We start from the raw sequence: 112,595 nt of genomic DNA, 5'->3' as shown, positions 1-112,595 counted from the left end.
CAATACCTCATGATTATCGTACGTATGGTTGGTTGTCGTACTAAATGGAAAGAGAGAAGAAATTCTTTCTTCAGGCTGTCGAGAAAGTCTCGACAGCTATTTTTTTGTACATTTATACATCCAATTCAACACGCTACGCGTTAATATTTTGAAGTGGACGATATGGAATCAGGTTTGGTTTGGAAAACGAAATTGTAACGAGTTATGGCATAGGAGGAAAAGAGCATGTTTTTAGTAAACGGATTGATGGCATGCGGGTAGATGGGTTTATTTTAAAAGACGTGCCTATAGAATTCACTTCATTTAAGTACCATAATATTAACGGATTGTTAGGTTTGGACATACTTATTAAAGTAAATTTATTCTGAATTAGACAATTTCGAGCTGAATCAGTGAACATAAACCGCATTGCCCATCTCCCCCCATTCCTGCTATAATTCCCGTATATCGACTGCATTGGGGGTTATGACGTGGCAATAGGGATGATGCCGGATTGCTCGTTCGCTAGAAAGCCTTACGCAAAGCCTGAATAGGGGCGGACTTTGTGTAGGGCGCGACAACATGAGATCGTGTGCCCTGAAATCAACACCAATATCATGGTTCGACCCGCAGGCTTTGCACCTTATTTGCTTGACCACTATAAATAAGGGGCTGAAGGCCATGAACACACCATTTATTCATAATCATCAATATAACACCATTTATAAACAAGCCGAATTTCTGTTAAAAACGCTGCGCTCGGTCGTGGACCCCAAAGTATTGGATACGGTCCGCTACACCGTCAGTACGAATGCCGTAGGCATCTTCGAGAATCTGACGCTGGAACAGAAGCAGCTGCTGGAGCAGTTATCCACGTATGCGACGCCGCATGACGTGCAACTCTATCTGAATCAGCTTGAAGACTATCTGATTCCATACCCACAGGTTACAGCCAAGCAGATTCAGAAGTTGTTTCCAAAGGCGAAGAAGCTCAAACTTCCTGATCTGGAATCCATCGATTATACACACACCACGTACCTGAGATGGATCGATATTGCGACAAGCCGTTTGTTCATCGTGTACCCACACGAAGGCAAGTTCCTCGGGATTGAGGGACGAATTACGCCCACGAATAAGAAGGGATACTGTATGTTCTGTCATCGCCATCAGGAGCTTGGATTCTACAACGTGAAGACCAAGGCACAGTCGGCGGACAACTTTGCGTCCGTTGGTCAGTATGTGTGTATGGATGATAAGGCGTGCAACGGGAGCATTACGGATATTAGCATGCTGGAGAGATTCTTGCTGGCAACGATGAAATAAAGCTGGAGATGCGTGTGTAACGAATATAGCCAAATGATTAAAACGACGTTAGTATCGTAAAATAGCACAAAACACAGGAAAGGCCGCTCAGTTGAGCGGCCTTTTTTGATGTGTGATGTGGAGGTTTTACTTACCATAACCGCTCTTGAAAAGCGGAAACGGGTGATTTATTTTACCAAGGGCGGAGCGGAATGTGAGGTGTTTATTTTATATCGTGAAAGCCACAGATGTACCCTAACCATTAAACCATTTATTTTGTTGACTGTTCAGCAAATGCGCTGGCATAGTTAACGCCCAACTCGTAAGCCTGATTCAGCAGTTCCTCATAGTGTTCCGGCGGAGCATCCACCGTTTCATACAGGAATTCAACCTTTGAATTAGAGACACCACAGTAATCGGCGATACCGACATTGAGCAGGTTTTGAATCGAGTCACCGTAGTTGCGTTTATTCATCTGTTCTTCCGTCACACCGGAGAGAGCGATCCACAAAATCTGCTCATGATGCAGCTTGTTCGCACCATAGGCAAAACTGTTGTTCATGACGCGGTCAATATACCCTTTCAGCATCGCTGGCAGATGCCACCACCACAGAGGGAAAACAAAAGCAATTGCATCGTGTTTCTTGAGCCGTGTAATTTCCTTTTCAATCTGAGGGGAGAATCGCTGATTATCTTGCGTATAGTCCGGTTCATCTTCTGCTCGCAGGATCGGATCAAAACCAATCTCGTGCAAATCCACGATTTCAGCTTGATGACCTGCTTCTGTCAGACCTTGAACGAAACGATCGGTGACCTGAAAGGTCAGGGAATCTTTGCGCGAATGAGATACCACTACTAAGACGTTCATTATCAATCACAACCTTTCTGGAGCTTGGTTCGGTAGCCATAGCTCCTCTGCTGATGCTATTATAAACAGAGTTGAAAACATCTGGAAGTACGCACTTTATTGTTCTATAGGGAGATGAAAGTACCCTAGGAGCATGAAATTTGAACGTGAAACTTAAATGTACCGACATGAGGCTCAGAAAGATATTGGAGGGAAGATCAAGATGGAACAAGGCAAGACAAATAACGGGGCTCCCAAAAAATATAGAGTTGGCGTTGAAGCAGCGCTGGAAGTGATGGGTGGCAAGTGGAAGCCGCTCATTATTTATCATTTGTTTACAGGGTGCAAAAGAACGTCGGAGCTGAAGCGGTTAATCCCCGAGATTACGCAGAAAATGCTGACCACACAGCTGAGAGCGCTGGAAAAGGATGAGATTGTGCAGCGTAAGGTATACTCCGAGGTTCCTCCGCGAGTGGAGTATGAGCTGACAGCATATGGATTGGGACTTAAGCCTGCGCTGGATCTTCTGTGTTACTGGGGAGAAGAGCATCTGGATAAGGTTTACGGGGATAAGTCGAAGGTGTTGGAGGATTTTTAATTCCAAGGAAACGTGAAGAACAGGAGGTGAAGAAAAGGTATCGGAAGGCGCGCTTCGAGAGATCCATGAGGAAATGGGTTGCAGCAGATTAATAGGCATCAATAGAGAGGTGTGAAAAATATGATTAATGAACAATATTATGAGAAGCTTAATCAGAACGCAATAGACAATTATCTACTTTACAAACAAGAAGCTGAGGCAAAGGTACATAGAAGAGAGTATACAACAAGTAAGAGGTATGACATTATGCCCTTTTGGTCTGAACGTGAGGGACAAATCCTTGGAGAACTTTCGAACGAAGAGACAGAGACCTATTATGAGTTTGATGATCAAGGCAGATTGCTGATATTGGCTTGTGACGATCTCATTGACGGCTATACGTATGTTACATATAAAGATGATCTGATAACGACAAGAACATATGTTGAGGGCACATTGGATGGAGTTAAGGAATATTGGTTGCAGGGTGGGCATATCTATCGATCCGTAGAATATCTTTCTCGGTTTAATAAAATTAACGTTGAAGAATATATTTACGAGGGCGACCTGCTTGTGCAAGTATACCAGCCGCAATATGAAAATAATGAATATTACGATCATCTTGTTCGAACGTATTTCGAATATGATGACCACGGTGTACTGCTACGAGTGTTAGATGGAAAGCAAGGTGTGATCTATGTCAGAATGGCAGACGCAGAAGTTCAGACATTGCGGGAAACGGTGAAAAAGGAACTCATGTTGGCGGTGAAGCAAACCATAGTTACGCTCTGTGACTCTCCATCGGAAAGTTCCTATTGTTTCTTATCCATCTACTTGCATGATGAAGTTCATGCAGTGTACTCGCCGATGTTCAACCCAGGTTGGGATGAGGTAAGAGAGGAACAGATAGAAGAAAAAGATGAGCATGTTGAGTATTATTATTACGGACTCTGGAGTTCAGGCGACCATCCACTGAATGATCAACAAGAGCTTGAGAATCATGATCTGATCCAGAGACTTCGAACTTTGATTATATATTGGCGTAGCAGAGGAGATTGGTTTGAAGAAGGCAAGCGCTTGTGGCAGGAGGTTGCTTACGAGCTAAATGTAACGACCAACTGGCCTGAATACTCTAAACTCACAGACAACTTTGTTGTGTTTGTTGAATGGGAAGCGATGGATATCATGAATGGAGATTTACATGCAAGCATACCTGCGAGCAAGCTTGAGTTGTTACAGTTAGAAGACTTGGCACCCAACATTTAATAAAGTGCAACTAAATATAACCTAACCAAAAAAGGGGGGATAACTCATTACATTCAAGACGATTTATCCAAGAGCTGTACTGCAATTAATTTGTATGTTCATGATTGGAGTTTTATTTTCTAGAAATGTTTTTTACGGTGAAAATGGTGTTATGAAATATATCGCTTTAGTTTTTTTCGTTTTTATTCTAGGTTATATCATCTTTCTAATCTGGCGTATATTCTTCACCAGACCTAGCATTACGCTGGAAAGTGATCATATCATCTCTACCAAATTACAGAAATACGATGCATCTCAGATTGAGTGTATTTATATGAACTACAGACGAATCGGGTTTAAACGCTATGGCAAACGGATTGTGCCAATGGATTTATGCTTTTATTTTAAGGGAGATCAAGAAACCGCAGGTGTAGAAGCAGTCCGTGAATGGGCCGCGCGGAATGACAAAGAAATCAAACATAAATTTTTTCAATCCTGGGTGTAGACCGGCATGTCTGTGAATGTAAGGGGACGCTGAGGCGGGAGAATCTGGAGGAGTAGCCATGAAAACAATAGAGCAATTTCTAACGAGCGATTGGTACAAACAGGTCACGGCTGAACTTGTTCAGCTTAAACCTATGGTGAAATTTGTGGAACATGCTAGTTATGAGTCATCTATGTTGATGGATTCTTTTAGAGAGCGCAAATATGTTCTGGAGGGCTTTAACGGCCCTGCTCCGACCGAAGAAGAATGTGTGCAGTGGATTATGGAACAGATTGCCGAGGACAAGGACGAGATTATGTCTTATGTGGTAGCCAGGTTAGCGTTCAGTGAGCACTTAGATGATGATCCGGACGGAGAATTTGCTGATGGAGAAGAACTGGATGCAGGGGATCGGTCCGAAGTGGTAGAGGTGTTGGGATTTACGAGATCGGTTATCGCAACATTATTGAGTATGATCTGGTGAAGAATCATCCGAAACAACTAACCACCTTTTTCAAACGCACACGCATTCCCGGCGCTGCCAAATTCGCATCACAGATTAAAAAACTCTACAAACAGGAGCGATGCCTATGAAACACTTAACAAAAGAGTGGTACGATACGTGCCAGCAAACAGGGCTTCATTTTGGGTTGAGAGTACATAAAGGCGCGGGGTCGCTGGATGAGGCTCTTTTCCAGAGACTGTACAAACGGAAGGAAAAAGAACATGTAAAGCAAGAGCGTGAGATATACGATACCGATCCACGTTTCATGCTGGAGAGTGATGGTCAAGTGATGACCCGTGCAGACAAAGCTTTTAGCGGGGAAGAGATCACGGCGGAAGATCAGATGGTGTATCACATGCCGCCGGAAGAGCGAGCGCATATCGAGAAGCTGATTGCGGAGTATGATGTCCGTCCTGCTTTTGATGTGAAGCAATGTAAAGACAAGTATAAAGAAGCGATGGAGTGGAACTACCAATACCATGCGGAGAAATTACCCGCGGACATCTTGAACCAGATTGCTGACATCCGTGTGTTTGCACTGGGATATTGCACGAGCGAAGTTATGCAGCAGCTTAAGAAAAAGAGTGCAGAGAATACCCAAGAGATGGAACGTATCGGACAAGAATACAGGGAAGCGATGTTGAACCAGATTATTGCGGATGATGTTCGCAACCAGGTACAATTTCACGATTGCGAGGTGACCGAACTATTGCACGTAGTCGATCTGGTTATTCGTTTTGACAACCGGGGAGGCTTCACTGAAATGAACAAACTCACGTTGATTGCACCTGAAATTCTTAAGCAAGAAGGTGAGGTTGTGGGCAGTCACTGGCTGTACCAGGAGCTGTACCGGATCGATAACGGGTACGAACTGCATGTTCTTTTGGATGGAGAACCTATGCCTGAATTGATTGTACGTTGTACAGATATTGTTGCCGAGACCGAGTGAGGGGGTACCTTTCTAGATTCGTTTGCATTATCAGTAACTCTTGTATGTAAAAATAGAGATCATGCCTGTTCACACCAAGGCATGATCTCTATTTCAATGGGTCATGTATGCTTAATCCCAATTCCATATTTCTACCCGGTTCAGATGCACATGCCGGAATTCCGGATTCTCGGTAATCTTCTGCAATTCACGTACGGGACCTGTTACAACAGCTCCATATACTTGTACGCCATTCTTTTTCAGATAGGCAAGTCGTCGCTGATCCCAATCAACACCGTTATAACTCAGGTTGCTGGTCATCCATTCCAGATCAGACATCATGGCTTGGATTTGTTCCTGCATCGTTCCTTCTGACTGTGCCTGGTTCTGATCTTCAACTTCTCTAGGAAAATAATTAAACCATCGACCTCCGCCGTCTTCCATTTCATAGAGCGGTTTAAGCGTCAGATGAGGAACATTATAGTCAAACATTCCTGCTCTCGAATAGGAAAGATTTTTTTCTTGCATTTCTCCTGAATAGATCGGCATCGCTGTTACTCGGACATCATACTTAGAGAGCAGCTGCATAAGTTGCTCAGGCGATTTTAGATTTTTCAATGAGATCGATATCTCGGCGACATGTCCGTCATCTATTTTACGAAGCCGCTTGGAACTGCTGTTTTCCTCCGTGTCCTCATGGGAAGGTTGGCCGTCAACCAAGTCATACGGAAGGTAAAATGGACCGGGTTCGTTACCATTTAAATAAGCACCTGTGCTATTCATCTTGTAACTGAATTTACCGGTAATACTTCGTTCGGCTTGAACCTCACCAGTGATCACTTCGGATGAACCAACGAGGCGATATACTTTCAGATTAGCCTTCTGTGTTAGAAAGGGAGTTACTTCAATTGTCTGATGAGGACTTTTTTCGACGCGCAGTCCGTCACCATGCATCTCCACCACCGAAATAATAGAACGCATCAACTCGTTCCGCACCTTGGATTGATCGAAATACATATGCAGAGCCGTGAGATAGACATGATAGAGTATAAATATTAAAAATAGAACTCCACCTGCGTTCAGGAAAATTTTCCAACGTGTTTTCCATACCATTCGTCTAAATTGCTTATGACTCCATTCCGGGCGTTGAGGTTCGAAATCATCTGCATGGAGTACATGCAGATCATCTGGTTCCGTTGGCTTGGACATCATTCATTCTCTCCTTTCATCTGTAACATCTCTTCTTTAAATCGTGCTCTGGCACGAAACAGAGTAACTTTGACTTGGTTCATATTCATATCCAAAACCTCGCAAAGTTCTTTGTAAGACAGCTCATTCATCTCGCGAAGCAGCAGCACAGTCCGATATTGTTCAGGCAGTTTTTTCATGACCTGTTGAATGAGTTTTATCCGTTCACGAGCAGCGAGCACTTCCTCAGGAGTACGATATGTATTCTCTACACTTTGTTTCTCCAGTTCCCGGCTCATTTCCATTTCACCGCGATGTTTTCGGTACCAATCGATAAATAAATGTCTGGCTACTTTGTATAACCAGGCTCGGGCATAGTCCGCATGTTTCGCTTTCATCGATACCATAGCTCTGTAAAATGTCTCTTGAACTAACTCCTCAGCCATTTCTTGTGATCCACACATTCGGTATAGATAGAGATGCAGGGAGGACTGGTACTGTTTGAATAGTTGGGCATATAAATCACTCCTCATTTCAGATTTCATCCTCCTTCATTTAAGACAACGGGTGGAGTTGAAAAATGTTACAATTAAATTGAATATTTATTAATGATATGAATTGAATTATGTTTTGTCAGGCACATAAGTTCATAGACACCAAGGAGATGTACACGACTATGGAGTTATTTACAGCGTTGATTGCCGCTTTTGTATGTATTATTAGCGTGCTCATTGTTGCAGCGGTTGTACGTTATGCTGTGGATTCGTCCAAAACATCAAGGAAACTTGATCTACTGATGAAGGAAGTACGTAATCTGCGCGCAGAAGTCAGAGGGCTTCAACATACGAAGGGCCAGGACAGTCAACATATTATCGATGAAAAAGTGTAATCGCTGTGTGAAGCGGTGGGACCTTTAAGTTAGTGAATAGCGATTAATACAATAACTTAAATCGGGAGTGAACAAACCTTATGACTGCAATTCCAAACGTTCAGGCTGTTTTTATTGACAGAGATGGCACAATCGGAGGTACAGGACATTTTATTCATCCGAGAGACTTTGAGTTATATCCGAATGCACAGGAAGCGATTACGCTCTTAAAGCAAAACGGAATGAAGGTTTTTGCACTCACCAATCAACACCGAATTTCACGCGGACAAGCAACGGTTCAGGAGTTTGAACAGCAGTTTCAGGAATACGGATTCGATCAGGCCTACATTTGCTCACATGAAGAAGAATGCGGCTGCCGAAAGCCTAAACCCGGCATGTTACTTCAGGCCGCGGAGCAGTACAATTTGGATTTGACCAAGTGCATCGTTATCGGAGACGTAGGCGAGACAGACATGCTTGCTGCGCATGCTGTAGGCCCGACTAAGGTCATGGTGAGAACAGGCTGGGGCGAATCCTCATTAACGAAGTTCAGAGATAAATGGGCTCAGACGGAGCCGGATTATATTGCAGCAGATATTTTGGAGGCAGTGCATTGGATTATTGACAATTTGAATGAGTAAATGTTCAGTGTATAAGGGGAGTGATGGGATGATCGCAAGAACATGGCATGGAGCGGTACCGCTGGAGAACAAGGAAGCTTTTCTGGAATATGAGGTTGAAACAGGTGTGAAAGATACACTCGCTGTTAAGGGAAATCGCGGAGCGTATCTGAAAGTTGTGGAGCAAGGAGACTACGCACACTTTTTCCTGTGCACCATGTGGGAGGATATGGAGTCCATGATGGCATTTGCAGGGCCGAAGCCTACCATTGCGGTAACTTATCCAAAGGATGAGGAGCTTGGTTTGATCTCTGATCCGATTGTCATTATACAGGAAGTAACCAGTGCAGATAGTCCATTTGAGGATGATAAAAAAGTACATAACATTTAGGGGGGAATGAAGTTGAAGGCATTATCCATCATTGCAGTTGTAGTATTTACATTGACGTTATTTTTCATTTTTGTTTTGGGACCCGTAGACGAGGCGGCTGCAGTAGGATGGGCATTTTTATCTATGTTTTTTGCCATACCTTATTCGATTTTTGTGCTTGTAAAGGTCAATAAATTAAAGAAACCCGTAGTTAATGTCCATGAACAGCTGTTACAATTGGGGGATTTAAAGGACAAAAATATCATCTCGGAGTATGAATTCGACCAGAAGAAAGAGAAGTTGCTTGCAAAGATTAGATAAAACAGGAGAAAGATATGACGAACAGCAACCCAAGCACCAAGGAGATCAACGAGCTCTTGCAAAAGCATAGCATTCACGAACACATCGTGGAAGTAAAGCAGCTGTCAGGAACGACGGCGGGGCGGGTGTTCAGGCTACTTGCGAGCTCGGGCGACCGGTACATTTTGAAATGGGATGATCCTGAGGACATTCGTGTTACATGTCAGTTTCTGAATACATACAGTGAAGTGATGCTGTTGCCAAAGGTTCTTTTTACGAGTTCGGACAACACTTATTTTGCATACAGCTTTATGGAAGGTGTGACTCATAACCATCGGGGAGCGAAGAAAGAATGGTTAACCCGGCTGGTGAAAGAGCTGTTGAATACATATGTACGTTTGCCGGATACAAGGCTATGGGGAAGAATGGGGTATCCACGCGAGACATGGAGGGGATTCAATCAGATTAGTATTGATGAGGCGAGAGAGAATCTTGGTGATGTGCTTACAGCGGAAGACTACAATCTGGTTCAATCAACAGTGAATCGTCTGTTTCATGAGGATGAGTCGGAGAGATTTCTTTTGCACGGGGATGCGGGTGTTCATAATATTGTGTTTGAGCAAAAGGAACTGATTGGGGTCATTGACCCATCTCCGATGGTCGGCCCGGTTCTCTATGATTTTCTCTATGCTTTTTGTTCCTCCCCCGATGACCTCGACCCGATATTGTTATGGGATGTATTCGGTCATCTTGAGCAGGTGACTATGGATAAGTTCAGATTGATGGAAGAAGCACTGGTTCATCTATACTGCCGGATCGGGCTAAGTAACAAACATCATCCGCAGGACTTGCCAGAGTATCTCGAAGCGTGGAATTTGTGGAAACGGTATATAACATAAAGCCAACCTTCGCTTGGAAGGTTGGCTTTACTTTTGCATTAAGGAAAACCATATTATTTTGTGAAGAATGGAATAGCCTCTTTTAGAATTTCTTCACCCGACAGAGGCCCCTTACCCAGTGCCCATATTTCATCATTAACAACGAGCACATGTTTATCTTTCACCGCTTTAATCGATTGGAAGGTGCTGTTATTCATCCATTTATCCAGGTCAGCCTTCGCCCCATAGATGACCAGATAGTCCGGGTTTTCCTGTACAAGGGTTTCCAGATCTACATCGGCTACGTCAATCTTGCCTGGCGTCTGTTGCTGACTGGACTTGTTCTCATCGAAGCTGTATTCCGCACCGATTTTCTCCAGCAGTGTTGCGATATATGAGGTTTTCATCCAGATGTAGAAGTTTTTCTCCAGTGCTTTCACGACGATAACTTTAGGTTTGCCCTGGATTTGTGCGTGGGTCTGTTCAATGTTCTGGTTCAGTTCATTCATGACCTGATCATGTTCTTTTTCTTTGCCAAGCAAGGTTCCCAGCATAGCAAAGTTTTGCTCCATGTCTCCGTAACCATTGGTATAGAGCGCGATGGTCGGTGCAATTTTCTCCAGATCCTCACGTATGGCTCCGTGCACATCGGCATTGGCGATAATCAGATCGGGCTTGAGGGAAGAGATGACTTCCAGATTAGGCTGCTGGTGATTTCCAACAAAAGTATAGTCCTTCACCTGATCTTTCAGATAACCAAGCACTTCCGCTTTATAAGAGCCCGCAATCCCTGTTGGCGTTACACCTAGGGAGACGAGTTCATCCGTGAAGGAGAAATGCAGGGTAACGATTTTTTTGGGCGAGGCAGGGAGTTTGGTTTCTCCCCAGGCGTTCTTTACAACAAATGAACCGTCTGAATTAGAGGTAATTGAAGGAGCCGTTGTTGTATTGGCTTCATTTGAACCTTGGTCTGAAGATGATGTTGCAGTGGAGGAAATGGACGCATTACCACTATCCGTTTTACTCGTGCCATTAGCAGAAGCCGCTGACTCCTTGTCCGATGTAACACCAGCGGTGTTGCCAGCCGTTCCTCCGCCACATGCGGTGAGAACCAGCACAAGAGTTAATATAATTACCATAAATAGTGATGTTCGTTTCATTGGGAATGAACCCTCCATATTGAAAATTATTTTTTCTGTCCTTGCTTGATGATCAGGTATACAAAATAGGGCGCGCCGATTAACGATGTAATGATGCCAACGGGAATCTCCATTGGAGGGATCAGAATGCGCCCAATCATATCGCCCAGCATGACAAGTAGCGCGCCGAGCGCCGCGGTAAATGGGAGGGAACGGATGAAGTTCTCTCCAACCAGCTTATGGGACAGATGCGGAATAATAAGTCCAACAAAGCTGAGATTCCCCGATATACTGGCTGAGCTTGCGGATAAAGCGAGAGCCACAATGAGTAGTACCGTTCGCACCATGCGAACCCGGGTGCCTAAGGACACCAGCACGGATTCATCCAGCTTCAAAACATTTAAGTACCTTACGAGCAACATGGCGGCTAACAATCCTGCTGCCGTCCACGGCCATAACATCTCTACATGCTGCAAGCTACGTGCATATAAGCTGCCTTTAAGCCAGACCAGTGCCTGACTGGAACTCATGGCATATTTAACGATAAGCATTTTGATAATGGCTTGTAATGCAGAACTAACCGCGATACCAACAAGGGCGAGACGGATCATGGACGTGCCCTGACGACGATAAGCGAGCAGGAAAATGATCAGACTTGCCGTTGCCGAACCTGCCATCGAATAGAAAGGCAGCCAGATTGCGGGCGTTAATGGCGCAAGTAAAATAATGACTACGGTCACCAGTCCGCCACCTGCTGTTGCCCCGATGACATCGGGTGAAGCCAGAGGATTACGGAGGACGGTTTGCAGGATGGCACCTGCGACAGATGCAGCAATGCCTACAAGCATGGCGCAGAGAACACGAGGCAACCGAAGCTCATAAATCGTGCCGGATTGCGCTTGAAACTGGTCGATGATTTCACGGAACGTAACGGGGGTTGCCCCGAAACGAAGCGACAGGATGAATACCAGCGCTATCAAGAATAAGACTGCGGTCATCAATGCAGCGAAGCTCCATTTGGATCGAGAGGACGGATTCTTTAAACGTGTCATGAACGTTTCCTCCCGCGCATGCGCATGAGCACGATGAAGAACGGTGCTCCAATAAACGCAGTAATAAGTCCAACCGGTGCTTCCAATGGATAGAAAAGCAGGCGTCCGATCAGATCGGCATACACGAGAAGCACACTGCCTGTCAGCGCAGCAAGTGGTACAATCGCCCGATAATCGATACCTGTTAACGTCCGAATAATATGTACTGCCATTAAGCCAATGAACCCGATGGGGCCGCATACCGCCGTTGCTGCGCCAACGAGCACAATAATGGCTACCATGATTCCGCTCCGTACGATGGTTAACCGTTGTCCAACAGATATCGCTGTATCCTCCCCCATAGACAATACATTTAACTGGGATGCAAACAAGCAACAAAGGATACTAACGGGAACGAGAGTAACTAGCGAGAACATGACATCTTCCCAGGACATGCCCGACAGATCACCAGCCATCCAGCGCAGCAGTTGATACAGATCGGTATCATGGAATATGATCAGCGTGGTGGTCATTGAACTGAAAAACAGACTGTTCACCAGTCCCGTGAGCACTACACTGCTTGAACTGAAGCGGCTCCGTACACTGAGCACATAAATGAGGATGCCGCTGAGTGCTGTTCCCAACATGGAAGCTGTTACGGTGAAAAAACGGAATGTTTGGAATTGCATCAGCACCATCAGTGCAGCAATCATCATATTGGCCCCCTGATTAATGCCCATAACCTCCGGGTCTGCCAGATCATTCGATGTTAAAGACTGAAGCAGACATCCCGCAATACCGAGTCCGGCACCAACAAGTACCGCAGCGAGAATTCGGGGCAGTCTAATCGTGGTTACCGAGCGAATCAGGGATTCGTTGTCCGTCCAGGCGAACCAGTTGAACAGGATCGGTTCCTTGCGACTGGGTTGCAGATGAAAGATCATGGCCAGATATGCGCCCGCAACAAGCAGGATAAGTAATGTCAGGCCGATCCAGATGGGCTTCGACAGACCTAGATGTTTTCGTACGGCAGAAGCACGAGATGAATTATGAAATGAAAGAAACATGCCGGATTACGTTCATCCCCTTTTCGTTTTTAATGAAAATGATTATCATTGTTGATATAATACATAACAGTTGTGTGATTCATGTGTGTTTAGGAGGAAAATTGTGAGACGTTCCGTTTTATTAATAGAAGATGAAGAATCCATTCGTGAGCTGGTCACGGATTACTTCACGCAATCCGCTTGGCAAGTTATTGAAGCAGCTAACGGGGAAGAAGCACTTGAACTGTTCAATGCCTGTCCTCCAGACTTGGTGATTGTAGATCTGATGATTCCCAAAGTGAGTGGCTGGAATGTGTGCCGGCAGATTCGATCTCAGTCTACCGTGCCCATCATTATCCTTACCGCAAAATCGGAAGAAGAGAATAAGCTGCTGGGTTTTGAGCTAGGTGCCGACGATTATGTGACGAAACCGTTCAGCCCGCGTGTGCTGGTTGCCCGCGCGGAGACATTAATGAAACGTGTGGATAATACGGTGGGACAGGAAGATCCGATCATCTCTTTTGGCAACATAAAGGTATATGAGAGAAAACGAGTAGTGGAGTCAGACGGTCAACCCGTTGAACTGTCTTATAAGGAATATGATGTGTTGCTGCACCTGCTCAGGCATCGAAATTTCCCTTTGACGCGTGAACATTTGTTAAATCAAGTGTGGGGTGTAGACTATTTTGGCGACCCTCGCGTGGTGGATACTCATATCAAAAATCTGCGTAAAAAATTAGGTGAAGATGCCGGATATATTCGTACGGTGTTTCGCATCGGGTACAAGTTTGAGGTTGAATCGTGAAAACGAGAGGGATCGTATTTAAGCTTTTTGCTGCCAATCTTGTATTTTATATCGTCTTCTTTGCAACGGTTGTGGCAGGACATTTCTGGTTCTTTGAACGATTCTATCAGCATGAGCGAGCCAGTGATTTGGGTAAAAAACTGACCTCCTTCGCTTCGGATTACACCCAGCAGAAATGGCCTGCGGAGAAAACACCCATGGTGATGGGCAGTTTCATTACACAAAATCACGTGCAAATGGCCATTCTAAGCAAAGAAGGTGAGGTGCGTCACGATAACCCGTTTCGAATCCAACTGGATACGGATGCAGGACAATTGTTGCCAATCGCAGTTTCCTTTTTCCCGGATATCTCGGCTTTAACTTCGTATGGTTTGCAGTCTGGTGATCGCGTGACGGTGCAAGGTGCTTATTACATGGAGCAGGGACGCGCTCTGTTCTCACCTTATGTCATTCGTAAAGAGGGGTCACCCGCGGTTGGGGTGCTTCCTCACAACGCCGATCGGGAAGGCGTCATTGAGATTAGTGGCACCGTAAACTCGGTATTGTTGCCTGCGCCGGGTCAGTGGAATAACAGGGAAGGTATTATGGCGGCTGCGCTACGCGTGTGGTTTCCTTTGCCGGAAGCAGAGCGGGAGCAGTTGGATCGGGGAGAAGCATTTCATACCGAATGGAAGGAACCTGTGAGCGGTGTACATAATCTGGTGTTTGTGCAACCGATTGTTCGTGATGGTAAGGTCGTGGAGTATCTGTTTGCTCTAACGCCCTTGACGCAGCTTGGGGAGGCATTTGGCGCGCTGGAGGTGTATTACGCCTTTTTCAGTATTGCCGGGGGGCTACTGCTGATGGTCGTTCTGTCCTTTTTCTTCTCCAAAATCGTTTCACGTCCGCTGCTACAATTAAATCGTGATGCGGCTCGCATGGCAAAGCTGGATTTCACGGCCATGGCCCCGATTCAGAGTAAGGATGAGCTGGGTAGTCTGTCCGAAAGTCTCGTCAGTCTTTCTTCCAATCTGGATCGTACGCTGAAGGAGCTTCAACTCACGAACGAGAAACTGGTGCTGGAGATGGAATATAAAAGCCGGATGGAGCAGTTGCAGAAACGTTTTGTGTCGGATGCTTCGCATGAATTAAAGACACCCATCAGTGTGGTGAAGGGATATGCGGAAGGACTTCTGGATCAGATCGCGGAAAATAAACGTGAGCGTTATATTCGTACCATTTTGCGAGAAGCCGATCGGATGGAAAAGCTGGTGCTCGATATGCTGGAGTTGACTAGGCTGGAGGCTGGCGCGGTGAAGCTACGTATGGAATCGTTTACGGCGGATCAACTTGTAGCTGAATGTGTGGAGAAGATGAGACAACTCGCCAAGGCAAAGCAGATGAAGTTCGAGGTGCAGGGTGACCGCGATGTACATGTCTGGGCCGATGCAGAGAAGATGCAGCAGGTTCTGCTGAATTATGTGAGTAATGCGATTCGCAACGGGAATGAAGGAAGTAGCATACGGATAGATATCCAGCATGATCGTGAGCATGAACAAGTGTGTATTGTTGTAGAAAATGAAGGGCCTTCCATTGCAGAGCATGAGCTGACACGAATATGGGATCGATTCTACCGCGAGGAAGATGCGCGCAGTCGTCAGGCCGGTGGAACCGGGCTGGGGTTATCTATCGTGAAGGAGATTGTACAACTGCATCAGCAGTCCTATGGTGTAGCAAATACGCCGAATGGCGTAAAATTTTATTTTACGTTGCAAAGCTCGTCGGAAGATGAGTGATTGTTCCTGAACGTACTGGTCGATGATCGGATTTCTGTGGCTGGAGTGCTGGCGGAATAAAAGGGATCGTGGAATGTTTCGAGGAATATAAGAAGAGGGCCTTGGCTTAAAGCCGAGGCTCTTGTCATTTTAATTAATACTTCATGAAAAGAATCTATAGGCACGTTTACCGGGTGTCGCTACGACTTAAGTAGTACTCCAGTTCTGAAATGAGAGTGTCAGAATTCTAACGATCCCCACGAAGCTTATTTACTCTGATATGAGGGTGTCCAAACTCTAACGATCTCCAGGAAGCTTATTTCATCCAGAAACATAAAAAATATACTGTATTGACGCAAAATCAGCTAAATAGCGTCTCTGGTGATCGTTAGAATATAGAAAGCAGCGAAACAGGCCAAATAAGGCTTCTGGTGATGGTTAGCGTTTTAATTGAGTAAAGATGCAATGAAAATGAACATCGTTCCATTCAACAATACAAACAGTCAATGCTGGTGAATCAATGATGTATTACGGAGGATGAAGTGTAATGACGAGCAATTATAAGATTCCTGAACTGTTGCAAGACATCATGGATTGGGAGCAGGAAATCAAGCATGAAGTATCTTATCTGGAGACACCGACGGGTTATTTTCTACAATTCGATCCTAATGATCATGGGGGTTATTTGAGTTCTCCTGCGGATGCGATCGTATTTGCCAATACAGGCATGGGTGGCATTCATTATTCATTTTTGACGGATTTTGGACATGTTTCTGATTTGAGTTTAGCGCCTATAGTTTGTGTGGACCCGATGGCTTTTGGACATTATGCGAGGATAGTGGCCAGCAATATCCGGGATTTTTTTGAGCTTAGTTTTTCAGGTCATGAGGATCTCCTACTCAATGAATTTGAATCGAAACAACAGTACCTGAACTATGTCATGGAGCAAGAGGATGATGCGCGCGAAAGTGAATACTTTGACGGGAAACGCTGGGATCTTGAAAAAAACAAGGTTCGGAACTTGGCTATGCAGCGATTTGATCTTCAGCCCGTCTCCGACGGATACTCATACATTCAGGAAGCACGGCAGATCAGACGTGGTGAAGTCATTATCGACACACTAGATGGCCTTGGCGTTGCGCTGGGGAAAGATTTAGTGAGTGATTGTAAGAGAGCGGAGCCTCATCCGTGGCATGAGAAAGAAATTCCATACGATCAAAAGGAGCAATTAAAATCCTACATATCGAGCGCAGATCAGGTGGGTCTGTTTAGTTTAATTCGGGACAGTCAGGCACAAGGGTTCGATGACCCTGATGTATACCGAGCGATGAAAGATCGGCTCGTTTCATTTGGTCTGACGATGGAAGCGCGAAAGCTCATGCACTACAGGTAAAATGTGTTGAAACCTAGACGTAATTTTATTCTATCTATAAAATGGAATTATAAAACGAAACATAGTTTCATTGAGTGAAACTTAATAGGAGGATGAATCAAATGGCCTATCATTTCAATGGCATTGATCATGTGCAGTTGGCTGCTCCTGAAGGTTGTGAGAAGGAAGCTAGAGATTTTTTTAATCAAATTCTTGGATGGACAGAAATTCCTAAGCCGGAACAGCTACAGAAACGCGGCGGTGTGTGGTTTCAATGCGGCGTCCATCAGGTTCATATCGGTGTGCAACATGATTTCGTACCTGCTTCCAAAGCCCATCCGGCCTTTCATGTCCAGAACCTGGAGCAGCTGCGTGAACACCTGCACAAGCACGGTATCGAAGTATTAGATGATGAAGCAAGATCAGACGAGGGAGTACGGCGTTTTTATCTGAATGATCCCTTCGGGAATCGACTGGAGTTTCTGGAATTCATTGCAGTATAAACAGCAAAAAACAGGGCGATCCCTTAACGGGAACCGTCCTGTTTTGCCTTATCCCAATAAAAGGGAGTATCCGCTAACCTGCAACACATTAATGATGGTGATGCGCATGTGCATCAGGTGCGTCACCTTTGACGGTGCAGAGGACGGAAGTGTCGTGAAGATGCTTTTCAGACTCAACCTGCAACGTGACGTGTTTGATCTCTTTGTGTTCCAGCAGATGTTCGATCTTCTGTACAAGCAACTCTGACGCATATACATCCATCGTTCCATCCACTACGATATGGGCGGTCAGTGCGTTCAGGTTGCTGGTGATCGACCAGACGTGAACATCGTGTACACCTTTGACGCCATCCACCTGTTGAATCGTCTGAACCAAATCGTTCACATCGACGTTTGCGGGTGTGCCTTCCATGAGAATGTGTAGCGAGGATTTGGTGACATAATATCCACTGCGTAATACCAGCACCGCAACAATGACACTTGCGAGCGGATCTGCCCAGCCCCAGCCGAAGAACATCATCAGCAGAGCAGCAGCAATCGCGCCGATAGACCCCAACATGTCACTGATTACGTGCAGATAAGCCCCGCGCATGTTCAGGTTGCCCTCGGTATCGCTGCCACGCATCATAATCCAGGCAACGAGAATGTTCACGAGCAATCCGATCGTACTGATAATCAGCATACCCATGGTTGCCACTTCAGGCGGGTGGATAAAGCGGCCAATTGCTTCGTAGAAAATGTAAAGCGCAATGGCAATTAACGTAATACCGTTAAGGGTGGCTGCCAGAATTTCAAAGCGTCTGTAACCGTAGGTTTTTCCCGTATTGACGGCTTTGGCTCCATATGTAAATGCCAGCAGAGCAATCCCGAGTGCAATGGAGTCGGAGAGCATATGACCCGCATCGGAGATGAGTGCAAGACTGTTCGTAATGAATCCCCCGAAGGCTTCTACGATCATGTAGAAGGTAATGATAATGAAGGAAAAGAGCAGTACTTTTTTATTATTCGTGCCGTGCGCGTGATTGTGTCCATGATCGTGGGTATGATTGTGCCCATGTTGTTGTCCTGACATTGTAATCCTCTCCTTTGGAACGATCCTCTGTTATGTATGTTGCGTGATCATATAGCGTTACGTGTTACTTGTGGATGTGTTGCTGATCATTTTTGTAATACGGTTCACTCCTGTTTATATGAACATATGAGCAATTACTCATATTTTGTAAACTTATTATAATTCGGCCTCATAGTAGTGTCAACCAGATTTGCGAAAATATAAACATGCATCCACACAGACAGATGTACTGTCAACTGCACCACTTAACAGTACTGGCTAATGGATTCGTTTTTGTGCTACCATCGGGGCAGGATCACTATAGAAGGGCGGACTACGAGATGAAACATCTGCTACTAGCAGACGATGATGCGAATATTCGCGCACTGTTGCGCCATGTCATGACGAAGGAGGGATACCGGGTACATGAAGCACAGGATGGTGTGGAGGCGGTCCAAATGATACAGCAGACCCCCATCGATCTTGCGATCCTGGATGTGATGATGCCAGGCATGGACGGACTTGAACTGTGTGATTACATACGTCAGCATTACGACATTCCTATTATATTGCTGACCGCAAGGGATCAGCTGGCAGACAAGAAAGAAGGATATTTGCGGGGCACGGATGAGTATGTGACCAAGCCGTTTGAACCTGAGGAACTGGTGTACAGGGTCAAAGCGTTGTTTCGCCGATATCACCGAACTTCCAGCGATATCATTCGTATGAACCGGATCGTGATTGACCGCAACAATGTGGAAGTAAGCGATGGACAGTCGATTCTTTTTTTACCAATGAAGGAGTTTGAACTCCTCTCACAACTTGCGCAGTTTCCGGGGCGCCTGTTCTCGCGTGATGAATTGATTCGGCTCGTCTGGGGAGCGGATTATGAAGGGGACGACCGAACGGTCGACGTACATATCAAGCGATTGCGTGACCGCTTTGCGGACTATACCGATGATTTTGTGATTCAGACGGTGCGGGGCATTGGATACAAAATCGAGGTGAAATCGCATTGAGATCGTTATACGTTCGCATATTTCTCATTACGGTGGCGGTGATTATCGTCAGTAGTTTGCTCGGATTCTTTTTCTCCAACATCTACTATCACGCTAAACTCAAAGACTTTAATGATGAGAAGTTGGTTGGTATCGCCATGGATATGAAAAAGTTTGCCGAAGAGCAGCCTGAGCCGAGTACGGTACAGCGATATCTTCACAATGCATCGGCATTAGGATACGAAATCTATGTCACCGATGGTCAAGGCGATGATCAGTTTTACGGCCGTGAATTCCGCGAAAAGGAGTTGGACAAGCAGGCTGTTCGTCTGGTTCTAGGCGGCGATGTGTATCATGGCGTGGCCGAGTTTCCGAGCCAACCGTTTATTACCGGATTTTTTGACAACCAATTAAGCAATACGGTGGGGGTTCCACTACAGGTGAGCGAGGTTCGTTACGCCATGTTCATGCGTCCCGATGTTATTTTGCAATTTGGAGAACTGCGGATTTTCTTTGCGCTCATTGGGGCATTAACGGTGGGTATCAGTGTGCTGATCTTTCTGTTCAGCACGCGTTATCTGGTCAATCCGATCGAACGGCTATCCGAAGCGACAAAACGTATTGCTCAAGGCAATTATAATCTGAAATTAAATACAGCAAGGCGTGACGAAATTGGGCAGCTCGCCCAGCATTTTATGACGATGAGCCGTGAATTGGAACGGGTGGACCAGGCCCGGCAACAGTTTGTGTCCAACGTATCCCATGAGATCCAGTCACCTTTAACCTCCATTCAGGGATTTGCGCAATTGGTAGCGGATCGGGAATTACCGGAGCAAGAACGGGCGCATTACGCATCCATTATTGAAAAAGAAAGCCGGCATCTCTCGTTGCTCAGTAAACAATTGTTACTCCTGTCTTCCTTGGAACAGGGTCATGAAGATATGACGCAAACCCAAGCTACCTTCGCGCTGAGAAGCCAATTCCGTCAGGCGGTTCAAGTGTTGCAATGGCAATTGGAGGAGAAAGAGTTATCCCTGCGCATGTCTGTACCGGAATCCATAAAGATTACAGGCAATGAAGTGTTACTTATGCAGGTTTGGATGAACTTGCTTGGTAATGCGGTGCAGCATCTGCCGAAGGGCCGTAGCATTGAGGTTCGGGCAGAGCAGTTGGATAAAGCGTGTGTCGTGTATATTCAGGATACTGGAGACGGAATTGCAGCCGAACATCTGCCGTTTCTGTTTGATCGTTTCTATCGGGCAGATCATGCGCGTGAACGTTCATCTGGTGGGACCGGCCTGGGCCTTGCGATTGTGCAGAAAATTATTCGTCTCCATCACGGCACCATTGAGGTGTCCAGTTCAGCTGAAGGCACGCTCTTTACCGTAACGCTTCCGCAGATGTAATGTGTTATTCATTTTCCGTTCATTTTCACCTCCTATACTTGGATTATCAAGAGGGAGGTCAGAGCATATGTACTTGGCTATACGGGAAATGAGGTTTGCAAAAGGACGATACGCATTGATTGCCACCATCATGGTGCTGGTTTCGTTTCTGGTGCTGTTTGTAACCGGACTTGCACAGGGGCTGTCGTATGATAACGCGGCTTCGATTAAAAATATGGCAGCAACTCATTTTATACTCGAACAGGATTCGAATCATCGATTTACTCGTTCACAGGTGGGCCAGCAGGAGCTGGATGAGGCCCGTGCTGTCGTTGGACGGGATAATGCCGAGCCGCTTGGGGTACGAATGACCACGGTCAGTCCGGCGGACGATACCAAGAAGATCGATGTCACCCTATTCATGGTGAACCCCGGAAGCTGGTTGGCGCCAACGGTTACCGAAGGCAAAGCAATCAACGATCAGTCCATAGGGCAGGTAGTGGTAGATCAGAAGCTGGCGAAATCCGGCGTCACGATCGGCACGGTTCTGGTGGATCAAGCCTCTGGGACGGAGTGGACAGTGATTGGTTTTGTGCAAAATGAATCGTTCAGTCACGCACCGGTGGTGTTTATGAATGAGCAGGAATGGCTTACATTGCAAGCTGGATCACGTACTGTGCAGGCAACATCTGCAATAGGTCGAGTAGACACCGGCACTGGCACTGGAACAAGCGCGATTGCTAAAGCGAATACTGACGCTATTGGCACTGAAAAGAGCGCTGAAGCTGTAATGGGTACATCGACTCCATCTGGTTCACTGAATGCGCCAGTTTACAATGCAATCGCGGTCAAAGGTGCGGATGATCAAGTAAGCAAGTTGAGTGCCGCCTTACCAAAGACAGAGATCATCACCAAATCGGATGCGGTATCCGCTATTCCAGGTTACAAGGAGGAGCAGGGCTCATTATTGATGATGATTGCTTTCCTGTACGTCATCTCGGCATTTGTACTGGCGGTATTTTTCTACGTCATTACAATTCAGAAGACCAGTCAATTTGGCATTTTAAAAGCGATTGGAACACGAAACGGTTATCTGGCAGGCAGTGTGTCGCTACAGGTGTTGCTGTTGTCCGTCGGTAGTCTGGTGATTAGCGTATTGCTTGTGCGGCTGTTCGAATCTGTTCTTCCAGCATCTATGCCTTTTCAATTAGGAATATCCACCCTTGCATTGACCTGTGTGTTATTCATCCTGATGTCGATGGCGGGTTCGTTGTTCTCGGTGTGGAAGGTTACCAAAATTGATGCGCTTGATGCGATTGGGAGGACGGCAGCATGAGAAACCGACTGGAATTACAAGGGATTACACAGACATTTGATGACGGTGGCAGTCAGCGCACCATTCTGGATCAGCTTGATCTACAGGTTGCAGAAGGGGAACTTGTCGCGGTGATGGGCCCTTCGGGTTCAGGAAAAAGTACATTTCTGTCCATTGCAGGTGCACTGCTCGAACCCACGGATGGGGAGGTACTACTGGATGGCTCTTCGATCATGGGCAAAAGTAAAACGGACATCTCGGATGTGCGGCTGCGCCAGCTCGGATTTATATTTCAAAGTGCGAATCTGATTCCTTACCTGAAGGTGGAGGAGCAGTTATTAGTAGTAGCGAAGCTTGCGGGTATGGACAAAAGTAAAGCCGAGCGCCGTGCAGGTGAACTGCTGGAGACGGTGGGCCTGTCTCACCGGCGCAAAGCATATACTGACAAGCTGTCCGGCGGAGAACGCCAGCGCGTTGCCATTGCGCGGGCGCTAATGAATGATCCGGCTGTGCTACTGGCGGATGAACCGACGGCTAGCCTGGATGCGGAGCGCGGGCTGGATATTGTAGGCACGATTGCACGGCTCGTGAAGGAGCAGGGCAAGAGTGCAGTGATGGTTACGCATGATGAGCGGATTTTGCCGCTCTGTAGCCGGGTTCTTTTTTTGGAAAAGGGAAAGCTAGTAGCACGTTAGAGGATTGTGAATTTGCTTTTCGAAGAAATAAGTTGATGAGAAATACGCTTAACGGTTAGTTTCAGTGCGATGAGAGGGTCACAGCTCCTGTGGGAGAGGTGGCCTTTTTTTTGTGTTTTCGACTATAATTGGAAGGGAATGGCGTGTACGTTGAGGTAAAGATTCAGGCTACGAATGGATGACAGTACATCATGAATTTCATTGGGAGAGGATTGGATGCGAATGAACAGCATAGATGCACAACAATTTCCGGCACTGAGCACGTCGATCCACTGGGGAATCATTGAGGCGGAGTTTAGGCTAGGCGAGCAAATAGACGAGACATTGGTGAGTAATGTGAGTATTATTCCGTTTGTCGGAGAACAGTGTGTCGTGTTTTAACTGGATAACGGACTGTGGGAACTGCCCGGAGGAACGTTGGAAGCAGGAGAGCATTACATGGACGGATTGAAACGTGAACTGATGGAAGAACTAGGCGGGGAGCTGCGTAGTTATCAGGTTTTTGGGCAATTCTACTGCACCTCCAGTTCACTTGAGCCGTATCGCCCGCATATTCCGCATCCGCATTTTGTCAGGGTGATTGGTTACGGAGATGTGGAGTTGGTTGGTGAGCCGCTTAATCCTGAGGATGGAGAACAGGTGGTGGCGGTTGAGTTGGTAGAGATTGATGAAGCGTTACGGCGCTTCCGGGAACAGAACCGGTATGATATTGCCGAGATGTACGAACTGGCTTATGTGCTGCGAAATGCAGATCAAGGCTGATGCAGACACAGAACGTTGTTGCAGTTTTGCAATGTAGAGTGATTCCCCGTTCGGTTCTAGTGAAATTGCTGCCTTAGCAGATATATGTTTCCCCGTACACGATAAGGATTTCTATAAAGTAAGTTTAAAGTATCTACATAAGGAGAGGTTCACCCATGATTCGGGAAGAGATTAATCGGATGCTGGATGTGTTGCCGGAAAGTGAACTTAACGTGGCATACTCACGAGTTGAAATGGTGTACCGCAAGTATATGTATGAGAAAATGATCGCGGACAAGGGAGTACAAGTGGCCGAGTTGTGCGAGGAATCGGAGGAGATTGTTCAGCGTTGGGATGAGGTGTTTGCCCATAACCTGGATGATGTTTCGAAAGAAACGATCTATTACAGCCAGTACAAATGGCATATGTTCAGTTACAAACAACAGGAGTGTTTGGAAGGGGAAGCAGCACGAGCAGCCTTCGATGCCGAAGAGAAGACCGACTTATATGTGATGTATCAACATACGCCGTTTGTCCAGATCTATGAGAGCGCAAGTGCTGTCGTCGCAACTGACTTTAATGAGCAACAGGATATCTATATCTTCGACAAGGCATTTACATGGACGTATGTACATACGCATGAATCGATGTGCGGGCCGTATTTCTATAAAATCGAACAGGTATAAAGGGGAGAGAGCTCTGTTGCAGGAACTTTTTAAAGAGATGATCAAAAATGAAGTGAAACCTTTATTAGTCCGTCACGGTTATACTAAGAAGGGTCTTAACTTTCGTAAAGTAGATGGAAATCTTGTATACACATTCAACTTTCAAAAAGCAAAATATAATACCGTAAGCCTGGTTCGGTTTTATATCAATGGTATGATTCATTCCACCGAGCTGGCGGAGCTACAGATCGTTACACCAAGTGGTGGTGTAGTGGAGGAGCAGGCTCATTTTATCTGCAGAATTGACAAAATAGTTCCTGCTGCTTCAGACCGCTACTCTTTGACACCTGACACCGACCTGGTCACCTTTTCTAAAGAACTGCTCTCCCATCTGGAAAAGGCCGTTGAATACATGGAGAACATAACCAGCGCCAGGGATATTGTGGAGTATTATATGAATATAACCGCACTACATTTAAGCGAAGAAACCTTTCATTATCTACTGCAAAATGGCGATACTACGGCTGTTCAGAAATATCTACAACAGCTACACGCTAAATATGGAGCCCAAAAGCGATGGGCGATTTTTGAGAAGAAGTATGCCGCTATTTTTGCATCGTATGGACTCTAACACATTCTTCAGGATGTATAGTAGACCGGTTCTACTTTATATAACGTTTGTTCAATCGTTGGACATAAGTCAGCATCATACACTCCATGAAATTTGATTCTAAAATAAAGACTTTTGAGAAAGTTTTTAATGTTGTTTTTTTGCCTGAAGGCAGGCAAAAATTCGGATTCATTCTCCACTGTGCCAAAACGTTGAATCCATTGTTGAACGGACGCCTGACTAAGGATGTTTCTATCCAGAATACACATGACTGGTGTTATCATTCGTTCGTCTTCGCCATCGGAATAGACCCGGTCACTGATCGTCATTTTCTCGTACACCAGATCCAGCATCGTTGATAAATCAGCCTCATCTAATTCATTATATTGAGCCAAATCTTCCAACACATCAGCAGCATGAGCTACAGCGTGAGCCCAACCCTTAGTTTCATCATATCCACGGTAATCCTTTTCTTCTCGTACATTGTGAAAGACCACGTCCTTAATCTGATGAATACGCTCACTTGACAGAAAGGGCGATGCTGCGTGTCTCATGAGAAGAAGAGGGATGACCAGCATGGAAAAGGAACGTGTGAATACGGAGTCGGAATGGGTTTCCCCCAGTCCATAAAGCAGATGGTCACGATCTAAAACGGTGGTTAAAATGTGTTCTAATTCGGATGTAGTCAGAGAAAGGCTAGGAATCCAGTGAGATAGGGTGGTATAGATCAATTCATCACGCAATTGTGCGTCCACCGTACCTATGTTATGTAACATTTCTTGGATCAGGACGAAGGCGTCTGACTGTGCTTGATATTGATTTTCTCGTATGTACATCAGTTTTTCTTTTAAATTCATTTAAACACACTCCTGCAATTTAAATTTCATTCTAGTAAACTTATTATCAAACGTATTATACAATCTCTAAGGAGGAAAGCCCAAATGACAATCAATAAAGGAACACGGCGAACATGCGAGAAGGGACATACATTTCTTAAAAAGAGTGATTGTTCGACTTGTCCCAAATGTGAGGCGGAACGTAAACCTAAAGAGGGATTTATGAGTCTACTGTCTGCTCCGGTAAGACGCGCACTGGAAGCAGAAGATATTACGACATTACCAAAACTTGCTGAATATACGGAAAAAGAAATTCTGAAACTGCACGGTATAGGGCCATCGTCCATGCCTATACTGCGTAAATCGCTGGAGGAAGAGGGATTGTCCTTTAAGGTATGACTTTAATCTTTGATTTCAAGCTTTTTTGATCGTTTCCTCATTCCTCAGCTCCTTTGGAAGCTACTCTATAACAGATAACAGTTCTTCCATCGTGACTTGATACAGCAAGTCACCCTCACTCAGTAGCAGGCGATCCTGACGAAAATCCTGTCGCGCCTGTTGGAAGGGACGGTTTTTCTCGTTCAGCAATTGGAACTTCGTTCCTTTGGTGAGGCTGCCAGACTTCTGCATTTTCTTGAAAATAAATGTTCCATGCTTCCCGTACCCGGCATCAAACAGGAAGTGATATCCATCCGTACAGAAACCGGAGGAACCTGATATATTCGGATTCAGGAAGTTCACTCGAGTAGACTCCGGTTTGAATCCTCCCGAAATACAGCCAAGTGAAAAGTCACTATAATAGTAGAACCAGACTTCTTCCTCGTTCACCACATTGAGTGCATAACAATCTGCAATGTCTGCACTGTTATTTTTATAGAGCACATTCCCGTATGCATCCCAAGCGAGCAATCCACTCGCCCCAACGGGCTGATCCCAGCCATAGTTACCAAAGATACCTTCATCGAAGTAACTCGTCCAGATCGTTCCATGCTTCGTCACCTGTACACTCTGAATCCCATCCCCGAGCAAAAATTCTCGAATCGTCGTGCCTTCCATATCACATACTTTGGCGTTCAGATCAAATTGATCGTTTCCATAATAGGTGCAGCGCGCACCAACGAGCAGAAGATGTTCTTGTAAAGGCTGTACATAATGATAGTGAAATTGTTGTCCCCCGATGACAACTTCCTGGACATATTGATCCGATACAATCAGCACTTTGTACGTGTATGGCTCCTTTAGTTTGGTTTGCACGAACATACCTTTTCTTCGTTCAGGGACTTGATTGATAAGTAGTATATATGCAAGGCCATCGTGTCCCCACTGTACGGAGACGATATCGAAACCTTCGGTATAAACGGAGATATCTGCAAAAGGCAGTAACGTTAATTTTGGATCAGGCATGGCTAAATCCTCCTTATTATAAGTAATCGTAAGCAGCATCGTAGGCTGCTGTTGTTAAGTTGAATTATGACATGAGCGGACGGGACGGAACATGGTGTAAGTATAACGAACCTGATAATAGGAGGTAGAAAAAATGAGTATGCCTCATTTCTTCACTGTAGTACAATAAGGAAGTTGTGTAAATTTTTATGGGAGGAACTAAATAGCTTTCAAGTAAGAATAGGAAAGAAACGTATAGAGTATTTATACATATGGAATTGAATAGCGGCAGTTAAAACAGCATAAGAGAAGGACGTGTTAGAAGTGCAACAAGAACCTCGACAAGAACCATTTCAAGAATCAATGATAGAATACCGTCCATTGGGTGTGTCTGGACTCGGAGGCTGGCTGATCCTAATCCAGATTGGTTTGTGGTTCACATTAGTGATGCTCCTTGCACAGATTAGCCAGTCTGTTTTACCCATTTTAAACACAGAGACATGGGAGATTCTAACTTCGAAAGATTCAGGTTATTATCACCCACTTTGGGGTCCAATGATTATTTTTGAGGCGATTTACAACATATTGTTTCTATTATTCACGGTGTATGTCATCGTTGCTTTTTATCGTAAAAAAGCGATTCTTCCACGCCTGATGATTATTTTTTACAGTCTTAGCCTTACAGTAGGCATCGTGGATTCTCTGCTGCTCTCTCAGATTCCGATGGCGAGAGAACTGGCAGACGGAAGCTCGATTCGGGATATTGCAAGATCCGCCATTGCCTGTGCGATCTGGATTCCGTATTTTATCAAGTCTGAACGTGTGCAAAATACTTTTGTTCGTTAAATGATGAGACAGTGAGAGGTGACAAGAACGCCATGAAGATTTTCCTGGTTCGACACGGTGCAGACGAAGAAGGTTATCGCGGCGGTTGGAGCCAAAGGGGACTCACCGAAGCAGGTGTTATTCAAACCAGAGCTTTAGGATCGTATCTGTATGAACATAAAGAGCAATATGATATTCATACGGTGATAAGCAGCGATCTACCCCGTGCGGTGCAAACAAGCCAAGCCATTGAAGAGTCATTGGGCATTCGAGGTATACACACACCTGATTGGCGTGAGATGAACAATGGTGACATGGCGGGTATGCTCCATGCGGAAGCGGAGGAAAAGTACCCCGGGATTTATTTTAATACGCTCAAGATGGACACTGCTTTTCCGGGCGGAGAAAGTCCGACCCATTTTTATACAAGAATACAAAATGCATTCGAGAATCTTTGTGTTCAACTCGAAGAGAAGCGAATCCAATCGAATGTTTTACTGGTGACCCACGGTGGGGTGATTAATGTCCTTTATTATGTGCTGGCTAACAGGGAGTGGAGCAATACGTCCAGTTTTTATCCCATCGACAACACGAGTATTCACACGGTTCAGAACATGAAAAATGGCTGGAGCATATTGGACACGAACAGGATTCCTCATTTAAGATCGTAAAGTAACAGAACTCCAAGGCACCATGTTAAGAAAGGAAACCTGATTTGATAAAAAAAATGCTGAATATCGTGATTGGTATCTCAATTCTGGTGTATTTGTACTTTCTCTATATCATGTTGATGCATCCACCGACGGATGGTTCAGACATTGCACAATTGCAGATTAGATCAGCGTATACGGTAATCGTTATTGCTGTCGCCGGTTTTATTCGTTTGAAATTATAGAGGTGCAGGAGTTCATCATTTTTATATGGAACGTACATAATGTCATAGCGCCCTTGGAATGTCTTTCGCTATAATCTTCAGGTTATCAGGACGTGGAGGTAACTGGCTGAAAGATAATCAGGGGAGGCGTATGACGATCAGAAACAAATATAAAGCACTTGAACTGGAGAACCCGGGCGTCTATGAGTTGGAAGGGCTAGAGGTTGGGGTGACTTCGAATTGCAATTATAAATGCGACTATTGCTGTGCATACAATCGAGATGATGGGGAGTGTATCAGCGGTGCAGAGGTCATTCGCATTATTCGTGAGCTTCCACATCTCAAGCGGGTACGCCTGTCAGGCGGCGAGGTGACGCTGAAATATCAGGATTGTCTGGAGATTGTAACGTACTGTGCAGCACATGGCATCGATACACAGCTGAACACCAATGCCAGTCTGTTGACAGAGGAAAGAATCATAACATTACGGGATGCCGGCTTGTCCAACATCCATATTTCTTTCAACTACACCGATGCGGAGTCGTATGCTGCCTACTATCGTGTGCATCCACGCATGTATGAGAGATTGGAACAAAACATCCGTCTGTGCACGGAGCTGGGTCTGGAAACGGTGCTAGAAACATTGCTGTTCAAAGGCAATCAGGAAAATATGCAGGCAATCAGCGATAAAGTCTACGACTTGGGTGTTCGTATTCATGAGATTCAGAATAGCATCAAGATGCCACACACCGACTGGAGTCAGATTGTCTCCAAAGAGTCACTGGTTCAATCGGTCACGGCGTTAATCGAACATAAAAAGCCGGATACAACGCTCTATTTTACATGTATGGATCGGTTTGCCAAACAATTGAATCTGCGTGAACAGCCAGGTGTATATTTCTCGAACTGTGTGGACGGTACGAAACAATTACACTTGCATGGTAACGGTGACATTCTGATCTGTGAGCTGTGTCATCCGGTGGTGATTGGTAACATTTATAGTGGCACGTCGCTAAAAGATATCTATAAGCAGCAGCCTGTTGCGCTAACAGATTTTCTGAAAAACCGGCCTTGCCCGGCTTACGATGCGTTGTTTGCATAGATAAATCCAACTTCAACTTTGAGATCTTCTGAATTCCTTTAACGGAAACGGAGGATCTTTTTTGTATTTTAAAGATAAACTCATGGTCATCTTACCTCTTTCATTTCAGATTCATTTAAGTTACCGGTCCTAATATGGCATTAGAACGTAAATGAATCTGGAGAGGTGAATGATACATGATCAAACTCTTTGAAAAAAACAATCGGAAAGACCAACATAGCATTCCTGTTTCCCGAAAAAAACGCAGGTGGCTTACCTTTACCCTTGTGGCTGTCATTGTTATAGGTAGCATTCTGTACAGCCTGGCTGACCGATATTTGATTCGGCATGTACAGGTGGTTGTGGCTGATGATAACACGGTAGCTACTCCTGCAACGGCGAATGCTGGATCTGAGGGAACAGCGAGTACAACCTCTACTACAACGAGTGCAACGGGTGTACATGCAACGTCGGATGACTGGAATTACAGCAGTGATGATCTAAAGATACAGATTCAGAAGGTGCAGACAGGCTCCGGCTCGGATCAGATTACCTATTATGTAGCTGATGTACAGGCGAAGGACGCGAGCAGTTTGCGAACTGCGCTGGCGGACAATAGCTTTGGCACCAATATCACGGAGGACACATCGGAGATTGCCGAAGCAAACAACGCGATTTTTGCGATAAACGGTGACTACTACGGATTCCGTGATGATGGTGTCATTATCCGTAATGGCGTGTTGTATCGGGACAGCCCGACAAGGGATGCGTTAGCCCTGTTCAATGACGGGACGATCAAAACGTATGACGAAAATGATATTTCCTCTGCTGAACTGCTGGCAGAAGGGGTAACCAATACGTTATCCTTTGGGCCGATTCTGGTGCAGAACGGTGAAATTACTAGTGATTTCAGTCGTGTGAAAATCGACAATAACTTTGGCAATCGCTCCATTCAGGATGCGAATCCACGAACAGCTATCGGTATGATAGCTCCAAACCACTATGTGTTTGTTGTAGTCGATGGAAGACAGGATGACAGCCGGGGCATGACGCTGGCTGAACTTGCCCAGACGATGAAAGACCTGGGCGCAACTGAGGCTTACAACCTTGACGGCGGAGGTTCTTCCACCATGTATTTTATGGGCAGGGTCGTGAACAATCCTTTGGGACGTAATCAGGAGCGTGGCGTAAGTGACATTCTGTATCTAACGGAGGCACAATAATATGACAATCCTTATTCCATCCTATGAACCGGACGTTCGTTTATTGAATCTGGTTATGCAGTTGCAGACATTTAAGCTAGGGCCTATTGTTATCGTGGACGATGGTAGCGGGGCTGAATACCGTGGAATTTTCGAGACAGCTGAGGCGTACGGTTGTACAGTGCTGACACATGAGGTCAATCGGGGCAAAGGCCGGGCACTGAAGACCGGCTTCCAATATATTAGAGAGCATGGACCGCAAGGCGGAGTCGTATGTGCAGATAGTGACGGGCAGCATCTGCCGCATGATATTCGGAGTATCTTTGAGACACTGCTTGCGCAGACAAGCCCTGGCATTGTATTAGGAAGTCGTCGCTTTACAGGTAAGGTGCCTGTCCGTAGTCGTTTCGGTAACCGTGTTACCCGTACTGTGTTTGCGCTGACAACAGGCACTAAGGTGAATGATACACAGACGGGACTTCGTGGTTTTCCATATGCGATGCTGGACTGGCTGTGCCAAATTCCCGGAGAACGGTTTGAGTATGAGATGAACATGCTACTAAACGCACATAAGGAAGGATATGAGATTACAGAAGAATTCATTGATACGGTCTATCTGGACCACAATGAATCCTCCCATTTCCGTCCTTTGGCAGACTCGTTTCGTATCTACATGCCTATTCTGATGTTCAGTACATCTTCTGTCTTATCTGCTCTGATTGATTTTGGATTATTATTTATCATGCAGTATTTCACACATAATCTGTTTCTGTCGGTGGTTGCCGCAAGGCTTTGCAGTTCCATGTTCAATTACACCATGAATCGCAAATATGTATTTTCCGCAGGTAGGGGCTCCAAGATCGGGCAGTCGTTACCGAAATATTTCTCGCTTGTGGTGCTTGTGCTACTACTAAACTACGGTTTGTTATATTTGTATAATGAACAACTGATCATTCCGCTATTGGCGGCTAAAATTCTGACGGAAATTTCAATTTTTGTGTTCAGCTACTGGGCACAGCGAAGATTTGTATTTTAATTAGCCTAAGGATCAGGATCGTGTGCATCTGTTTTAGTTCTTAAATACGGTGCTTTGCTCGAGAACAAGTGTGTACAGCTACATGGAAAAGGAACATAAAGAGTGAGCGATCGGGCTCGCTCTTTTTCAATTGATGCGGTTTCCAAAATATTGGATTATAGGGTACGATGGACATAGGGGTTAACGTGAATGAACCTATGGCAGGAGGTAGATCATGTATCTTCGAAGTGTTGAATTAATGTCAGACAAGATCGAGCAACCTGGGGAATATCCCTTCAGTATCCCGTCGATTCATTCCATGGGGCGACTGGAGTTTAGCAATAACGTTACGTTTTTTGTTGGTGAAAATGGATCTGGAAAATCAACATTGCTGGAAGGCATCGCGCATCAATGTGAATTTAATACCGCCGGAGGCGGGCGGAATAACGTGTTTGAAACACATGCATCTGAGTCCTCACTAGGAGACTATCTAAGACTGGCCTGGTTGCCTAAAATGGCAAACGGTTTCTTCTTGCGATCGGAATCGTTCTATCAATTTGCATCCCATGTCGATGAGATGCCGGAATCGCTTCGATATTATGGCGGACGTTCGCTGCATGAGCAATCCCATGGAGAGTCTTTTCTTAACTTGTTCATCAACCGTTTCAGTTCCAAGGGGATTTATCTGCTTGACGAGCCAGAGGCCGCTTTGTCTCCAGCGCGGCAGCTCTCGTTGCTACGAATTATTCATGACTTGTCGAGTACTTCGCAATTTATCATTGCGACACATTCGCCCATTCTGCTCGGGTATCCGGGGGCCAATATTCTAAGTTTTGACGACGGACATATTCACGAGATTAGGTATGAGGATACAGATCATTATCAGATTACTCGCAGCTTTCTGGAGAATCGGGATCGAATGCTGCATGAATTGTTTAGGGATGATTAACTGGATAACGACAAGCAGAAATACGAATTAAACCATTGGATATTAGAAGGAGAGATCGGATGAAAACAGGATTGTTAATTGTGGATATGCAAGAGAGCATTGTGCGTCAAAAGATGGATCAGAAGGCTATAGACCATGCCTGCGAATATATCAATCATGTCGCGAACGTACTTCGCTCCAATGACCATGTGGTCGTGCATATTCAAGATGTGGAAGGCATGGAGGGAGCAGAACCCGAGCAATATCAGGTCATTTCAGAGATTGATGTGGATGGGGAAGATATTACGATCACCAAAGAGAGTTCCAATGCATTCTGGCAAACCAATCTGGAGCAGACGCTCAAAGATTTAGGCGTTGAACTGCTCATCGTATCCGGTTTTGCCGCAGAAGAGTGTGTCCTGTTCACATACAATGGTGCCATGGAGCGTGGATTCAGACCCGTGATGCTCCAGAACGGTGTTCTTAGCACATATTCAGATGCCGTAACTTCGGCCTACAGGGATCGCAACGTAATCTCGTACCCGGTGGTTGATTACTTGATTGGATCGCGGATGTCATAAACGGAGGTTACTGTTCATCAAAATGCTGATTTTATTCTCGAAGGGGGAAAAGCAGGATGGATGGATACTACATTGCTTTATTAATCGTACTTTCTTGCACGGGGCTGATCTGGACGGTCAAAGGCATTAAAAAAAGGCTGCGTCTGATGGTGTTTTTCGGTGTCATTCTGATGCTGGCACCTATACTAATAATTATGGGCTGGATGACATGGTTACCGCTTGTCAGCTCCGTTGCACTTGTTGCTTCTTTGTTTGTGCGGAAAGAGGCAAGGAGACAGCATGAGTGACCCTGTTACTGGGAGGAAGTCATAATGCCAAATCATCAATTTGTTGTTGAAGATCAAACCGTTCTCAAAGAAAACTTGATGGATGCTTACTCTTGGGACTCTGATGGAAAGGTATATAAACGTGGACTTGGGGTAGTAGAGCAGGCTGTGTTTGAGGATGAATTTATATCTTACATCCATGATACTCTTCGTTGGTTAGACACATGGAATCCGAGCACTGATACAAGACATACAGGACTGAATGTACATGGGATAACCGTTATTGTTGGGCAGGATATCCTGTTGAAGCTTGAGCAAATTATACGATCATGGAATGAGTTACTTAGCCTTGCTCCTGACCCGATTGTTCTTACAGGGAATTATTGCATCGATGTAACGACGGGGAAGAGATGCGATGAGAAGCTTGTGTATGACAAAACCGTTTTAATAGATCAATTGAGCAAGCTTGCAGTCATGACAAAGTATGCTGCAGAGACCGGACGTTGTATTATACATTTTGGCGTATAACGATCTGTTGAAAGAGGGGGAGCAATGACTAGACGTATTATCGTAACAGGCGGCGCTATTATTCGAGACCATGCAGGGAAAATTTTGCTTCAACGAAGATCGGATTACGGAGATTGGGGATTACCTGGGGGCGGTATGGAGGCCGGTGAGCAGATCGAAGAGACGATGATCAGGGAAGTGAAAGAGGAAACGGGCTTGGAGGTGATTTCTTACGAATTGGCCGCGGATCATAGAACGCTTTTGTTTGAAGATGAACAAAGAGAATCGCTGCAGCTTGTGTTTCATCAGCTGGATGAGATCGATTTGTCAGTCATCAACAAGGTTCAGCAGCCTGTATTTATCGACCTGATGAAAGGTGAAGCTACGCTGCTTCGTCATTGAAATCATAACATCTCTGGATAAAAGGAGGGCTTTGCTTGCCTTGGCCAATGGTTCATTTTGCAGTTGCATCTGAAATCGTACTGCATCCATCTCCATCATTCTTACTGGGAAGCCTAGCACCGGATTCCATTCATGTGAGAACGAACATACGCAGTGAAAAGGCAAAAACTCACCTGATGGCTGTAGAGCATGAATTTCCTACAGATACTGATTTTCAGCATGTTATTGAATCAAACAGACAGCGGATGCAGCAAGACCACCAATTTGCGCAATACCTATGCGGTTACATCGCCCATATATACACTGATCGAGAGTGGACATATCAGATTTATCCACCTTACGAAGCTGACCCGAATGGACGAAGTGTGTACACCCATGATGTGAAAAAGCTGGAGTTTAGAATCCTGCGTGAATACGTCGGTGCTTACGGATGGTTAGATCAGTTGATGACAGCAAAAGCATATGAGTTTGGCGGTCTGTCAGCACATGAGGTGTACGAGTACAGGGGAGAAAAGTTGGATTTCCTTATGAACAAGGAGAACGAGCCTGCGGATGATTTCCATGTGTTGACGATGGACAGTATATCAACTTTTATATTGAAGACCGCCTTGAATTTGAAAACAAGATTCAAAGAATGGCATGTCTACGAACATCTATAAGTTGAACTATTCATTTACACTTTAACGGAGAGCACAGAAAAAACCTGAAAAAGCGAAGCGGTCGCCTTTATCACCGGATTTTCCCCTATGAAAAAGGGAATTCAGAGAATCTATATAGATTTTTAGCGAGACTGAAAGTGGGGAAACAGGATGGGACAAGGTATTCGTTTGGTACCATATGAAGAACAATATCATCAAGATTTAACCCGGTTTACGCTGAAAAATGAACAAGTTCACTTTACGGCATTGCCTGCCCAGGTGATCGAAGAGGCTATGATCAATCCGGACAAAGATCCGATCGTTATTTTACATCAGGCTGTGCCTGTAGGGTTCTTTGTTTTACATAAAGGGTCAGAATACGTGGAGTCTGTGGAGTCTGATCACAAAATACTCATTCGTGCGCTGTCGATCTCGGAGCAATATCAAGGGAAAGGTTATGCACTGGATGCCATGAAGCAACTGCCTGATTGGGTACGTGAGTTTCATCCTGAGATTGACGAAATCATTCTCGCTGTGAATGAGGCAAACAAGGCTGCATATCAGTTTTATGTAAAATCTGGTTTTCTTGACCTTGGATTGACCCGAATGGGCAACCGCGGTATTCAGCATATTTTGTGCTACAGCATGATAAAAGAGAGGAGCTTGTAATGAAGGCTGAGATCAGAAAAGAAGATTTAAAATCCCAAAAACTAAGCTGGCTGTGTATTGAACCGATGCTGCTCTCCGTCCGCGGACAGAGTATGGAAGCCAAAAAAGAGGTATACATGCGGCTAAACGAAGGGCAACAAGCGCTATACCTGTTTTATTCCTATCATAATCACACCAAAAGTCTGGCAGAGTTTTATTGGTTCTCGGCATATAACATCATTGATTTGCGTAGCTGGAGCGGGATCAGGAAAGGCATGCAATTTTTTGATTTGAATGAGATGATTGATGTACTGGATGATATTGAAGCACTTATAACGGATGTAAAAAAATCCGGAGAAACATGGCACGAAGTATCGCCAACCGATTTGGAACATGACCCTCAGTTGCTTCAGCAGACGGAGCGTTTATACGCAGCATATCGGCAGGCTTCACAGCAAGCGATCACAACGATGAATGAGTGGGTACGGCAGCATCAGGACTTGGTTTTAGAGGTTAAGGCAGAGGCATAGAAAAACGAGCAAAAGATCGTAAAACTACTCTGAAGAGTAGTTTTTTTGTTTTTAATGCAACACAACTACGGGTTCATGCAACAAAACGCAAAGTAGTGGGAAGTGTCTTTTCAGATATGTAATATGAGTGGTGAGAGGAGGGCAACGTGTGAAAGTTATGTTTGAGGAAAATCAGGAGATGCAGCCTAACGAGGCCAAAATAGTAACTCATCCTGCAGAGAAGTCAAAGTGGGATCGTATTCGGGAAGCGATTGGTCAATCCGAGACGGAACTGGTCGTGATCCAGGCGAAAAACAATCGTCAGGTGAGGATTAGACTTAGCAGCGTCATTGCCATTGAATCGGAAGATCGCATGTGCGGGGTGCGTGTCGTCACAGGAGAGAGATATTTGCTTAACCAACGTCTGAAATATGTGGAAAAAGATTTTCAAGATACTTCATTCGTACGAATCAACAATCAGACGATGATTAACACCACACATATCAGCAACTTTTCAGCTGCCGAACATGCCAGAATTCAGGTTAATCTGACCGATGGCTCCAGCTACTCCGTCAGTCGGTTTTATATTCAAAACTTTAGGAGGAAACTATCATGATCAATCAGCTTAAACAATCATTTTTTCAGGTATTTACGGTCACTACTCTTTGGGTCATCCTGCTGCTGACGCTGTTCTACCGCGATCAGCCCATTCAAATGGTGTATTTGTGGAACATTGCAGGCATTTCCCTTATTGCGGCTTTATTGTTTGGAGTGATGTACAGCGCACTGTGGAATCATCTTACGTTGAAGCCGATATGGAACATCGTTATTTCTTCTACATGTAACATTGCCGGAGGCATGGGCATCATTTGGTTGTTTTCCAGAGAGATGTTTGAGCTAATTGCGCCTTGGTTCCCGGGAATGTGGCTTCTATCAATCGTGTTGCATGTTATTGCGTTTTATTTTTATGCTAGAATGGATAGCAGGAAAAAAGCGGAAGAATTAAACGACATTCTGAAGTAAGTCAGGTGAACAGCTATGAATGAAGATGAGCTTTTGCAAGTATACGGAATAGAGCCTGACAAGGAACAGCGGGAGTCCATTCGTAGGCTGCTGCAACAAGAGATGGAGAATCAGAAAATAGAGGATCATGAGGTATTGAAACTGCTGTGCATCATGTTGTTTGCTATCGGTAGCGTAGAGGACACAGAGCTGATCTGGCAAGCCAAACGAAAAAATCAGGACGCAGGCAGTTACATTGATGTGCAGCTGCTTTGCGGTGCAGGCTTTGAAGAAACAATCGTGTATCTGGAAAAAAAGGGCGGCGAACAAGCGCATGATCAGGTGCTTTATCTCAAGAAGTGCGAGCCGTACGACTTTGTGGATTTTTGCAAAGACGAATGGTTATCAGGATACAGAGGCTATTACAGCATCTGATGCCAAGGATGGAGGGATATGGTGAAGCAGGAGAGTGCTATACACGTACAGAAGCAACTGTGTGAGAAATACCATGCAGACTATGTTCCGAGTGAACCCCACCTGAAGGTAGGGATTGCCTGGAACGTAAAGGAGAAACGCGAGCCTATCCATGGGATGCGAATTCAGCCAGAAGGCGATACGACGGGCTGGTACATTTGGGCCGAGGAATATTCGGCAGCTGATGATTTCTTTGTACCGCTACATGTTGCTCATATTGATGAATGGGATGCGAAGATTAGTCGATATCTCGGACTTGCTCCGGGATGGAGGTTCCTGATTGCCGAGGATTATGAGGATGTATGGTTTGATGAAGGGTTGCTTAATAGATAAGAAAGAGGTATTTGAGTTTTAACACGATGTGAGGATTTACGAAATGAGGTCAGCAAAGATGGTAATGCAGCATAGGAAAACTAGAACTAGAAGCAGAAGATTACAGATTGGCGTTGCTGTAGTGGCTCTGGTGGTTGGAATTTTGGTACTAACGAATCCAGATGAAAAAGATTTTGAGGCATGGCTTGGAAGTGAGTATGGAATTCATGTTTCATATGATGTGAATGATGGTAGAAGATTTACAGAACTGACTTCCGATGGTGAGAAGACGCTTCAATTTGTTAATGGACATTCACGAAAGTTGGGCATTCTATCAACCTACCGATATCTTTTGAAGGATGAGGATGGGAAGGAGCTCCAAGTTAAGGGTACAGGAATATTAAATAGGTTTGTAAATAAATAATTAAGCTAGCGCGCTTGCATATAGCATGGATATATCCATGCAGGCAGCGTGTTTTTTTATGATGGAAGGATGTGGTCTTGAAGTTAACTTATTTCGTTCGCAAATCCCACATTATGGGTTATGATGTACCTGGGAGAAAATTTTTACATCTACAGGAAGTCATGGGTTGAAAACGAACTGGGAGTGAAGTGGAATGATCCGAAAGTATGCCTTGATCCTCAGTGTTATGTTGTTGCTTGTAACGGCTTGTCAGAGTAAAACAAAGCCTGAGGATACACAGCAACCAGAGGTCTCGGTAAGTACGAATGACGAATTAACCGTGGATGAAGATGAATCAGCAGTCTCTACGCCACAAGATGAAGTTGCCCCGCCCGAATATGTGGATGAGAGCAAGTATTCTGGTGATGAGCTGGAAATTGTCAAACTAATGAATACGCATATGCGTTACTTATATGAACAGGATGAAAAGGCATATATGAGCCTCTTTGCGCCGGAATCTCCGATCTCCGGCATGCCGAATTATACTTTTCGTAAAATCACTTCCATGGGTGACATTACGATTACGGAACAAAAAAAGCTCTATCAAGGTGTTGTAATGATTACGGAAGTGGACGAAGACGACATCGAGTCCAGCTCCACCATGGTGTTTTGGAAATGGAAAGCAGATGGTGATGCTGCGAAATGGATCATTGCGGACATCGATTAACAAGTACAACATGAAAGAAGGTCCAGAACGCGGTGCAGAAGACATTATTTGAACTTGTGAATGAGGTGCAGGATGAGGCAACTTTTATTGCTTTCCTGATTGCTTTGAGCAAAGATCGGCAAACCTGTCGCGATGAATGGCAGCATGATTCAATCGAATCATTTTTGGAAGCTGCGGCAGATTGGGGGCAGGAATCCGTTAACGGATTAACGCATTATGAGAAGCCTGATAACCCTTGGAAGCGATGTGCTCAGATGATGTATATGGGCAAAATTTATGAGTAATTGGTGAACTATAGGGCAACTAAGAATGATACATAACGGAGGTTATATAAGATGATGGAATTTGTAGAGATAGGTTTGATTGTTGTAACGGTAATGTTGTTCGTCCTAGGTGCGATTAGTAAACGTAAATTATTCATCAGGTGGGGGGCGCAAGCCTCCTTCTACTAGTCGTGTTGTTTATTCCGTCGTTTGTGAACGGATTTCAGAATGAATTTGTTGAAGGATGGACGGCTCGATGACTGATTCGGTGAACAGAAATATATCGTATTTGCAAGACAACAGCCGATTTAACTTTCGTGTTGCCGGTATTGTGATGGATGCGGACAGAGTTCTTTTACACCAGGCGAAGCAGGATGATTTCTGGAACTTGCCTGGCGGGCGAGTGGAGATGAATGAATCAACAGGGGATGCGATTCGGCGAGAGATGATGGAGGAGCTGGGTGTGTCTATCCGGGTAGAGAGGTTGGCATTTGTTTGCGAAGATTTTTATGAATACGATGGTAAGGAGATGCATGAAATGGGATTCTATTATGTGATCTCTTTGCCCGGAGGGCATTCCTTCTATAATGAACGCGAATTCAAGGGTGTGGAGCAAGATGGCAAATTAACGTTTCGCTGGTTTCCCATCCAAGAGACAGAGCAGATGGAGATTTATCCTGTTTTTTTGCGAAAAGAACTTGTTAATCTTCGTGATTCAAGTAGCATAAGACACTTCATTCAGAAATAGAGGGGTACCGAGTGGATATTACATTTATTCGTCATGGTCACGCGGAGCATTTGTTGAATTATCCGAATGAGCTTAACCGATTACACCCGGGCTTGACTGAACAGGGAAAGAAACAAATCGTTGCCTTACGTAAAAACATCAAGATAATGCCACACGATACTATTTTGATAAGTCCTACTAAACGTACTCTTGAAACGGTAGAACTATTAATGACGAATAAGCATAATGGGGCTGTAATTAGTCCTCTAGTCGGCCCTAGAATGTATCCTCAAGATCCGAAGTTTGCTCCATTAGGCTGTGATCAAATCTATTCAATGGCAGAACTCAGCGTATTATATCCAGATAAGCAATACATAGATGTAGGTTTGGAAGCCTGGGAAGAAAGTATAAATCAGATGAGCACGCAGCAATTTACGAGATTAGCAGAGCAATTCTTGGCTTGGTGCAGAAAACAGACGGGGCATACGTTCATCGTGTCACACGACGGTACGATCACGAATTACAGAATGTTGTTAGGTGAGCATGATCTAACCAGAGATGATTTTCTTGGAGAGGCAGGGTACTACACTGTCCGTGATGTTTAGCTTGAGAAGGAGAAATATATGATGACGCTGTTTCAGCCAATGGAGACACAAAGACTGTATATGAGAGAACTAACTTTGGCAGACCGAGAGAGTGTATTCAAACATTTTGCTGATGAAAAAGTCACGCGGTACATTCTGAATCAATAGGGGGGTTCACATGAAGTCCATTTCCCTTTCATTATCGATACTATTAGCCAGTTTTATTCTGGGGGTCTCATTTATTATTGGCTCTGTACTGCTCATGAATCAGGACAAAGATTCGAGTAATGGAACACTGAATCAGACAGAGGCACAGCAGACGCTCTTGCTTGATAAGGTTTTGTTGACACTGAAAGAGACGGCTACATATCTGGGCATGAATGAAGATCAGGTGATGAGCATCATTAAAACAGAACAGAGCAGTTTGAATGCTTTTCACCACTTTGAGGGGAAAATGTTTCCATTTATAAAAGTTCAAGATCAGTTTTATGTAAGCCGGGTTGAACTGGATTTGTGGATACAAGATGCTTCAAGCAACCATCGTAGATACATTAATGGGCAATTGCAATAGTTATGGCATGTAAGGTTATTCGAATCTTCTAATCATGTACGTTATATCGCTATCCTTGGAGAGGAGAACTAGGCACTAGTATGGAAATCGTCGAACAACAGATTTGGATCACTAGCTTAAATGAGCAGGATATGGACTTTATATGCAAACTGGAATGTGATGCAAGCTTGTGGAATTATGAGGAGAGTGTGGAAACGAAGGAAGAGGACGCGAAGGAGAAATACCGCAGTCACTTCCCCGTTGAGGGCGAGACACCGTATGCGTATGATTTTGTTATCCGTCGCTTGAATGATGCCAGTGATACACCAGTGGGCATCGTTCAGATGTGGAGTTACGTTGATTTTCGCAAAAGCTGGGAACTTGGTTTCGCAGTGCTGCCTGAATATGCAGGACAGGGGTACGGAAGCGAGGCGACCCGGTTGTTACTGCAATTTGCATTTAGCGAGTTACAAGCACACAAAGTCGTAGGCATGTGTAATGCCGAGAATGTAAAATCAGCGGCTTTAATGCAGCATGTAGGCATGACAAGAGAAGCCATTTTCAAGGAAGAGTTATGGTGGCGGAATAAGTGGACGGACCAGTGTTTTTTTTCCATTTTGGACAGCGAGTTTAAGAAGCATGGAATGGACTAAGACAGCAGTAATCTAAGACACGTCCTAATACAAGATGAGGGGTTAATCTAATGGCACAGCGTAAACTGATTTTGCTTAGCGATCTGTATTTTGAACGCAATGATGAACTGAATGAGAGAATTCGAAGCTTGTTTCAGCACAAAAAGCCTTCAATCGGTTACATCCCTTCCTGTTCCGACCCACAGCGCATTTATGTCGAGCACACTCGGCGTTTTTATCGCCAGTTTGAGATGGAAGATGTGCAGTATTATGATCTGGATACCGAGTATGAGGAAAGCATGCTGGACTCTCTTTTCGAATGTGACGCGATTCATTTATCTGGCGGGAATACGTTTTATTTTCTAAGTTTGTTACAGCAACGAAATAGGATTGAACAGCTGCGTTCCTATGTTAGTGACGGTGGTATTTTGATTGGGGTTAGCGCGGGCAGTATCCTGATGACACCTACGATTCAAATAGCTGGATACGGTGAGGATGCAGACGAGAATCATATCGGTTTGACCGATTTACAGGCCCTTGCTCTTGTAGATTTCGAGTTTGCACCCCATTGGGATCGTTCCGAAGAGATGATGCAATCATTCAGAGAATACGCTCAAAATTATCAAACCAAAGTATATGCGTGCCCGGATGGTGGGGCTGTTGTTGTTGAAAATGAATCACTTGAATTATACGGCGGGGCAACTCCTGCTTTGTAAAGAGAGGATGAAGAGTAGATGCGTGCTATCCAAGTGTACCACTATGAAGCTTTTTCAAGCATTCCAGGCAAGGGCAACCCGGCGGGCGTTGTTTTTGAAACAGATCATCTGAGTGAAGTTACAATGCAACAGATTGCTCATGCTGTCGGTTTTAATGAGACGGTATTTGTATTGAAGTCTGAAAAAGCCGATGTCCGGTTGCGTTATTTCACTCCGGGTCACGAGATTAATCTGTGTGGTCATGCGACCATGGCGGCAATGTATGGACTTAAGACACGTGATGTACTACAAGGAAAAGACTCTATCACGATTGAAACGAACGTAGGTATATTACCAATTCAGTTTGAACAACAAAGTGACACCTGGTTGATGGAGATGAAGCAGGACCAGCCACGGTTTGTTCCCTTTCAAGGCGATGTAGAAAAGCTTGCTAAGTCTATTCATCTGACAACGGATGATTTGGACATGAATATGCCTACCGTATACGGAAGTACGGGTACGTGGACGTTATTAATTCCGATTCGTCGTTTAGATGCATTTGTTAAAATGAAACCGGATTCTTCTCAGTTCCCGGACATTTTATCTGAAAATCCCAAGTCATCCTTACATCCCTTCTGCTTCGAAACTCGCGATGCAGATGCTCTGATGCATGCAAGGCATTTCTCTTCGCCATACTCAGGTACAACGGAAGACCCGGTGACGGGCACCGCTTCAGGCGTGATGGGAGCCTATTATTTAACGTATGTGAATCAGGAGATTCACGAGGTTGATTTTACAGTAGAGCAAGGGCATGAGATTGGTAGAGATGGCAAGGTCCAAGTGAACGTACGCCGGGAGCAAGAGGGGATGGATGTCCGAATCAAGGGCACGGCTGTTTATGTTCGGGAGATGAAGGTGGAAATAGACAGTTGAGGTTCTGACAGAAGGAGAGAGTCAAGGTGAATGAAAAGACCATATTGAGCAGGCTCATCGAAGTATTAAAGGAAGAGTTAACCGACGCGTTAACAGGCGTGTATTTACATGGCTCCATGGCGATGGGATGTTTCCATCCGCTGCAGAGTGATATCGATATTTTAGTTGTATGTAGAGAGAAAAGGTCCTCTGAGAGTTACCGCAGAATCGCCGACCAACTGATACGTATAGAAGATGAAATGCATATTCCGAAAGGGTTTGAGATTAGTATTGTACTAGAGTCAGCTGTAACACGTGGTCAATACCCTACACCTTTTGAGTTTCATTATTCTGCATATCACCGGGAGAAGTACAGAAATGATCCTGATTATCTCTGCGGTGGTCATGAAGACCCGGATGTGGTTGCACATATGGCGGTGATCTATGATCGAGGTATTGTGCTGTATGGCAAGCCGATCAAGGAACTGTTCCAGCCGGCGAACCGCGAGCATGTCATCCAATCCATTGCATCTGATGCAAGTTCAGCCTTGGAAGAAATCGTAGACAATTCGGTCTATTATGTTTTAACTTTGTCACGCGTGCTGTTGTATATTCAGGAATCAGTGATTCACTCCAAGCGAGAGGCTGGAGAGCGTGCGGTGGCAGAAGCATTGCCTGAACATCAGGAACTTATCTCCCAATGTTTGGCTAAGTACAACGGGGAACGTGAATCGGTCAATGTGGAACATACACGTTTAAGAGATTATGCCGAATATATGCTCAAACAAATTCAAGAAGCTATGCAGGCTTAAAGGAGAACTTGATATATGAAAGAATCACAACGGATCAAATGGGAGAAACAATTACAGCAAGGAAAAAGGCATCATATCCTGGTGCGCGGCGTTTTGGGCTGGGGTTTGCCTTTGGCTTTTCTGTATACCTTGGTGATGACCTCGTGGAGCGGACAAAGTTTAACCCTGAATGGTGAGTTTTATGTAAACTTACTGACGGCACTTGTGTTGTTTCCAGCTGCTGGCATCTGGTATGGTGCCTGGACGTGGAAAATCCTGAAAATGAAAGTCGAGCAAGGCAGAAGGTAGAGCGGTGAGGTGAAGAAAGGATTGAGTACATGATTACTGAGCTGGAGGCTTCTGAATTTCACAAAATAAAACATCTAACCAATGCCTGTCGCAATATGGAGGTCAAAGCAGTGGCATCAGGCATGAACCCGGGACGGGTCTATGTCGACGATACCCTCAATCCTCAAGCGGCGCTTGTATGGGTTCAGGGGCAATCCGGTTATCAGCTAATTGGTGATTTTCAGAATGAAGTGTTCCGAAGTGAACTCCGAGAGTACATGGAGACACAGATTTATCCCACATTAGCATCATTACAAATTTCTGACGTAGAGATTGGCGTAGAAGATAGTCGGTGGGAAGCGGTACTTGAGCATATGGCTGGCCCGAGTGAACTGAACGATGATACACAGCATGTGTATCTGCTAAACCCAACGGATGAAAGAATAGAGCGAACAGAGAAAATAAAGAGTGCCAAGCGCTCATCTTCCTCTAGAATGCTTATACAACCAGTCGAGGGAACACAGGTTATTATAATAGACGAAGTACTTTTGAAAGACGATAGGTTGAATAATCTTTCTTTTGTCACATATAAGATCAAGCATTTCTGGACAAACGTAGATGCTTTTTTGAAACATGGTGTTGGCTATGTTGTTACTCGCGAGGAAGAGATTGTGTGCATATGTATTTCTGCTTTTGTCGATGGAAACACACATGCCATTGATATTGAAACATTGGAAGGTCATCGTAAGCGAAATTATGCTGCCTTGGCTGCTCAAGCGTATATGAACGAATGTAACGATAGAGGCATCCGTCCCTATTGGGATTGCTCTCCGGATAACATAGGTTCGATCCGTTTAGCACAAGGTGCAGGTTTATCTCTGGATTTTAACTATCAGGTCTATTGGTACAGCATTTCAGAGTGTATGCGTTAGTAATTGAAGGGGGTAAGAGCGTGGATGAGACACTAGAGTCACAGGTCCAGTTTCTGATTGAAATAGACAAGCTGAAAACGATTGAACGAAGAACACGAATTATCCATGGCGAACGGCTCGAGAATGATGCAGAACATTCTTGGCATCTAGCCATGATGGCATTCATATTGCATGGTCATGCTAACAAGGAAATCGACATGCTTAAAGTAATCAAGATGTTACTTGTTCATGACCTTGTTGAAATTGATGCCGGTGATACCTTTGCGTATGACACCCAAGGAAACACAGATAAACATGAACGAGAGCTTAAAGCCGCAAACCGATTATTTGGTATGTTGCCAGAAGACCAAGCCGAAGAACTGTTAAGTCTGTGGATGGAGTTCGAGACCAAAGAGACACCGGAGGCCAGGTTTGCTTCTTCCATGGATCGGTTGCAGCCGATCATTCATAATCATCAGAATGAAGGTGATACATGGCAGAAATATAACATTACGAGTGATCAGGTATTAAATCGTAATGCCGAAATTGCAAATGGGTCAGCAACGCTGTGGAAGTATACACAACAAATCGTACAAGATTCGGTAGATCAGGGGATATTGAAACAATCCGGTTCCTAAGTAAACGGGGGCTGTTTTAACTACATTTGGACTCAGGAGGCTAACATGGGGTACATCATGGATTTACGAAAATTGGTAGGCACACGTCCCTTGATCATGGCAGGTTCATGTGTACTGGTGTTTAACGAGCAGGGTCACCTGCTACTCCAGAAACGAACAGATAGCTTGGATTGGGGTACCATTGGCGGTTCGCTTGAACCGGGTGAATCATTGGAAGAGACTGCTGCGCGTGAACTATATGAAGAAGCTGGTCTGCGAGCAGAGGCATATAAGCTGATTACCATATTTTCGGGTCAGGATATGTATTACCGTTATCCACATGGAGATGAGGTATACAATGTCATGGCAATCTATGAAGCAGGCGGCATTACGGGCAGTCCAACGGTGATGGATGATGAAGGGTTAGAGCTCAGGTACTTCGACTTGACTCAGCCGATTCCGGATATCAATCCATTCACCAAATATGTGCTGTCCAAAGCGGGATATATCAAAAGCTAGGAGGAGTTTCGCACAACATTATCATTTTTCTCTCAGTGATTTACGGATACTGATTTAGTATGATAATAGTATCATTTTGCAAAGAGAGAGGGTTAGACATGGATACATTTTTGCAGCAAATTAACGAGTTAAATGAGCTTCAGATCGAGCTGGTCAGCCTGCATCCTTTTTTTGCAGAACACCATCCGGTTGTTGTAGCACACGAATCATTGTTATATATCTATGATTATTCATCTGTATCCGGGCAATACGAATGGGTCAAAACCGTACCGGACGACCTATATATTCCTGATGACTGCCTCGGCGCAATGCCTGTACATCATATGAACGATCGGATGTGCGCGATTGTGACCGCTTCTGTTTTCAAAGATTTAGAGCAGAAGGTTTTTCTGTTCCATGAATACGTGCATTGTTCTGTCTATGGAAAATACGAGGAACGAATCGTTGACCGGATGCAGATTAAACATAAAATGACCCAGTTGAGGCGTGTAACCTGGGAGATCGATTACGAATTCCCGTACGAAGATGAGATTGTTGCTGGGCGAATTGAATCTCTTCTATCTGCGTTGAAAAGTGAGAATTTACAGCAAATTCAGGTGGCGCGAACGGCATTGTTCCAATCTCTTACAGAAGAGCAAGCGGAATATTGGAGCTGGCTGGAATGGAATGAAGGAGCAGCAAGGTATATCGAGAATTTGATTCGAGCCAAGTATGAATTGCAGCCTAATCATTATGGCGATACAGCACCTTTTAACCGCCTCGTATTTTACGAGTGTGGATCGGAATATATCCGTTTGCTGGTGAAGGATCAGCCTGCGTATCATACGGATCTGGAAAAGTTGTTTGACCGGATGCAGGACGAGAGACTGGCAGGTTTGGTGAGCTAACGAGAGATTATATATAACCATTCCTTCAATGGAAAAAGGAGATCGGTCTATGCCTCTGCCTATGGTGCATTTAAGTGTAGCCCATTGATTGGCTGATACGTTGCCTGAACCACTGGACCTGGGAGCATTTTATCTCGGAAATATTGCGCCAGATGCCATTCATATGCGTGAAGGCACAACAAGGGACGACAAGCAGTATACTCATTTTTATCCTGAGCAAGAAGACAATTATACCGGACGTCTCCAGAAGTTTTATGGTGATTACATCAGCGAGCGCAAGAGTGAAGGCTGGACTTCCTTTGTCACTGGTTACTTCATGCATGTGATGACGGATTATTACTGGTTTCGAAGTGTGTATCCCGCATTCGAGGAACAGGTTCGTGAGCAAGACCAGTGTGAGGGAGCCGTGCGAACCAAGGAAGACCTGGCCCGTTTATATTACAAGGAGACGGATCAGATTGATTTTAATCTGTATCGCACCATGAATTGGAGCGAAGAAGTATGGTCGGCCTTAAATAACTCGTCAGGGTACGAGATGGCAGATCGTTTAACAGCAGATGAGATCATACGCTGGCGTGATCGCACGTTTTCTTTTTTACATGGGGAAGAACTGGGCATTATTCCAAGTTACATTACCGAAGAGGTTGTACAAGCTTTTGTCCAAAAAACAGTCCCGCGTTTAAACGACTTATTAGCTGAATGGGAGGCCGCTAGGTGAGACATATCGGAATGTTGCTTCTATTCTTCAGCGTCATATTCATTGCAGCGTGCGGTGGCAACAATTCGAGTGATGTGGGCTCCAAAGAGGCTGAGAAACTACAACAGAGTCAGGGGATTCCTACGTTAATCACGTTATCTTGTAATCAGGCTCACTTCTCTAAAACGTGCCGCGATGTAGAATTTGACCGCGCTGACGAGATTCAAATCGTGACCGAAGCCATATTCAGTGCCGAGCGTATGCAGGGGATGCTTGATTATTCTGCTGAATACACGATGAACATCACATATGCAGATGGCGCAGTCACTCGGTACGATCTGTCATTGGGTGCAGATCCAAAGACGCAAGGTTTGCTTGTAAACCAAAAGGATACGACGACTGGATATACGATCCCTCTAGAGAACGCGAATCAACTGAGACAAATCATTCAGCGCCGTACGGACTAAATGGAGCGAAAAGATCAACAACATGAATACAGGCTTATAGATGAATGGAGATGCAGGCAAGTTGATAACAATCGGAACACTGACGGCAGCAGATGTGGATGGAGCATATCATATTTTTGAGACAACGATTCCAGAGGCATACCGTCAGGAAGGGATCGGATCACTTCTGGATGAAATTCAGGAAGAGATCGAACATAAAAAGACTATAGTACAATCTGTTTTGCAACATGAATCTGATCTTGAACCAACGACGACAAGTCCCTTTTTCTTTGTTGCCCGAAAAGAAGGGAAGATCGTAGGTACGATCTCATATGGGCCTTGCGGGAAAGTCGTTCAGGAATGCACCAACCATCGGCTGGATCACGTTGGAACGCTGGGCTCACTGTATGTTTTACCTGAACTGCAGGGCCAGGGGATTGCTTCAGCGCTTATTGCGGCATTGGTCACCGAACTACAGAAGCGGGGGATTATCCAATTTTGTCTGGACAGTGGTTATCGAATTGCACAGCAGAAGTGGCGGCGGAAGTTTGGAGAACCGTATGTTGTGACGAAGGACTACTGGGGTGAAGGAAGCGAAAATATGGTATGGTTGTGTGAAGTGCAGGATTTTGCTGGAAAATAAACGAAAACAAAAGATGACCCCCTGCACTTGAACAGGAGTCATCTTTTTTTATTTCTTTTATCTTACTGCATCGATACATACGCATCATCGTAAAGTATATAGACCAAAAAAGACATGAGAGAGGAGAGAACAACAACATGTCAGAAACAACAGATATGGCAGTAACAACTGGAACAGAGGAATGGAGCACGCCGCAACAGAAGCTTTCCCCTCATGCCATAAGTTTGTGGAGAGTTAGCGCGATCCTTTACAACGTCATTGGCTTTGTGGTGTTGGCAGCGTTGCTTATACTGGACTCCGTCTATGATTGGAGGCCGTGGATCGGCTGGATTTTATGGGGAGTCACGGTTATATCCGCAGGTTATGCTGTGTGGGATATATTTTTGCAGCCCGTGTTGTTGTATCGATATTGGTTTTATGGCGTTAACGCAGAGTTTGTGCAATTGAAGCATGGGGCATTGAACAAGGTGCACCAAGTCATTCCGATGGCCAAGGTGCAATCCGTATCAACGAATCAGGGGCCATTGATGAGAAAATACGGACTATACTCGGTGTCCATCGGAACGATGGGTTCATCTCATCATATACCGGCCTTGCCGGAAGATGTGGCATATGCGCTGCGTAACCAGATTGCGGATTATGCCCGGATTAACGAGGTGGATGAATGACGGAGATGAAACGGCATCATGCACTCAGCTTGTTGTGGAGTTTGGGTAATCTGCTTAAAAGTACATTTGCTTTTATTCTGTTTTTATTCGTATTTCGTGCAGGATCAGATCAGGCATGGGTCTTCTATGCGAGAATCATCTTTTACATCGGTATTTGCATAGCACTAATCTCGATCATCTGGAAATGGTTCACAACACGTTATTCAGCCGATGAGAAAGCTTTCCATATTTACACGGGAGCATTCAGTCGAACCCGTAGAACGATCCCGTATACGAAAGTACAAAATGTGAGCCGACATACGAGCTTTGTTCATCGTTTGTTCGGAGTAACCTCTATACGCTTCGAAACGGGTATCAAGGGTGATGATGCGACGTTTCAGCTACAGGTCGTTTCGGTTTCTGAAGCAGAACAATTAGAAAAGCGGGTAGCCCGTCATTTATCCGAAGTCCAAGCTACGGTTGAGGGAATTATGGATGATGAGCAGGATGCAAAGGATGAGAAAAGTCTACTTGCAGAGCAGTATATCGAAACTGAAGAACAAGCAGGCAGTGACTCAAGCGCCAATGCCAATAACAATGACACAGGAATTAAAGGCACATTCGAACACGTCGTTCACTACCGTTCTACGCGCAAAGATGTGTTCAAAGCTTCGTTTACTTCACTTAGTTTTCTGGTGTTGATCCCGATCTTGGGTTCCTTGTACTCAACCGTGAAGGATTTCTTCCCAGACGAAACCGTAACCGAAAGCCTTGTATTAACCTGGCTTGAATCATGGTGGGTGACGAGCCTGGTCATTCTGCTTTTGATCCTTGTATCTGTCGGGCTTGGAATTGTGCGTACCTTTGTGAAATATGGAGATTTCCAGATCACGTCCGATGACAAGCGAATTTATATTACAAAGGGCATGCTGGAGAAGACGTCGTTCTCGATCCAGAAAGATCGTGTACAGGCCGTCAAGATTACACAGTCCCTGATGAAAAGAATGCTGGGTCTTGCCGAGGTAGAACTTACAACCGCAGGCAGTTTGGGTGAAGCTAGCCAGGAGATTAACACATTATATCCCTTTTTACCTGTGAGGGAGGCCTATCGCATCATTGAAGAAATGCTGCCTTCCTACCATGTGACGGAGGAAATGCATAGGTTGCCGCAAAAAGCGTTGTGGTTGCGTTTACTTAAACCAAACGGGTTGTGGATCATCGTCACGGGTGTGCTAATATACTTCAAACCGGTTTTGTTCGGCATGGAACAGACATGGTGGATGATTTCGCTACTGTTGCTCGTGTGGATTACAACGTGTAAAGTGATCAATTTTTATCATACGCGGTATGCACTGAACGATCAGTTCATTCAGTTTCGCTCAGGTGCGCTGACTTCGACACTGTTTCTGTCCAAACGGGAAAAGGTCATTGAAATCAAGATTACACGTCATCCCTTGCAGCGCAAGTTAGGGCTGGCTTCCATCCATACCGTAAATCGCGCCAAACCTGTCATGCATCAATATGTTCACGATATACCGGATGATGTAGCTGGCACATTCCAGATGTGGTACATGAGGCGTTCCAACGAGGTACAGATCCGGTAGAAACGACAAGGGGCGTTAAGTAAAATGAGTAAAACGAAAAAGATTGTATCATGGACGATTGGCATTACGCTCATTGTATTGATTCTCATGCCGTTTATCTATGTAAAAGTCAACAAAATGATCTATGCACATCGTGTCACAACATATTTAACGGAGCAGAAACATTATTCTCCTGATGAGATTGAATCCGTAGAAGGCGTCTGGAGCGTAAAACTGCCACCCTTCCTTGCTGTAGTGAAGTTTAAGGATGAACCGGATGTGGAGTATATATATTTTGCACATAATGATGTGATTCAGTTTAGCCATCGCATTTCGGAAGAGGCGCAGAAGAGCGGTAAAACGAAATCAGACCTGAAGCATTTTGCGCCGACAGACGACCAGCAGTAGAGGAGAAGAGGATGAGGGTTAATGAAAAAAGTAATAAAAGCTGTATTTTTGGATGTGGACGGTACGTTGCTTAGTGAACAAGATCGCAGTCTCTCCAAGTGTACCGAAGAGTCCATTTGCAGGTTAATCCAAAAAGGAATTCATATCATCCTTGTGACAGGCAGACCACATCATCTATGTGAAGAGTTTAAGCATCTTGGCATAGATACGGTTATTTCAGCTAATGGAGCTTTGGTTACTTGCCGTGGTGAAATCATTCATAAATCCATTCTTTCTTCAACCATGGTTAGGGAATTCAGTCATTTTGCTGATTCTCAGGGACATGCACTTTCCTACTTTACGGAGTCTTTTGGCATGAACGGAACTGGTCGGACGGATCATCATGTGATAGTTGCTCTTCGAGAGACACTTGGAATGATGGAATATGCGGAACAGATCATGACGCTCGATGAGGAAATATACTGTATGTGTTTATACGCAAATGAGGAGGAGACAAACCGATATAAAGAACAGTTTCCTTATTTACGATTTGTACGATTCCATCCGTACGTTTGCAATGTGCTAGAAGCGGGTGAAGTCAGTAAATCTGTAGCGGCTCAGAAAGTTCTAACTCACCTAAATATACGCAGAGAGGATACGATGGCTTTTGGGGATGGAGAGAACGATATAGATCTACTAACTTATGTGGGCGTAGGTGTCGCTATGGGAAACGCTGGAGAGCGTGTTAAGCAAAGTGCGGACTACGTCACGCTGAAAGCGAGTGAGGATGGAATAACTCATGCGTTGAGGCACTACAAGCTTATATAAAGGGACTTTAGTTGGAATAAGGGATATCCATATTGTGGATTTTTATGTAAAATGAAATGAAGTGAAGTGAAGTGAGAAAGCCCTAAAGCATAGGGCGTCAAAAGAAAGGTGAATTTTAATATGAAAAAAGGTTTTATACTCATTTTATCGCTGGTTATACTTATCGGTGTATCCTCTTCGGCGTATGCACATCCTGGTCGATTGGACAAAAACGGTGGACACAAGTGCTCCGCAAAATCGATTAAAAAAGGTCTGTGCACAGGCTATCATTATCATAAAAAGAAAAAGTAGTCTCTACTTCTCAATTAACTGAAGGAGAACGGAGGAACAAACTTCATGGATCGCATTAAAGCTGTCATTTTTGACTTGGACAACACGATTCTAAACCGGACAAGAACGTTTGAGGGTTTCACACAAAGTTTGATCAACACGTATTTTGGACACATGGAATCGACCGAACATATAAAGCAGCGGATCATCGAGCTCGACGAAGATGGTTATAAGGAGAAACCCCGGCTGTTCGACGAATTATTAGAAGAATTACCTTGGGCAGAACATCCTCCGCACGAAGAACTAATGGCATTCTACGGCCGGGAGTATGTGCGAAATTCGGTGCTCATGGATGAGGCAAGAGAAGTGGTACAGCATTTGAAAGGCCGTTATTTAATCGGTTTAATCACCAATGGTCAAACACAGATTCAATATGGAAAGATTGATCAACTTGGCATTCGTGAGGATTATGATCACATCATTGTATCGGAAGAAGCAGGTGTGAAAAAGCCTGATCCGCGTATATTTCAATTAGCCCTTGATCATTTTGGTATAGAACCTGAGCAATGCCTCTACATCGGGGATCATCCGCTGAATGATATACAAGGGGCGGCCAAAGCAGGCATGAATACGATCTGGATGAAGGTAAACCAGCCTTGGCCGGAGAAAGTGGAGACTACACCGCTACATACAATCCAGCAGCTTCGGGAATTGAAAACCTTACTTTAGCAAAATTTATGCCGTGTAGATTCGACCTATCTTCTGTCGATGACGTTGCTGGGTGGCCTCTTCGTAATCTTCAATCAGGGTGTCAAAAATCTGCTCCCAGGAACGCTGCTCTGCAAGTTTTCGGCCTTCAAGTCCCATCTTTTTCAGCAGTTCCGAAGAATGGACTCGTAACCTAATCTCTCTTATAAATGCGTCTACGTTACCCGGCTCAACAAGTATGCCGCTGTGCTGATGTACGATAAGGTCTTTGACTCCGCCGGCGTTAGCAGCCAGTACGGGAAGACCCGAGGCCATGGCTTCCAGCACCACATTGCCGAAGGTCTCTGTACAAGAAGGAAAGACAAACAGATCTGCTGATGCATACATCGATGCAAGCTCATCACCATGCAAATATCCGGTGAACGTAACATTGGCAGGCGCTTGCTGCTGCATCTTGGGAAGGGCAGGCCCATCACCGACAATGATCCAGTGAACATGGGCTTGTAGTTCTGCGGGCAATTGCTGCATCGTGGCTGTCAGGGTGGCTATATCTTTTTCCGGGGAGATACGTCCCACGTAGAGCAGGATGAGAGGTGCGGTGATCTGATACCGTTCGCGAATGCTGGGGGTTCGTTTGCATGGAGAATAGAGGTTACAATCAATGCCGCGAGACCAGAGCTTGAGCCGCTGAATCCCCTGAGACTGTAAGGTGTACATCGTGTCTTGGGACGGAACGAATGTAGTATCACAGGTGCGATGAAACCACTTGATGTACTTCCAGTAGAGTGGAATGACACTTCCAAGCTTGTAATAATTGAGATAACGATCAAAGTGGGTGTGATAAGAGATGACGTGTGGAAGGTTGAACTTGAGTGCATATCTCAGGCCAAGCAGCCCCATGTTAAACGGTGTAGCGACATGAAGCAGATCAGGCTGAAATTCCTGTAGCTGTTTATAGGCAGTTACTTTGCTGGGAAAAGCGATTCTGCATTCGGGATACAGAAAAAAGGGGATATTGATTACGGAGCTTACGGGAGCTTCAACGTTTCCTTCCATGATGGATTGGGATGTAAACAGCAGATGTTCTATATTTCTGCGATTCAGATGGTTGCTTAGACGATGGAGTGTTCCTGCGACACCATTGGTTTCTGGAAGATAAGTATCTGTGAACAAGGCTAGACGCATCCTTACCCCTCCCTAAACTTGTGATGCCAAGATCATAACAGCGAATTATTTTCCATGAGTCAAATGCATGTTAACTTGGCGCGATTTCTTTTCTATACAGCATATTCTGGTATGATGGAGAGACGTGGCGGCGCAGATCATGACTACGCTATATAGAGAGATACAGGAGGACAAGTGAGATGAACAAGTTACAGGAAGAAATGGCGGAGTTGATGCCGCTTGCAGGCATCGAAGAGATGTCAGGCGAAGAAATGGTGGGCAGCATTGCGATGGATATGTACCGGGCTGAATTTGCCACGATTCGGGAACAAGTTTCAGAACTGCCTGTTGTAATACGAGATATTATGCTGATTATTGATCTGGATACGGAACTATCCATGAATGGATTGACCGGTTATTTGGAGAATGCCAGCGGCCTGCATTTGAGAGAGGTCATCGAAGCGTTAAACCGAAGTGGCAATGAGACAGATGCGATGATTTTGCAAAAGGTGGAACAACTCTTGAAGGAACAAGGAATTACGCCAGAAAAACTCAGAGAGAACGTGGAACGTCTGTCCGAACACGACATATCAACAAGTTTGCAGACACATGGGACACAGATCCATGAGTTATTACAGCAGGTAGAGCAGGAAGGTCAACATTTAAGCTTTCAAGCGGATAATGAAGAAGTTTTCGATTTGCTGTACCAGTATGTAGACGAGCATAAAGATGAATTAAAGCAGCAACTGGAGCAGTTTCTCGTTCTATAAGAATAAGGGGGAGAAATGGATGCGTCTGAACAAACGTGTGGGGATGGAAACCATTATCGTTAGCTTTACTTTCCTGCTTTTGTTGGTGGTTTGGAAAGTAGTCCAAGGCATGTTTCTAACATTACAGCATGTCCCGCAAGGTACACCATTACAAACCTCTGGTGGGACATCGCAAGTTGACTTTGGACATGTGGCAAGTGGAAGCGGTTTGATGATAACCCTAAGTGTTGGTGGTATATTCCTTTTGGCTATAGCGTACTATGTTGTTCGTTCTTATGTTGTGGGAAAAAACAAGAGATAAAGAGAGTAGCCCTTGGTATCAGATGGATACATAGCCGGGGGCTGCTCTCTTGATGTTTTGCATGTTCGTAGTCTATAGGTGCTCTGAAATAATCTCTTCCAAGCCTTGTGCGACGGAACGTGCACCACGCTCCAGATGTCTCTCGTGCAGTTGCAGGCGCACATAGGTCTCATCCGTGCCCATGGCTTCGGAGAACATTCCGCTAAGTCCACGTGCACGACGGTCGATCTGGATCAACAGTTCCAGGGAATTCCCCATTGGATAGAAGAGAACTTCAAGTTCATCCAAATATCCGCGGAACTTGGTTGTCGGCACAAACTCAAACTCTTGTACAAACGGCAGATTGCCACCGAGCCTTGGCGCATAATCATTGGTTACTTCACGAAGCTTGAATCCCAGCATATCTATGGCATCCAGAACAATTTCCATCTCTCTGGAAGGCACAACATGAATAAGGTCTCGATCTGATGGGTCTACTGCGCTAGAGATGTCCAGTCCCGTTTCCACCCATACTTCCGCACGGTGTAGTGTAATCGGTAAATTTTCCGGTAGATCGAATTGAAAGCTCTTTTCCAGTTTTGTACCAGGCTGCAGGGTGAACCCCTCGGTGAGCAGATATTTGGCTACAACAGCCGTTTCCTTCACTTTGCGATCATTACTTTCCCGAATGTAGTGCGTTTTGATTAATAGATAAATCCGATCAACCTGCTGCTCCACACCTCCGCCCTCAATGTACACTATTCCCGAAAGAGTTCCTCCGGGCATAACTTCTGTTGTATGTAACTCCGTATTTACTTTTGCTGCACCTACACCAACACTGGCCAGCATTTTTTTGAAAAATGACATGTGAGCAACCTCCAGATTCATGGATTATTATGGGGGAATTATGATTTCGAGCATAATACGGACGATGAAATAGATGCGTTTCAATTTTTACAAGAACAGGGGAATCTGTATGGTTTCGCCCGAATGTTACTTTAGGATCAAGATTCCAGATAGGAGGATGTCTATGAGTATGGAGTGGTACGATATGATTGCACGACGTAATGGTGGATACAGAGCTCGGGCACAGTACATATGGGAGGGGAAGTCCGCAGAAGAAATGTTCGAAGAGCGGCTGACCAAGTTGCTGCCTGGGTATACATCGGTGCTTGATGCAGGCTGTGGACACGGTGACTTTACTCTTAAAATGGCGGCACATGCTACTCATATAACAGGGTTCGACAACTCGGAAGAGATGATTAAAATAGCCCAAGAGAGGCTGGCATCGAGTACAATTCAGAATGTGGATTTTATCTGTGCTACAACAAAAGAAGAACTGCCTTTTCAGGATGAACAATTCGGCTTGATTTATAATCGTAGGGGTCCCACATCCATTATTGAATACGGAAGACTTCTCCCTCAGGGAGGCCTGCTGTTTGGAATACATACCGATATAACAAAGGTGCGTGAACGATTGGAACGTAACCTTTACGAGCAGATTGAGATCGAAGAATATCATGAGGCACTTATGGTTTTTCCTGACGAAAATGAGTTTGCTCTCTTCCTTGCAGACGTCCCGGGTAACCCGGATTACACAAGCTCTGAGTTTCGTGAACAATTGCAAACCAAATTAAAGGAACATACAATTGATGGGAAAATAGCCGTTCGAGAGCATAAATATATATGGAAGGCTGTAAAAGCGTAAGGATTCGGGGAGGGGATGAAATGAATATCGTATATCAAGTGGGGAAATTGACAGTTCGCCTGCTACAGACGGAGGATGAGCAGTTGCTAGTCAAATGGCTGTCTGACCCGGAGGTTCTACAGTATTACGAAGGCCGGGATCAGCCGCATGATCTGGAGCTTGTGAGAGCACATTTTTACAATCAGAATGATGAGGCGGCCCGTTGTATTGTAGAGTATGACGGGAGGCCAATCGGATACATTCAGTTCTATGAGCTGGAGACAGAGGAACGTGCGGAATATGGTTATGCTGACAATGGTGAAATCATCTATGGGACGGATCAGTTTATCGGGGAAACGGATTGCTGGAACAGGGGTATCGGCTCACAACTGGTGAAGTCTATGACAGCGTATTTGATTCAGGAGAAACATGCCCGGAGAGTGGTTATGGACCCGCAAGCGTGGAACGAACGTGCGTTATCTTGTTACGAGAAGTGTGGTTTTAAAAGGGTTAAACAATTGCCACAGCATGAACTGCATGAAGGACAGATGAGAGATTGCTGGTTGATGGAGTACACTCTATAAAATAGCCCGGTGAGTCGTGTCGATGTTCATATGCAGTAAACAAATCCACAGGAATGAAGGGGGAAATATGATGGACTTTAGATATCCAATCGGGCAGTTCACACACGAAGGAGAGGTAACGCTGGCTCATAGGCAACAATGGATTCAAGATGTTGCAGACCTGCCTAAGCGTGCGAGAGAAGCGGTAGAAGGATTGAATGAAGAGCAGCTAAGTCTGCCATATCGGGACGGAGGCTGGATGCTGAAACAGGTTATTCACCACATGGCAGACAGTCATATGAACAGTGTGATTCGCTTCAAGCTCGCTTTGACAGAAGATACGCCTACGATTCGCCCGTATTTTGAGGAACGCTGGGCCGAACTGAGCGATTCCAAGGATATGGGTGTGGAGGTTTCACTGCATCTTCTGGATGCACTACATCGCCGCTGGTCGGCATTGCTATACGCGCTAACGGACGAAGACTATGCCAAAGCGTTCTATCATCCTGCATCGAAAGAAACGATGAGACTGGATCATTGTCTAGGATTGTATGCATGGCATGGCAAACATCATGTCGCCCAGATCACTTCACTTCGAGATCGACTGGGAATATAGATAAGAAATTACAGCAAACTTTCCTCGCCGTATAGGTGGCATGAAACGTCAATTTAGCTGCTCTAAAATGTTTATCTTAAAATAGGACATGCATGTTATACTCAATTGGAAACTGAGGCAATCTAAGATTGAAGGAATACCGAGATAACTTGATTAGAGGAGTGGTTGGTACATGTTTAGCAAATTAGGCCAAGTTATGCTGTACGTCAATAACCAGGATGAATCTCTGGCTTTTTGGACGGAAGTAGCCGGGTTCCATATCGTGGATGAGGTTATTCTTGATGGAGGTATGCGGTGGATTGAGATCGCTCCTGCGAAAGATTCACAGACCAGCATCATTTTGCATGATAAAGAGGTCGTAGCACGTATGTCAGCCGGGGTAAATCTGGGCACACCTTCGTTGATGTTTTTCACCGATGACCTTGATCGGTTATATGCTGATTTGTCTGCTAAACATGTAACGGTTGGAGAGATTGTAGAGATGCCAACAGGGCGTGTCTTTAATTTTGCAGATAATGAGAAAAATTACTTTGCCGTGATGGAGCGCAAGGTCTAAAACGAAACGTATTTATAGTTTTAAACCGGTAATCTTATAACTGTAATTTCAAGCGGACAACATGCGATGTTGTTCGTTTTTTGTATGGAAAAAACAACGTATATTCTACTGAATTTTTACATGAAAAATAGAGAATGAATGGTTAAAAATGTTATAATAAAGTGTAGTGAATGGAGTAGGATTTTATGCAAAAATGCTAGTGGAACAGCAGAGTAACAATAGTGGAGAAGTACCCATTTTAAGCGTTAATACAGGAGGAATTGAGACTTGGAGAAAACGATAAAAAGTGTGCAGGATCTCTATGATATGCTCGATGCGGATTTCAGATCGGCCAAGCAATTTTGGGAGCCGTTCTATGAGAATCGGGACAGACCCATTCCGTTTTTTCCAAACAAACCAGACGAGAATCTGGTTGCTGATGTAGAAGCTGGACGGTTAAGAGGGGGCAGAGCACTGGAGCTGGGATGTGGCCCCGGCCGGAATGCATTGTATTTAGCGGGACACGGTTATCAGGTTGATGCCTATGATCTGTCAGAGACTGCGATTGCTTGGGCCAAGGAACGGGCAGCGGAAGAACAGCTGGATGTTCATTTTGAATGTCGTTCGGTGTTCGAACTGGCGCCAGAACAGCAATATGATCTAGTCTACGATTCGGGCTGTCTACACCATTTGTTACCGCATCAGCGTATTCCTTACATTGAGATGATTCATCGTGCATTGAAGCCCGGAGGGTTGTTCGGCATGACCTGTTTTGCACCAGGATTCGGCGATCAAGGCGGCCCGGAGCATGTGATGGACGATTGGGAAGTTTACCGTGAGAAGTCAATGCGGGGCGGACTTGCTTTTACGGAGGAGAAGCTTCGGTATTTACTGGAGGACCCGTTTGAGTGTGTGGAACTGCGTCCAATGAAAGCGATGGGGCAGGAAGATCCGTATTTTGGTTTGCCTATTTTGTGGGTGACCATGTGGAGAAAACCGGAAGAGCGTGACTGACACGTTTAGAGATGAAATACATATCAATCCTGCGGCATTAGAGCAGATATGAGAATTGAAAGGTGAGGAGCATATTGGGTAACAGAACCTTTATTATTACAGGTACATCCAAAGGCATTGGTAGACAGCTTGCAGAACTTTGTTTGGAAAAGGGAGACTCCGTCTACGGCATAGCACGCGGAGCATCCGACTTGGGCAATATCTACGAAAGGTACACTCATGTCCAGTTCGACCTTACAGACATTCAGGGCATCGACGATGTAATCTCGGGCATATTGGAGCAGATTCCGCTTCTTTCTGTGGAATATATCGGACTTATCAATAATGCGGCCATGCTTGAACCGTTGAAACCCATAGATCAGTGTCTTGCGGACGAGATTAGCGTCCATCTGAATATTAGCCTAGCCGCACCGATGATTTTTACGTCATCTTTTATTCATCATACCAACCATATAACGGCACGCCGAAAAATTATTAATGTGAGTTCCGCATCGGGCAGTTATCCCGCTCCTTCGATGGCTGCCTATTGTACATCAAAGGCAGGAATCAACATGTTTACACAGTGTGTTGCGATGGAGCAAGTCTCACAGTCTAATCCGGTGGAGATTGTCGCCTTTGATCCAGGCATGGTGGATACGGAATTGCAGGCTGTGGCGAGAGGAAAAAGTACAGAGGAATTTGCACTGTCTGGCGCATTTCGAGATGCTTATGAGACAGGGCAATTGAAAACCCCACGTGATGTGGCATTGGAAATCCTGAAGTTACTGGAGGGGGCGAAGGAGCAGTGAATCTGGCAAACGGGGTCACTCTGGCAAGAATCGCATTGATTCCGCTGTTTATGCTATGCTTTCTCGTTCAGCAGGAGCCGGGTTTGATGGTTGCGGTAATTATTTTTGCACTAGCCGCTTGTACAGATAAACTGGATGGGTATATTGCCAGAAAGTACAATCAGGTAACCAGGTTGGGTAAGTTGCTCGATCCTCTTGCAGACAAGCTTCTCATTTCAGTGGCACTTATTATGATGGTTCAGGTGAATATGATTAGCTCGTGGGTTGCAGTTGTTATTATTGCACGTGAAATTGTAATCACAGCCTTGCGTATGGTAGCTGCAGAACAGGGAATCACACTTGCTGCTGATCGATATGGAAAAATAAAAATGGTTCTTCAAGTCGTTGCAATCCTTACCGTTTTACTTCATCATGTGATATTTAGTACTTTTACAGATTTGAGAATAGATATGATTTTGATATGGATTGCGACAGGTGTTACGCTATTATCCGGTTTGAATTATATCATCGTCAATTTGAAGTTGCTGAGATAAAAAGATAAATAATCGTCTCATTTGCCCTGTACTGTCTGTGCAGGGTTATTTGCCTTTGGTTTTTGTATAAAATGGTGTGCGGCATCGACGTTGTTCCCTGTATACTTAGAATGTCTAAATGTACATACAACGATTTCTATAATGTGCACCCCAGTGCGGGTTCAGGAGGATTACATGCAGCAAGAACAAACAGCTGGTTTCCATGGCGACTGGCTTCAATTTATGATTTTGGCGAACAAACTGGAATTACCCCCTCTACCAGCGGATACCATGGATCGTCCAAGGCTCAGTTCGCAATACGATGAAGTTATGCAATCCAAGATGACGTTGTTGACTGCTCCGGCCGGTTCGGGAAAATCAACACTATTGGGGAGTTGGCTGAGAAGTGCCGCAGGGCAAGCGGCTTGTGTCTGTCTGGATGAAAAGGATCAAGATCCATTTCAGTTTTGGCTGTACATTATTCATGCGTTGGACCGCGTGAGACAGGGGTTATGTGGGGAGGTCCTGCCTGATTTCTTGCAGCGCTATCCAGTCGAGCCGAGAAAAGCACTAATTTTGCTGTTAAATCGTGTTGCCCAGATTGATCAGCCTACGATGCTTATTTTGGATGATTACCATGTTATAACGCAGCCGGAGATTCATTCGCAGATGCAGGAATTTATTGAAAACCTTCCTTCGTCTATCCATCTGGTCATATCGAGTCGGACGTATCCTCCGTTTAAGCTGGAGAAGCTACGGCTGAGAGGGGAATTGAAGCAGCTTACCCTTCAGGAACTTGCGTTTACAGCGGAAGAAGGCATTGACTTTTGCCAGAACGTTATGCGTATCGAGCATGCCAGCGAGAATGCACTTGGGTGGGTACAGCACACAGAGGGTTGGGCAGCCGGGTTAAAGCTACTTGCTTTATCTCACACATTAGGTGCAGGCACGGTGAAAAGTTCAATGGTAAACATGACTTCATTCCCACCTCGTACAAAGGATCAAGAAGCAGGCAACAGAAACATCTCGGATTATTTGTTAGAAGAGGTATTCCAGCGTCAGTCACCAGAAATGCAACGCTTTTTGCTTCGAACTGCAATAACAAGAAGGATGAACAGCCGTTTAGGTCAGGTGTTAAGTGGTTTGCATGAAGCTCCACAGTTGTTAAAGCAGCTGGAGAAAGAACATCTTTTCCTTATCCCTCTGGATCGGGAAGGAGAATGGTACCGTTATCATCATTTATTCTCGGCATTCCTGAGGCGTGAGTTGAGACGGAATCACGCCGAGTTGGCCAACGAATTACATGGTTTTGCCGCACTTTGGTATGAACAGAACGGATATCCATCTGAAGCGCTGGATCATTATATTCTTGGGCTACATTTGGAAGATGCCGCAAGATTGCTAGAAGAATTGTTCGCCCATTTTATCATGGGAGAGTGGTGGACACTTCGTAAATATTTTGATGTTTTGCCGCTGGAAATAGTGAAAGCTCGTCCTAAGTTATATATGTCTTATTTGTTTCTTGTTGCACGTGAAATGCCTTATGGGGAGATGGTGAAGCAACTGGATGAGCTCGAGCATGTCATCCGCGTGCATCTCCAAGGGCAGGTTGCGCCAGAAATTATTGAATATTTGTTGCAAGTGATCTGTGTCATGAGAGCCTATATGGCGTATCTTAACCGTGATTTAGAAGGACTTTCTTCTTATCTGGTGTCTTATATTGATCAGGGTTACCCTGATGATATCGCGTTTCAGTATATGGACTACGATCGAAGAGAGAGCATGCGTATGCGAAGTTTTCACGGCGTTCATGGTTACTTGAGGAGAGCTGAAGCTTGTTTTGGAGCCATTACAAAGCGATGGTATGATGAACCTGCCTATGTAACGTCCTACTACGGAGCAGGATATGGTGAGGTTTTGATGGAACAGGATCAGTTATCCGAAGCCGTGAAGTATGCGGAACGAGCTCTTGAAGTGGCCTTGCAGATCAAAGTGGCGGCGATACTTGTTCCTGCATATGTACTGAAAGCTAGGCTTGAAATACATTCAGGTAGAGCTGAGGAAGGTATAAAGCTGTTGCAGCAGGCTGAGAGTCTGCTGTCTGAGAAAGATAGAGAGTACTGGAAATCTGTATTAGAAGCACATCGCAATCGAATAGGGCTTGAGCAGAGCCCTGTGGACACGGCTACCCACATTCTCGCTAATCCGGTAGACGAACAACAAATGCTCGTTGAAATGAGCTGTGACCAACTATTTCAATGGATGGTTCGATTACGTGCTGCCGTGGCTCTTGAACATTATGATTACGCACAAGAGGAACTGCAACGAGTTCGAGAACATGCTGAAAAACGCGATCTGTTGACGGAACAGATTGAATGTGCCCTGTTAGAGTCCGTAATACTACAGAAGCAGGGGGACTCAGGTGCTGGTATTGTAGCCTTATCGCGTGCTCTTGTTTTGGGAGAACCTGAAGGATATATCCGTTCATTTGTTTCCGAAGGCGAGCCGGTAAAATGGCTACTTCAACAGTATTTGGTGCTTCGCCGTAAGAAGGCCATCTCGGATGATGGAGTGAAATTAGCTTATGTGAAGCAATTACTCTCTGCTTTTGTCCAAAACCAAAAGGTACGGGGCCGTTCAGCACCAGATGAAGCAAAGCATGTACAGAAAGAAGTGGGACTGAGTCCCATGGAGCAGAAGATATTTGGTCATATTGCAGAAGGGTTGACCAGCAAGCAGATTGCTGCCGAATTTGGGATATCACCTGGAACCGTAAATACTCACATTCGCCGTGTGTTCGCCAAACTCGGAGCAAGCAGTCGCACGCATGCGGTACAAATTGCTGAACAGCGGGGCTTATTATAAGTTATGAAACAATGTCTACTTTTTTGTAGACTGTTTGGATGATGTCGTCTCTCCTACAATGAATCTAACGAAATAACGCTGTGAATTTCCAGTGTCAATAGCGATAAGATTCCGTAGGAGGTTGTGTTAAGAAATGTCTAATCATCATTCCAATTACAAAGGTTACTCTAAACAGCGTCGGAATAAAGTTGTGCCATATATAGCCGCTGTGTTGTCGTTCACTCTCTTTGGTGCTCCGGGAGCAGTAGGTGCCGCGGAGGATGGAACAAGTATCCAGGACTTGCAGCTTGCTGCCCCGTGGGCCCAGCAAGCTATTGAAAAAGCTACCCAGCAACAATGGATTATTCCAGACGGAACAGGTCGTTTCAACCCAGATGCACCTATGACAAGAGGGGAACTTGCACATATGTTAGCTCAGCTTCTGGAGATCAAGGTCTCGTCTTCAGACCAACGACCGAAACAGTTATTTAAAGACTTAGAGCGTGCAAGTTCGGGCGAATCTTATATCTATGCTCTTAACTTAACTGGGATTATGAATGGATATCCCGATGGTACATTCCGGCCGAATGGTGTAGTGACGAGAGAACAGCTCGCTGTTACGATGATTCGGGCACTGAAGGTGAAAGGGTATGATGGGCTATCTGATGGTCAACAATCGTTATCATTTAAGGATAGTAAGGATATTAGCGCCTGGGCTTTGCCCGGTGTGCAACAGGCCGTTGGATTAGGTCTTCTCAAGGGGGAAAATGGATATTTTGCACCCAAACGTTCCACGTCCAGACAAGAGATGGCTGTCATTGCAGTGCGGGCAACAGACACGATTCGAGAATTGAGGGAATCAGGTTCAGAACAAGATGGTTCTAATTCGCAGGCTCCAAAAGATAATCCAGGCAAGGTAACGGAGACACAAGGTACAATTACAGGAACAGTAGGTACTGCGAATGGTACAGGTACAGGGAACAACAACAACAATAATACTGGAACAACGTCCGGCGGAACAACAGGTGGAGGAAGCGGAGGATCGGTTAGTCCGTCTGTACCTTCAACCCCTTCCAATCCAGCAAATCCATCTAATCCAGGAACCAGCAATCGTGCTCCAATCGTTGCCCCTGGAGGTTTGCCTGCTCAGGAATTGACGTTGGATCACGCTTCTAAGGACTTGCAGGCCTCTTCTTATTTCAGCGATCCAGAGGGTGGACCATTGAAGTTCGCTGTCTTGTCGGGAGATGAGAACATGGTATCTTCTACTGTGACTGACTCGGTAATTCGCCTTGCACCACGAGCTGCTGGTCAGAAGATGCTGACCATTCAAGCTACTGATGAACAAGGTGCCAGTGTAACGGCACAACTCCAGGTTACCGTGCAAGTGAATACGATTAGCCGCCAATTCCCTGACGAGCAATTGGCTGGAGCTATGGCATTTTGGCTACAGAAGGGGCTAGATGATCCGCTGACCAAAGCAGAATTAGCTACGGCACTTGTCCAGACTCAAGGAGGATTGTATGCAAGAGATGCTGGCATTTCCGATCTTACCGGTGTCGATATATTTAATGGATTAAATGTCGTAGAAATTGATTTATCTGGAAATAACATAAGCAAAGCGGATGCCTCTGAATTTGAACAATTAGAGTGGCTTGATCTGTCGAACAACCGTCTGAGTGAAATTAACGTCACAGGGCTTGAGAAGTTGCATTACCTAAATCTGAGAGATAATGAGCTTAGTGTGCTGGACGTGACAGGGCTGACTTCCTTGCAAACATTGTTTATGCAAAACAATCAGCTTGTTCACATTCCAGGGGGACTGGTAGATTTAATGAATTTGGAATATGTAAGGTTAGATTCCAATCAAATCAACCTCAGAAAAGAACCAGATTCCATAATGCATCATGCCCTGCTACTGAAAGAAGAACTGATATATGGTTTTGATGGTTCTCCTCCTAAATTGATCGAGGCACCAGCAGGAAATACAGCTTATGTAGGTGGAGATGAAATCGAGATAGACTTGTCCTACATGTTTAGAGATGAGGATGATGACAGTTCGACCCTTAAGTTAGAAGCGACATTTTCTGATAATCAATTAGCAACTGTTCGAATGGTTGGACAAAACTTATACGTGAAAGCATTAGGAACAAGTAATACGCCTATACGAATTGGGATAATGGCTACAGATCCGTTGGGGATGACGGGTTGGGGGTATGTAGATGTTTATCTGACCGAAGCCCAGTAGCTAGTAGCTTAGTCAGAATTGAATGGAACGATAACAAACGCACTTTCCTATGAGGGAGGTGCGTTGTTTCCATTTTGTGTAATTTAGTATAAGATGAGTGAGATAACGTTAAGCGATAATATGAAATACATAGATAGTAGATTGCGAATTTTAATTGATGTAGAACCGAGAGGGAGAGCAAATATGCCAAATACCAACATTACGCCAAGTACCGAAGAAGATTCAGCCTATGTCCGCCAGCAACTGGTCGCTTACAATGCGGCACATGTGAGCGAGGCTTTAAGGAACAGATACGAGGAACTTCATTTTCATATTCGAAACGAGGCAGGGCAGATTGTAGCAGGGGTACTGAGCACCTTATGCTGGAACTGGGTCGAGCTAGATATCTTGTGGGTTGATGCCAAAGAGAGGCACAAAGGGTATGGAACGAAACTGCTACAGGAGGTAGAGCGTTTGGCCCGGGAGAAGGAGTGTGATTTCATTATGCTGAACACCTTCTCGTATCAGGCTCCTGAATTTTACCTAAAACACGGGTATGAGCTGATGACGATGATCAAGAATGCACCTACGGGACACCAACAATACTATTTCAAGAAGGATCTCATCAGATCAGAAGGAGCAGAGGCATCACGATGATTACAATTAAACAGATTGAACCGCAGGATTTGCCTGCGTTAAACCAGCTGTACCATGAATTGATGGGTACACCTCCCAATGAACAGCATATGAATGCGCAGCAAATGCAAAAGACGTTTCAGCAAATGAAGAAACAGGGTCAATACTATGTGCTTGGAGCCTATGATCAGGATAAACTTGTGGGATCGGTTATGGGAGTTGAATGCATGGATCTGATGGGTTCTTGCGAGCCATTTATGGTCGTCGAAAATGTCATTGTCTCCGAACGGGTTCGCAGGCAGGGTGTTGGACAGAAGCTCATGCTTAAGATCGAACATATTGCCAAAGATTTGGGATGTGCGTACATCATTCTGGTGTCTGGAGATCAGCGTAAGGAAGCCCATCGATTTTACGAGAAACTGGGCTTTAGAGACGAGAAGGTTCAGGGATACCGAAAACATTTATAAACGGCAGTATTCTTTCTATACACTGTAAAAAAAGGGAGTGAGCCCCTAGCGGACGCTCTCTTTTTTAGTGAGCGAACGGAAAAGGGGAGCCTTTTTTACAGCAGTATAGCGTATCCTACACCTATACTTTAGTAGCATATCGAGAAGGATAGATTTTTGTTAAACTTTAGGAAAAAGAATACATAGGAGGTTACCGAATATGCGTATCGTGGATAACATCAAAGTCTGGGGGGAACCGCTGGAGAATGCCGTCAGTCAGGCGGTGACTTGTTCGAAATATGGAGATGTGCTGGGCGTGGCCTTAATGGCTGATCATCACAAGGGATATTCGCAGCCGATTGGCGGAGTGGTTGCTTACCGCAATATGATCAGTCCGTCAGGAGTGGGGTACGATATTGCCTGCGGCAACAAAGCTGTGCGCACGAACCTGATGTGGGACGATATTCGTGACCGGATTGCGGTCATTATGGATGATATTAATGCAACGATCTCATTCGGCGTAGGCCGGAACAACCCAACCCCGGTGGAGCATGAGCTGTTCGACGATCCGAACTGGAAGCTTTTTGATACCATCGAAAGCGGATTGCAACAGAAGTTGAAGACACTCGCACGCAATCAACTCGGAACCGTCGGTAGCGGCAATCATTTTGTCGATATTTTTGTGGAAGAGCAGACGGGCAAGGTATGGATTGCCAATCATTTTGGCAGCCGTGGCTTTGGGCATAAAGTAGCGAGTGGATTCCTTAATCTGGCGGCTGGACGGGAGTTCAGTGGCAAAGCACCGGGTGAATCGATGGATCAGCCGCCGACCCTGTTTGACTTGAACAGTGAAATGGGTGATATGTATTGGGCGGGTATGACACTGGCGGGTCGTTATGCCTATGCCGGAAGGGATTACGTGATTGAACAGGTGCTTGATATCCTTGGAGCGAGTGCTGAATATGCCGTACATAATCATCATAACTTTGCGTGGAAAGAGCAGCATATGGGCGAGGAAGTCGTCGTTGTTCGTAAAGGAGCGACACCGCTGGCACCGGGCCAGCTTGGCTTTGTCGGCGGGAGTATGGGGGATATTTCGGTCATTGTAGAAGGCATTCATAGTGAGGAGAATACGGAGTCTTTCCGCAGTACGGTTCACGGGGCAGGACGAATCATGAGTCGTACGCAGGCGGCAGGCAAAATGAATTACAAACTTCGCACGCGTATGGGCGGCGAAATTAGTGAAGAACAGATGCAAGCCGCCATTCGAGCATATGGTGTGGAGCTCCGTGGAGCTGGCACGGATGAGAGCCCGTTTGTCTACAAAAAATTGCAAGACGTGCTGAATGCGCATGCCAATACGCTCAAAATCAATCATGTACTGCGCCCGGTAGGCGTAGCGATGGCGGGTGACAATGAGTTCGACCCCTACAAGGATTAATCGAAGATCAACCTGGGGCACGTATTATTTTTTTAAAAAAACTATATAAGTTGAACTATTTTTTACACATTAACGGAGAAGAAAGAAAAAACCTGAAGAAACGTAGCGGTCGCCTTTATCACCGGGTTTTCCCCTTTGTAAAAGGGAATCACAAAAATCTGGGGATAACAGCGATTGGAAGGTTGTTCTGTCTTTGAAGTGGCCTGTGTAAAATCTTTAGTCTAACTTAACAAGAATTCGGACACAAGAAGGAGGGCGAACACCCCATGAGAAACTGTGCGATATACAGCTCCCAGTTTGACCTGGATCAGTTGTATGAAATGATCCAATCCATCTATCCTGATGCTGCCATCCAGCGAAGAGAAGACCATACGCACATACAGGTGATTCAGAAGAAATGGTTTAGCAAAAAAACAAAGGGCTTCAACATCATGACAAGCCAGACGCATCCCGAGGAGTTCGGCACGATGATTCAAGGTATGCTTGGGTTTATGAGTCAGATCGAAGGGCGTAATGCTGCGCTTCAGGAAAAGGTACTGATTAAATGCTCCACCCTGAACATGGTAATCGGCATCGAGACAGAGGAAGATATCTCGGAAGAGTTCTTTAACGAGTTATTACAACTGGCTGAAGCGCTGGATGCCGTCATTTTCTGGGGAGGTGGCTCCCTACTGAATGCTCAGGGTCAGGTGCTTCTGGATGTAAACGGAGAATCCGAAGTAGAGGATTACACGGTAACCGCACACACGAGTTATCTGGATGACACTCGTCCACCCTCAGTGGATGCTGTGGACCGCAAGGCACGTTCAGAGCAGCGATTAGCGGCGCAAGGTGTTCCGTATAATGCCAATCTGCCTGCAAGAGCGGGAGAACAGGACACGACGATTCGAACGAAGGAAGAAGTTGCGCAGCGTGCTGTAGCTCTCTGTATAGCTGCCCTAAAAGGTGAGTGCCTGGGAGCAGGTGAGAGTAACGATGACACCGCGGCGCTTGTGCAGGAAGTCATCGACAAGTATGATGCGTCCGCCTTCTTTTCTCCGGATGAAAAATCTTTTCTGGATCAGCATGGAGCACAGCAGCAAGAGGTCATTCGCTTCTCTTGGGGATATGAGGCATACCATGTCATGCTATGGGCACTAGGGTACGTGGAAGAATTGAGTGCACCTACTGAGCTGTGCAACGTAAGTAAGGACGTTGGTTATCTACAGCAAAAGGACAGCTATGCAGAGTTCCTGTCGGATGCCACTCTGCGTAGTAAAGATGAAATTTTGGACGAGGCCGACTTGATTTATCGGTACAATTGGGTCTGTGTAAACAGCAGAATTAAAGAGGAGTTACCACCTGCAGGTTTAAACCCCGGTGTAGCTTATGAACGGCATCGCGCCCTTAACTGGCTGATCTGTTATCTCGATCAAGCGTGGGACGAGGTACGGACGGATACGTAAATGAAATCAAATTGAAAAGAGCCATCGACTAGATTTTTTAATCTGATCGGTGGCTCTTAACTATGTGCTATTCGATAGATGAGGTTACTGAGGGAGAAACCATGGCTTGAATTGCAGGATACATGTTCTCGCTGCTCGTAAATAAAATGTAGGATTGATGAGTGGTTCGGATCAGAATCCGCTCGGTTGAACGAGCATAACCGATTCGGACAGCTGAAGGCTCACTTCCTCCATAGGTGTTATCTAAAGTTACAGATGTGATTTGTGAAATGGGGATTTCAATCTTGGTAAACTGCCAGCGTATGATCAGTTGATCATCTACTTGCTTTACGTTTACATCAAACATAGGATGACCTCCTTCTTTTGTGCAAGTTTGTAAAAATAAAATGCTAGGAGATGCAAAACGACGAAATCGTTATGCATAAACGATAGTTTCAGTTTATCATTTATGGTTAAAAATCCCTAATTAATAAATGGCAATTCAATTAGATTTGCAACATAAGATATAATGTATGATTGGTTAAAGGAGTGAAGTAGTCATGAAGGAGCTTGTTGAGATATGTGAATATGATCCAGAATGGGTGGAGAATTACTTCATTGAGCGTGAACAAGTGATGAGGGTGCTGAAAGACATTTTTGTAGAGATGGAGCATATCGGAAGCACATCCGTACCAGGACTTGGGGCGAAATCCTTGATTGATATGATGGCAGGTGTGTCTGATCTTCAGGATGTGAAGCAAAAGCATATCGATTTATTGTCAGCACTGGGTTATGAATACGTACCCAAACCTGAGTTTCCAGAACGTCTTTTTTTTCGAAAAGGGGAGTGGCGAGCTGGCACCCATCATCTGCATATTTACAAATATCAGGGGAAGGCGTGGAAGAATCAGCTGGCCTTTCGCAATGCACTCACAAGTGATCCTGGCTTAATGAAGGCCTATGATACATTGAAAAGAGAGTTGGCTCGGCAATTCCGTAATGATCGGGTCGGATATACGAATGGTAAAGCTTCGTTTATACACTCTGTAATAGAGAATGCCAGTAAGGAATAGGGCTAGATAGAGATAGACTTGAACCAGCTGGCATCAAACCCGAGTTGTTGAAGTAATCCCATCTTCTGCAAGGAGAGCATCAGCATGAAAAACCTCGATGGTTACCATTATTTTGAGACGAATGCAGGTCCCTTCCGTAATCTTTCCAGCCTGTCTCCAAGAGAAGCGGAGGCGATTTCGCAACAGATTCGGCAGAAGGGCCGAGTATTTGCGAGTAAGCGTTCATCCGACTACATAACAATCATAAGAGAGCTTGAACAGCTGGCATATGAGAAGTTCACGTATAAAGGGGGAAAGCCGACTCAGGACTATCCTCATTATCTCACGCTAGGTGTATGCCCCTGGCTGGAAACATGGTACAAGGAGCCGAACCATATCATCATTCCATGGGAAGCATTGCCGGCAGAAGTTGTGAGCTTTACGTACGGTGATCTCTTCCCAACGATGCGTTATGAAGACGATAAATCCTATCGCAAGCAGGTTTATACCAAAGACGAAATCGGTGAATTGATTCAGACTTATGGTTTGCCGCAGGAGTGGAATCGAACGGGCGAACATGGGCCCGAACGATATATTGAAATTCAAGTCTGGGACAACGAGGTTATACGGGCATATCGTTAAATCCACTCATGACGATGCTTTATTTACGTTTACGATTGAATAGAACGTAGCTTGGCTTTCGATTGTTCAGAGCCATCTTAAGCGGGTTTAACACGAAGGAATAATCCCAGCAAACCGAGTATAGCAAACGCCATAAAAGCTGCTGTGCTGGAAAATACCTCGATAGTATATCCCGCCATAAATGATCCTAGGAATTGACCCACGCCCAGCGCGAGAAATGCAAGACTAATGCCGATGGAGACATTTGGCTGGAACAGTCTCGTTGACCATACAATGAAAACACTTGTTAGAAAAATGTACGTGCTGCCGAACAGGACGGCTGAAACCATACTTGATGTCATCGAAGGCAGGACAATAACGCCAAGCGAAATCGATAACAACAGAATGCCTATACGATAAGACCAGCCTAACTCAATCCGTTCTATAATCCGACCCGCACTTCCGCCGAGTATGCCTGTCACGCCCATAACAATCCAGAACAAGACGGCTTCCGAATCGGAGGCCCCTTTCTCGTCCGTTAGAAAGTTTCGGGCGAAAGTCCAATAGATCGCAGAGCTTGCGCCTGTTAACATACAAGCCATAAGCAAAGCCGATCCCGGTCTGGTGGGTCTCATGCAAGACCAGATGGACTTCGTACAAGGGAGTGTTTTGGTAGCGGGAATCGCATGTCGGTTCCATAGCAGTACGGTTATTCCGATGAGGGCGAACAGAATATAACTTATACGCCAGTAATCGGTGAATAGCAAGTAGAGTGGACCGGAGACGATAATGCCAAAGCTGGTGCCTGTATTGATCCAGCTGTTCCCTCTGGCGTGCAGATCTGGTGCGAGTTCTGCGCTTACTGCATTCCCGAGGGCTGGAGATGCCCATCCTGTGCTGAGTCCGGCAAGAAATACGCTGACTGCAAGCAGCCAGGTATCATGTGCCAGTCCGATGCCGATCAAGCCAAGAATAGCGCTGATTCCAGCTAGTTGAATGACGTAATGGTGCCCTTTGTGATTAATGATAAGCGGCGCAGTAAGAAGGGCAAGACAATAAGCAATATAGGTTGCCGAGTTAATGGCCCCGGATGCCGATTCGGATAATTGTAAAGCCTCGGAGATTTCTGGCATAAACAGTCCGTAACTGAAACGCCCAAAAGCATAACATACTGCGATCAGGGCAACGCCAGGAAGAACTATCTTTTTCATTGAATTTCACCGCCTTATTTTAGATAGAACGATCATTATACTTCTTATGAAAATAAAAAAGTGAGTTGAAATATGAACTCACCCTTTGTGTTATGAATTGAAACTATTTTGAGTCATGTGAATCAGTTCCCGGCAGACCTCTTTTACATTTTCCGTTTCGGCCAGCGCGGTCGAACCCTCTAACAACAGCATAAATTGCATGATGCTTCGATCATTTGCTTCGGGATCACTTTTTTTTATCAGGGTTATGAGGTGTTTTTTGTGCCCGTTAACGGTTTGTACGATAACATGGTTTGGATCAGCCCCGAATTCTTCCTTCGCTCGTAAAAAAAGACATCCCCTGGCTTCATGTTCCATCAGCCACTTGGCATGACCCTCAGCCAGATTGAGAAAGACGGACTGTGCCTTGTTATCTGCATATATATGTAGTTGCTCCAGATAGCGCTGTTCGCGGCGCAGAAGCACCTCGACAATCAGGTCTTCCTTGGATGCAAAGTGATTATATAACGTCATGATGGCCACGTCAGCATCGGTAATGATCCGTTTTAGGCCAATGGCATGAAAGCCATGCAGATAGAACAGGTCCTCAGACACGTTAAGAAGCGTTTCCTTTTTGCTACTCATAATCGCTTGGGCCACTCCTTTCACCCATTTTTCAGTAAAAATAGAATGATCATTATATCCAAAATATAGAATGTGTATATCGATGTCAATCTGAAATGACAGTTTCAATCTCCAGTCGCCCAAAGTTTTCGATCCATTCAGTAGGGCAGCTTGAATCTGTAATCACCATGGATATGTGATCGGCAGGTGCAATTCTGGCAAACGTGGAGCGTCCAAACTTGGTGTGATCCGCCACCAGGATGGCTTCTTCGGCGCGTTCCATCATTTTACGCGAGATCAGGGCTTCCTCCAGTACATAATCGGTAATTCCATCGGTGAAGGAAACACCTCCAGCCGAAATGAACGCTTTGTTCACTTTGAACTGGTCAAGTATCTCATGTGCCCCAGGCCCAGTGGCGGCTTGAACAGCAGTGTTGATTTCGCCTCCGGCAAAAATGATTTTACCTGTAAAAGATTCCAGGGCAATAGTCAGGATGGGTACAGAATTCGTAATCACCGTGATAAGGGAGCGATGTTGCAATTGGCGCATGATTTCGAGTGTGGTTGTACCGTTGTCGAGCATGATGGTTTCGCCGTCTTCAATCAACGAAGCTGCCGCGGCGGCAATAGCCTGCTTTTCTTGAACTTGCAACTGTGAGCGCTTCTGGAAGGGCGCTTCGATCATACCTGAGCGGACACGTACAGCGCCCCCGTACACTTTACGTAATTCACCTTCCTTCTCCAGCCGATCCAGATCCCGCCTTATGGTTTCCGTGGATACCTGAAATAGCTGAGCCAACGTTTGTACCTGAACTTTGCCTTGTGTGGCAAGCTGGGCAAGGATCGTCTGTTTTCGCTCCTCATATGTTAACGACATTCAAATTCCGCCTCCGTTACGTTCTTTTATAGAAGTTTGGCCTTTGTGTGGATTGTTGTTGTTTTTAACAGTTTAAGTTGATGAAAATCACTTGTCAATTTCATTCGGTAGATATGGTTGTTAGATATCAAGAGATGAGTTGACAGAGGATAGATGTGGCGATATTATCATATGAAACAACTAAAAACCACAATAAACCACATTTTAAAACGGATTGAACACGAGTTATTTCAAGCACTAATCAGCAATACATATAACCAATAGATCTAACTGCATGAATGAAGTGAAGCTTATTGCTCGCGTTCAATGCGTATTCATGTGGTATTCGGGAGGACAACACAGTGAAACGACCGCTTGCTTTTCGTGAAAATGGAACCTTTACCATCGTACAATTTACCGATATACACTGGAAAGACGGGCGGCCTGAAGATCTGCGAAGCCGGCGGATGATGCAATCAATCATCGGACTGGAACAGCCGGATCTGGTTATTTTCACAGGAGATGTGATCTACACCGGGCCTGTCGATTCGGGAAATCAGGCGTGCGAGCATCCGGAGCAGGCTTTTCGCGATGCTGTCTCGGCTGTGGAGGCGTGTGGGATTCCGTGGGCTTTTGTGTTTGGTAATCATGATGCCGAGCAGCGAATCACTCCAGCGGAGCTCATGCGTGTAGTTCAGGAGCATGCGCATAGTGTGACGGAAGCCGGTCCGCGTGATATTGCAGGATTGGGCAATTACACGCTGGAAATTGCCGGAGCGAATGGACTTCCGGCAGCGGTGTTGTATCTGCTCGATTCCGGGAGTTATTCGACCGTGGAATCGATCCCCGGTTATGGCTGGATTCAGCAGAGTCAGCTCCGATGGCTGATGGATGAATCCACACGCGTCAATCCCGGCCGCAGCCCGGGGGATAAGCTGCCAGCCTTGGCGTTTTTCCATATCCCGATTCCGGAATATCAACTGATGTGGGACAGTCGAGTTTGCTATGGCAACAAATATGAACCTGTCTGCTGTGCGCAAGTCAATTCGGGTTTGTTTGCTGCACTGCTGGAGATGGGGGATGTAATGGGTACGTTCTGCGGACACGACCATGTGAATGATTTTCACGGCCGGTATCAAGGGATACGTCTTTGTTACGGGCGTTCGAGTGGTCATAGTACCTACGGAAGGGAAGGTATGCTACGCGGAGGACGTGTCATTCAGATGCGTGAAGGTGAGCGGGAGTTTAATACCTGGCTTCGTCTGGAGGATGGATCGGTGGTGAATGAACAGCCGGAGCATCAACCGGAGACCGCGACGTAAGGTATTCTAGAGTGTACTATAGCGTGGCAAGGGAAATAGAAAGAGATAAGCAAATAAGCAAGGAAAACAGAGAGGGACGTATACAGCATGATTTTACCGTTAATTCTGGTGCTTGCTTCAGGAATGGCACATGCCGTCTGGAGTATGTTTACAAAACGAAGTTTGAACAAAAGTGTTTTTCTATGGTCGATTATGATGATTCCCACCGTATTGCTGCTGCCTGTGCTGGTGGTAGAATTGTCCCGCGAGTCGTTACCCGTGTCAGCTTATGCGCTGTTGATCGTGTCGATGGCACTTCAGGCGTTATACTCCTGGCTGTTGTCTCAGACGTATGAGCTTGGTGATCTGTCTCAGATCTATCCGATTATGCGGGGCACGAGTACGTTGCTGGTGCCGTTGATCGGGGTTGCTTTTCTAGGAGAAAGGTTGTCGGGATTCGGATGGTTAGGCATTGCCTGTATGATTGTTGGTTTCATCGTTCTTAGCGGTGTGGGGAGCAGGAAGGGACAAGCAGGCTCTGGAATGAAGGGGGCGAAGCCAGTTCTGATGGCCTTGTGTGTGGGGTTATGTACGACGAGTTATGTATTTGTGGACAAATTAAATCTGCAACATATTTCGCCCTTGGCGTTGCTTGAGGTTACGAATATTGGTTTTGTGGCTGGATTAACGCCAGCGCTGCTCGCTTCAGCTGGCTTGCGTCAGGAATGGAAGGTCAATCGTTCGACGATTTTGCTTGGGGCTTTGCTGAATCCGGGATCATATCTGCTCTTTCTATTTGCACTGGAACAGGCTCCGATGGCCAGATTGGGCCCGCTTCGGGAAGTGGGAACGGTATTTGCGGCTTTTCTCGGGATTTGGTTATTAAAAGAACAGCAGGGCATGAAAAGGATTCTCTGTTCCATCGTTATTTTTGGCGGCATTCTCCTGATTGGTGTGTGGGGATAGGATAGAAAGACATCGGTCAAAAGAAAGCACAAAATGACAGGCTTCTCTACCCTTCTTCGTGTATCATCATAAGCAAGGAGTGATGTAGTACATGAAATGGATTGAAGCCATACAGAAGTCGATTCAATATATAGAAGAGCATCTACTGGAGCCTATGACGACGGATCAGATTGCGGCGCATGCGCATATGTCGGCATTTCATTTTCAACGTATCTTTGGTCTAATGACCGACGTTACCGTGGCGGAGTACATCCGGCGCAGAAGATTAACCCTGGCGGCCAATGAACTGTTGCAGGGAGATCCCAAAATTATGGACTTGGCCTTCAAGTATGGTTATGATACGCCTGAATCGTTCACCAAAGCTTATCGCAGACAACATGGAATATCGCCAAGCGAAACCCGAAAGTCCGGTGCTTCAGTCCAGTCGTATAATCGACTCGTTATTCAAGTCAGTTTACAAGGAGCAGAGCCAATGAAACATCATATTGTCGAACAAGAGGCATTTTCCATCGCAGGCATCAAACAACGCTTTTCATATGTGGATGGGCAGCATTTGCAGGGGATTCCTAATATGTGGGAGGAAGCGTATCACAGCGGTGCAGAGGATCGGATAGCTGCATTGAATAACGGGGTTATCCCGGGTTTGCTAGGGGTGTGTGTAGATCAGGGCGAGATCGAGGACAAGCAGATGGAGTACTGGATTGCAACAACGTATGAAGGGGAGCAACCGGAAGGGCTATCTACGTTCACGTTCCCCGCGAGTAAATGGGTGGTTTTCGAGGTTGAGGAACCGATGCCTCAGGGAATACAAAAGCTGTGGAAACGTATTGTAGGTGAATGGTTCCCTTCAAATGCATACGAACATGCCTGGCTGCCTGAACTGGAAGTCTACCGCGGCATGAAACATGCGCCTCAAATCTGGATACCGATTAAATAGCCCTATAATAAGTATTAAATATCTGGATCGTAAGCATTAATTATCTTCACCAATGATCATCGATCAATATGACATCATAACTCCGCTCAGGAATCGTGATTTTCAGGCGTGCATTCGTTTTGGATGTACATGAAAATGACAGCTTGAGGGGAGTTGTTTATTTTATTCCAGGGTTCGAAACATGTTATATTAAAAAACAGTAGTCTCATCCACCCCTAAGAACGACGGACGGCCAAGCTGGAATGAAGATATCGGATTCGAGTAGGTCAAGGAGGATTTGCTATTCAATATGAAGAACGACTTGTGCAAACGTTGCGACAACATGAGCAGATCATGCAGGATCTGCGGATTGTACGTTCGCTAGAGTTGCCCGATTGTTACATCGGTGCGGGTTATATTCGTAATTACATATGGGATGATCTTCATGGATTTACCAGACGGGAGCTGCATAGCGATATTGATGTTGTTTATTTTAATGCTGCCGATCTTGAAGAGGAACGGGATTACGAACTTGAGCAGGAGCTTTGTACTGCAACAGGTAACTCGAAGTGGTCGGTTAAAAATCAGGCCAGGATGCACCTGCGCAACGGAGACATGCCGTATCACTCGACTGAAGATGCACTGCGCTTTTGGCCTGAGCGAGTAACAGCCATCGGTGTACAACTACATGCTGACGATCAAATCAGGATATGTGCCCCTTATGGGCTGGAGGATCTGTATGCGTTGGTTGTTCGCAAAAGTCCGGCGTTTATGGACGCTGTCTATTATAACGAACGTGTGTGCAAAAAGAATTGGCAACAGCACTGGCCCAAGCTCACGATTGTAAGGGCATAATATAACAAGTGTGGATGTCTATGTATGGGAAGGAGTGTTGCTGTACTGATACAGAAATTTTTACGGGAGAAAGGATATATTTTGGATCTGATCCTACTGGCGTGTTTGGTTTTCTTTCTGATCTTTTGGGGCTGGAACTTTGCCGTGAAATTTTTTACTCTCCTCGCGGCAACCTTTATCATATTAAGACGGATTGATTATGAGAAACACATCTGGCTGAAACGTGGGTTGTTGGTCGTTTTCGGCATTGGCGCCGTTTCCTTTATCATTATTGAAGCTCTGGTATTTACCCAGCTTGGTTCAAAGGAAGAGGAGCGAGCGGACTATGTCATCATACTTGGGTCGGGCATCAAGGGAACCGAATTGTCTCTGACCTTGAAACAAAGGTTGGATGCCAGCTTGGATTATATTCGCACTCACCCGCAGACTCCAGTCATTGTATCTGGTGGACAGGGGCCAGGTGAATCCATTTCTGAAGCCCTTGCGATGAAAAATTACCTGGTGGATCAGGGCATTGCCCCTGCTCAGATCATCATGGAGGATCGCTCGACAAGTACGCAGGAAAATTTGGCTTTTTCTAAAAAAATCATTCTTGCTTCCGGGCTGGAACATCCCAAAATTATGATTGTCACAAGCGATTACCACATGTTCAGGTCGAAATATATTGCGGCCAAAAACGGATACGCTGCAGAATACGGCATATCCGCTCCTTCACCAGGGTATTTAAAGCCGATTAATATGATTCGTGAATATTTTGGCACTGTGAAGGCGTTTTTATAGTCAAACGAGAAACAGGACGAAGCGGAAGGAATAAAATGCTTCGTCCTGTTTTCTATTTTTTATGGTGAACACTACATTAAACTTGGGTGGACAAGACTCATTTTTTTGCAGAATCGCTAGAAGCAGCTCTAAGCTCAGTTGCTCTGGACTCGGCAGCTGCTCTGGAGTTGTCAGGTGCGATTACAGCCTCAGAGACCTTATCTCGAGGAGAAGTGGTTCTGGAAGCAGCCGCTGGAACAGTAGCCTCTCTGGCATTGTCAGGTGCAATTGTAGCCTCAGAGACCTCATCCCGAGGAGAAGTGGTTCTGGATGCAGCCGCTGGAACAGTAGCCTCTCTGGAGCTGTCAGGTACAATTACGGCTTCAGAGACCTCATCCCGAGGAGAAGTGGTTCTGGAAGCAGCCGCTGGAACGGTAGCCTCTCTGGAGCTGTCAGGTACAATTACGGCTTCAGAGACTTCATCTCGAGGTGTAGAAGCACTAGGTTCGGTGGCTCGACTGGCAGTCTCTCTGGAGTTGTCAGGTACAATTATAGCTTCAGTGGCTCCACGCTCTACTTTGGGCGTATGACTCGATGCCCATACAGCTGTAGACGTACTTGCTACAGCAATTAAACAAACGGATGAAATTGTTATGATCCAATGTTTCTTTTTCATTTTTTTGACATCAAACATCATCGTAAGTCTCCTTTTTAATTGTTTTCCCTCCCCTGAAAGGGATGAGCAAAATTGCACAGGCAAGCTTTGCGCTCCTGCGGTGACATTTAAAATGGTTTCGCCATAACGTTTGCGATCTTCGATGGACATCTTCCGGACAACCTTTTCATCACAAGAAAATTCACTCCAGGTGTGAATCTCTTGGCGAAGGAGGTGAACGAGAGGATTGAACCAGTGCAAAGCGCTGACCGCTAGAGTGAGTGCCTTGACCCACAAATCTTTATGTTTAAGGTGAGTTAATTCATGGTGATAAACAAGACCCATATTCAAGTGAGCTGTACCCGCTTGAGGCAAATAAATCGTAGGTTTCGTTAATCCGACCAGCACGGGACTTCGTAACATTGGACTATATGCCAGGTTGACATGCTGCCGAATACCTAACTTTTCTTTGATCATGGGGAGCAGTAAGGCGGCCTCACTATTTTCTTTTACATCTGACTGTGTACGTTTCAACGCATGGATGAATCTGTAATAACAATAGATCTGCCACGTCGAATAACTGAAAACGCCTGCCCCCCAAGCACCGAGCAAAACATACGCCGCCGTAGAAGATATCGTCCATTCTGTGGTGATTACTCCTTCAAGCATGCTGTTCAAAAAGTTTGATTGTTCAAGGTTTCGGTGTGAAGCATGATGAAAAAGACTGGAGAACCATGTCATTCCGAACGATAGGGGCAGTACATAAAAGGCGAAAGCCATTTTACTCAGCCCGTAACGCCAGGAAGCGGGGAAAAGATGTACCGGCAGAAGGCGCAAGGCAAGAATGCAAGCAGCGGCAATGCTTCCAGCCACCGTCAACGTTATCAGCAGATCAATAAAGAGATTCATGCGCGCCACCTACTTTTCCGACAGCCATTGTTTTAGTTCGGCAATGTCTTTCTCTGAAAGCTTATCCCCGTCATACATGGCTGAAACTAGATTTTTAACAGAGCCTTGATAGAGGCCATCGAGTACTGTTTTGGTTTTCTGAAGTTTGTAGTCTTCTGGCTGTAAAAGAGGCTCATAATAGTTGGTTCGACCCTGTCTCGTGACAGTGAGCGCCCCTTTATCCACCAGTCTGGATAGGAAAGTGGAAATGGTCTGTGCCTTCCACGCTTTTCCCTTTTCCTTAAACATGTCTAACAGTTCGGAAGAAGTGACCGGAGGAGTACAAGACCAGATCACCTCCATCAGTTCCAGCTCGGTTTCGGACCATTTTTGAGTTTGGTGCACCAAAGAAGCACTCCTTTACAACGTTATGCGTCCATAACGATAATTTTATTACTACACTACGTAGTAAGTATAAACTACTACAACATGTAGTATATAGTCAAGCGCAGTGTGTGAGAACCTCGTTTCTTCCTCTGTTTGTCAAGAGGGTTCTGTTTCTATATCCCAGATTCAACGAAGAAAAGCATGTTATACTATAGGTCAACAATAGATGACCGAAACAGGAGTGAATGATCATTACAGCATATCAATTACCTGCTCTGAAGGAGCAGAACATGATTTCAACGAACGATTTACAAGACATTATTCGCATGCTCGCCCATGCGCCTTTACTGTATGATGATGGTCAGCATATTCAGGTTCAGGATTACCTGGAAGGTCTTGAGATAGGGTTAACGCATGATATTCGTCGTGCAGCGATTGAATTGTACGAACTGGGGGTCAAGGCTTGTCGCAAATTTACGGATGTACTTGCCTATGAGCAGTTGCAGGATGTGCTTGGTCTGCAGGCTGAGTTGTGGCAGGAAGGTGTGCTTGCACTGCAAGACTGGATGAATTGGCTAAAAGAAATTGGCGAAGGGCGGCGAACTTTGCCTGAGTATGATTTTGCATCCATATTGGGTGAACTCCCCGAAGGGTATATGATTCATGATTTTCATGACGAACTACAGGTTCGACTAGAGCAGGATGCATCGAATGCTTGGGCGAACGAAGAGAGAAGTCGGTTATATACAGCGATTGGCGTGCAAGAAGCAGGCTGAGAGAGCGATTTGAATGAAATTGAACTTTTTAAACGTCGATGGGCGTCTCTCTACACGGAAATGGAATCCATATCAAACGAAACGGTCTGCTACGTTGTTTAGTCTGATATGAATGCAATGCGTAGATGGCATGATGCATCTGCTGAAATGAGGGGATACCGTGAAAAAGGTTGTACTTGCTGGTGGAACGGGATTTGTTGGTCAAGATTTTACAGTCCGGTTTAAAAAGCTGGGATACGATGTGCTGGTGATCTCACGCCAGTCTGGACACATCGCCTGGGAAGATCGAACAGCCATCATTGAAGCACTTGAAGGCGCGGAGATGCTGATTAATCTGGCTGGTAAATCGGTCAATTGCCGTTATACTGACGAGAATCGTAAAATCATTATGGATTCCAGAACAGAAACCACAAACATTCTTGGGGAAGCGGTATTGGCTTGTGTGCATCCGCCTGAATTGTGGATTAACTCCAGTACGGCTACCATCTATAGACATGCGGAAGATCGTCCAATGACGGAACAAGATGGAGAGATCGGTTCGGGATTCTCTGTGGAGGTTGCCAAGGCTTGGGAGCAGGCATTCTTCGGATTCAAGCTACCATCTACACGTCAAATTGCACTACGCATTGCGATTGTGCTTGGGGAAGGTGGGGTGATGGAACCACTGACGAATTTGGTTCGATTTGGCCTGGGTGGAGCCCAGGGAGCAGGAACCCAAAAATTTAGCTGGATTCATATGGAGGACCTGTTCCGCATGGTGATATTTGTACAGGAGCATCCGGAGCTGGAAGGGGTCTATAATGCTTCATCTCCTCATCCAGTGACCAATCGGGAACTGATGGCAAGTCTTAGGAAGCAGATGGGTGCACGTATCGGACTTCCGTCCCCGCGCTGGATGCTTGAGCTTGGAGCTATATTTATCCGTACGGAAACGGAACTGGTACTCAAGAGCCGCTGGGTCATTCCCGACAGAATCGAAAAGGCAGGTTTTACGTTCACTTATGCTTCGCTGGATAAGGCACTTGCTGATCTCCTTAAATCCAAATAATGGGGAGCAGACAGTTTACATAGGTGCCTCCATTTTCTGACTGTGAAAAACATGTGCAGGAATCATTAATATGTGAATGGGAGGGCAGAGCAATCTGCCCTTCCGTCTATTTCGATGATATTTAGGCTCGGGATCGATCATCAGGCTGTTTCAAATATTCTTTTTCATTATCACTATTATTCAGTTGCAGGTATATTCGTTTAATGGGTAATATCACGAAATTTACATAACACGCATGAAAGAGAAGAGGTTGGGCATATGCAGCTTAGAAGAGTAAGAATCGCAGGTACAGGGAAATACCTGCCTCAGATGAAGGTGACAGACGAAGAGTTGGATGAGCGATTACATGTGCCCGCAGGCTGGGTCAGCAAAGCGACGGGCGTCGGCTATCGTTATTATGCTTCGGACGAGGAGACTTCTTCCTATATGGGTGCCAGAGCGGCAGAAGCAGCTCTGGCCGATGCAGGGCTGTCTTTTGGTGAGATCGATTGTTTGGTATGCACCAGCGGTACGAAAGAACAGCCGTTGCCAAGCACAGCCGTCTTTATCCAGCAGGCCATGGGACAGGAAGAATCAGGTGTTCCTGCCTTTGATATGGATGCGACTTGTCTGAGTTTCCTGAACGGACTTGATGTCATCTCTTATATGGTAGACGCTGGACGTTACCAGCGTGTATTGCTCGTAGCCACCGAGATTGCTTCAGCAGGATTAAACTGGAAAGATCCTGAAAGTGCTGCCTTGTTTGGTGATGGCGCGGCGGCAGTCATCATTGAGCGAGCATCTGAGGAATCCGGGTCACAGATCGTTCATGCATCGCTGCGAACCTATAGCCGCGGGGCACGGTTTTCGGAGATTGCAGGCGGAGGCACGCGGCATCATGCGGCCCAGTATGATGTGGCACATCCAGATCCATTCCTCTTTCATATGGATGGACAGGCGATTTTTCGCATGGCGTCCAAGCTGTTACCCGGGTTTATGAATGAGATGCTTCAAGCTTCCGGGGATCGAATGGAGGATTTCTCTCTGGTCATTCCTCATCAGGGCAGTGCAATGGCGATGCGCCTGATTCGCAAGAAGCTTGGAATTCCGGCAGAACGGTTCATGGATATTACACAAGGTCATGGTAATACGATTGCGGCCTCCATTCCGATGGGATTGCATGAGGCGATTCGTCAGCAACGAATAGAGCGTGGTGATCGGGTATTGATGATCGGAACGGCGGCTGGGCTGTCTTTGGGAGGACTGATCTTTGACTACTAGATTTGCACGACGTGACCAACGTGTGCTTCAAGGACAAACGGGTCATACATACAGGGTACTCCTTACCGGGGGAAGAGCTCCGGTTACGCTGGATTTGGCGCGTATGTTGCATCGGTCAGGTCACCTCGTATTTATTGCGGAGAGTATGGACCATCATCTGTGCAGAACGTCTAGTGCGGTGGAGCAATGCGTACTTGTTCCATCGCCACGTCACCATACGGAGAAGTACCTGTCGGCACTGGAACACTGGGTTAAGATATGGCAGATCGATGTGCTGATTCCGATGTGCGAAGAAGTGTTTTATGTGGCTGGTGGGGCTGAACGCTTAAGGCAGGGTTGTCGTGTTCTTGTTTCCAGTCTGGAGCAGTTGCACGTTCTGCATCATAAGTATGATTTTAATAGGCTTGCCAAGTCTATGGGGCTTCCGGTTCCGGATACACATCTGATTCAAACTCCGCAGGAGTGGCTGGAGATGCAGCAGGTTTTAAAGGGAGAGTGGGTCTGGAAACCGGTCTATTCCCGTTTTGCGGCCAAAGTACGTATGCCGAAACTTGGGTACCACGATCCACCGGGTGAAGATACGTTGTCTCCTGCCTCACCTTGGGTGGCGCAGCGGTACATTCATGGACGAGGACTGTGCACCTACAGTGTAGTGCATGAAGGCCATTTAATCGCGCATGCCACCTACGACAGCCGATATCGTACGGGCAGTGTAGGCGCGAGTGTTTTTTTTGAACAGGTGCAACATGAGGGCACGCGCGCGTGGGTAGAACACTTTGTGCGCACGACGGGCTTCAGCGGACAGATTGGATTTGATTTTATCGAAGACGTGACGGGTCAGGTGTCTGCGATTGAGTGTAACCCGAGGGCAACCAGTGGCATTCATCTATTTCATCCTGGTAACGACTTGGTGCGTGCATTGCTTGAACCTGAAGTGGTACTTAGCGAAGGGATCGAAGTGACACCGCGGTTAGGTAATGATAAGGCGATGTTAGCATTGCCCATGCTGGGAAGTGGTATCCGGCAGATTCATAGCAGCAGAGGTAGCCTGCGAGCTTGGAGGACGGCTTGGCAGGGTGCCAGGGATGTGGTGTATGTGCGGCAGGATCGGCGGCCTTTTTTTGAACAATTTGTGGTCGTACTTGCTGCCTGGCGTCTTGCACGTTCACAGCAGATTACGCTGACGGAAGCACTGACTCATGACATAGAATGGAACGGTGAACAACGATGAAGAGAGCATTAGTGACCGGGGCTACAGGTTGTCTGGGTAGACATCTGGCGATAAGGCTTGCAGCAGAAGGCTGGGAAGTGACAGGCATGGGGCGACAGCAAGAGATCGGCAGTGTGCTTGAAGCGGCTGGAGTTCGCTTTATCAGGGGAGATATTCGAGATGTCCAGATTGTAGATGCAGCATGTACAAGTCAGGATATCGTGTTCCACTGTGCAGCCTTATCCTCACCTTGGGGGAAATATCAGGATTTCTACAGCAGTAATGTGCAGGGAACGCAAAATCTGATTGATCATTCTCTACGCCATCAGGTGCAGCGGTTCGTGCATGTTTCCACGCCGAGTATTTATTTTAACTACATACCGCGTTATGAAGTTCATGAACATGACCTGCTACCGGCTAAATCGGCCAATCATTATGCGGCTACCAAACGTATGGCTGAAGACATTGTGATGGAGGCACATCGTAACGGATTGCCATCGATTATGATTCGCCCGCGAGCCATTTTTGGCCCGTATGACCAAACGCTTTTCCCGCGGATTGTTGCAGCGAATGCCAAGCGGGGAGTACCGATGATTGATGGTGGACAGGCGCTGATTGATCTGACGTGCGTAGATAATGTGGTGGATGCGCTGTTATTGTGCAGTGATGCTTCTGATGATGCGCTTGGGAGAGCCTACAATATTTCGAACGCAGACCCGAGACCATTTGCAGAGCTGGTCGGGACTCTTTTTGACATGTTAGACATGCCGCTGCGGCGTCTGAATATTCCTTATCGAGTGGCCTATGGAGTGGCCAGTATGCTGGAAGGTGTGCATCGATTCATCCCTGCTCTGGGAGAGCCGTTACTGACCAGATACACCGTTGGATCTTTGGGTGTGCCGCAAACGTTGGATATTACCGATGCTAAGGCGCAGCTAGGATATGTACCGCGGGTGTCCATTGAAGCGGGTTTGCGACAATTTGCAGATTGGTGGAGGAGTGAATAATGTTAACAACGAAGCCGGTAAAATTATATTTAGGCGCAGCGGGTTACTGTACTCATCCAGAGTTCCTTACATTACGGGGAGGAAGCATCCGGCCGGTTCGTTTTCCGGCAGGCTTCGCTTGTATTCTCCATCCCGATCATGGCCCAATACTACTGGACACGGGGTACAGTTCACGTTTTTTTGAAGAGACCGCTCGACTTCCGAACGCATTATATCGTCATATCACGCCCGTTGTATTTCGGGAAGAAGACAGTGCCGTCCATTTTCTGAAGCAGATCGGGCTGGTGCCATCAGATATCCGTTATGTTATTCTTTCGCATTTTCACGGGGATCACATTGCAGGTGCCAAGGACTTCCCGGAGGCTCAGTTTATTTATTTGCCGAGAGCCTATGAGGCGGTTCGTTCTCTTGGTTCAATTGCGGCGGTGAAGGCTGGTTTTCTAGCTGGGCTGCTACCTGACGATTTTATCCAGCGCTCACTGCCCGTGAACGACCCTGCCAAGCGATGGGCGGACATGAGTGAGACTACAGGCAAGGAAACCCCATCAGGGTTTCCTTGGGAAGAGGTATACGATCTTTTTGGAGATGGCAGCCTGCTCGGCGTGGAAGTATCGGGTCATGCAGAAGGCATGATGGGCTTATTGCTACGGACAGAGCAACATGATTATTTTTTATGTGCAGATGCAGTATGGTCGAGCCGGGCTTTCCGTGAACAGCGCAGACCTCATGCACTGGCAGGTATTATTATGTCAGATCGGCAGGAGTATAGACAGAACTTTGACAAGCTGGTTCACCTGCATCAACAGTTCCCTCGGCTTCGCATCGTGCCGAGTCATTGCCAAGAGGCGCTGAGCGCATGGGGCACAGGAGGGACAGCGAGATGAGCAATCCGGTTCGTATTGTTACTCATTATGCACTTGCACGTGGTTTACGCAGATGGCGTACCAGGGCGCAGCTTGAACATTGGCAGGAACGCCGGGTCATTCGGCATGTGGAGCGGATACGGGTACAGTCTCCGTTTTACCAAAAGTGGTGGGGAGACCTGAACGCATCCGAGTGGAAACAGTTCCCGCAGATCGATAAAACGGTAATGATGCAGCATTTCGATACGCTGAACACGGTAGGTATTACGAAGGAAGAGGCCCTGATCCTCGCTGGAGAAAGTGAGGATACCCGTAACTTCAAGCAATCCTCCATTCAAGGCGTCACGGTAGGGTTATCTTCGGGCACATCGGGTAATCGAGGCATTTTTCTGGTAAGTGATCGGGAGCAGGATGCGTGGACGGGCACCGTGCTGGCCAAACTTCTTCCGGGCGGGCTGTGGAAACCCGCGAAAATCGCGTTCTTCCTGCGGGCGAATAGCAACCTGTACGAATCGGTCAAGCGTGGCAAGCTGCAATTCCAATATTTTGACCTGCTGGAACGTGTGGATGTCCTGATTGAACGTATGAAAGAATACCAGCCTACGGTGTGGGTGGCTCCTCCTTCCATGCTTCGTATACTGGCTGATGCTTATCAGCAAGGACGTCTAACACATGTGCCTCAGAAAATTATTTCCGTAGCCGAGGTGCTTGACCCTCTGGATCGTAAGGTGCTGGAGCATGTCTTCGGTCAGACGGTTCATCAAGTGTACCAGTGTACAGAAGGCTTTTTGGGAGCGACGTGCGAGCACGGAACGATACATCTGAATGAAGACATTGTGTATATTGAAAAAGAGTACATTGATCCTGCAACCCGGCGGTTCGTGCCTGTGATCACAGACTTTTCCCGAACGTCGCAGCCGATTATCCGGTATCGGCTGAATGATATTTTAACCGAGGCGGCAGCGCCGTGCGCCTGTGGTTCGTTGTTCACTGCCATCGAGCGGATTGAAGGCCGCTGTGATGATACGCTTTATTTTTCACATACCTATGAGAAGAAGGCTGTTTCGGTTTTTCCGGATTTTATCAGTCGTGCCGTGATTGCGGCTTCACCGGCTATTCAGCATTATCGTGTGGTGCAACGTGGCAGTGGGATGCTGGAGGTGTCAATACGGATCAGCGAGGAAGAGGGTCAGGAGCAGGCGCAGGCCGCTGTGTTGCAAGAGTTGGGGAAATTGGCAGGTCGACTGCAATGTGTGCTACCTGAGGTTCAATTTGTGCCGTATACGTTTGAAGCAGGGATCACGAAGTTGCGACGGGTGGAGAGACGGTTAGATTAATTAAAGTTCAACACAGACTGCACATGTACTAGTTAAAAATGAATCGAACGATCATGAAAGTAGGTGATAATGTGACCGTGTGGGCGTATAAAATAGGAGAGGATTTGCCAAAACCTGTGGATGGCAAGGTTACATCAGGAGCGGAAAAAACAACGGAATTACTTCAATCAGCTCATGCAAATGTAACCAGATCAGGCCAGCCGGGGCAACAACCTCCTGTAGCTCTCATTACAGGTACCTCCAGCGGATTTGGGATGCTGACTGCCATCACTCTTGCCAAGCAAGGGTATCGTGTTATGGCTACAATGCGTGATCTAAGTCGAAAGGGAGAACTTGCGAATCGTGCCGAGGAAGCAGGAGTGACCGAGCGGATTCATTATGTACAGCTTGATGTGACAGATTCGGAATCTGTGCATACCGCTGTGGATACGGTGCTTCAGCAATATGGACAAATCGATGTGCTGGTTAATAATGCGGGTTTTGCTGTAGGCGGATTTATTGAGGAAGTGTCGATGGAGGACTGGCGACGCCAGATGGAAACAAACCTGTTCGGGCTTATCGCGGTGACACGAGCGGTTCTGCCTGTCATGCGTGGACAGAAACGCGGGCTGATTGTTAATCTTTCGAGTGTAAGCGGCCTATCCGGTTTTCCGGGATATGCCCCATACGCTGCCTCAAAATTTGCTGTGGAAGGATTCACAGAAAGTCTGCGCCATGAGATGTCTTCATTTGGAATAAGGGTCGTATTGGTGGAGCCAGGAGCCTATCGCACGCCCATCTGGAACAAAGGTCTCGGTGAGATTCACCGGAATGAGGATTCGGCTTATAAACATAAGCTGGATGCGATTCTGCGTTATTCGAAACATGCCAGTGAGACTGCTCCTGATCCGCAAGAGGTCGCTGATCTGATCGGACGCATTGCGCGCATGCGCGCACCAAAATTGCGCTATGCACTGGGCAAAGGTTCACGGGTTCTTATTATTGCAAAGGCGTTGTTGCCGTGGAAATGGCTGGAGTGGCTGATTGCCCGTGGTCTGCAATAGTGGGGAATAAGTGATTATACGACCATACATGAAGCAGAATCATCATCTTTTCCAAGTGGAAATGGAGGTCTGATCAATGTTTGAAGTGATTGTCATTGCGTTGCTCATGATCATTACAGGACTACTCCTGCATATCAACAGCAAACTCCCGGCCCGTGACCGGGTTCAGGAAGCGATGGGACGTGACCGTGATCGGCGCGACAGCCAGAACCAGAGCCGAGATCGGTAGGCGAAGCAGAAAGGATAAACTGAATAAGGGTGTTCCAGAGTAAGAAAGTGATTGTATTATGATTGACCTGATATTTCTTGACATGTAAGGAGTGGATGAGGGATGAGTTCAGATGCTTTCAAAGAAAGGTGTATGCTACGTAATATTCAACGGGACGAATCGGATCTGTACTGGCCTCTGCGGCTTGAAGCGCTACGGACGCATCCCGAAGCCTTTGGCGCTTCATACGAGTTGTCCAGCCAGTTATCCATCAGTGAGGTGAAAGAGCGAATACATAATGAGCCTGATGATTACATTCTTGGTGCATTCACACCTGATGGCATGCTTGCGGGCATGATGGGTTTCAAAAGAGAATATGGTCTAAAGCTCAGGCACAAAGGATTTATCTGGGGTGTCTATGTATCACCAGCTCATCGGGGGAATGGACTGGCTTCCCAGCTGTTATCCGAGGTTCTGGAACGGGGTAAACATCTGGAGACTATGAAGCAGATTAATCTAAGTGTAGTGACTACAAATAGTTCAGCAAAACGGTTGTATGAGCGGCATGGATTTGAAACCTACGGCATCGAACGCAATGCGCTAGAAGTGGGCGGCCAAGGGTATGATGAAGCGCACATGACGTATTTTTACAACAGAAGTGTAGATAAAAACATCTAATTTATAGGCAAGAGGAGGAATTCTATGACCGATCGGGTTGTTCATGAAATAGATGGTGTATCATTTATGTTAAAAGAAAAACATGCCTTCGATTGGCTGACTCCGCTGGGTACTGTCTTCTGTGTATTTGATCAGCAGGACTCCGGCAATATTTCATTCGGTTTGGTGCAGGAGGATGGTCAAAAGCAATTTGTGAAGTATGCGGGGGCACGTACTCTTCAGGCCAATGATATGGCAGACCCGGAGGAAGCTATACGTCATTTGCAGTCTTCCGTCTTGATCTATGAAGATCTGGCACATGACAGTCTGATTCGGTTAATAGATCATTTTGCGACTGATAACGGTTACGCTTGTATGTTCGATTTGGTGGAGGGAGAGTGTCTGCATTCGCACTGGTCTTTCCCGCCTCCAGCCAAGTACGAAGATCCACGCTCACCTTATGTTCAGTTCAGACAACTCCCGGTACAGACGCGAATTCAGGCCATGGAGCGCATTCTGGACTTTCATATTGAAGCGGAGCGCAAAGGATATGTGGCTGTAGACTTCTACGATGGCAGTTTGATTTATGATTTTGCAGCGGACGAGATTCACATCTGTGATATTGATCTATACCGTGCAGGGACATTCACGAATACGATGGGACGGATGTGGGGTTCATCCCGCTTTATGTCTCCGGAGGAATTTGAACTTGGTGCGTCAATAGATGCTGTCACGAATGTGTTTAACATGGGCGCTATGGCCTTTGCACTGCTTGGGGGAGAACTTGATCGCTCCCAGAAACGTTGGGATGCCGGAGAAGCACTATATGAAGTTGCCCTTCGTGCGGTAAATCCGGATCGGTTCCAGCGATTCACTTCTGTGGCGGATTTGGGCTTGGCTTGGAAAGAGGTTATGTACAAGTGAAGTAAAAGTAGATTCGTAACCATGTATAAAAACCCGTATAATGGAAAATGACAAGGAGGCTTGATGGAAGATGTGCCGATATGCCATGTCTGGACCGTATAAAGAAATATATGCATGCTTTAACTGCCGTAAGTCTTATAAACAAGTATCGCCGTATGATCTAAGTAAGGAAACCGCAGCGCGACTTGAACATAAATGTCCACAATGTGCGGAGGTTATGGTGAATATGGGGCATGATTTTCAAGCACCCAAGCAAACGGATATCAAACAGTGGACCAAAGTCATAACGTTATATCAGAATGGTGTTACTTATCATAACTGTGGATGCGGAGCCGGATATCGTCCCACTGAACTACGAGAAGTTCCCGAATTTCTGGAGCAGCAGGCTGCTGGCCGGAGAAGTGAAGGGGAAAAGTTACTTCATCGTTGGATGGAATAGGAGAGCAAATCGTATGATTCGTACTTTCATACAAAAAGACCTAGAATATGTCATTGAAGCGCATATCCGTATTTATCGGGACGAGTATAATTATGATGACAGCTTTGCGGCATGTATTACCTTTGCAGTGAAGCAAGGGCAGAATTTGCGCCAGGAGATAGAGCGATGAAAACAGAACCTGTCTATGCCGAAAATACCATTGTTGGCGTTTGGTTTCAGGGCGTGTGGCGCTGGTACGTCACCGAACGGGAGTATTGGTTTTTAAATATAGAGATGGAAGAACGGTTTGGTATCGATGTATTGAATGAGGAGACGGCGGCTGTGTTCTTACAAGCCATTCAGGAGGAGCAGGTAAGCGCGGCTGAACTGAGGAGTTCGCTTCATCATTTTCGTAAAGCCCATCTTGTCGGTGATGAATGGCTGAAGTATGTGCCGTCCTTTCTTGTCGATTTCGATAAGCGACTATTCTTCTCGATGTTCCCGGAGCCTGCTTCCTTTGAGCATTACATGCCGGATGGCTGGATCGGGAGTTACAAGGAGTTTTTGGAGAGGGTACCAGAGAAGGAACGATACTGGATGGTGCAAGGAAAGTCTTTATTCGAAGAAACCCTTTCTTAGCGAGGTGCTGTAGTGAAACGTAAATGGTTCATGACGAGCTTATTCTCCTTATGTACAGCGCTAGCCTTATCTGCATGTACTGGTACAGCGGATAACCCTTCCGCAGAAGAAACGATTAAACAAAGTTTGAATACGATGGTCAACGAGCCTGTTCTGGCTGCCAGTAGTAACCCGAATGATTATATTGCAGGCCATCGGGACGTATATGAAGCTATTCTACAAACGGGATCAGAAGGTCTGAATTTCTTGTTAAATCAACTTGGTTCCAGCCCGGATAATGGTTTGAAAGAGTGGATCATGGCTCGGGCCAGTGCTGAATTATTGGGAGAAGACAATCCAGTGCAAGACTGGGACAGTGGTAAAGACTGGTTGAGGCAATATAACATGACCACAGCAGATCAATCCGACTAAGATAACCTTCACCTCCAGTCAGCATGAGCAGTACATTTACGGTCCTCAGAACCGAAAGAATACGTTATAGAGGTGACATCTTTGACGAAAAAGATTGCTTTTTTTGATTCAGGCATTGGTGGATTAACGGTACTGCATACCGCTTTACAGCAGTTTCCGGAAGAATCCTATTTATATTATGCAGATACATTACATGTCCCTTATGGAACCAAGCCGGCGGACGAGGTTCGTCGTTATATTTTTGCTTGCGTGGAGGCGATTGTACGGGAACAAGTAGATGCAATCGTGATTGCGTGTAATACGGCAACCAGCTTAGTGGTGAATGATCTGCGTTCCATGTATGACATTCCTATTATCGGTATGGAACCGGCGGTCAAACCGGCCGTCGAGATGAATAGGGACAACGGCAAGCGCGTGCTAGTGTTTGCTACGGCTTTGACACTGAGTCAAACGAAGTATAACGAATTGGTCTCTCGTGTGGATGATGAGCATCGGGTCGATTCCCTTGCGCTGCCTGAACTGGTGGAGTGGTGTGAGCAGCTGGAGTTTGATCCGGTCAAAATAACAGCATACTTCCGCTCCAAGCTAGCAGGCCTGGACCTGGAACAATACGGTACCGTGGTGATGGGCTGTACGCATTACCCGTTCTATACAGCTATTCTGCGTAAGATGCTACCAGATCATATCCGGATTGTTGATGGTAGCGTGGGTACGGTAAGTCATTTGAGTCAAAGACTTGAACTTGGTGCACAGCAGCAAGCTGGAAATACGGGGCAGGTGCAGGCAGGGAATGTGTCCTTTTTCAGTTCATCGGGTCGAACGGAAGATCATAATAAGATGCGTGCAGCACTTCAATATCTAAGCGACAACGTACTGTAGACTAGACTATGGGAGGTGTCAGTAATGGAGTCGATTTACCTGATACGTCACGCAAAAGCCGAAGGACAGGAGCCATACGCAAGTCTGACGGATGAGGGATGCAGTCAGGCTGAAAAATTGGCAGATGTATTGTCTGGTCATGGAATCTCTTATATCGTATCCAGTCCATGGAAAAGAGCCGTACAGACTGCAATGCCTTTGGGTGCAGCGATAGAGCAGCACATTCATACCGATGAGCGCTTGCAAGAAAGAGTGCTGAGTACAAGGGATCTGCCAGACTGGATGGATGTGCTTAAACGTACATATGAGGATGAAGATTGGGCAGCAGAGGGCGGAGAATCTTCCAGAGTCGCAGCTGCCAGAGCTTTGGCGCTGCTGAAGGAATGTTGGCGCAGACCGGAGCGTCATGGAGCTGTTGTTACGCATGGCAACCTGTTGTCCCTAATCATTCGTTATTATGATCCATCCTTTGGTTATGCGGGGTGGGCCAAGCTTTCGAATCCTGATGTATATGTTCTAAAACGGGAGCAGGAGTCTACGAGTGAAGAGGAATATGAGGAGGGGAAACAACCTGCCATTTCCAGACTGTGGCTGGATTGAACAAAAAAGAGCATCCCGGCATCGCATGTTCATTCAGCCAGGACACTCCATATATTTGTTACGCGTTTGTTTTTCTTAAAGAGCTGCGAACAGCAATGTTATCCAGCCGGCAAGGAAGGCTACACCACCTATGGGTGTGACGGCTCCCCACTTGCGAACACCTGTAACACTCAATGTATAGAGACTTCCTGAGAACAGGATGATTCCGGCAAACAAGAGCCATCCCGAGGTCACAACAAGGGATGTAGAGGTTAATCTGTCTGCGAACAGTCCAAGCAGGATGATGCCGAGTCCGTGAGCAATATGATACTGGACACCGGTCTCATAGATTTTGATCATGTCAGCGGATAACTTGCGTTTGAGCGCATGTGCCCCGAAGGCACCGAGTGCAACGGCCAGAAACATCATAATGCTGCCGAGAACCACGAGGGTTTGCATGTTATTTTCTCTCCTTTTAATCAGGTTACAACTTGCGCAATTGAATCTGCTGAATGGAGTGATCGGCTTCTTTTTTCAGAATTAACCGTGCACGTCCTTTGGTTGGTAAAATGTTTTCATGCAGATTTTTCGCGTTAATGTCCTGCCAGATCTGATTGGCTGTCTCAATGGTTTCCTCTTCGTTAATATTGGCGAACCGCTGATGGAAGAAGGAATCCTTGTTCTGAAAAGCGGTCTGACGGAGCAACTTGAAACGTTCGACGTACCAGTGACGAATGTGTTCTTCCTCTGCATCAATGTAGATGGAGAAGTCAAAGAAATCACTTACAAGTAATGGAGTCTCCCGCTTCACTTGTAATACGTTGATGCCTTCAATAATCAGAATATCCGGCTGGCAGATTGTTTTCTCTTCCCCCTGGATTACGTCGTAGGCCAGATGTGAATAAACCGGTGCTTGTACCTCAGGCTTGCCTGATTTTACATCGCCCATAAACTTAATGAGTGATTTAATATCATAACTTTCAGGAAAACCTTTGCGGTTCATGATGCCTTTTTCTTGCAACACCGCATTGGGATATAAAAAGCCGTCCGTGGTGACCAGATCGACCTTGGGTTTGTTTTTGCCTCTGGCAAGTAACGCCTGAAGCAAGCGGGCTGCTGTGCTTTTTCCCACGGCAACACTGCCCCCGATCCCGATAATATAGGGGGTGTGAAGCGTTTCTTTTTTCATAAAAGAGGCCGTTAGGCGATCAAGCTCTCTTGATGCTCTTGCATATAGGTCAATGAAGTGGGTTAGGGGCAAATAAACATCCTCAACTTCCTGAATGGATACTTCTTCGTTCAAGCCCTTTAATTGTTCCAGTTCAGCTTCCGTCAGCGGAAGAGTGACCTGATGTTCTTTGAGTCCGGCCCATTCTTTGCGGTTAAACTCGATGTAAGGTGAGTATAAATTCATGAGATCCCGCTTTCTGTATGTAATGTAATCGAAGACACAATCATTAGTGTACCAAATTTCAGCGAACTGACAACACCTTTACATGCTCTGCTTAATCCGAAATGTTATAAATACCGGGATAAGGTAGCTTAACTGTAGGATGAAAGGCAGCTTATAAGAAAGTGTAACCCAAATTATGTTAAAGTCAACGTAAATGTAAACGTAAACCATGCGGAAGGGTGACAGCAAATGATCGTATATGAGAGAGAGCATGATTTTGTTTTGACCGCACAGCATGAGCATGGAATTGTCGCTGGAGATATGGCTGCACATTGGAAAAAGAAGTGGCTTCCCCACGGCTCGCATCGGGATGACCTGATTCTCGCGGCGAAGGAGCATGACCGGGGCTGGATTGACTTGGATGCCGCTCCTTTATGGAACGATTATAGTCAAATTCCGTACTCCTTTCGTGATTTCCCGCTGAGACCGCGTTTTGTGTTTTACCGCAAGGGAATCGAAGAAGTAAGGCAGCAGAATCCTTATGCGGGTTTACTATGTAGCCTGATGTATACAGAGTTGTTTCAAAAAACGCTGGGGGCTAATTCTGAGGATGATGATGACATCAGGCAGTATTTGCAAGAAGAGCAACTACAGCAGGAGAGTTGGAAGAAAGAACTGGGCGTTAATGCTTCAGAACTGGAAGTGCGGCTGAAAAACGATGTAGAGATCATGCTGTTCTGTGACCAGCTTAGTCTCTTTTTATGTATGGAAGAGCCAGGCACACCTACGGCGCGTTATGATTTTTTTGCAGAAGGGCTCGGCTGTAGTTTTGACACCTGTCCAAGTTCCAATGTCCAAGTTGAGTGGGTGTCAGGCGAAAAGGTGGCGTTATCCTTTTTCCCATTTGATGAGGAGTTCGAAGTGACGATGTCTTATAAAGTGATACCCAAGGCCAGCATCCGCAAGTTTGGGATGTTACAGGCATATCGCCGGGCGGACTGGAAGAAACGCCAGATATGGATTACAACTGTATCCTAAGTTAAGCTTAAGCGTACCTCTAATTTAACGAAAACCACAAATATACGTGATCAAAAGGCGGGCATCTGATATTACGGGCGTCCGTCTTTGATATGGAACAAAGTCTAGCAGGAATAAACGTATGATTTCCAGAAATGTTTAGTAACAACGTAAGAAAAGCGCATCTTGGGAGGCTGAACATGAATTATCAGGTTGAGATTTATACGATGAGCATGGTGTGGAACCCGGTTAGCGATCAGGTTTTGCTGATGAACCGGCCGAGTCATAAAGGGTTTCCGGGGTACATTGCTCCTGGCGGTAAAGTGGAGTTCCCCGAAAGTATCGTGGACGGGGCCATCCGTGAAGTTCGTGAAGAGACAGGACTTTGGGCCAAGCAAATTACATATAAAGGGCTGGATGAGTTCTGTGATCCTGAGCAAGGGTTAAGATATATGGTGTTTAATTATCTGGTGACTTCATATGAAGGCGAACTTCTTACCGACCCGCCGGAGGGGGAGTTAGTATGGGTACCCTTGAAACAGGCATTGGAATTGCCGATGCAAGACTGGTTTGCAGAGCGGTTCCCGCGATTTTTTAACTCAGGTACATTTGAACGAAGTGTAGTTTGGGAGAAGTCGAGCGGACGAACCTTGCAAGAGACGTTCAAGACATATAGTGATTAGACTGTGACCATGTTTCTGACTTACTTCGAAAATGTCTGGGATAAGGTGAAAGAAGAGGTCTATCGTGCAGAGGAGCCTGACTGAATAGCAACGATCACATCATATCCATATCTATATATTTAGTTCCAGATATTATGATATAATGGAATTTACTTTGTTTTGGAGGTGCAAGCGATGGGAATCGTATTTCGAGATAAGCTGGATGGAATTGGTAGTGAGCAATTAACTGGCGGGTTCTTTGACGGTTGGCCGAACCCGCCATCACCTTCAACATTTCTGAAATTGCTAGAGCAGTCGTATGCGATTGAACTTGCGATCGATGAGCAAACCGGGAATGTCGTCGGTTTTATTCAAGCGATCTCGGATGGAGTACTTAGTGCATATGTTCCTTTGCTGGAAGTACTGCCGGAGTATAAAGGTCAAGAGATCGGAAGTGAACTCACACAGCGCATGCTTCAGCGTCTACAGGGGCTATATATGATCGATCTCTTGTGTGATCCAGATGTCCAGACGTTTTATGAAAAACAAGGAATGCAGAGATCGACGGGGATGTCCATTCGCCATTACTCCAATCAAGCAGGACACATAGACAACAAACAGAACGACTAACATAGATTTCGAGACAGCAGAAACATCAGGAATAACAGGATCATGAGGAGACTGGGAGCTTCAGAATGAGTAATTTGTAGATTTGCCATACATAGGCTTCTGCAAACGGCATGGAAAAGAATAATATGGATGTGAAAAGGTGGGGGATTGGCATGAACTTGTCGTTCCGAATATTGGACTGGGATGAAGAAAAACCGTATGAACTTTTATTGATGGCAGATCCTTCAAAAACGATTGTAGACGAATATCTCAGCAGAGGTGTTTGTTTTATAGCAGAGTATGAAGGAGAGATGGTAGGAGAGTTTGTATTACTTAAGACTCGTCCGGAGACAGCAGAGATTGTGAACATCGCGGTACAGGAGGAACTGCAAGGACAGGGTGTTGGCAAACACATGATTAAGGAAGCGATGGAGGCGGCAAGAAGGCTAGGTTGTCGTATATTGGAGATCGGAACGGGCAATTCAAGCTTTCATCAATTGAAGCTGTACCAGCGCTGTGGATTTCGGATAACCGGCGTGGACCGGGACTTTTTTGTGAGACATTATGAGGAAGAGATAATCGAGGACGGCATCCGCTGTGTAGATATGATTCGCCTGTCCGTTGACCTGAATGACATCACAGACGAGGAGAAGAAGTAGAGCAGAAGTGAAGAAACTGAAATTTCGAAGTAAGGGAAGGGTAGGGCGCAAATGTGAACACGCATACGCATGTTGGTGTATATGGACTGGCTGTGTGGGAACAATTCTATCTGCTGATCCAGAAGGCTCGTGGGCCATACTACGGAAAATGGGATTTGCCCGGTGGAAGAATGGAATTCGGGGAGTCACCGGAAACTGCATTGAAACGAGAGTTTGATGAGGAAACAGGGATCATTCCTTTGCAATGGTCCATTCGTTCCTCACAATCCGCTGGAACAGATCAAAAGAAATCCTGATGGTGAAGACTCGCTGGGAGCAGCGTGGTTTACATTAGAGCAAGTGAAAGATCTGCAATTAACGCCCTTTGCACAATATATGATGAATCTTTCCCAGAAGGAAAGATAGGACCATCAGTCAGGAAGCCGCCGGGATTTGCATTCGAGCGGCTTTATTCTATGTTGTATATTGTCAGGGTTCATTCTGAAAAATCCAATTTCTTGTTGAATGACATTTGAATTGGTTAATGTTTAAATGGACGGTTTGTTTTTGGACAGAATGGACCACAATTCTTATTAAGGAGGTATATACGGACATCAGATCTGGATTTGGTCGAATCCAGCGTTTCTGGCTTGCCTTGAATTGCACCAATTATTCGATTCATCTAATTTATGCATCAATTGAGCTAAAAATAGGAAATGCTCCTGAGCGTAAAAGTTTATAGAATAGAGATTAGAACACGAACTTCTTTGGAAACGGGGAAGAACGTATAACCTTCGAACGGATCAGGACATTATTCGACATCTGTGCGACGGTAGAACTAATCATTGTATTACTTTGATTTTGAAAACGCAGACAAACCTTTGACGGGAGCGTCGGAACAACGTTATTACCACGAACAGCACGATGATTGGACTTCATGAAAAATTTCGCTTAAAATGTTGAACGAACGCGAATTACAGCTTATTCAATGATTTCCGTCAAACCCTATGACAAAATCAAGACGGAGGGAACGTCGATGACGATCGAGAAAGGCAACATGAAACCCTGGGAGAGTTACTATGGTCCCAATATGGGATACGTACAAGAACAGTATGAATTATTCACCCAAGATCCAGGTGCAGTGACACCGGCCTATCGTGAATTGTTCGAGCAATGGGGAGCACCGCCAATGTCTGGCAAGGGTGCAGAGACTCTTTCGAATAGCGGGAATGGTCAAATTGCTTCTGGAAATGTAGATATTCAACTATTGCAGAAAGCGGTTACAGCAGGCAAGCTTGTATGGAACATCCGTACGTATGGCCATCTGGCTGCAGATATTGATCCACTTGGAATCAGTGAAGCAACAGATACGTCTTTGCTGGAGCCTAAGCATTTTCAATTAAATGAGGAAGATTTGAAAGCACTGCCTGCGTCGCTGATCTGGGAAGGTGCAGACGGTCAGACAACGACTGGCTGGGATGCAATTCAACGTCTTCGTCAAATCTATACAGGTCCGATCGCTTACGAATTCAGCCATGTGCATGAAGTACAAGAACGCGAGTGGTTGAATCGTCGTGCGGAATCCCGCACATCTCCGGCCCCGCTTACGCAACAAGAACGTACAGCGTTGTTGGAACGTTTGGTTGAAGCTGAGCAATTTGAAGATTTCCTGCACAAAACGTTTGTTGGACAGAAACGTTTCTCCATTGAAGGGAACGATGTACTTGTTCCTATGCTGGATGAAGCAGTCCGCCTTATGGCAGAAGCAGGCTCCAGTCATATTTTGATGGGGATGGCTCACCGCGGACGTCTGAACGTGCTCGCTCATGTCCTGGGCAAGCCGTACAGCAAAATTTTCTCTGAATTCCATCATGCCCCGAACAAAGACTTGGTTCCATCAGAAGGTTCAACCGGAATCAATTATGGTTGGACGGGGGATGTCAAATACCATATGGGCGCGAACCGTTTTGTAAAAGACGGGGAGACTGTGCAGGCTCGCCTGACACTCGCCAACAACCCTAGCCATCTGGAATACGTCAATCCGGTTGTGCAAGGTTTTGCACGTGCAGCTCAGGATGATCGCCGTGAACCAGGTTATCCGAAGCAGGATGTAACCAAAGCAGCGACGATTCTGATGCACGGGGATGCGGCATTCCCGGGAGAAGGTATTGTGGCCGAAACGCTGAACTTCAAGGCATTGCCAGGATACCAGAATGGCGGAACGATTCACATCATTGTGAATAACCGTCTTGGTTTCACTACGGACAGCAGTGACTCGCGTTCAACTTATTATGCAAGTGACCTTGCCAAAGGTTATGAGATTCCGATTGTGCATGTCAATGCAGATAACCCAGATGCTTGTATTGCGGCAATTCGCATGGCAGCGGAATATCGCAACCGTTTCAAGAAAGATTTCCTGATTGACCTTATCGGATATCGTCGTTATGGTCATAACGAAACAGATGATCCCGAAACGACGCAGCCGCTCGTGTATGACAAGGTGAAGAATCACCCAACAGTCAGTCATCTGTATCAGGATATGCTTAAGAAGGAATCGGTCATTGATGATGCGTTCATCGCAAGTGTACGTGATGGCGTAGCAGATCGCTTAAAAGAAGCCTACGATCAGATGAAGAAAAATGAAGTGCATGAATACTATCAGCGCAACATCAGTGAGTCCGAGGCAGTCACAATTACGCCAACAGCGGTGCCTTTGGAGCAATTGCGCAGCATTAATGCCGATCTTCTGAAATGGCCAGAGACTTTTAATGTTTATCCAAAATTGCAACGGATTTTGCAACGCCGGAGTACGGCTCTTAATGAAGGGGAAAAAGTAGACTGGAGCCTTGCAGAAACGCTGGCATTTGCGACGATATTGGCAGATGGCAAGCCGATCCGAATCAGTGGTCAAGATGCCGAGCGTGCAACCTTCGCTCATCGTAACCTTGTGTTGCATGATGCTACGAATGGTGATAAATTCTGTCCGTTGCATCATCTGCCACAAGCAAAAGCATCGTTTGCGATCTATAATAGCCCATTGTCAGAAGAGTCTGTCGTTGGTTTTGAATATGGATACAACGTGTACTCACCGGATACACTCGTAATCTGGGAAGCACAATTTGGTGATTTTGCAAATTGTGCACAGGTCATTTTCGACCAGTTCATATCAGCAGGGCGTGCAAAATGGTCTCAAAAATCGAGTCTGGTTATGTTGTTGCCACACGCTAACGAAGGCCAAGGGCCAGAACATACGAGCGCACGTCTGGAACGTTTCCTGCAATTGTGTGCGGAAGACAATATGACTGTGGTTAATCTGTCGAGTGCTTCACAGTACTTCCACCTGTTGCGTCGTCAAGCTTCTTTAACCGAGACAGAAGATGCACGCCCACTTGTGATGATGTCACCCAAAAGCTTGATTCGTAATCCGCGTGTTGCATCACCAGCTGTGGAATTTAGTGAAGGTAAATTCGAACTTGTGCTGGAGCAACCGGGTCTGGGCACAAAACCGGATCGGGTAGAACGCATTATTTTGTGCAGTGGTAAAGTTGCTATTGATCTGGAAGATGCGATTGAAAAGGAGAAGGGCGATTATTCCTGGCTTCACATCATTCGTGTCGAGCAACTCTATCCGTTCCCAGCAGAAGAGATCAAACGTGTACTCGCACGTTTCAGCCAATTAAAAGAGCTGGTATGGGTGCAGGAAGAGAACAAAAATATGGGTGCATGGACATATATGGAGCCTCGTCTTCGCGAGATCGCGCCTGAAGGCACTACCGTGAGATATGAAGGCCGTCCGGAACATGCAAGTCCTTCCAGCGGTTACCAGCTTGTGCATAGCATGGAGCAACAATTGATTATTACAGCAGCGTTGAAACAAACGGCGAAGAATAATATTCCACTGGGGAGGTAACAGCTGTGAGTGAAATTAAAGTACCTGCAATGGGTGAGTCAATAACTGAGGGAACGGTATCCAGATGGATGGTCAAAGAAGGAGACACCGTTAATCAGGGTGATGTTCTGCTTGAACTGGAGACCGATAAAGTCAACATCGAGATCAGTGCTGAGGAGAGCGGTGTGCTCGAGAAAATCATTCGTCAAGAAGGCGAGACGGTAGTTATCGGTGAAACGATCGGTACACTTTCGGCTGGAGCAGGGGGCGGAAACGCTCCGGCTGCTTCCGAACCGGCAGCGGCTGAATCCAAACCCACTTCTGCACCAGCTCCGGAAGCTCCAGTAGCACCGGCTGCTGTTGCGGCACCACCAGAGTCATCCGATAGCAACAAAACAGCGTCTCCTTCTGCACGCAAGCTTGCTCGTGAGCGTGGGATTGAGTTGGATCAAGTACAGAGCAAAGATCCGATTGGCCGCGTATATCAGGATGATGTGAAAAGCCATGGAAGTCAGCCATCCACTCCAGTGGCACCACCAGCAGCTAAAGCTCCTGCTTCCGCACCTAGTGCTCCAGCAGCCAGCGGCGCAACTTTTGCCAAGCCTGTAGAGCGTCAGCGTATGTCCCGTCGCCGGGCAACCATTGCGAAGCGTTTGGTTGAAGCACAGCAGACCGCAGCGATGTTGACCACGTTCAATGAGGTTGACATGACAGCGATCATGGACGTTCGTAAACGTCGGAAGGACAAGTTCAAAGAGAAGCATGATATTAACCTGGGCTTCATGTCTTTCTTTACCAAAGCGGTTGTCGGTGCACTTAAAAAATTCCCAACGATTAACGCAGAGATTGATGGCGAAGACGTTGTGTTGAAAAAATTCTACGATATCGGTATTGCGGTATCTGCCAAAGAAGGTCTGGTTGTTCCGGTTGTACGTGATGCTGACCGTCTGGGCTTTGCCGAAATCGAAAGAAGCATTGCAGACCTGGCGTCCAAAGCGCGTTCGAATACGCTGGCATTGTCTGATCTGCAAGGCGGAACCTTTACGATTACGAATGGCGGAACCTTTGGCTCCCTATTGTCTACACCAATCTTGAATACTCCTCAGGTAGGTATTCTCGGGATGCACAAAATTCAGCTTCGTCCAGTAGCGATTGATGCTGAACGGATGGAAAACCGTCCAATGATGTACATCGCCTTGTCCTACGATCACCGGATTATTGATGGAAGCGAAGCCGTACGATTCCTGGTGACTGTCAAAGAATTGCTTGAAGATCCAGAATCATTGTTGATTGAAGGTTAATGACTTCTGAGATTAGCATTGGACTTTATTTCTCATCCTATGAAATCTGAGATACTTCACTAGAATAAAACCCCCTGAATGAGCACATTACATACTGTGCTCGTTCAGGGGGTTTTTGCTCACATTTGAATCGGAATAGAATCAGAAATAGATTTCTTACATCAAAGCCGTCTGATTCGATTGAATTTCAAAAGACGGAACGGTATCGGCATCTTGTTGACTACTATTTTGTGTATGTTGCTGCTCGATTGTCGGCATATGACGTTTTAACCAACTCAGGACATCATGAGCCACTTCGTTACGATTGGTCTCATGGAGCATCTCATGCCGTCCGCCTGGATAAAGATGATATTCTACATCTTGAAGTCCAAGCTTCTGATACTGAGAGTATAGGTTAAGCACACCTTTGCCCCGAAGTCCGACAGGATCTAGTTCACCAGAGAACAGAAGAACCGGCTTGTGTTTCGGGATACGTTCCATATGCTGAGGAAGATGGATTTCGAGTAACAGTTTAAAGAAATCTCGAAAAAAACCAGCGGTACATATCGCTCCACACATTGGGTCATCGATGAATCGCTGTACTTCCTGCCGGTCACGAGATAACCAGTCAAAGGGGGTTGTGGCTGGCCGGAAAGCACGGTTAAATCCGCCAAATACAATGGCATTCAGTAACAGGCTTCGATGATTGTCACCTTGAATGCCGCACTGGAGTAGAGCCAGTTTTTCTCCAAACCGAAGCAAGCCTCGTTTGCCGTTTGTACCGGACAGCACAAACGCGTGGTATCTCTCATGTCCCGCATACATGAGGTGCTGTACCAAAAAAGAACCCATACTGTGCCCCATAAGGAACAGAGGGACATCTGGATGTTCTTTGGCAACTAGCTCGCCCAGATTGACCATATCTTTAGCCATCCAGCGAAATGCGTCCACACCTGCATCACCCAGTGCTTCGGTGCTCTCCACCGTTCTGCCATGACCCCGATGGTCATTAGCATACACAGCAAAGCCGTGTTTCGTAAGATAACCCGCAAATTCGGCATAACGCGCTGCGGTTTCGCCCATTCCATGCGCGATCTGTACAACGCCTTGGATGTGTTCGTCCGGATCGGGAAGCCAGCAGTATACATGAACACGGGTACCTTCATTGCCCATCAGCGTAAAGGTAGATTCCTGCATCTCGTGTAATTCCTCCTTCACAGGTTATCGGTGACAAACTTAAGGAAGATAGGATCGAAGAACGGTTGTATTGCCACTTAATGTATAGTTACCCAGATTAGCCGGCAAAAGATAACATTGACCTGCTTTCAATGTCAGCTGCTCGCCTTCCTCAGAACCACTCCATTCAAGCGCACCCTCACCTTCACATACAACAAGAATGGTAAAGCTGTCCGGTGTCGTAGATAAATCCCAACGTTCAGTCACCACGCCTTTCTCTACTACAAAGTAAGGACAAGAAGCAAGCTGGAGCCATTCACCAGGTACTGTATTGCTGGTTTTCATTGTTGTGGCTCCGGCGCCTTCATAGGCCGTGACATTTAAGGAATCTTCTACATGTAGTTCACGTGGCTTGCCGTCCAGTCCAGGTCGGTTGTAATCATAGATCCGGTACGTTGTATCTGAATTTTGCTGTATTTCTGCTACAACTACACCGGCGCAGAGAGCATGCACCGTTCCAGCAGGGATGAAGAATGTATCTCCTGCTTCTACAGGCACTTGACGAAGGGTATCCATAACAGTGCCATTCTCCAGCGCCTGTCTCAACCCCTCACGATCTACACCTTCATTAAGTCCGTAAATAATATGGGCGCCGGGTTTGGCGTCGAGTACGTACCACATTTCGGTTTTACCCAGTTCACCTGGAGGAAGAGCCTTGTAATCATCTGTAGGATGAACCTGAACGGATAGGTCATCGTTACAATCAAGCAGTTTGATTAGCAGAGGAAAGCGTCCGCCTTTTTCAGAAACACCTTTGGTTCCCAGCCAGGCTGTTCCGAGTTGTTCACGAACCTCATCAAGTCCTTTGCCAGCGAGTGGTCCATTTATTACCTTGGTCGTACCATTGGCGTGATCTGCAATCATCCAGCCTTCACCAATATGTCCTTCAGGGGGTGTTAGGCCAAATTGCTCGAGCGCTCGGCCTCCCCACACACGTTCTTTGAATTCGGGTTGGAATTGAAGCGGGTATGGCGTAGACATGGATATCTCTCCTCTAGTATATGAAATGGTGATTCGCTTTAACCAGTTCAGGCCCCTCTAACGATCGGCATATGCAGATGTAGATGAACATGTGCAGAATACAGTTGCACCATGTAGGTGGTAACTGCGATGTTGAGTGAACCAGCAAAGGCTTGTCCAGTCGATGTGTTCAGTGTATTTCATTTGGTGAACAAAGAGAATTATTTTTTATTTTTTTTCAATGCCGATTAAATAAGGTGAAGTTTGACGTTGCAACTGGCGGTACATCACAACCTGAGCCTGTTCGACAGGTAAAGCGGTTGCCCATGTAGATACAGCATCAGCTTCCTGATCGCCACCTTCGTGACCCGGATATAACACGACAGTAATTATACCGCGTGGACGCAATAACTTTATAGCAGCTTCAAGTGCTGTGATTGTGCTGGTTGTTTCTGTCATTATAGAAGCATCTGCCCCTTCAGCCGGTAAGTAACCCAGATTAAACATAATAGCTCCTACTTTACCAATCCAGGCGCCCGGTACGGCTTCGGCCATGCGTGCATGGCTTAATTCCATCATGGAAATAGAGCCGAGTTTGCTGCTTTCAGATTGCTTTCGAATCCTGGCCTGAGCCAGTGTTAGCGCTTCGTTTTGAATATCAAATCCGATGACCTGACCACGCTGGCCTACCTGCTTTGCGAGAAACAAGGTATCAGCACCTGTGCCCACCGTGGCATCAATGGCGAAATCTCCTGGCTGGAGCCGAGAACCAATCCATTGATGTGCACAGCTGAGAACCGATAGAAAGCCCATTTATGCCTCCCTCCAATACTTACCCTGCCATGTATCGCGTTCACGCAGTTCTCGGTCGATGGAATTCAGAACTTCCCATTTGTTCAATGACCACATGGGGCCAATAAGCAGGTCGCGCGGGGCATCTCCTGTAAGACGATGTACAATCATTTCCGGTGGGAGCATCTCGAGGGTATCTACAATTAGCTTGATATACTCATCCTGTCCAAGGAAACGAAGCAGACCCGCTTCATATTGCTTAACCATCGGCGTTTTGCGCATGAGATGAAGCAGATGAATCTTAATGCCCTGCACGTCCATATTTGCCACCGCGCGACCGGTATCCAGCATCATTTCGTGGGTTTCTTGCGGCAAGCCATAGATAATGTGCGTGCAGACTCGAATATTGTGTTTACGTAGCTTTTCTACCGCTTCTTCATAACACGACGTATCATGTGCACGGTTGATCAAATTCGAAGTGGAATCATGAATCGTCTGCAGTCCCATCTCTACCCATAAATAGGTTCGCTGATTAAGCTCTGCCAAATACTCCACAACGTCATCCGGTAAACAGTCCGGGCGAGTAGCAATGGATAAACCGACAACGCCGGGCTGTTGTAAGATCTCTTCAAAGTATTCACGCAGTTCTTCGACTGGTGCATAGGTGTTGGTGTACGCCTGAAAATAACCGATATAGTGAGCCGAAGGCCATTTCAGATGCTGCCTGTCGCGAATCGTATTGAATTGGCTGACGAGGTCTTCACGTCTGCTTCCTGCAAAATCACCTGAACCCCTTGCACTGCAGAAGGTACAGCCCCCTTTGGCAATGGAGCCATCCCGATTCGGGCAAGTGAACCCGGCATCCAGCATCACTTTAAATACTTTGTTGTTAAATTGATCTCGCATTTCATAATTCCAGGTATGGAACCGTTTATCCCCCCACATTAGTGGCGCTTGTGTAGCTGGTGCATTCATTTTCAAGGTACTCCTTTGAGGTCTATGGCTTAAAATGTAGTCCTTTTTTGGTTCATTTCTTATTCTGTAATATCATACCTGAGCAGGGTATGCAGATGCTGTGCGGTTTTCGTCATTTATTGTACCAAAAATCCGAAAAAAAGGGGAATGCAAACGAAAAAAAAGACCGTCAAATCAAGGTTTTTTACTTGATGTAGTTTACACCTTGTGTTATATTTAAATCAGCGTCAGACACCATCCAGTGAGTAGTTTTCATCGTGGCATTTGAATGAATGTTGACGTCATGGATCATACTATACCGTGAGGTGATATGAATGAATTCCCAAGTTAAAAATAACGAATTCCAGCATGTATCTGTTGAACTGACGGCAGAAGAGGCGCTGGCCCTGACAGGCGTTCGTTTTAATGGAAATCCGAAAGTGAAAGCGGCTGCAAGACAAAAAGTTCGCGATGCTTTCGAAAAGACATTTGATTTTTCACACCAAGATAAGGTAGACTATGAACTACTAAAGTAGTTGGACCCCAATTCCAAATAAATCGAGAAGGGAATCTTTGAGATTTGCCCAACGTGGCAGGTCCGGAGATTCCTTTTTCATTGCTCTTTACAATTTGCCGGTTCTTGGGCAAAATGAGTTTAGGACAAGTATGGACAAACGGAGGAATAACATGCGTTTACGTGGTAGAAAAGGCATTAGAGAAAATCTGGAGCAACAAGAGGATCTTGTTGTACTGGAGCCAAAGCAATACAAAGGCAAGTGGGCGGAGCTGTTCGGCAATGATCATCCGATCTTTGTCGAGTTTGGCATGGGTAAAGGTCAATTTATCAGCCAAATGAGTTATAAATATCCACAATATAATTTTATCGGTATCGATATGTATGATGAGCTCGTTCGTCGTGCCAGTGAGAAGGCGCGTAACGCCTGGAGTCAAGCTGAGGTAGAGACACCCCCGAACTTGAAGCTGGCGCTTGCGAACATCGAACAGATCGAAGAGGTGTTTGATCCGAAGGAACTGGAACGCATTTATTTGAATTTTAGTGATCCGTGGCCAAAAGCGAAACATGCACGCCGCCGGTTGACACACCCACGCTTCTTGAAAAAATACATTGAGTTGCTGAATCCCAAAGGACAGATCCATTTTAAAACGGATTCAGAAACGTTGTTTGAGTTCTCCCTGAACTCAATCGCTGATTTTGGCTTGCAGATGACGAATTTGTCTCTGAACCTGCACCGTGAGGGTTTGAATGAAGAGCATGTCATGACCGAGTATGAACAAAAATTCATGGGTAAAGGCATGAACATTCATCGGGTCGAAGTGATTGTAGGAGAAGAGGCTTTACGAGAGTACAATGAAATGCGTCTGGATAAGTACAAAGTGCGTGAAGCGACAGACGAGTCTGGTGAAGATCAGGACGAAGCATAAAAAGGGCGGTATCCAAGGGCAAATGCATTGCTCCAAGGTACCGCTCTTTTTCTTTTATAAACATAAACAGAGGTTACAGATGCTCAGAATGAAGTTCTTTACGGCGATAATCGTTAGGGGTTACGCCGTTCAACTTTTTAAACATCCGATAAAAATAAGAACTGTTGGTAAAACCGGTTCGCTCGGCGATATCTGCAACGGAATTTTCGGTCTGCACGAGCATATGTTGTGCTTTAGCAATGCGTGTCTCATTAATGACATCTGTAAGTCCTTTCAATGTGAGCTGTTTATATAACCTGCTGACGTAGATTGGCGACATGCTTAATTCCTCTGCGATTGAGGTCAAGCACAGATTCGGGTCAGCATAATCCCGTTCAACAATATCGTTGATTCTCCGAATGAGTTCCTCATGCTTGAGTGTGCGTTTTTCCTCCACCTTGGAGCCGAGTTCGTCAAACATCCGATAAAAATGTTCATGCACCTCGCTGAGATCCTCAGCATTTTTCACTGGAAGCATCAAACTGCCTGAAACGGAATCCAGTGTAAGTTGATTGTTCTTCTTAAGGGTATTGCGAACATGATTAAGGGTCATCGTCAGATGGGACAGAGCGAGTTGAAAGACGGTGAACGGATAAGCGGCCGTCTCACTCACGATATCTGCATATATTAGCTTGGCTTCCTCAGTTTTGCCGGTCATTAAGCATTCCACAAGCTGTCTTTCTTTGCCTGCGGGAAAAGTATACTCTTTGCTCTGATACGCCATAATACTTGCGGTATGAATCAAGCAACCTGGCCCCATGAACAGGCGATGCAGCGATGCTTCAGCGGAACGAGCGTAACCTTCAATACATTCCTCCAGTGAATTTTCCTCTGGACCCAGCGTACAGGAGATGGAGCATTTGAGATGGGTCATGACTGCAGCCTGCATCATACGTAGCAATTCCTCAATTTGATGCGAAGCCGAAGCCTCATTCTCTGACAAAGAATCATTTTTCGATTTTTCATTAAACAGAAGCGTAATCAGGTCACCGCCCATATCCACAGCTTCAACATAATAGTGAATATCTGCGGTTTCGGTGCAAATGTTCATCATTGCGTATTTGACTAGCTTGGTATCATCCCGATAAGTCTCGCAAAATTCGGTATAATGGTCGATACGCAAAAGCACCATTCTTGAGGGTTGATGTACATCAATGGGGGAACCGTAGAACCTCATCCGCTCTTCCAGCATATTGCAGGTTACGGTTTCCCGTCCTTGCAGCGCACCTCGTAAAAAATCCTGTCTGAGCAAGTGCAGACTACCCCGGCGTTCGGCTTCCATCACACGCATGCGGACAAGTACGTTGTTAATCGGGTGATATAGCTTGCGCGATACAAGATAAGAGAGAATCAGACCCGCGGCCAGTAACCCCAGGCAGAATAACAGGGTGTGCGTGCGCATACCGCGAATATCGGCTGTAATCACGTCATAGGGGGTGATTCGCACATAACGCCATCCTAGACTGTCTGGGGCGGTGTAGGTGATAAGTGAGTTTTCCCCATCCACTTGCTCAGTAAAATAAGCAGAATGCTCCGTATCTTGCATGATTGGACGCATGAAGGTTTCGTTTGCGAGATTGTTAAGCAACGGGCGATCACCAAAATCGGACAACAAATCGCCTTGTTCATTCACGATGAATGTTTTGCCAGGCTGGTCTGCCGCATTCATATTGGGGCTAAGCCAGTCATCCTTAATGTTGACGATAACGGCGTAATTGAGCTTGGCGTTGTCGTTAATGGTGTCGTAGCACAGGTAAGTGTAACTATTCACCTCACTGGCTTCGGTTGAGCCGACCTTATATGTTCGGGGAATAGGTACAAACGGTTTATAGTCATGGAAACGATCCAGAATATGTTTGATTCCCTGATCATCGATCTCGGATATAGACTGCTGCCCATTGCGAACCCCGTCGGAACTGATAAAAAATTCACTGCTTTTAGAGTTATATACATAGATGGATTCAATAAAAGGAAGAGACATACGGTAATTATCGAGTTGCTCCATGGC

General features: G+C 45.8%; 139 protein-coding genes (1 of these 139 only partly in view). 115 read left to right on the top strand and 24 right to left on the bottom strand.

Features of this window, described 5'->3' with window-relative positions; genetic code table 11:
* Positions 1 to 660 precede the first annotated feature (660 nt).
* A complete protein-coding gene (locus H7T88_RS03885) occupies positions 661 to 1,302 on the top strand; it encodes a FusB/FusC family EF-G-binding protein (protein WP_221787031.1) in 642 nt (213 codons plus the stop codon).
* A 250-nt stretch (positions 1,303 to 1,552) separates the two neighbouring features.
* On the opposite strand, the gene H7T88_RS03880 is transcribed toward H7T88_RS03885, so the two are convergent.
* Positions 1,553 to 2,149, bottom strand: a complete 597-nt coding sequence (locus H7T88_RS03880) for an NAD(P)H oxidoreductase (protein WP_221787029.1) — start codon at positions 2,147 to 2,149, stop codon at positions 1,553 to 1,555.
* 202 nt (positions 2,150 to 2,351) lie between these two features.
* Between H7T88_RS03880 and H7T88_RS03875 the strand changes: the two genes are divergently transcribed.
* From H7T88_RS03875 to H7T88_RS03855, 5 genes are all read left to right on the top strand, one after another.
* On the top strand, positions 2,352 to 2,726 hold the full coding sequence (locus H7T88_RS03875) for a winged helix-turn-helix transcriptional regulator (RefSeq protein WP_090922282.1): 375 nt from the start codon (positions 2,352 to 2,354) through the stop codon (positions 2,724 to 2,726).
* 120 nt (positions 2,727 to 2,846) lie between these two features.
* Positions 2,847 to 3,971 (top strand): hypothetical protein, encoded by a 1,125-nt coding sequence (locus H7T88_RS03870; protein WP_221787024.1) that lies wholly within the window; start codon positions 2,847 to 2,849, stop codon positions 3,969 to 3,971.
* Between the two features lie 100 nt (positions 3,972 to 4,071).
* The gene (locus H7T88_RS03865) at positions 4,072 to 4,455 is read left to right on the top strand and encodes a hypothetical protein (RefSeq protein WP_221787022.1); all 384 of its coding nucleotides are present in this window, start codon (positions 4,072 to 4,074) and stop codon (positions 4,453 to 4,455) included.
* A gap of 58 nt (positions 4,456 to 4,513) precedes the next feature.
* The gene (locus tag H7T88_RS03860) at positions 4,514 to 4,918 is read left to right on the top strand and encodes a hypothetical protein (protein ID WP_221787021.1); all 405 of its coding nucleotides are present in this window, start codon (positions 4,514 to 4,516) and stop codon (positions 4,916 to 4,918) included.
* 106 nt (positions 4,919 to 5,024) lie between these two features.
* A complete protein-coding gene (locus tag H7T88_RS03855; protein ID WP_221787020.1) occupies positions 5,025 to 5,888 on the top strand; it encodes a DUF4085 family protein in 864 nt (287 codons plus the stop codon).
* Positions 5,889 to 5,999: 111 nt separating this feature from the next.
* Here the strand turns inward: H7T88_RS03855 and H7T88_RS03850 are convergent, their stop codons facing one another.
* Both H7T88_RS03850 and H7T88_RS03845 read right to left on the bottom strand, forming a co-directional pair.
* The gene (locus H7T88_RS03850) at positions 6,000 to 7,079 is read right to left on the bottom strand and encodes an anti sigma factor C-terminal domain-containing protein (RefSeq protein WP_221787019.1); all 1,080 of its coding nucleotides are present in this window, start codon (positions 7,077 to 7,079) and stop codon (positions 6,000 to 6,002) included.
* Positions 7,076 to 7,588, bottom strand: coding sequence for an RNA polymerase sigma factor (locus tag H7T88_RS03845; RefSeq protein WP_221787018.1), 513 nt, complete (start codon positions 7,586 to 7,588; stop codon positions 7,076 to 7,078). Before H7T88_RS03845 ends, H7T88_RS03850 begins: the two co-directional genes overlap by 4 nt.
* A 143-nt stretch (positions 7,589 to 7,731) precedes the next feature.
* On the opposite strand from H7T88_RS03845, the gene H7T88_RS03840 reads away from it, so the two are divergent.
* The 5 genes from H7T88_RS03840 (at position 7,732) to H7T88_RS03820 (ending at position 10,112) form a co-directional block, all read left to right on the top strand.
* Positions 7,732 to 7,944, top strand: coding sequence for a hypothetical protein (locus tag H7T88_RS03840; protein ID WP_221787017.1), 213 nt, complete (start codon positions 7,732 to 7,734; stop codon positions 7,942 to 7,944).
* An 80-nt stretch (positions 7,945 to 8,024) separates the two neighbouring features.
* The gene (locus tag H7T88_RS03835; RefSeq protein WP_221787016.1) at positions 8,025 to 8,564 is read left to right on the top strand and encodes an HAD-IIIA family hydrolase; all 540 of its coding nucleotides are present in this window, start codon (positions 8,025 to 8,027) and stop codon (positions 8,562 to 8,564) included.
* Between the two features lie 28 nt (positions 8,565 to 8,592).
* A complete protein-coding gene (locus H7T88_RS03830) occupies positions 8,593 to 8,934 on the top strand; it encodes a hypothetical protein (protein WP_221787015.1) in 342 nt (113 codons plus the stop codon).
* Positions 8,935 to 8,946: 12 nt separating this feature from the next.
* Positions 8,947 to 9,234, top strand: coding sequence for an SHOCT domain-containing protein (locus H7T88_RS03825; RefSeq protein WP_186809575.1), 288 nt, complete (start codon positions 8,947 to 8,949; stop codon positions 9,232 to 9,234).
* A 14-nt stretch (positions 9,235 to 9,248) separates the two neighbouring features.
* Positions 9,249 to 10,112: a phosphotransferase gene (locus tag H7T88_RS03820; RefSeq protein ID WP_221787014.1), complete on the top strand. Its 864-nt coding sequence runs from the start codon at positions 9,249 to 9,251 to the stop codon at positions 10,110 to 10,112.
* A gap of 53 nt (positions 10,113 to 10,165) precedes the next feature.
* Here H7T88_RS03820 and H7T88_RS03815 read toward each other — a convergent pair whose 3' ends face one another.
* From H7T88_RS03815 to H7T88_RS03805, 3 genes are read right to left on the bottom strand one after another with little or no spacing between them, the layout of a single operon-like run.
* Positions 10,166 to 11,251, bottom strand: a complete 1,086-nt coding sequence (locus H7T88_RS03815) for an ABC transporter substrate-binding protein (RefSeq protein WP_221787012.1) — start codon at positions 11,249 to 11,251, stop codon at positions 10,166 to 10,168.
* A 26-nt stretch (positions 11,252 to 11,277) separates the two neighbouring features.
* Entirely contained in the window at positions 11,278 to 12,282 is a 1,005-nt protein-coding gene (locus tag H7T88_RS03810) for a FecCD family ABC transporter permease (protein WP_221787011.1), read from the bottom strand.
* On the bottom strand, positions 12,279 to 13,328 hold the full coding sequence (locus H7T88_RS03805; protein ID WP_221787009.1) for a FecCD family ABC transporter permease: 1,050 nt from the start codon (positions 13,326 to 13,328) through the stop codon (positions 12,279 to 12,281). Before H7T88_RS03805 ends, H7T88_RS03810 begins: the two co-directional genes overlap by 4 nt.
* A gap of 103 nt (positions 13,329 to 13,431) precedes the next feature.
* Between H7T88_RS03805 and H7T88_RS03800 the strand changes: the two genes are divergently transcribed.
* From H7T88_RS03800 to H7T88_RS03785, 4 genes are all read left to right on the top strand, one after another.
* Positions 13,432 to 14,112, top strand: a complete 681-nt coding sequence (locus H7T88_RS03800; protein WP_221787007.1) for a response regulator transcription factor — start codon at positions 13,432 to 13,434, stop codon at positions 14,110 to 14,112.
* Positions 14,109 to 15,887 (top strand): sensor histidine kinase, encoded by a 1,779-nt coding sequence (locus H7T88_RS29010; protein ID WP_221787006.1) that lies wholly within the window; start codon positions 14,109 to 14,111, stop codon positions 15,885 to 15,887. The genes H7T88_RS03800 and H7T88_RS29010 overlap by 4 nt, the downstream gene beginning before the upstream one ends.
* A gap of 526 nt (positions 15,888 to 16,413) precedes the next feature.
* A complete protein-coding gene (locus H7T88_RS03790) occupies positions 16,414 to 17,259 on the top strand; it encodes a hypothetical protein (RefSeq protein WP_221787005.1) in 846 nt (281 codons plus the stop codon).
* Between the two features lie 101 nt (positions 17,260 to 17,360).
* A complete protein-coding gene (locus H7T88_RS03785) occupies positions 17,361 to 17,741 on the top strand; it encodes a VOC family protein (RefSeq protein WP_221786991.1) in 381 nt (126 codons plus the stop codon).
* 88 nt (positions 17,742 to 17,829) lie between these two features.
* On the opposite strand, the gene H7T88_RS03780 is transcribed toward H7T88_RS03785, so the two are convergent.
* On the bottom strand, positions 17,830 to 18,813 hold the full coding sequence (locus tag H7T88_RS03780) for a cation diffusion facilitator family transporter (protein WP_221786988.1): 984 nt from the start codon (positions 18,811 to 18,813) through the stop codon (positions 17,830 to 17,832).
* Positions 18,814 to 19,133: 320 nt separating this feature from the next.
* On the opposite strand from H7T88_RS03780, the gene H7T88_RS03775 reads away from it, so the two are divergent.
* From H7T88_RS03775 to H7T88_RS03745, 8 genes are all read left to right on the top strand, one after another.
* Entirely contained in the window at positions 19,134 to 19,811 is a 678-nt protein-coding gene (locus tag H7T88_RS03775; RefSeq protein ID WP_154887115.1) for a response regulator transcription factor, read from the top strand.
* On the top strand, positions 19,808 to 21,196 hold the full coding sequence (locus H7T88_RS03770) for a sensor histidine kinase (RefSeq protein ID WP_221786987.1): 1,389 nt from the start codon (positions 19,808 to 19,810) through the stop codon (positions 21,194 to 21,196). Before H7T88_RS03775 ends, H7T88_RS03770 begins: the two co-directional genes overlap by 4 nt.
* Before the next feature lie 88 nt (positions 21,197 to 21,284).
* Complete coding sequence (locus H7T88_RS03765; protein WP_260510690.1) at positions 21,285 to 22,511, top strand: ABC transporter permease; 1,227 nt, start codon at positions 21,285 to 21,287, stop codon at positions 22,509 to 22,511.
* On the top strand, positions 22,508 to 23,185 hold the full coding sequence (locus H7T88_RS03760; RefSeq protein WP_154958353.1) for an ABC transporter ATP-binding protein: 678 nt from the start codon (positions 22,508 to 22,510) through the stop codon (positions 23,183 to 23,185). The genes H7T88_RS03765 and H7T88_RS03760 overlap by 4 nt, the downstream gene beginning before the upstream one ends.
* A 216-nt stretch (positions 23,186 to 23,401) precedes the next feature.
* Positions 23,402 to 23,566, top strand: a complete 165-nt coding sequence (locus H7T88_RS28610; RefSeq protein ID WP_260510689.1) for a hypothetical protein — start codon at positions 23,402 to 23,404, stop codon at positions 23,564 to 23,566.
* A complete protein-coding gene (locus H7T88_RS03755) occupies positions 23,567 to 23,947 on the top strand; it encodes an NUDIX hydrolase (protein WP_312027581.1) in 381 nt (126 codons plus the stop codon).
* A gap of 155 nt (positions 23,948 to 24,102) precedes the next feature.
* Positions 24,103 to 24,612, top strand: a complete 510-nt coding sequence (locus tag H7T88_RS03750; protein WP_221786975.1) for a DUF4275 family protein — start codon at positions 24,103 to 24,105, stop codon at positions 24,610 to 24,612.
* 16 nt (positions 24,613 to 24,628) lie between these two features.
* A complete protein-coding gene (locus tag H7T88_RS03745; RefSeq protein WP_221786973.1) occupies positions 24,629 to 25,222 on the top strand; it encodes a DUF4304 domain-containing protein in 594 nt (197 codons plus the stop codon).
* An 8-nt stretch (positions 25,223 to 25,230) separates the two neighbouring features.
* Here the strand turns inward: H7T88_RS03745 and H7T88_RS03740 are convergent, their stop codons facing one another.
* The gene (locus H7T88_RS03740) at positions 25,231 to 26,058 is read right to left on the bottom strand and encodes a DUF2785 domain-containing protein (RefSeq protein ID WP_090921999.1); all 828 of its coding nucleotides are present in this window, start codon (positions 26,056 to 26,058) and stop codon (positions 25,231 to 25,233) included.
* Positions 26,059 to 26,142: 84 nt separating this feature from the next.
* On the opposite strand from H7T88_RS03740, the gene H7T88_RS03735 reads away from it, so the two are divergent.
* Positions 26,143 to 26,436 carry an RNA polymerase alpha subunit C-terminal domain-containing protein gene (locus H7T88_RS03735; RefSeq protein ID WP_154958348.1) on the top strand — a complete coding sequence of 98 codons (294 nt, stop codon included), beginning with the start codon at positions 26,143 to 26,145 and terminating at the stop codon, positions 26,434 to 26,436.
* A 60-nt stretch (positions 26,437 to 26,496) separates the two neighbouring features.
* Here the strand turns inward: H7T88_RS03735 and H7T88_RS03730 are convergent, their stop codons facing one another.
* Entirely contained in the window at positions 26,497 to 27,441 is a 945-nt protein-coding gene (locus H7T88_RS03730; RefSeq protein WP_221786964.1) for a YxiH-YxzG fusion protein, read from the bottom strand.
* A gap of 342 nt (positions 27,442 to 27,783) precedes the next feature.
* On the opposite strand from H7T88_RS03730, the gene H7T88_RS03725 reads away from it, so the two are divergent.
* From H7T88_RS03725 to H7T88_RS03515, 43 genes are all read left to right on the top strand, one after another.
* A complete protein-coding gene (locus tag H7T88_RS03725) occupies positions 27,784 to 28,266 on the top strand; it encodes a DUF2569 domain-containing protein (protein WP_154982922.1) in 483 nt (160 codons plus the stop codon).
* A 32-nt stretch (positions 28,267 to 28,298) separates the two neighbouring features.
* Complete coding sequence (locus H7T88_RS03720) at positions 28,299 to 28,916, top strand: histidine phosphatase family protein (RefSeq protein ID WP_221786963.1); 618 nt, start codon at positions 28,299 to 28,301, stop codon at positions 28,914 to 28,916.
* Between the two features lie 56 nt (positions 28,917 to 28,972).
* Complete coding sequence (locus H7T88_RS03715; RefSeq protein WP_186812210.1) at positions 28,973 to 29,140, top strand: hypothetical protein; 168 nt, start codon at positions 28,973 to 28,975, stop codon at positions 29,138 to 29,140.
* 130 nt (positions 29,141 to 29,270) lie between these two features.
* Complete coding sequence (locus tag H7T88_RS03710) at positions 29,271 to 30,221, top strand: radical SAM protein (protein WP_221786962.1); 951 nt, start codon at positions 29,271 to 29,273, stop codon at positions 30,219 to 30,221.
* Between the two features lie 176 nt (positions 30,222 to 30,397).
* Positions 30,398 to 31,423 carry a phosphodiester glycosidase family protein gene (locus H7T88_RS03705; RefSeq protein WP_221786961.1) on the top strand — a complete coding sequence of 342 codons (1,026 nt, stop codon included), beginning with the start codon at positions 30,398 to 30,400 and terminating at the stop codon, positions 31,421 to 31,423.
* Position 31,424: 1 nt separating this feature from the next.
* Positions 31,425 to 32,438, top strand: a complete 1,014-nt coding sequence (locus tag H7T88_RS03700; protein ID WP_221786960.1) for a bifunctional glycosyltransferase family 2/GtrA family protein — start codon at positions 31,425 to 31,427, stop codon at positions 32,436 to 32,438.
* A 214-nt stretch (positions 32,439 to 32,652) separates the two neighbouring features.
* The gene (locus H7T88_RS03695) at positions 32,653 to 33,366 is read left to right on the top strand and encodes an AAA family ATPase (RefSeq protein WP_154982927.1); all 714 of its coding nucleotides are present in this window, start codon (positions 32,653 to 32,655) and stop codon (positions 33,364 to 33,366) included.
* A 59-nt stretch (positions 33,367 to 33,425) separates the two neighbouring features.
* On the top strand, positions 33,426 to 33,926 hold the full coding sequence (locus H7T88_RS03690) for a cysteine hydrolase family protein (protein ID WP_221786959.1): 501 nt from the start codon (positions 33,426 to 33,428) through the stop codon (positions 33,924 to 33,926).
* A gap of 56 nt (positions 33,927 to 33,982) precedes the next feature.
* The gene (locus H7T88_RS03685) at positions 33,983 to 34,213 is read left to right on the top strand and encodes a hypothetical protein (RefSeq protein WP_221786958.1); all 231 of its coding nucleotides are present in this window, start codon (positions 33,983 to 33,985) and stop codon (positions 34,211 to 34,213) included.
* Positions 34,214 to 34,237: 24 nt separating this feature from the next.
* On the top strand, positions 34,238 to 34,720 hold the full coding sequence (locus H7T88_RS03680; protein ID WP_221786957.1) for a hypothetical protein: 483 nt from the start codon (positions 34,238 to 34,240) through the stop codon (positions 34,718 to 34,720).
* Positions 34,721 to 34,744: 24 nt separating this feature from the next.
* Complete coding sequence (locus tag H7T88_RS03675; RefSeq protein ID WP_221786956.1) at positions 34,745 to 35,101, top strand: NUDIX domain-containing protein; 357 nt, start codon at positions 34,745 to 34,747, stop codon at positions 35,099 to 35,101.
* Between the two features lie 35 nt (positions 35,102 to 35,136).
* On the top strand, positions 35,137 to 35,760 hold the full coding sequence (locus H7T88_RS03670; protein WP_154982930.1) for a hypothetical protein: 624 nt from the start codon (positions 35,137 to 35,139) through the stop codon (positions 35,758 to 35,760).
* 150 nt (positions 35,761 to 35,910) lie between these two features.
* The gene (locus H7T88_RS03665; protein ID WP_221786954.1) at positions 35,911 to 36,408 is read left to right on the top strand and encodes a GNAT family N-acetyltransferase; all 498 of its coding nucleotides are present in this window, start codon (positions 35,911 to 35,913) and stop codon (positions 36,406 to 36,408) included.
* Complete coding sequence (locus H7T88_RS03660) at positions 36,408 to 36,917, top strand: hypothetical protein (RefSeq protein ID WP_221786952.1); 510 nt, start codon at positions 36,408 to 36,410, stop codon at positions 36,915 to 36,917. The genes H7T88_RS03665 and H7T88_RS03660 overlap by 1 nt, the downstream gene beginning before the upstream one ends.
* Before the next feature lie 157 nt (positions 36,918 to 37,074).
* A complete protein-coding gene (locus tag H7T88_RS03655; protein ID WP_260510709.1) occupies positions 37,075 to 37,512 on the top strand; it encodes a LytTR family DNA-binding domain-containing protein in 438 nt (145 codons plus the stop codon).
* Positions 37,509 to 37,919, top strand: coding sequence for a hypothetical protein (locus tag H7T88_RS03650; protein ID WP_154982934.1), 411 nt, complete (start codon positions 37,509 to 37,511; stop codon positions 37,917 to 37,919). The genes H7T88_RS03655 and H7T88_RS03650 overlap by 4 nt, the downstream gene beginning before the upstream one ends.
* A gap of 15 nt (positions 37,920 to 37,934) precedes the next feature.
* Positions 37,935 to 38,333, top strand: a complete 399-nt coding sequence (locus tag H7T88_RS03645) for a hypothetical protein (protein WP_221786949.1) — start codon at positions 37,935 to 37,937, stop codon at positions 38,331 to 38,333.
* An 18-nt stretch (positions 38,334 to 38,351) separates the two neighbouring features.
* Entirely contained in the window at positions 38,352 to 38,705 is a 354-nt protein-coding gene (locus H7T88_RS03640; RefSeq protein WP_261769181.1) for an immunity protein Imm33 domain-containing protein, read from the top strand.
* Between the two features lie 58 nt (positions 38,706 to 38,763).
* On the top strand, positions 38,764 to 39,108 hold the full coding sequence (locus tag H7T88_RS03635; protein WP_221786947.1) for a hypothetical protein: 345 nt from the start codon (positions 38,764 to 38,766) through the stop codon (positions 39,106 to 39,108).
* Positions 39,109 to 39,301: 193 nt separating this feature from the next.
* On the top strand, positions 39,302 to 39,814 hold the full coding sequence (locus tag H7T88_RS03630) for a hypothetical protein (RefSeq protein WP_221786945.1): 513 nt from the start codon (positions 39,302 to 39,304) through the stop codon (positions 39,812 to 39,814).
* Between the two features lie 32 nt (positions 39,815 to 39,846).
* Entirely contained in the window at positions 39,847 to 40,098 is a 252-nt protein-coding gene (locus H7T88_RS03625) for a DUF7660 family protein (protein WP_221786935.1), read from the top strand.
* Between the two features lie 247 nt (positions 40,099 to 40,345).
* Positions 40,346 to 40,825: an NUDIX hydrolase gene (locus H7T88_RS03620; RefSeq protein ID WP_312027575.1), complete on the top strand. Its 480-nt coding sequence runs from the start codon at positions 40,346 to 40,348 to the stop codon at positions 40,823 to 40,825.
* Positions 40,826 to 40,836: 11 nt separating this feature from the next.
* The gene (locus tag H7T88_RS03615) at positions 40,837 to 41,409 is read left to right on the top strand and encodes a histidine phosphatase family protein (protein ID WP_221786932.1); all 573 of its coding nucleotides are present in this window, start codon (positions 40,837 to 40,839) and stop codon (positions 41,407 to 41,409) included.
* A gap of 18 nt (positions 41,410 to 41,427) precedes the next feature.
* Positions 41,428 to 41,556 carry a GNAT family N-acetyltransferase gene (locus H7T88_RS03610; RefSeq protein ID WP_221786930.1) on the top strand — a complete coding sequence of 43 codons (129 nt, stop codon included), beginning with the start codon at positions 41,428 to 41,430 and terminating at the stop codon, positions 41,554 to 41,556.
* A gap of 10 nt (positions 41,557 to 41,566) precedes the next feature.
* Positions 41,567 to 41,959 (top strand): hypothetical protein, encoded by a 393-nt coding sequence (locus tag H7T88_RS03605; RefSeq protein ID WP_221786928.1) that lies wholly within the window; start codon positions 41,567 to 41,569, stop codon positions 41,957 to 41,959.
* Positions 41,960 to 42,039: 80 nt separating this feature from the next.
* A complete protein-coding gene (locus tag H7T88_RS03600) occupies positions 42,040 to 42,591 on the top strand; it encodes a GNAT family N-acetyltransferase (protein ID WP_221786926.1) in 552 nt (183 codons plus the stop codon).
* A 50-nt stretch (positions 42,592 to 42,641) separates the two neighbouring features.
* Positions 42,642 to 43,286, top strand: coding sequence for a Type 1 glutamine amidotransferase-like domain-containing protein (locus H7T88_RS03595; protein WP_221786924.1), 645 nt, complete (start codon positions 42,642 to 42,644; stop codon positions 43,284 to 43,286).
* An 18-nt stretch (positions 43,287 to 43,304) separates the two neighbouring features.
* Positions 43,305 to 44,198 carry a PhzF family phenazine biosynthesis isomerase gene (locus H7T88_RS03590; RefSeq protein WP_221786922.1) on the top strand — a complete coding sequence of 298 codons (894 nt, stop codon included), beginning with the start codon at positions 43,305 to 43,307 and terminating at the stop codon, positions 44,196 to 44,198.
* A gap of 26 nt (positions 44,199 to 44,224) precedes the next feature.
* Positions 44,225 to 44,989, top strand: a complete 765-nt coding sequence (locus H7T88_RS03585) for an aminoglycoside adenylyltransferase domain-containing protein (RefSeq protein ID WP_221786913.1) — start codon at positions 44,225 to 44,227, stop codon at positions 44,987 to 44,989.
* Positions 44,990 to 45,004: 15 nt separating this feature from the next.
* Positions 45,005 to 45,277, top strand: coding sequence for a hypothetical protein (locus H7T88_RS03580; RefSeq protein ID WP_145328782.1), 273 nt, complete (start codon positions 45,005 to 45,007; stop codon positions 45,275 to 45,277).
* A 29-nt stretch (positions 45,278 to 45,306) separates the two neighbouring features.
* Entirely contained in the window at positions 45,307 to 46,188 is an 882-nt protein-coding gene (locus tag H7T88_RS03575) for a GNAT family N-acetyltransferase (protein WP_154982946.1), read from the top strand.
* Positions 46,189 to 46,208: 20 nt separating this feature from the next.
* Entirely contained in the window at positions 46,209 to 46,805 is a 597-nt protein-coding gene (locus H7T88_RS03570) for an HD domain-containing protein (RefSeq protein WP_221786911.1), read from the top strand.
* A gap of 45 nt (positions 46,806 to 46,850) precedes the next feature.
* Positions 46,851 to 47,303 (top strand): NUDIX hydrolase, encoded by a 453-nt coding sequence (locus H7T88_RS03565; protein WP_154982947.1) that lies wholly within the window; start codon positions 46,851 to 46,853, stop codon positions 47,301 to 47,303.
* 98 nt (positions 47,304 to 47,401) lie between these two features.
* Positions 47,402 to 48,190, top strand: a complete 789-nt coding sequence (locus H7T88_RS03560; RefSeq protein ID WP_221786909.1) for a hypothetical protein — start codon at positions 47,402 to 47,404, stop codon at positions 48,188 to 48,190.
* 88 nt (positions 48,191 to 48,278) lie between these two features.
* Positions 48,279 to 48,908 carry a hypothetical protein gene (locus H7T88_RS03555; protein WP_221786907.1) on the top strand — a complete coding sequence of 210 codons (630 nt, stop codon included), beginning with the start codon at positions 48,279 to 48,281 and terminating at the stop codon, positions 48,906 to 48,908.
* Positions 48,905 to 49,354: a YhfM domain-containing protein gene (locus H7T88_RS03550; protein WP_221786904.1), complete on the top strand. Its 450-nt coding sequence runs from the start codon at positions 48,905 to 48,907 to the stop codon at positions 49,352 to 49,354. Before H7T88_RS03555 ends, H7T88_RS03550 begins: the two co-directional genes overlap by 4 nt.
* Before the next feature lie 40 nt (positions 49,355 to 49,394).
* Positions 49,395 to 49,976, top strand: a complete 582-nt coding sequence (locus tag H7T88_RS03545) for a GNAT family N-acetyltransferase (protein ID WP_221786902.1) — start codon at positions 49,395 to 49,397, stop codon at positions 49,974 to 49,976.
* Between the two features lie 137 nt (positions 49,977 to 50,113).
* A complete protein-coding gene (locus H7T88_RS03540) occupies positions 50,114 to 50,644 on the top strand; it encodes a PH domain-containing protein (RefSeq protein WP_260510688.1) in 531 nt (176 codons plus the stop codon).
* The gene (locus tag H7T88_RS03535) at positions 50,641 to 52,227 is read left to right on the top strand and encodes a PH domain-containing protein (RefSeq protein WP_221786901.1); all 1,587 of its coding nucleotides are present in this window, start codon (positions 50,641 to 50,643) and stop codon (positions 52,225 to 52,227) included. The genes H7T88_RS03540 and H7T88_RS03535 overlap by 4 nt, the downstream gene beginning before the upstream one ends.
* 24 nt (positions 52,228 to 52,251) lie before the next feature.
* The gene (locus H7T88_RS03530) at positions 52,252 to 52,614 is read left to right on the top strand and encodes a DUF3139 domain-containing protein (protein WP_221786899.1); all 363 of its coding nucleotides are present in this window, start codon (positions 52,252 to 52,254) and stop codon (positions 52,612 to 52,614) included.
* A gap of 21 nt (positions 52,615 to 52,635) precedes the next feature.
* On the top strand, positions 52,636 to 53,421 hold the full coding sequence (locus H7T88_RS03525; RefSeq protein WP_221786897.1) for a Cof-type HAD-IIB family hydrolase: 786 nt from the start codon (positions 52,636 to 52,638) through the stop codon (positions 53,419 to 53,421).
* A 120-nt stretch (positions 53,422 to 53,541) separates the two neighbouring features.
* Positions 53,542 to 53,712, top strand: coding sequence for a YHYH domain-containing protein (locus H7T88_RS03520; protein ID WP_154887023.1), 171 nt, complete (start codon positions 53,542 to 53,544; stop codon positions 53,710 to 53,712).
* 45 nt (positions 53,713 to 53,757) lie between these two features.
* A complete protein-coding gene (locus H7T88_RS03515) occupies positions 53,758 to 54,420 on the top strand; it encodes an HAD family hydrolase (RefSeq protein ID WP_221786895.1) in 663 nt (220 codons plus the stop codon).
* Between the two features lie 6 nt (positions 54,421 to 54,426).
* On the opposite strand, the gene H7T88_RS03510 is transcribed toward H7T88_RS03515, so the two are convergent.
* On the bottom strand, positions 54,427 to 55,584 hold the full coding sequence (locus H7T88_RS03510) for a glycosyltransferase family 4 protein (RefSeq protein WP_221786893.1): 1,158 nt from the start codon (positions 55,582 to 55,584) through the stop codon (positions 54,427 to 54,429).
* 179 nt (positions 55,585 to 55,763) lie between these two features.
* Between H7T88_RS03510 and H7T88_RS03505 the strand changes: the two genes are divergently transcribed.
* Both H7T88_RS03505 and H7T88_RS03500 read left to right on the top strand, forming a co-directional pair.
* Entirely contained in the window at positions 55,764 to 56,333 is a 570-nt protein-coding gene (locus H7T88_RS03505; protein WP_221786890.1) for a DMP19 family protein, read from the top strand.
* Between the two features lie 19 nt (positions 56,334 to 56,352).
* Positions 56,353 to 56,634 carry a hypothetical protein gene (locus H7T88_RS03500; protein ID WP_221786888.1) on the top strand — a complete coding sequence of 94 codons (282 nt, stop codon included), beginning with the start codon at positions 56,353 to 56,355 and terminating at the stop codon, positions 56,632 to 56,634.
* A gap of 72 nt (positions 56,635 to 56,706) precedes the next feature.
* Here H7T88_RS03500 and H7T88_RS03495 read toward each other — a convergent pair whose 3' ends face one another.
* Positions 56,707 to 57,480, bottom strand: a complete 774-nt coding sequence (locus tag H7T88_RS03495) for a sporulation protein (RefSeq protein WP_221786885.1) — start codon at positions 57,478 to 57,480, stop codon at positions 56,707 to 56,709.
* A gap of 163 nt (positions 57,481 to 57,643) precedes the next feature.
* Here H7T88_RS03495 and H7T88_RS03490 point away from each other — a divergent pair, with 163 nt between their 5' ends.
* From H7T88_RS03490 to H7T88_RS03430, 13 genes are all read left to right on the top strand, one after another.
* Positions 57,644 to 58,321: a class I SAM-dependent methyltransferase gene (locus tag H7T88_RS03490; RefSeq protein WP_221786883.1), complete on the top strand. Its 678-nt coding sequence runs from the start codon at positions 57,644 to 57,646 to the stop codon at positions 58,319 to 58,321.
* Between the two features lie 20 nt (positions 58,322 to 58,341).
* Positions 58,342 to 58,884, top strand: a complete 543-nt coding sequence (locus tag H7T88_RS03485) for a GNAT family N-acetyltransferase (RefSeq protein ID WP_221786881.1) — start codon at positions 58,342 to 58,344, stop codon at positions 58,882 to 58,884.
* A 67-nt stretch (positions 58,885 to 58,951) separates the two neighbouring features.
* Positions 58,952 to 59,479 carry a YfiT family bacillithiol transferase gene (locus H7T88_RS03480; protein WP_221786879.1) on the top strand — a complete coding sequence of 176 codons (528 nt, stop codon included), beginning with the start codon at positions 58,952 to 58,954 and terminating at the stop codon, positions 59,477 to 59,479.
* A gap of 172 nt (positions 59,480 to 59,651) precedes the next feature.
* Positions 59,652 to 60,035 carry a VOC family protein gene (locus tag H7T88_RS03475; RefSeq protein WP_221786877.1) on the top strand — a complete coding sequence of 128 codons (384 nt, stop codon included), beginning with the start codon at positions 59,652 to 59,654 and terminating at the stop codon, positions 60,033 to 60,035.
* A gap of 267 nt (positions 60,036 to 60,302) precedes the next feature.
* A complete protein-coding gene (locus tag H7T88_RS03470; RefSeq protein ID WP_154982962.1) occupies positions 60,303 to 61,028 on the top strand; it encodes a class I SAM-dependent methyltransferase in 726 nt (241 codons plus the stop codon).
* Between the two features lie 74 nt (positions 61,029 to 61,102).
* Positions 61,103 to 61,816 carry an SDR family NAD(P)-dependent oxidoreductase gene (locus tag H7T88_RS03465; protein WP_221786875.1) on the top strand — a complete coding sequence of 238 codons (714 nt, stop codon included), beginning with the start codon at positions 61,103 to 61,105 and terminating at the stop codon, positions 61,814 to 61,816.
* Positions 61,813 to 62,349: a CDP-diacylglycerol--glycerol-3-phosphate 3-phosphatidyltransferase gene (gene pgsA / locus H7T88_RS03460; RefSeq protein ID WP_221786874.1), complete on the top strand. Its 537-nt coding sequence runs from the start codon at positions 61,813 to 61,815 to the stop codon at positions 62,347 to 62,349. The genes H7T88_RS03465 and pgsA overlap by 4 nt, the downstream gene beginning before the upstream one ends.
* A 174-nt stretch (positions 62,350 to 62,523) precedes the next feature.
* The gene (locus H7T88_RS03455; protein WP_221786872.1) at positions 62,524 to 65,193 is read left to right on the top strand and encodes a winged helix-turn-helix domain-containing protein; all 2,670 of its coding nucleotides are present in this window, start codon (positions 62,524 to 62,526) and stop codon (positions 65,191 to 65,193) included.
* A gap of 133 nt (positions 65,194 to 65,326) precedes the next feature.
* Positions 65,327 to 67,420 carry an S-layer homology domain-containing protein gene (locus tag H7T88_RS03450; RefSeq protein ID WP_221786869.1) on the top strand — a complete coding sequence of 698 codons (2,094 nt, stop codon included), beginning with the start codon at positions 65,327 to 65,329 and terminating at the stop codon, positions 67,418 to 67,420.
* 183 nt (positions 67,421 to 67,603) lie between these two features.
* Positions 67,604 to 68,056 (top strand): GNAT family N-acetyltransferase, encoded by a 453-nt coding sequence (locus H7T88_RS03445; protein ID WP_221786868.1) that lies wholly within the window; start codon positions 67,604 to 67,606, stop codon positions 68,054 to 68,056.
* Positions 68,053 to 68,502, top strand: coding sequence for a GNAT family N-acetyltransferase (locus tag H7T88_RS03440; RefSeq protein WP_090922101.1), 450 nt, complete (start codon positions 68,053 to 68,055; stop codon positions 68,500 to 68,502). Before H7T88_RS03445 ends, H7T88_RS03440 begins: the two co-directional genes overlap by 4 nt.
* Before the next feature lie 199 nt (positions 68,503 to 68,701).
* A complete protein-coding gene (locus tag H7T88_RS03435; protein ID WP_221786867.1) occupies positions 68,702 to 69,922 on the top strand; it encodes an RtcB family protein in 1,221 nt (406 codons plus the stop codon).
* A 266-nt stretch (positions 69,923 to 70,188) separates the two neighbouring features.
* Complete coding sequence (locus tag H7T88_RS03430; protein ID WP_221786866.1) at positions 70,189 to 71,367, top strand: DUF4272 domain-containing protein; 1,179 nt, start codon at positions 70,189 to 70,191, stop codon at positions 71,365 to 71,367.
* A gap of 67 nt (positions 71,368 to 71,434) precedes the next feature.
* Here the strand turns inward: H7T88_RS03430 and H7T88_RS03425 are convergent, their stop codons facing one another.
* Positions 71,435 to 71,713 carry a SunI/YnzG family protein gene (locus H7T88_RS03425; RefSeq protein WP_090922105.1) on the bottom strand — a complete coding sequence of 93 codons (279 nt, stop codon included), beginning with the start codon at positions 71,711 to 71,713 and terminating at the stop codon, positions 71,435 to 71,437.
* Positions 71,714 to 71,906: 193 nt separating this feature from the next.
* On the opposite strand from H7T88_RS03425, the gene H7T88_RS03420 reads away from it, so the two are divergent.
* Positions 71,907 to 72,419 (top strand): GrpB family protein, encoded by a 513-nt coding sequence (locus H7T88_RS03420; protein ID WP_221786865.1) that lies wholly within the window; start codon positions 71,907 to 71,909, stop codon positions 72,417 to 72,419.
* Between the two features lie 84 nt (positions 72,420 to 72,503).
* On the top strand, positions 72,504 to 73,040 hold the full coding sequence (locus H7T88_RS03415) for a hypothetical protein (protein ID WP_221786864.1): 537 nt from the start codon (positions 72,504 to 72,506) through the stop codon (positions 73,038 to 73,040).
* 77 nt (positions 73,041 to 73,117) lie between these two features.
* On the opposite strand, the gene H7T88_RS03410 is transcribed toward H7T88_RS03415, so the two are convergent.
* The 3 genes from H7T88_RS03410 to H7T88_RS03400 form a co-directional block, all read right to left on the bottom strand.
* Positions 73,118 to 74,230, bottom strand: coding sequence for an MFS transporter (locus tag H7T88_RS03410; RefSeq protein ID WP_221786863.1), 1,113 nt, complete (start codon positions 74,228 to 74,230; stop codon positions 73,118 to 73,120).
* Positions 74,231 to 74,320: 90 nt separating this feature from the next.
* Positions 74,321 to 74,854, bottom strand: coding sequence for a TetR/AcrR family transcriptional regulator (locus tag H7T88_RS03405; protein WP_221786861.1), 534 nt, complete (start codon positions 74,852 to 74,854; stop codon positions 74,321 to 74,323).
* A gap of 85 nt (positions 74,855 to 74,939) precedes the next feature.
* Entirely contained in the window at positions 74,940 to 75,710 is a 771-nt protein-coding gene (locus H7T88_RS03400; RefSeq protein ID WP_154886981.1) for a DeoR/GlpR family DNA-binding transcription regulator, read from the bottom strand.
* 341 nt (positions 75,711 to 76,051) lie between these two features.
* On the opposite strand from H7T88_RS03400, the gene H7T88_RS03395 reads away from it, so the two are divergent.
* From H7T88_RS03395 to H7T88_RS03375, 5 genes are all read left to right on the top strand, one after another.
* Positions 76,052 to 77,011, top strand: a complete 960-nt coding sequence (locus H7T88_RS03395; RefSeq protein ID WP_221786860.1) for a metallophosphoesterase family protein — start codon at positions 76,052 to 76,054, stop codon at positions 77,009 to 77,011.
* Positions 77,012 to 77,098: 87 nt separating this feature from the next.
* Complete coding sequence (locus tag H7T88_RS03390; protein WP_090922113.1) at positions 77,099 to 77,956, top strand: EamA family transporter; 858 nt, start codon at positions 77,099 to 77,101, stop codon at positions 77,954 to 77,956.
* A gap of 91 nt (positions 77,957 to 78,047) precedes the next feature.
* Positions 78,048 to 78,893 carry an AraC family transcriptional regulator gene (locus H7T88_RS03385; RefSeq protein ID WP_221786859.1) on the top strand — a complete coding sequence of 282 codons (846 nt, stop codon included), beginning with the start codon at positions 78,048 to 78,050 and terminating at the stop codon, positions 78,891 to 78,893.
* A gap of 303 nt (positions 78,894 to 79,196) precedes the next feature.
* Positions 79,197 to 79,727: a nucleotidyltransferase family protein gene (locus tag H7T88_RS03380; protein ID WP_312027574.1), complete on the top strand. Its 531-nt coding sequence runs from the start codon at positions 79,197 to 79,199 to the stop codon at positions 79,725 to 79,727.
* A gap of 24 nt (positions 79,728 to 79,751) precedes the next feature.
* On the top strand, positions 79,752 to 80,507 hold the full coding sequence (locus H7T88_RS03375; RefSeq protein ID WP_221786858.1) for a YdcF family protein: 756 nt from the start codon (positions 79,752 to 79,754) through the stop codon (positions 80,505 to 80,507).
* Between the two features lie 97 nt (positions 80,508 to 80,604).
* Here the strand turns inward: H7T88_RS03375 and H7T88_RS03370 are convergent, their stop codons facing one another.
* Both H7T88_RS03370 and H7T88_RS03365 read right to left on the bottom strand, forming a co-directional pair.
* Positions 80,605 to 82,050 (bottom strand): M56 family metallopeptidase, encoded by a 1,446-nt coding sequence (locus H7T88_RS03370; RefSeq protein WP_221786857.1) that lies wholly within the window; start codon positions 82,048 to 82,050, stop codon positions 80,605 to 80,607.
* Between the two features lie 9 nt (positions 82,051 to 82,059).
* Positions 82,060 to 82,434, bottom strand: a complete 375-nt coding sequence (locus H7T88_RS03365; RefSeq protein ID WP_154886970.1) for a BlaI/MecI/CopY family transcriptional regulator — start codon at positions 82,432 to 82,434, stop codon at positions 82,060 to 82,062.
* 227 nt (positions 82,435 to 82,661) lie between these two features.
* Between H7T88_RS03365 and H7T88_RS03360 the strand changes: the two genes are divergently transcribed.
* The 17 genes from H7T88_RS03360 to H7T88_RS03280 all read left to right on the top strand — a co-directional run bounded on the left by H7T88_RS03360 (position 82,662) and on the right by H7T88_RS03280 (position 95,696).
* Positions 82,662 to 83,192 carry a hypothetical protein gene (locus H7T88_RS03360; protein ID WP_221786855.1) on the top strand — a complete coding sequence of 177 codons (531 nt, stop codon included), beginning with the start codon at positions 82,662 to 82,664 and terminating at the stop codon, positions 83,190 to 83,192.
* Positions 83,193 to 83,352: 160 nt separating this feature from the next.
* The gene (locus H7T88_RS03355) at positions 83,353 to 84,240 is read left to right on the top strand and encodes a TIGR01777 family oxidoreductase (RefSeq protein ID WP_221786853.1); all 888 of its coding nucleotides are present in this window, start codon (positions 83,353 to 83,355) and stop codon (positions 84,238 to 84,240) included.
* Positions 84,241 to 84,498: 258 nt separating this feature from the next.
* A complete protein-coding gene (locus tag H7T88_RS03350; protein WP_090922125.1) occupies positions 84,499 to 85,500 on the top strand; it encodes a beta-ketoacyl-ACP synthase III in 1,002 nt (333 codons plus the stop codon).
* Entirely contained in the window at positions 85,490 to 86,731 is a 1,242-nt protein-coding gene (locus H7T88_RS03345; RefSeq protein WP_221786851.1) for an ATP-grasp domain-containing protein, read from the top strand. The genes H7T88_RS03350 and H7T88_RS03345 overlap by 11 nt, the downstream gene beginning before the upstream one ends.
* Positions 86,728 to 87,717 carry an NAD-dependent epimerase/dehydratase family protein gene (locus tag H7T88_RS03340; RefSeq protein ID WP_154886960.1) on the top strand — a complete coding sequence of 330 codons (990 nt, stop codon included), beginning with the start codon at positions 86,728 to 86,730 and terminating at the stop codon, positions 87,715 to 87,717. Before H7T88_RS03345 ends, H7T88_RS03340 begins: the two co-directional genes overlap by 4 nt.
* Positions 87,717 to 88,601 (top strand): MBL fold metallo-hydrolase, encoded by an 885-nt coding sequence (locus H7T88_RS03335; protein WP_221786850.1) that lies wholly within the window; start codon positions 87,717 to 87,719, stop codon positions 88,599 to 88,601. Before H7T88_RS03340 ends, H7T88_RS03335 begins: the two co-directional genes overlap by 1 nt.
* Positions 88,598 to 89,917, top strand: a complete 1,320-nt coding sequence (locus H7T88_RS03330; protein WP_221786849.1) for a F390 synthetase-related protein — start codon at positions 88,598 to 88,600, stop codon at positions 89,915 to 89,917. The genes H7T88_RS03335 and H7T88_RS03330 overlap by 4 nt, the downstream gene beginning before the upstream one ends.
* Positions 89,918 to 89,955: 38 nt before the next feature.
* Entirely contained in the window at positions 89,956 to 90,960 is a 1,005-nt protein-coding gene (locus tag H7T88_RS03325) for an SDR family oxidoreductase (RefSeq protein WP_260510686.1), read from the top strand.
* A 76-nt stretch (positions 90,961 to 91,036) separates the two neighbouring features.
* Complete coding sequence (locus H7T88_RS03320; RefSeq protein ID WP_167375768.1) at positions 91,037 to 91,189, top strand: hypothetical protein; 153 nt, start codon at positions 91,037 to 91,039, stop codon at positions 91,187 to 91,189.
* A 102-nt stretch (positions 91,190 to 91,291) separates the two neighbouring features.
* Complete coding sequence (locus H7T88_RS03315; RefSeq protein ID WP_221786848.1) at positions 91,292 to 91,846, top strand: GNAT family N-acetyltransferase; 555 nt, start codon at positions 91,292 to 91,294, stop codon at positions 91,844 to 91,846.
* A 24-nt stretch (positions 91,847 to 91,870) separates the two neighbouring features.
* Positions 91,871 to 92,749: a protein kinase family protein gene (locus tag H7T88_RS03310; RefSeq protein WP_221786846.1), complete on the top strand. Its 879-nt coding sequence runs from the start codon at positions 91,871 to 91,873 to the stop codon at positions 92,747 to 92,749.
* A 70-nt stretch (positions 92,750 to 92,819) separates the two neighbouring features.
* The gene (locus tag H7T88_RS03305; RefSeq protein ID WP_221786844.1) at positions 92,820 to 93,188 is read left to right on the top strand and encodes a hypothetical protein; all 369 of its coding nucleotides are present in this window, start codon (positions 92,820 to 92,822) and stop codon (positions 93,186 to 93,188) included.
* A gap of 13 nt (positions 93,189 to 93,201) precedes the next feature.
* Entirely contained in the window at positions 93,202 to 93,357 is a 156-nt protein-coding gene (locus H7T88_RS03300; RefSeq protein WP_186811663.1) for a hypothetical protein, read from the top strand.
* Entirely contained in the window at positions 93,354 to 93,806 is a 453-nt protein-coding gene (locus H7T88_RS03295) for a hypothetical protein (protein WP_221786842.1), read from the top strand. The genes H7T88_RS03300 and H7T88_RS03295 overlap by 4 nt, the downstream gene beginning before the upstream one ends.
* Before the next feature lie 12 nt (positions 93,807 to 93,818).
* Complete coding sequence (locus tag H7T88_RS03290; protein ID WP_221786841.1) at positions 93,819 to 94,217, top strand: hypothetical protein; 399 nt, start codon at positions 93,819 to 93,821, stop codon at positions 94,215 to 94,217.
* An 81-nt stretch (positions 94,218 to 94,298) separates the two neighbouring features.
* A complete protein-coding gene (murI, locus tag H7T88_RS03285) occupies positions 94,299 to 95,096 on the top strand; it encodes a glutamate racemase (RefSeq protein WP_221786839.1) in 798 nt (265 codons plus the stop codon).
* Positions 95,097 to 95,120: 24 nt separating this feature from the next.
* Positions 95,121 to 95,696 (top strand): histidine phosphatase family protein, encoded by a 576-nt coding sequence (locus H7T88_RS03280; RefSeq protein ID WP_221786837.1) that lies wholly within the window; start codon positions 95,121 to 95,123, stop codon positions 95,694 to 95,696.
* Positions 95,697 to 95,771: 75 nt separating this feature from the next.
* On the opposite strand, the gene H7T88_RS03275 is transcribed toward H7T88_RS03280, so the two are convergent.
* Together H7T88_RS03275 and coaA are read right to left on the bottom strand one after the other, a co-directional pair.
* A complete protein-coding gene (locus H7T88_RS03275; protein ID WP_090922151.1) occupies positions 95,772 to 96,134 on the bottom strand; it encodes a DUF423 domain-containing protein in 363 nt (120 codons plus the stop codon).
* Between the two features lie 25 nt (positions 96,135 to 96,159).
* A complete protein-coding gene (coaA, locus tag H7T88_RS03270; protein WP_090922153.1) occupies positions 96,160 to 97,089 on the bottom strand; it encodes a type I pantothenate kinase in 930 nt (309 codons plus the stop codon).
* A gap of 228 nt (positions 97,090 to 97,317) precedes the next feature.
* Here coaA and H7T88_RS03265 point away from each other — a divergent pair, with 228 nt between their 5' ends.
* From H7T88_RS03265 to odhB, 7 genes are all read left to right on the top strand, one after another.
* Positions 97,318 to 98,106 carry a DUF3891 family protein gene (locus H7T88_RS03265; RefSeq protein WP_221786835.1) on the top strand — a complete coding sequence of 263 codons (789 nt, stop codon included), beginning with the start codon at positions 97,318 to 97,320 and terminating at the stop codon, positions 98,104 to 98,106.
* A 179-nt stretch (positions 98,107 to 98,285) separates the two neighbouring features.
* The gene (locus H7T88_RS03260; RefSeq protein WP_090922157.1) at positions 98,286 to 98,768 is read left to right on the top strand and encodes an 8-oxo-dGTP diphosphatase; all 483 of its coding nucleotides are present in this window, start codon (positions 98,286 to 98,288) and stop codon (positions 98,766 to 98,768) included.
* 174 nt (positions 98,769 to 98,942) lie between these two features.
* Positions 98,943 to 99,377, top strand: a complete 435-nt coding sequence (locus H7T88_RS03255; protein ID WP_260510685.1) for a GNAT family N-acetyltransferase — start codon at positions 98,943 to 98,945, stop codon at positions 99,375 to 99,377.
* A gap of 152 nt (positions 99,378 to 99,529) precedes the next feature.
* Positions 99,530 to 100,015 (top strand): GNAT family N-acetyltransferase, encoded by a 486-nt coding sequence (locus H7T88_RS03250; protein ID WP_090922159.1) that lies wholly within the window; start codon positions 99,530 to 99,532, stop codon positions 100,013 to 100,015.
* Positions 100,016 to 100,068: 53 nt separating this feature from the next.
* Positions 100,069 to 100,311 carry an NUDIX domain-containing protein gene (locus H7T88_RS28605; protein ID WP_312027573.1) on the top strand — a complete coding sequence of 81 codons (243 nt, stop codon included), beginning with the start codon at positions 100,069 to 100,071 and terminating at the stop codon, positions 100,309 to 100,311.
* A 719-nt stretch (positions 100,312 to 101,030) separates the two neighbouring features.
* Entirely contained in the window at positions 101,031 to 103,904 is a 2,874-nt protein-coding gene (locus tag H7T88_RS03240; protein WP_221786834.1) for a 2-oxoglutarate dehydrogenase E1 component, read from the top strand.
* A gap of 5 nt (positions 103,905 to 103,909) precedes the next feature.
* The gene (gene odhB, locus H7T88_RS03235; RefSeq protein ID WP_221786832.1) at positions 103,910 to 105,184 is read left to right on the top strand and encodes a 2-oxoglutarate dehydrogenase complex dihydrolipoyllysine-residue succinyltransferase; all 1,275 of its coding nucleotides are present in this window, start codon (positions 103,910 to 103,912) and stop codon (positions 105,182 to 105,184) included.
* 156 nt (positions 105,185 to 105,340) lie between these two features.
* Here odhB and H7T88_RS03230 read toward each other — a convergent pair whose 3' ends face one another.
* The 4 genes from H7T88_RS03230 to mnmL form a co-directional block, all read right to left on the bottom strand.
* Entirely contained in the window at positions 105,341 to 106,360 is a 1,020-nt protein-coding gene (locus H7T88_RS03230) for an alpha/beta fold hydrolase (RefSeq protein WP_090922167.1), read from the bottom strand.
* A 39-nt stretch (positions 106,361 to 106,399) separates the two neighbouring features.
* Positions 106,400 to 107,380, bottom strand: coding sequence for a type I phosphomannose isomerase catalytic subunit (locus H7T88_RS03225; RefSeq protein WP_221786831.1), 981 nt, complete (start codon positions 107,378 to 107,380; stop codon positions 106,400 to 106,402).
* 207 nt (positions 107,381 to 107,587) lie between these two features.
* On the bottom strand, positions 107,588 to 108,172 hold the full coding sequence (gene mnmM, locus H7T88_RS03220) for a tRNA 5-(aminomethyl)-2-thiouridylate-methyltransferase MnmM (protein WP_154886928.1): 585 nt from the start codon (positions 108,170 to 108,172) through the stop codon (positions 107,588 to 107,590).
* Positions 108,173 to 109,126 carry a tRNA modification radical SAM protein MnmL/YtqA gene (gene mnmL / locus H7T88_RS03215; protein WP_154982991.1) on the bottom strand — a complete coding sequence of 318 codons (954 nt, stop codon included), beginning with the start codon at positions 109,124 to 109,126 and terminating at the stop codon, positions 108,173 to 108,175.
* Positions 109,127 to 109,440: 314 nt separating this feature from the next.
* Between mnmL and H7T88_RS03210 the strand changes: the two genes are divergently transcribed.
* Together H7T88_RS03210 and trmB are read left to right on the top strand one after the other, a co-directional pair.
* Positions 109,441 to 109,641: a hypothetical protein gene (locus H7T88_RS03210; RefSeq protein WP_090922175.1), complete on the top strand. Its 201-nt coding sequence runs from the start codon at positions 109,441 to 109,443 to the stop codon at positions 109,639 to 109,641.
* 151 nt (positions 109,642 to 109,792) lie between these two features.
* Positions 109,793 to 110,548, top strand: a complete 756-nt coding sequence (trmB, locus tag H7T88_RS03205; protein ID WP_221786830.1) for a tRNA (guanosine(46)-N7)-methyltransferase TrmB — start codon at positions 109,793 to 109,795, stop codon at positions 110,546 to 110,548.
* 73 nt (positions 110,549 to 110,621) lie between these two features.
* Here the strand turns inward: trmB and H7T88_RS03200 are convergent, their stop codons facing one another.
* Positions 110,622 to 112,595, bottom strand: partial view of an AraC family transcriptional regulator gene (locus H7T88_RS03200; RefSeq protein ID WP_221786829.1) — the 3' portion only. 291 nt of this gene lie beyond the right edge of the window; only the last 1,974 of its 2,265 coding nucleotides appear in the window; the start codon falls outside the window, past its right edge; it ends in the stop codon at positions 110,622 to 110,624.

It is taken from the genome of Paenibacillus cucumis (ex Kampfer et al. 2016) (assembly GCF_019748695.1).
Taxonomy (GTDB): domain Bacteria; phylum Bacillota; class Bacilli; order Paenibacillales; family Paenibacillaceae; genus Paenibacillus; species Paenibacillus polysaccharolyticus.
This window is presented reverse-complemented; position numbering and strand designations above follow the sequence as displayed.

Coding starts and splice junctions, on each gene's coding strand:
- H7T88_RS03885 (WP_221787031.1), top strand. CDS start 661: ATGAACACACCATTTATTCATAATCATCAATATAACACCATTTATAAA.
- H7T88_RS03740 (WP_090921999.1), bottom strand. CDS start 26,058: ATGAATTTAAAAGAAAAACTGATGTACATACGAGAAAATCAATATCAA.
- H7T88_RS03785 (WP_221786991.1), top strand. CDS start 17,361: ATGGCCTATCATTTCAATGGCATTGATCATGTGCAGTTGGCTGCTCCT.
- H7T88_RS03435 (WP_221786867.1), top strand. CDS start 68,702: ATGCGTATCGTGGATAACATCAAAGTCTGGGGGGAACCGCTGGAGAAT.
- H7T88_RS03530 (WP_221786899.1), top strand. CDS start 52,252: ATGAGTAAAACGAAAAAGATTGTATCATGGACGATTGGCATTACGCTC.
- H7T88_RS03850 (WP_221787019.1), bottom strand. CDS start 7,079: ATGATGTCCAAGCCAACGGAACCAGATGATCTGCATGTACTCCATGCA.
- H7T88_RS03495 (WP_221786885.1), bottom strand. CDS start 57,480: ATGTCATTTTTCAAAAAAATGCTGGCCAGTGTTGGTGTAGGTGCAGCA.
- H7T88_RS03335 (WP_221786850.1), top strand. CDS start 87,717: ATGTTAACAACGAAGCCGGTAAAATTATATTTAGGCGCAGCGGGTTAC.
- H7T88_RS28610 (WP_260510689.1), top strand. CDS start 23,402: ATGCGAATGAACAGCATAGATGCACAACAATTTCCGGCACTGAGCACG.
- H7T88_RS03730 (WP_221786964.1), bottom strand. CDS start 27,441: ATGCCTGATCCAAAATTAACGTTACTGCCTTTTGCAGATATCTCCGTT.
- H7T88_RS03505 (WP_221786890.1), top strand. CDS start 55,764: ATGAACAAGTTACAGGAAGAAATGGCGGAGTTGATGCCGCTTGCAGGC.
- H7T88_RS03425 (WP_090922105.1), bottom strand. CDS start 71,713: ATGTTTGATGTAAACGTAAAGCAAGTAGATGATCAACTGATCATACGC.
- H7T88_RS03545 (WP_221786902.1), top strand. CDS start 49,395: ATGAATGGAGATGCAGGCAAGTTGATAACAATCGGAACACTGACGGCA.
- H7T88_RS03600 (WP_221786926.1), top strand. CDS start 42,040: ATGGAAATCGTCGAACAACAGATTTGGATCACTAGCTTAAATGAGCAG.
- H7T88_RS03640 (WP_261769181.1), top strand. CDS start 38,352: ATGGTGAAGCAGGAGAGTGCTATACACGTACAGAAGCAACTGTGTGAG.
- H7T88_RS03485 (WP_221786881.1), top strand. CDS start 58,342: ATGAATATCGTATATCAAGTGGGGAAATTGACAGTTCGCCTGCTACAG.
- H7T88_RS03725 (WP_154982922.1), top strand. CDS start 27,784: ATGATAGAATACCGTCCATTGGGTGTGTCTGGACTCGGAGGCTGGCTG.
- H7T88_RS03635 (WP_221786947.1), top strand. CDS start 38,764: ATGGTAATGCAGCATAGGAAAACTAGAACTAGAAGCAGAAGATTACAG.
- H7T88_RS03325 (WP_260510686.1), top strand. CDS start 89,956: ATGAATCGAACGATCATGAAAGTAGGTGATAATGTGACCGTGTGGGCG.
- H7T88_RS03645 (WP_221786949.1), top strand. CDS start 37,935: ATGAATGAAGATGAGCTTTTGCAAGTATACGGAATAGAGCCTGACAAG.
- H7T88_RS03780 (WP_221786988.1), bottom strand. CDS start 18,813: ATGTCAGGACAACAACATGGGCACAATCATACCCACGATCATGGACAC.
- H7T88_RS03500 (WP_221786888.1), top strand. CDS start 56,353: ATGCGTCTGAACAAACGTGTGGGGATGGAAACCATTATCGTTAGCTTT.
- H7T88_RS03815 (WP_221787012.1), bottom strand. CDS start 11,251: ATGAAACGAACATCACTATTTATGGTAATTATATTAACTCTTGTGCTG.
- H7T88_RS03405 (WP_221786861.1), bottom strand. CDS start 74,854: ATGAGTAGCAAAAAGGAAACGCTTCTTAACGTGTCTGAGGACCTGTTC.
- H7T88_RS03400 (WP_154886981.1), bottom strand. CDS start 75,710: ATGTCGTTAACATATGAGGAGCGAAAACAGACGATCCTTGCCCAGCTT.
- H7T88_RS03700 (WP_221786960.1), top strand. CDS start 31,425: ATGACAATCCTTATTCCATCCTATGAACCGGACGTTCGTTTATTGAAT.
- H7T88_RS03315 (WP_221786848.1), top strand. CDS start 91,292: ATGAGTTCAGATGCTTTCAAAGAAAGGTGTATGCTACGTAATATTCAA.
- H7T88_RS03650 (WP_154982934.1), top strand. CDS start 37,509: ATGATCAATCAGCTTAAACAATCATTTTTTCAGGTATTTACGGTCACT.
- H7T88_RS03865 (WP_221787022.1), top strand. CDS start 4,072: ATGATTGGAGTTTTATTTTCTAGAAATGTTTTTTACGGTGAAAATGGT.
- H7T88_RS03310 (WP_221786846.1), top strand. CDS start 91,871: ATGACCGATCGGGTTGTTCATGAAATAGATGGTGTATCATTTATGTTA.
- H7T88_RS03540 (WP_260510688.1), top strand. CDS start 50,114: ATGTCAGAAACAACAGATATGGCAGTAACAACTGGAACAGAGGAATGG.
- H7T88_RS03210 (WP_090922175.1), top strand. CDS start 109,441: ATGAATTCCCAAGTTAAAAATAACGAATTCCAGCATGTATCTGTTGAA.
- H7T88_RS03490 (WP_221786883.1), top strand. CDS start 57,644: ATGAGTATGGAGTGGTACGATATGATTGCACGACGTAATGGTGGATAC.
- H7T88_RS03475 (WP_221786877.1), top strand. CDS start 59,652: ATGTTTAGCAAATTAGGCCAAGTTATGCTGTACGTCAATAACCAGGAT.
- H7T88_RS03445 (WP_221786868.1), top strand. CDS start 67,604: ATGCCAAATACCAACATTACGCCAAGTACCGAAGAAGATTCAGCCTAT.
- H7T88_RS03300 (WP_186811663.1), top strand. CDS start 93,202: ATGATTCGTACTTTCATACAAAAAGACCTAGAATATGTCATTGAAGCG.
- H7T88_RS03320 (WP_167375768.1), top strand. CDS start 91,037: ATGTTTGAAGTGATTGTCATTGCGTTGCTCATGATCATTACAGGACTA.
- H7T88_RS03590 (WP_221786922.1), top strand. CDS start 43,305: ATGCGTGCTATCCAAGTGTACCACTATGAAGCTTTTTCAAGCATTCCA.
- H7T88_RS03820 (WP_221787014.1), top strand. CDS start 9,249: ATGACGAACAGCAACCCAAGCACCAAGGAGATCAACGAGCTCTTGCAA.
- H7T88_RS03690 (WP_221786959.1), top strand. CDS start 33,426: ATGAAAACAGGATTGTTAATTGTGGATATGCAAGAGAGCATTGTGCGT.
- H7T88_RS03385 (WP_221786859.1), top strand. CDS start 78,048: ATGAAATGGATTGAAGCCATACAGAAGTCGATTCAATATATAGAAGAG.
- H7T88_RS03560 (WP_221786909.1), top strand. CDS start 47,402: ATGGATACATTTTTGCAGCAAATTAACGAGTTAAATGAGCTTCAGATC.
- H7T88_RS03455 (WP_221786872.1), top strand. CDS start 62,524: ATGCAGCAAGAACAAACAGCTGGTTTCCATGGCGACTGGCTTCAATTT.
- H7T88_RS03305 (WP_221786844.1), top strand. CDS start 92,820: ATGTGCCGATATGCCATGTCTGGACCGTATAAAGAAATATATGCATGC.
- H7T88_RS03510 (WP_221786893.1), bottom strand. CDS start 55,584: ATGCGTCTAGCCTTGTTCACAGATACTTATCTTCCAGAAACCAATGGT.
- H7T88_RS03765 (WP_260510690.1), top strand. CDS start 21,285: ATGAGGTTTGCAAAAGGACGATACGCATTGATTGCCACCATCATGGTG.
- H7T88_RS03390 (WP_090922113.1), top strand. CDS start 77,099: ATGATTTTACCGTTAATTCTGGTGCTTGCTTCAGGAATGGCACATGCC.
- H7T88_RS03230 (WP_090922167.1), bottom strand. CDS start 106,360: ATGCAGGAATCTACCTTTACGCTGATGGGCAATGAAGGTACCCGTGTT.
- H7T88_RS03810 (WP_221787011.1), bottom strand. CDS start 12,282: ATGACACGTTTAAAGAATCCGTCCTCTCGATCCAAATGGAGCTTCGCT.
- H7T88_RS03520 (WP_154887023.1), top strand. CDS start 53,542: ATGAAAAAAGGTTTTATACTCATTTTATCGCTGGTTATACTTATCGGT.
- H7T88_RS03240 (WP_221786834.1), top strand. CDS start 101,031: ATGACGATCGAGAAAGGCAACATGAAACCCTGGGAGAGTTACTATGGT.
- H7T88_RS03630 (WP_221786945.1), top strand. CDS start 39,302: ATGATCCGAAAGTATGCCTTGATCCTCAGTGTTATGTTGTTGCTTGTA.
- H7T88_RS03430 (WP_221786866.1), top strand. CDS start 70,189: ATGAGAAACTGTGCGATATACAGCTCCCAGTTTGACCTGGATCAGTTG.
- H7T88_RS03375 (WP_221786858.1), top strand. CDS start 79,752: ATGGGAAGGAGTGTTGCTGTACTGATACAGAAATTTTTACGGGAGAAA.
- H7T88_RS03610 (WP_221786930.1), top strand. CDS start 41,428: ATGATGACGCTGTTTCAGCCAATGGAGACACAAAGACTGTATATGAGA.
- H7T88_RS03655 (WP_260510709.1), top strand. CDS start 37,075: ATGTTTGAGGAAAATCAGGAGATGCAGCCTAACGAGGCCAAAATAGTA.
- trmB (WP_221786830.1), top strand. CDS start 109,793: ATGCGTTTACGTGGTAGAAAAGGCATTAGAGAAAATCTGGAGCAACAA.
- H7T88_RS03880 (WP_221787029.1), bottom strand. CDS start 2,149: ATGAACGTCTTAGTAGTGGTATCTCATTCGCGCAAAGATTCCCTGACC.
- H7T88_RS03260 (WP_090922157.1), top strand. CDS start 98,286: ATGAATTATCAGGTTGAGATTTATACGATGAGCATGGTGTGGAACCCG.
- H7T88_RS03480 (WP_221786879.1), top strand. CDS start 58,952: ATGATGGACTTTAGATATCCAATCGGGCAGTTCACACACGAAGGAGAG.
- H7T88_RS03225 (WP_221786831.1), bottom strand. CDS start 107,380: ATGTCTACGCCATACCCGCTTCAATTCCAACCCGAATTCAAAGAACGT.
- H7T88_RS03840 (WP_221787017.1), top strand. CDS start 7,732: ATGGAGTTATTTACAGCGTTGATTGCCGCTTTTGTATGTATTATTAGC.
- H7T88_RS03250 (WP_090922159.1), top strand. CDS start 99,530: ATGAACTTGTCGTTCCGAATATTGGACTGGGATGAAGAAAAACCGTAT.
- H7T88_RS03565 (WP_154982947.1), top strand. CDS start 46,851: ATGGGGTACATCATGGATTTACGAAAATTGGTAGGCACACGTCCCTTG.
- H7T88_RS03720 (WP_221786963.1), top strand. CDS start 28,299: ATGAAGATTTTCCTGGTTCGACACGGTGCAGACGAAGAAGGTTATCGC.
- H7T88_RS03420 (WP_221786865.1), top strand. CDS start 71,907: ATGAAGGAGCTTGTTGAGATATGTGAATATGATCCAGAATGGGTGGAG.
- H7T88_RS03845 (WP_221787018.1), bottom strand. CDS start 7,588: ATGAGGAGTGATTTATATGCCCAACTATTCAAACAGTACCAGTCCTCC.
- mnmM (WP_154886928.1), bottom strand. CDS start 108,172: ATGGGCTTTCTATCGGTTCTCAGCTGTGCACATCAATGGATTGGTTCT.
- H7T88_RS03715 (WP_186812210.1), top strand. CDS start 28,973: ATGCTGAATATCGTGATTGGTATCTCAATTCTGGTGTATTTGTACTTT.
- H7T88_RS03580 (WP_145328782.1), top strand. CDS start 45,005: ATGAAAGAATCACAACGGATCAAATGGGAGAAACAATTACAGCAAGGA.
- coaA (WP_090922153.1), bottom strand. CDS start 97,089: ATGAATTTATACTCACCTTACATCGAGTTTAACCGCAAAGAATGGGCC.
- H7T88_RS03705 (WP_221786961.1), top strand. CDS start 30,398: ATGATCAAACTCTTTGAAAAAAACAATCGGAAAGACCAACATAGCATT.
- H7T88_RS03805 (WP_221787009.1), bottom strand. CDS start 13,328: ATGTTTCTTTCATTTCATAATTCATCTCGTGCTTCTGCCGTACGAAAA.
- H7T88_RS03575 (WP_154982946.1), top strand. CDS start 45,307: ATGATTACTGAGCTGGAGGCTTCTGAATTTCACAAAATAAAACATCTA.
- H7T88_RS03605 (WP_221786928.1), top strand. CDS start 41,567: ATGAAGTCCATTTCCCTTTCATTATCGATACTATTAGCCAGTTTTATT.
- H7T88_RS03255 (WP_260510685.1), top strand. CDS start 98,943: ATGGGAATCGTATTTCGAGATAAGCTGGATGGAATTGGTAGTGAGCAA.
- H7T88_RS03680 (WP_221786957.1), top strand. CDS start 34,238: ATGCCAAATCATCAATTTGTTGTTGAAGATCAAACCGTTCTCAAAGAA.
- H7T88_RS03410 (WP_221786863.1), bottom strand. CDS start 74,230: ATGAAAAAGATAGTTCTTCCTGGCGTTGCCCTGATCGCAGTATGTTAT.
- H7T88_RS03535 (WP_221786901.1), top strand. CDS start 50,641: ATGACGGAGATGAAACGGCATCATGCACTCAGCTTGTTGTGGAGTTTG.
- H7T88_RS03350 (WP_090922125.1), top strand. CDS start 84,499: ATGCAGCTTAGAAGAGTAAGAATCGCAGGTACAGGGAAATACCTGCCT.
- H7T88_RS03790 (WP_221787005.1), top strand. CDS start 16,414: ATGACGAGCAATTATAAGATTCCTGAACTGTTGCAAGACATCATGGAT.
- H7T88_RS03860 (WP_221787021.1), top strand. CDS start 4,514: ATGAAAACAATAGAGCAATTTCTAACGAGCGATTGGTACAAACAGGTC.
- H7T88_RS03660 (WP_221786952.1), top strand. CDS start 36,408: ATGAAGGCTGAGATCAGAAAAGAAGATTTAAAATCCCAAAAACTAAGC.
- H7T88_RS03440 (WP_090922101.1), top strand. CDS start 68,053: ATGATTACAATTAAACAGATTGAACCGCAGGATTTGCCTGCGTTAAAC.
- H7T88_RS03265 (WP_221786835.1), top strand. CDS start 97,318: ATGATCGTATATGAGAGAGAGCATGATTTTGTTTTGACCGCACAGCAT.
- H7T88_RS03875 (WP_090922282.1), top strand. CDS start 2,352: ATGGAACAAGGCAAGACAAATAACGGGGCTCCCAAAAAATATAGAGTT.
- H7T88_RS03450 (WP_221786869.1), top strand. CDS start 65,327: ATGTCTAATCATCATTCCAATTACAAAGGTTACTCTAAACAGCGTCGG.
- H7T88_RS03280 (WP_221786837.1), top strand. CDS start 95,121: ATGGAGTCGATTTACCTGATACGTCACGCAAAAGCCGAAGGACAGGAG.
- H7T88_RS03330 (WP_221786849.1), top strand. CDS start 88,598: ATGAGCAATCCGGTTCGTATTGTTACTCATTATGCACTTGCACGTGGT.
- H7T88_RS03830 (WP_221787015.1), top strand. CDS start 8,593: ATGATCGCAAGAACATGGCATGGAGCGGTACCGCTGGAGAACAAGGAA.
- H7T88_RS03870 (WP_221787024.1), top strand. CDS start 2,847: ATGATTAATGAACAATATTATGAGAAGCTTAATCAGAACGCAATAGAC.
- H7T88_RS03695 (WP_154982927.1), top strand. CDS start 32,653: ATGTATCTTCGAAGTGTTGAATTAATGTCAGACAAGATCGAGCAACCT.
- H7T88_RS03415 (WP_221786864.1), top strand. CDS start 72,504: ATGAAAAACCTCGATGGTTACCATTATTTTGAGACGAATGCAGGTCCC.
- H7T88_RS03775 (WP_154887115.1), top strand. CDS start 19,134: ATGAAACATCTGCTACTAGCAGACGATGATGCGAATATTCGCGCACTG.
- H7T88_RS03685 (WP_221786958.1), top strand. CDS start 33,983: ATGGATGGATACTACATTGCTTTATTAATCGTACTTTCTTGCACGGGG.
- H7T88_RS03515 (WP_221786895.1), top strand. CDS start 53,758: ATGGATCGCATTAAAGCTGTCATTTTTGACTTGGACAACACGATTCTA.
- H7T88_RS03595 (WP_221786924.1), top strand. CDS start 42,642: ATGGCACAGCGTAAACTGATTTTGCTTAGCGATCTGTATTTTGAACGC.
- H7T88_RS03835 (WP_221787016.1), top strand. CDS start 8,025: ATGACTGCAATTCCAAACGTTCAGGCTGTTTTTATTGACAGAGATGGC.
- H7T88_RS03665 (WP_221786954.1), top strand. CDS start 35,911: ATGGGACAAGGTATTCGTTTGGTACCATATGAAGAACAATATCATCAA.
- H7T88_RS03340 (WP_154886960.1), top strand. CDS start 86,728: ATGAAGAGAGCATTAGTGACCGGGGCTACAGGTTGTCTGGGTAGACAT.
- mnmL (WP_154982991.1), bottom strand. CDS start 109,126: ATGAATGCACCAGCTACACAAGCGCCACTAATGTGGGGGGATAAACGG.
- H7T88_RS03750 (WP_221786975.1), top strand. CDS start 24,103: ATGATTCGGGAAGAGATTAATCGGATGCTGGATGTGTTGCCGGAAAGT.
- H7T88_RS03675 (WP_221786956.1), top strand. CDS start 34,745: ATGACTAGACGTATTATCGTAACAGGCGGCGCTATTATTCGAGACCAT.
- H7T88_RS03275 (WP_090922151.1), bottom strand. CDS start 96,134: ATGCAAACCCTCGTGGTTCTCGGCAGCATTATGATGTTTCTGGCCGTT.
- H7T88_RS03295 (WP_221786842.1), top strand. CDS start 93,354: ATGAAAACAGAACCTGTCTATGCCGAAAATACCATTGTTGGCGTTTGG.
- H7T88_RS03710 (WP_221786962.1), top strand. CDS start 29,271: ATGACGATCAGAAACAAATATAAAGCACTTGAACTGGAGAACCCGGGC.
- H7T88_RS03735 (WP_154958348.1), top strand. CDS start 26,143: ATGACAATCAATAAAGGAACACGGCGAACATGCGAGAAGGGACATACA.
- H7T88_RS03360 (WP_221786855.1), top strand. CDS start 82,662: ATGATCATTACAGCATATCAATTACCTGCTCTGAAGGAGCAGAACATG.
- H7T88_RS03855 (WP_221787020.1), top strand. CDS start 5,025: ATGAAACACTTAACAAAAGAGTGGTACGATACGTGCCAGCAAACAGGG.
- H7T88_RS03525 (WP_221786897.1), top strand. CDS start 52,636: ATGAAAAAAGTAATAAAAGCTGTATTTTTGGATGTGGACGGTACGTTG.
- H7T88_RS03370 (WP_221786857.1), bottom strand. CDS start 82,050: ATGAATCTCTTTATTGATCTGCTGATAACGTTGACGGTGGCTGGAAGC.
- H7T88_RS03760 (WP_154958353.1), top strand. CDS start 22,508: ATGAGAAACCGACTGGAATTACAAGGGATTACACAGACATTTGATGAC.